The organism is Paenibacillus sp. MABNR03, assembly GCF_050455445.1.
Lineage (GTDB): Bacteria > Bacillota > Bacilli > Paenibacillales > Paenibacillaceae > Paenibacillus > Paenibacillus xylanilyticus.
In genome coordinates this window covers 807,398-922,740 of the sequence record NZ_JBCIYR010000001.1, presented here as the reverse complement: position 1 = coordinate 922,740, position 115,343 = coordinate 807,398, and the positions used below count along the sequence as shown (strand labels likewise).

The following is a 115,343-nucleotide window of genomic DNA, read 5'->3' as shown; positions in this document are numbered from 1 at the left end:
TTTACCGTCATACGCATTAATCGCTTTTTCATACAATGCTGGCGGAACGTTTTCTTCTGCAATGGATTTGGCCAGGTTGGGATAATTGCCCAATTTGTCGGATATATCGACTAACTGACCTTCTTTGGCTGCCTTGATAATTCCATCAAGCTCGCCGCCCCAAGCAGGTCCGGTATATATATCCGGCAAATCTTGCGTAGCAAAAATCTGGTTTACCTTCTCGGTCTCGCTGCCTTTTGTATACTCCCACTCGAGGGTCACTCCGGTCTTTTCCTTAATAACTTCCTCTACTGGGGTAATTCCATTGTCCGATCCGCCTGAACCATTCCAATTATGCAGTATCTTAAGCGTAGTACCGTTTCCCTCTCCATCACCTTCTCCATTCCCAGCCGAATTCATGCAACCACTGAGCAAACTTCCAGCCATAATGGACACGAGAAATACAGACATGCCTTTCGACCAAATCCTATTCAAACCAATCGCCTCCTGGTTATGGATATCAATGAATCGCGGTGAAGCGTGGGCAGATCAAACCGATATGATCAACCCTTAACCGAGCCAATCATGACCCCTTTGACAAAATAGCGCTGCAGAAACGGATAAATGCACAAGATTGGGAAAACCGTAATGACCAGCAGAGCCATGCGCATCGATTCCGGTGTTGCTCCTGCACCACCGACGCCGCCTACCGTCTGCCCACCTTGCTGTGCTGCTCGCTGCATGGAATTGGATAGCGCTTCCGCTTCCGTCAACATTTCTTGCAGCAATGTCTGAACCGGAATCAAATCCTTGTTGGAAACGTAGTAGGCACCAGAGAACCAGTCGTTCCAATGGGCTACTCCGATAAACAGCGAAATGGTTGCGAGTACCGGACCAGAAAGAGGCAGAATGATTCTCACAAAGATTTGAAAATCGCCATATCCGTCGATACGGGCAGACTCCTCCAGTTCCTCAGGTATGCCTTGTAGAAACGTACGAATAATGATGATGTGCATGAAATTAAATAAAAGCGGCAAAACGTACACCCAAAAGGTATTGATCAGATGCAGTTTTTGCAGTGTGATGAAGAACGGAATGAATCCCGCGCTGAAAATTGTGGGCAAAAAAATGTAGAAGGTAAAAAAGGAACGTCCCGGCAGTGTTTTTTTGGAAAGCGCATATGCCATAAGGGTACACAGGATTACATGCAGAAACGTCCCCAGCAGGGTGCGCATGAGGGTAATTTGGTATGCCTTCCAGATGCGTGCATTATCAAAAACCTCGGCATAGTTCTCCAATGTTAATTTTCGGGGCAGAAAATAAATCGCCCCTTGCATCGAGTCCTTCCCTTCATTTAATGAATAAGCCAAAATATAAATAAACGGGTAGATCATCGAGAATCCAACCAACGCAAGAATGGTATAGTTAAACACCGAGAATACAGACCATTTTCGTTCCATATCATCACCTCCTTAAAACAGGGATACATCACTGACTTTGCGGGCAATGCGATTGACGGTCAGTACCAGGATAAGTCCAATAATACTTTGAAATAATCCAACAGCTGCGGCATAACTGAGGCGCCCTTCGCGAATGCCGGAGTTGATGGCGTGCACATCCAGAACACTCCCGATACTCGCGGTCGCCGGACCATTCAGCAGAAGCAGCTGTTCGTAGCCTGCGCTCATCAGGCTGCCTACGGCAAGAATGAACAGGATGATAGCCACGTTACGAATGCCGGGAAGTGTCACGTGCCACATTTGCCGGAAACGTCCTGCACCATCTATCTTGGCAGCTTCATAGAGCTGCTGATCGATTCCTGCGATGGCGGCCATGAAGATGATCGAATTCCAGCCGATGTTCTTCCAGATGTCCGATCCAACAATCAGTTGATAAAACCACGTTGGATTGTTCAGGAACTGGATGGATTCTGCACCCATGGCTCCCATGAAGTCATTGACCGGTCCACCATAGGGTGTCAGCAGTCTCTGCATCAGCGTGACCACAACGATCCAGGATACGAAATAAGGCAAGTAGGACAACGTCTGAATGGTCTTCTTAAACCGGATCTTACGAACTTCATTTAACAGGAGTGCGAGAATAATGGGCATCGGAAAGCCGATCAGCAGTTTCATAAGGCTAATGATGATCGTGTTGCGGATAATGTCACCGGATTGATAATAATTGAAGAACTGTTCGAAATACTTGAAACCTGCCCATGGACTTCCGGTAAATCCACCAATGAAGTTGTAGTCCCTGAAGGCAACCTGAATCCCGTACAAAGGGACATAAGAGAACAGAAAAAACCAGACAATGCCTGGCAGCATGAACAAATAAAAGAGTTTATGCTGCCAGATTCGCTTCATCAATCGATTGTTGGTTGCTCTCGTCTTGATCACATTCCCACATCTCCTTTCTCAAAATGAGAAATTCACTGCCTCTGCTATACCTGCAGCAACTTCAAACGCAGCGTAATAATTTCAAATGGCTTGAACGATAGCGTGATCATCGATGGGTCTGTCATCGGAATCGACGAAATGATGTTCTCCATCAGATCAGCTTTCCATGCTTCCTCGGTGTTGATTCCAAGATGAATGACCGTATGGGCATGTGTCCCGGACGTTTCATACAGGCGGACGATGATTTCGTCGCCATCTTCGGCTTTTTTGATGGACTCTACCATGACGTGTGCATGTTCCGGTTGCAGGAACGATTTTGTAAGCGGCAAAGTTCCAGCCGGTTTATCATGGACAGAGGGTAAGGGGACTGTACGCAATGGAATATTCAGTTCATTACCTCTCCGATAGATCTCGGCTTGAACATGATTCCCTTGATGCGGATATAACGAATAGGTGAATACGTGTTCCGCACGATCGGCTTCCGGATCAGGATACGAGCTGCTGCGCAGCAGGTTAAGGTCAAGCACATTATGAAGGGCTCTGTGACCGTACTTACAATCATTGAGTAATGCGACTCCGTAATCGGGCTCCGAAATATCTATCCACTGGTGGGCACAGATTTCATCTTTGGCAAAATCCCAGAGGGTATTGCGATGGGTCGGTCTGGACAGACTGCCAAACTGGATCTCGCAATGAACCTGATCTGTACGAATATTCAACGGAAAAGACGTGCGAAGCATCTTGGCATCTTCCCGCCAATCCACATCAGATTCAAAATCGATTCGGCGACTGCCCTCCGTAAGAATAACGCTCTGAGTTAATTCGGATTCTCCATAGCTGTATTGAAAGATCAGTCCAATCCTAGGCCCTTCACGAAGCTCACGAATGTTATCCAGTGTTAAAGGCATACCCGGATGCTCTGAATAGTCATGACTGAAATCCCAAGCGTCTCCTTCATCATGATATACACGGAGATGATTTCCCTGGTGTCCTTGAGGAATGATTTCTCTACCTTCTGCTTTATCCAAAATCGAGATGATTGCACCGTACTGATCAAACTTCACGAAAAGCACATGATTTTCTATGAAGCGTTCTTCCACATTTACATGTAACGTGGAATCCAGCGTCTCCGATCCCATTTCGATGCACGTTCCGACCTCACCCACCGTACACTGGCTAGGATATTCAGGTACAACCATGTATCCCATGGAGGGAACAAGTACCTTTATCCATCGTCCTTGCAGAAAAAGCCATTCCTTCCGCTGCCAAGGCAATGAATTGAACACCACTGCAGATACGGATGGGGGCTTGCTGCTTGAAGCGATCCGATCCGCCAAACTGCTGTAGGTTTCTGCAATCATGTTTTCTGTTTGGGTCAATAACTCCGCATATCTGATGAGTGATTCATCATAAACCCGCTTGATCGAAGATCCCGGAAGGATATCATGAAACTGATATAATAAGACCTCCTTCCATATGAGTTCGAGCGTATCGGATGGATAAGCTCTGCCCGAATGGACCGCCGCCAGAACGGAGGCAAATTCCAATTCACGCAGCGCTTTTTCCATTTTCCGATTATACCGCTTGCTTCGCGCCTGACTGGTCAGCGTACCCTGATGCTTTTCCAGATACAGCTCCCCCCGCCACGTTTGAAATTTCTCTCGTTCTTCATTGAGCCTTTCGAAAAAGGTCCACGAAGGCTCCTGTATAACGGGAGACAATCCAAGCAGATTCCTGGTCCGTTCGAGTCGTTCCAGATGCTCTTCACCTGGTCCGCCTCCCCCGTCCCCTATGCCAAAGAGCATCAGCGCATGTCCGGATACATTTTTATCCAGATATTCTCGCTCTGCCTTGGCAATGGATCGAGGTGCCGCCGGGCTGTTGTACGTATCCTCTGGCGGCATATGTGTTAATACTGCTGATCCATCAATCCCCTCCCACATAAACGAATGATGGGGGTGTCGATTGTACTCACTCCAGGAGAGCTTTTGGGTCATCATGTAATCAACTCCAGACTGCTTCAATAACTGGGGCAAGCTTGCCGAATAACCAAATACATCAGGCATCCAAAGTGACTTCATCTCCAACCCGAACTCCTGTTGAAAATAGCGCTTGCCATACAGAATCTGCCGTACAAGAGATTCACCACCGGGGACATTTGTATCCGACTCGACCCACATGGCGCCCTGCGGTTCCCATCTGCCTTCACGCACGCGTTCCTTGATCTGATCGTACAATTTGGGATAATGCTGCTTCATCCAGTCGTACAGTTGAGGTTGACTCGCACCGAATACGTAATCCGGATAACGTTCCATCATGCGAAGCACGGTCGAGAACGTTCTTGCACCCTTACGGATCGTTTCCCGGATCGGCCATAACCAGGCCAAATCGATATGTGCATGGCCTACAGCGCTCAAGGTTAAGACTGGATCTCCCCCTTGCAAACCGAGCTGTTCCTCCGTACGTTTTTTCGCTAGTCGTACACGCTCTTCGGAAAAATCGGTCAGCTGCAGCGAAACGTCATAGAGCGACTGGTATATTCTCTCCTTGCGAGCTGATCCAGCTGCCAGGCAGTCTGCCGTTTCCAGGAGAACCTCGATATCGTAGTACAAACTGCGGATATCTTCCCGACAGACTGCGATAACAGCCTCTCTTAAAGAGCCACCCTGATACTTGCCGAATAAATCGTTATTGCCCGCTTCCGCCCATACTTCAATCTCATCTCCCCTGACAAATCTCTCGCTCAGATGAACGACCCGCTTGCCGGGCAATCCCAAGGAGAAATCAAATTCGGAGTTAATGGTCGTCAACCCCTGAACAGGCGTTCCTTCATGATCAAACAGACATAGTTCTCCACTGACATCCAACAAGAGAACGAAGCGCTCATGGCTGCTGACACTACGGGCTGGCAATGGGCCTGCAAAACGGAACCAGGCACAGTCCCAGAGCTCACCCCATCGTTCTCCTTGCTGCAGAGTCACTTCCCTTCCAGAACTCCGAGAATCGTAGGACACGGGCTCGTTTGTAACCCATGCCTTTGCTTCCAGTTCGGTCAGCGGATCATATATGGCTTCTCGAAGTTTGTTCAACAACTGTTTTAACCGTTCTGGCCTTATCGGTTCATATGGCATGTTCGTTACTCCTCTCTGTTACGATGATTGGGCTATGAATCAAGAAGACCATCGCACATGTACCTCTGTCCGGTTCTCGTTCCCATGCTCATATTGAATAAGCACGGTCTGCGAATCCGGGTCCCACTCCCAAGAAGCGGCTGCTGCTTTCCCTTGAACAAAATACTGGGCAGATACAGGTTTCTCCTTACTGTACAGCCGTGCAGCAGCCTGCAAGCGAGCTGGCCCTCGCGCCACGAATTGAAAACCTGTGGCCGACTCGGACAGAGCTTCAATTCGGGAGGAAGCCGCAATGAGGGAAATTCCTCCAGCCGCTGGACGTCCTGACTCAATATCATAGAGAAGTGCCTGTTCTCCCGGTTTCATAACAACTTGGTTCAGTACCGCGAGCTTCGCATCGAATAAGTCCACAACTGGACCCGGTATAGATAGTGGTTCATCGCTCACCAACTCGTCTAACGCAGCTGCGATGATGTAAGGCCCGCGCTTGATTTTGAAATATGACCTTGATACCCACTGCATCGCTGGTTGGTTGAGCATCCCAATCAAATCCTGAACCGCTTGGCGGAGACGATTGGCCCCTGCCGTGGACAGCGTGAGATCAGCCGGATGTTCGTTCAGCCAAGCCACGCCTCCTTTTCCCACTATCTCGATACCACTCTTCATTTTCTTCAGACCAAGCTGCTCGAACAAATGCTCCCGCGGGGAATGATACTTGGTTCCGAACTTCTTCTTCCCATCTTGCTGCTCGAGATTCCACCATGCACGAATAGCATGATAAGGATCACTGTCATCGCCAACATAGATCAGTGCCCCGCCATCCTGCACCCACTGCGCCAGAACGTAATGAATATCCGGATACTCAGGTTTGATAAATTCATAGCTGAGTACGAGAACATGGTAAGGTGACAAATACCCCGGATATCGTCGCACATGATCCAGTAAAAGAGGACGAACGGGTATCCCGTGTTTAAGTAGTGGAAGCGCAAGACCGTAAAATGGAGAAAAATCGAGCAGCTCGGTATCCCCCTCCTGCTGAAAGCCTTCAGGGTCTGTTCCATCATATTTCCCCGGATGAAGCGCCTCAGGATCTGGCTTCATCCGCTGAAACATTGCGGAGTCGGCGATAAGAACGCCAACCTGCAGCGGAATCTGATCGATCTCGATCACATTTTGGTCCAGGTTACCCAGCGTATTCATGACTTGCAGCAGCGTCGTTGCGTATTCTGCCGGAATGTTCTCCTTACCAGCACCTCCTTCCGCCAGATAAGTCCCTTGAAATATTCTTCGAGGCCACGGCGCAACTTCATAATGGGCAACCCCGGGATGCAGCAGCGAAGCAACCACGGTCTTCATGTAGTTCTGCTTGTAATCCGCCCAGGTGTAATTCGGGTTATCCTCGATCGGATCATGCAGGAACCACATGCGTCTGTCGGTTCCGCGGACCAGTTCCTGCATGACGCCATACTCAAGGTAAGCGGTTTCAAATGTACGTTCCTTCCGAACGCCTTTATACACATTGGGTGTGCGGGAAGTCCCGGTCCAGATCTGTGCGATGTATCCATCGATGGAGGCCAGCTCAACCAGTTGAGATTGCGGACTGACGATTCGCCACTGCGTGTAATTGATCAGGCTGTGCGTTGGAACATAAAAGCGGAGTACACGGCCATATCGCTGCAATGCATAATCCTTCATCTCGGCACATAACCGGTCCAGAGCGCGGGTATATAAATAGGCCTTTAGTTTGGAGGCTCGATATTGTGCATCCGGCGAAGCATGCGGCGGAATCCAGGATTCTTTGTAATACAGCTGCCACTCCCTCTTAAAAGCTTCAGAATAACCACCGTTCACCCAGAATTCAGGTTCTTCCAGATGAATGGCCTCAACACCTGCATCTACAGCAATTCGAATGTGCTCCGCCAGATAGCGTCCAAACGAAAGGGTAGGTACCATGTACGGAATAACGGGCTGATCACCGTGAAGAATCATCTGCTGGTGGCGATCCATCTGCGCTTCATCCCAATGGGGTATGCCATCCACCTCGCCATCAAGGTAACTGTTGTAATTTCCCCAGGCTACCCCGGTCATGAGATGCACAATATATCCCTTCTCTTTCCATTGCTTGATGCGTTCCGTCATTGACTCGTCAATGCCATATACCATCACAAAGTCAGTCTGCAGGTCATAGTCGGGATGATACGGAGCTGACTCCTGAAATCCGGTGCGTTCTTCTTTCCGGTCTCGTGACACATTCTACCCCCCTAGTGTTGATGTAGGTTTGGATTGCGTTGTATGATTATCCATCATTTTCTAGACTATAATATATGAATTGAATATATTCAATATGTTTTTTGAATACAAAAAAACCTTCCCGCATTAAACGTGAAGGTTTCCAATGTGCTTCCAAGTTAAATTTGAGGAACTCTTGCAGTGGTTTGGCGTACCACAAGTTCCGGTTCGATTAGAATTTTGCTATAGGATTTCGCTGTTTCATGTCCATGCAGCACTTCAAGTAATTTAACCGCTGCCTGGTATCCCATATCCCGCTCAAACTGATTCACGTGAGTAAATATGCTGAATTCCTCCACGATGGAAGTGGGATCATCAAAGCTTACAATGGACACATCTTCAGGAACCCGGAGACCTGCCTGCTTGGCTATTTGATGAATTTGTACACCGAGCCTTCCGTTCAGCGAAACGTATGCTGTCACCATTCGGTTTACGATATACCTGTACAGGGGATGGGACTCTGCATCTTTCAGCAAGCTTAATGGTTGGAAATCTGTAATCATATGTGCCGGGTTTATTAACGCCCCTTTGCCTTTCAAAGCATCGATATAACCTTCGATCCGTTCCTGGACAGTGACGGTTTGCAAAGGTGAATCCGAACAGATGGCGATATCCCGGTGCCCGAGCTCCCACAGATGCTCTACCGCAAGTTTGGTACCGCGTCTTCCATCCGCCGCAATATAGTGTGTCTCGACACCAGGCAGATAGCGGTCGATCAGTACAAAAGGAAAACCGGAGAGCTTCATGCCAAGGATCTCCTCGTTGTAGTTTTCCTCATCAACAGGAAAAATTAACAGGCCTTCAGCGCCGAGTGCCTTCAGTTCCTTGATGACATCCTTCTCTTTATCCAGCCTGCCATGCGTGAACATAATCATGCTTCGATAGCCTTTCTCGCTAAGAGCTTGTTCAATTCCCTCAACCAGTCTGATGGCGAAGTAATCATGGATGGATGGCATAATCACACCGACCATCCCTGCAGCCAGTGTGCCTTCTCTTCCCTTTATTGCAGCAGCCGGCGCTGATGCCGAAGATACGATATCGTTTTCTTCTGCCACAAAACTGCCCTTGCCAGGCACCCTGGCGATCAGCTTCTCATTCGCTAATCCTGTCAAGGCATTGGCAACAGTAATTTTACTAACCTGAAACTGATCCATCAGTTCCTTCTCTGTCGGTATCCGGTCACCGGGCTTCATCTTTTCTGTTGTTATGATCTGTCTGACATAGTCCTGGATTTGCTGATACAACGGAACTCGTTCGTTTGTATTCATTCGGATCACATCACCAATTCATTCGTAATATTTGAGATATATAATATATCCTTTCACAAAAGAGCGCAATAAACAAGCTGAACTTATCCGCAGTTTGACATAAGATCTCCTAGATATACCGTGATTAAAATGTCTCTTTTCCATAAACACTGGGAACTTTTGTCGAAGCTCTTGCAATAACATATATGTATATATTTAATATATCTTGAAGTGAGATGTGTTGCCTGGCTTTTAAGCCGCAAAAGGAGGACGGGATGACTGAGGGATACACACGCTCATATTTCTGATTATAACAAGGAGTGAATTGGCCATGGCTCGTAGATTCACGATTCTCTGTTTAGCCTTCCTCTGTGCTTTTTCCTTAACTGCCGGAGCGGCATCCGCCTCGGAAACCAGTGTTCAAACCGCTAAACCTGGAGATTCCAAAGCTAACCGTGAACTCCCCCGTTTCAAGAAACCGAAACATCTGGATGCAGCCGATATCTATGATGCTCCAGGTGATATCAAATTACTGTTTGGAACGTTACAGGGAATTGTAAACAGGAAACAACCGCGAATCTATCTGATCGAATCCCAGGAAGAAGGAAAATTGACCTGGCTCAACGATCTCGATGTACCCTATACACTTCATCAGGATTATTGGGACGTGTTTTCGACATACCGCAGTGAAGTCAAAGGCATAATTGTGTATGATCCGAAGTTACCTGATTCAATTAACGTGGCAACCACGCTTGCCGGTCTGAAGGATGCTGTAGTTGCCAGTCCGGAGCTGGCGAGCCAATTATCAAAAGCACCGTACAACCTGAAGATCCTCGATGATCTACAGGGTAAGTTCAGCAGCCGACTTGATGCGTACACCTGGCAATATGAGCATCTGTGGAAGAAGACAACCCACCAGATGTTAGTTGGACTGGATCCGGATACAGCCATTCGTATTCCATCCGGTCTTCCCGAGTCATTTGTGACCATTGCAGAGGAGAAGCAGCCCATACGAGATGCTGGCAACCGAGACACCTATTCCCTTGACCTTACTTCGCTGCTTGGGAAATCAGAGGTTTATCTCCGGTTCGATGACGCCTTAACCCAGGATGGCTGGGGCTCAGCCGTGCATGAAGTTACCTTGAAGGCGGATGGCAAAATCATTGCAAACTTCGTTGCAGGAACACCAGAAGAGGAAGTTTTTCTGTATGACAGACAAAATTCCAAGGTTGCAGAGGGACAGGGCGGTCACCGTTTCGCCGATAATGGCAATTATTTTGTATATGAATTCAGCCTTCCTGCGGGAACCCAAAAGCTGACGGCTGAAGTGGACATGTGGAACCAGTTTAAGGTATCGGCCGGAAATATCCGCCCACTCTCTGCCGAGCAGCAAGAACCCTATGCCTATTTACGGGATTACGCGGTCGCCAACAAAGCTATGGTATTTTGGCTGGATTCCAATGTGCCTGAACAGAAAGCACTTTTTGAGAAAATCATGTCCGACGTGGAACCCGGAACTCCCTACCTTGGCTGGTTCAGCAATGATGTGGAAGGTGAGTTCAGCTCTGTCGAGATTGCTTCCCGATATGGTGTCTATGTACTCGCTGCAGACTGGTTCAGTAATCTGACTGTTTTCTCGGGTACCGAGGCCAAGTTCAAACCTGCCCAAAAATCTCCACGTCCGGAATTGGAGAACAAAATCTACGTGACGTATACTTTCACTGAAGGCGATAATTTTCAGTACAATCAGCACCGCATGCGTGTCATGTGGGAGGATCCGGCGCGAGGCAAGGTTCCCATCAACTGGACTTCAAGCCCCCTACTGTATGAGGGTGCGCCGGCGATACTGAATCATTATGTGAATACTGCAACCCCCAATGATTTGCTGATTGCCGGACCATCCGGTGCAGGATACCTCTATCCGGGTGCATGGCCAGACTCAAGCTTCCGTCCATTTTTGCAGCAGACTGAAAAATACCTGAAAAAGACAGGCATGAATATCTCGTATGTGTTGAACCGGGAAGACAGCGAAAATATACCTCTCACGCCATTTAAAGCAAGCGCTTACGAGAAAGACTACCATTCACCAGGTCTGTTCATTAGCTATGAAGACAATTATGGTGTTGAGATCGTTGGCGAGAGTTTGCCGGTGTCTACAATTCGTGGAATAAGTACTGCCCAGGACGGACTGCAGGTATTGAATGAGGCAAAAGCGAATTGGGATGGAAAGTCGCCGTTGTTCATTTCCCTAGGGTTGCTTGCCTGGAGCATGATGCCATCCGATGCACTCGCACTCACCGAAGAACTAGGAACGGAATTCAAGGTTGTGCGAGCGGATGACTATTTCTCCCTCATTCGGGAAAGTTACCATTTGCCTGCATCCAAGTAGTCTCCCATACTCATAGAGAATTCCGACTGATATATGCATAGAACGCTTAGAAGCATCGAAATCCTTTGCTAGGGATTCGATGCTTCTTCTTCATGTTGATCGATAATAGATACCTTTAAGTCGACCATACAATGAGTAAATTATTTCCTTGGCTTTTCCGGCTTGGAATGTTTGCCCGCCTCCAGTTTCGCAGCTGCTTCCAGCAGGAAGACACCGCTAAGCTGTGCAGTCAGGTGGAGTGGATTCTGGGCTGGTTGACCCCACGCCTGACCAAATAACCCGTTTTTTCGGCTGCCTTTCAGTAACGCATCTGCATTGCGGTCAATCGCTTTCTTCAGATTCTTGTTATGACCAATATCATACAACTCCGCCAGGTAACGGATCAGTATGCCTTTGAACAAGGCACCATCTCCATCCCCATCCTCTAAGAAAATCCCCGTCTTCTCATCCGTCAAGGACTTCAGGGATCCCGCGGCTGTCTTCTCTGCATCTTGCAAATACATCTGATCTCCTGTAATCCGGTAAAGCTCTACTCCGGCTCCAATGAATGTACCTTGGTTGTATGTGAAGATCCAAGCTTCATTAACATCAAGCGTGCCATCCTCGCGCAGCACCAAACCATCCGCTACGAGTCCCGTTTCCGGATGTACAAGATATTGTTTTTCCCAATCGTATATTTTTTGCGCCCATTCCAGGTCCTGTGTATCACCAAAACGTTCATATAACCTTGCTGCCAGAATGGAAGCTGGTCCGCTGGAGCATGCATTCCGGTTATACCGCTGATCCTTCTTCCATGCCATACCACCCAGGTCATCCTCCCACCAGGCCGTTTTAATGTCTGTCCAGAGATCCAGCACGTACCCTTTCATCTCTTCACTGCCTGTCGCATCATATAACCGAAGAGCAGCAAGGGCAAGCCATTCCATATCATCATAGAACTCATTATGAAGGGAACCATTGTGTTCAATAATACTGTGTACCAGTTCTTCCGCACGTTCCGTGTACGCTTTGTCTCCTGTCCGTTCAAATCCGTCTACCAGTGCATCCACCGCATGAGCTTTCCACCAATAATTCAGGGCTTGTTCACCTTCCGGTGTCGATGGATAAGCGTTATTCATCATTTTTGTTTCATCATTCCAGTAGTATTCATGCAGCTTTTCTTGTGCCCACTGCGCTTGGCGGGTATATTGATTTTTGCCTCCACCACTGGCACCCATAGTGGTCACCAAAATGATACTGAGTACAACCGTCAAACTTACGATTTTCTTTTTTCTCATCCTATTCCATCCCTTCTTCATCATCAGATTATTCTTTCACTGCACCGAGAACAATTCCATGGATTAAATAACGCTGTAGAAAAGGGTAAATCAGCAGAATCGGGATCATGGAGACCAGTATTTTGGCAGAATTCAATGTGGTGTTAGAAATTTTATTATACTGCTGCAGCTGTTCTACGGAGAGATTCTGCATCTGGTCCCGCGTGAGACTAAGCTGCTGCAGATAGGTCTGAAGCGGTATTTTGGAGCTGTCGTTGATTAGAATGATTCCGTCAAAAAAGTTATTCCAGTGCCCGACGATGACAAACAGCATAATGGTCGCCAGACTTGGCATCGAGATCGGGATGAAGATTTTGAGCAAAATTTTCATTGGTCCTGCGCCATCAATAAATGCGGCTTCTTCGAGTTCCTTCGGAATTCCTTTGAAGAAATTCATCAGAAGAATCACATTGAAGACAGGAACGGCACCTGGCAGTACGAGCGCCCATATGCTGTTGATCAGCCCGAGCTTGCTAATCACCATGTACCAGGGAACGATCCCCCCGCTGAACAGCATCGTAAATACGATAATCCACATGTAGGCGTTCCGTGATCTGAACTGTGTGACACTGCGTGACAGCGGATAGGCCATAAGAATGGTCAGAACCATATTAATGGCGCCCCCCAGCAGCACCCGTTCCACGGATATCAGAAAAGCATTCCAAAACTTCGTATCTTTCAAAATCTGTGCGTAGGATGAGAAGTTCAACTCCACTGGAAAAAAGTAGACCCTGCCGGCATTCACAGCCGTACTGCTGCTGACGGAAACCATGATCGTATTCACAATCGGGGCCAGGGACATGAATGTAATCAGGATCAAAGTAAACATAATCAACAGGCGGGATAGCCTGGAACCCAGCGTTTTTGATTGGATCATGCTAACCCTCCTAGAAAATTCTGTACCCCGCATATTTCGATGCCAGTCTGTACGAAACGACAATCAAAACAAAGCTGATAACCGATTTCATCAAACCAATGGCCGTCGCGAATGAATACTGCATATTGATCAAACCCATGCGGTATACAAAGGTATCAATAATATCACCTGTTTCATATACGAGCGGATTGTACAGGTTGAAAACCTGATCAAATCCCGCATTCAACACATTGCCAAGACTCAGCGTACCCAGAAGAATGATGGTCGGGAACATGCCCGGCAGCGTAATGTTTAGCGTCTGTTTCCAGCGATTCGCTCCATCCATTGCAGCAGATTCATATAAGGCAGGGTTAATTGCCGTTAATGCAGCCAGATAAACGATGGTTCCATAGCCAAATTCCTTCCAGGTATCCGTCACAATAAGCAGCGGCCTGAACCAGTCATTGCTAGCCAGAAACATAATCCGCTCCAGACCGAGGATTTCAAGGAAATTGTTAATCATCCCATCAAAGGAGAAAATCATCGTGAGCATCGTACCCAGAACGACCCAGGACATAAAGTGCGGCAAATACACAATGGTTTGAATCGAACTCTTGAATACCTTCAGCCGCACCTCATTAAGCAGAAGGGCGAATACGATCGGCACAATCAATCCAAGCACTATTTTCCCGACCGCAATGACCAAGGTATTGATAAAAATCTGCTTCGCGTCCGGCAGTTGAAACATATAGGTGAAATTGCTTAGTCCTGCCCATTTGGAGCCGAATATGCCTTTGGCAGGAATGAACTTCTGAAAGGCCATGATTACACCAAACATAGGCACAATGGAGAAAATGAACAGCATGACCATGCCGGGCAGCAGCATAAAATGGTAGGTCATCTCGTCAAATCTCTTACGTTTTTTTTTGCCTGGGTAGCGCACTTCCCTTTTCGGATGTATCGTCGTTTTCACTTGCGCCATTGTCCGTTACACCTCCATCCTGCATGTCTATAGGCAGATCTTATCGGTAAAAGCACTTGCGGAAGTCTGGTACCAGGCTTCCACGACATTGCGCTCCTACTTGACTCCGGTTATTTTACCTTTTGCTCATCTCGTTGACTTCTTCCGTAATCTCATCTCCACCTGTGCGTTTCCATGTGTCGACAAATGTATCAAATTCGTCTACAGGAGCTTGGCCCATAATGATCTTGAGGATCGTTTCTTCCTCGAGCTTCTGCAGGTTTGCCCACTTCAGCTTCATGGTCTCCGTTGTTCCGTAAAAGCCGGCAGGAGTCACTTCCAGATTGGGGTTATTTGCTTCACGTTGTCCTTCAATCCGTGAGAGATATTCGCCGTAAGTGTTTACGTCTATGGCATTTCCTTTCTCCTTGAATTCCTGATAAGCCTTGAATGAAACGACCCGATCTTCCTGAACTTTGGAAGCATCTCCGCTCTCATCGGCTTTCATTAAATCTTCGTAATAGCGCTTCAACACATCGTCATAATCGACTTGCATCGGGATTTGTGTCGGATCGTTATTCCAGCGGCTCGCATCGGTCAACATCTCATCGGGATGTTCCTTCTTGTAATTGATCGCATCCTCTGTTAAGGCGTAGAGGAAATCCGTTGTGAGGTTAACTGATTTCATGATCGCTTCAGGGTGGGCAAAGTTCTTGTTCACCACGACGATCCCTCCCCCTACAGGATCCTGTCGAATCGTTCTGAACTTGCCATTCCTATCCAGTGGTGCCGATACGGCAACCCAGACTGCATCGGGATCTTGTTTGATGGAGTCTTTGTAGTTGGTATAGCCGATCCACCATGGATTAAAAACCATTCCCGCCTGTCCGTTAATAACGAGTGCCTCTTTCTCTTCACTCGACCGGACAGCAAATTGTTTATCAATCAAGCCTTCCTTATACATGGCACTGACCTCTGCCAGTGCCTGCTTCATTTCCGGTTGAACTGAGCCGTATACCACTTGACCATCTTTCTCAATCCAGTTCATCGGAAAGGCACCATGTGCAGCAAATATCGGGGTGAAGTTCATTGCATTGGAATCCATCACCATGCCCACCGTCTTGCCTGTTCCCGACACATCCTGTTCCACAAATGTTCTGGCGAGATTCCACACGTCCTCCACAGATTCCGGCAGCTTGGCACCCACCTTATCTACCCAATCTTTCCGAACCCACAGTAATTGGTGCTGATTCCCAATGTTTGTCATGGGAAGACCCATGATTTTGCCGTCCACCTTAACCTGATCCAGCAGCAAATCCCCATAGGAACCATAGATATTCTTCACACCCTCGGATGCTGTCTTCTCGTATACCTCTGTCATATCGGCGATCAGATCATTATCAACCAGTTGGTTAAAAATTTCGCGGCTGACCAGCATTACATCTGGCAGGTCACCCGTGGTCATGGATAAGGACAGCTTCTGATCCATGTCGTCCGTTTCCCAAGCCACCTTGGCCTTGACATTCACCCGATCTTCGACATAACGTGTAGCCAAATTGTCCTCAATGGTATCGCCGGGAGGCAAGTTATTGACATGATTCGTATTTCGACCAATTGTGAATTCCACGGGTGTCTCATATTTACCGTAAGGTTCGTAGTCCTGCTCCGATATCTGAGGTTGTGCGTTATCACTGGTCCCTCCGGTGCAGCCGCTGATTACAACCAGCACCATACAGGCCATCAGTAGTGAAGCGATCTTACCGCGTTTGTTCATCCTGTCATCCCCTTCATTTGATTTGCTTGAATAACCAAATTGTATACGTTTTCAATTTTGGCGTATATGCAATTTTTTTCGGATATGTATCACTTTTTTCATGACCTCCACTTCCCCTTCTCCCAGCGCTCATCACTTGGGCAGAGGAACAAAATAAGCGGCTGCCTCAGCAACCGCCTTCACTTCTAACGTTTTGTTTTGTGCCTGTCTGTTTTTTTGTTGTTATGCTGTAGAAGTCGGGATGACCATAGACACTTCTGTTCCGTGCCCCGGCTCACTCCGAATGGCGAGTCCATAATCCTGTCCATAATACAGTTTGATTCGATCATTCACATTCCTCACGCCACATCCCCCATTTTCACTGGTTAGCAACCGCACGATTTGTTCAGGCATCATGCCTGCGCCGTTATCCGTTACAGCTAATTTTATACCTTCGTTCACCCGATTGATCGTAATCTGAATGCAGTAATCCGTCGCATCCGGCTTAACAAAACCGTGTTTAATAGCATTTTCTACAATAGGCTGTAAAACAAAATGAATCACTTCAGCTTGCAGCAACTCTTCATCAATATCGTAATCCACGTCAAACAGACCATCATTCATAATGAGCTGCAAATCCAGATATGCCTTAATATGCTGGGTTTCAGCTTCAATCGTGGTCATATGTCTCCCCTGGTTCAATGTCGTTCTGTAGAAACGGGCTAATGCCGATACCATATAACTCGTTTCAATATCTGCCTTCTTCTCGGCTCTCCACCGGATAAATGAAAGTGTATTATACAGAAAGTGAGGATTAATCTGGCTGATCAGCCTGTTATATTCACTTTCCTTCTTGGCGATCTCGGCGTGATATACCTGTGAGATCAGGCTGTTGATTCTTCTGAGCATTTTACCGATGCCGTTCGTCAGCTCACCGAATTCGTCCCGGGATGAACTCTGAATGATCACTTCCAGATTGTTCCGTTCAACCTTGTCGACCTTGTACTTCAGACGAAGAATCCGGCGCGTAAAGTTGTTGGAGATAACATAAATCAGCAGGAAGGTAATGATCAGGCTGAGAATAATGACAAACAGAGTAATTTGAAAAATGCCCATCGCATTTGCATACGCATTGGTATTCAGCAGACTATAATGGATCGTCCAGCCATTGCTGGAGAGTGATCGGTTTAGGCTCAGATCGCTAGTCTCTTTTTTTTCCAATCCGTTCACCGCATTCCGCTTATTGTTCTCCTGAAAAATAACATGCTGATCCGAGTCTTCAATATGAACGGACACATGCTCAGACAGATTATCCAGATCTCCAAAGATGCTGTCATGCTGAATGGAAATCACCATAAAGTTGCTGTCTTTCGGGTTGCTGATCAGTTCCTGAACCAGATAAAGCTTCTCTCCATCCACAACCCAGCGCCTGCCTCGGAAACCGTCGTACCACGCTTGGCTCCTGAACTCCCCGATTGGCAAAATATTATTGCGAATTCCGAGCAATTCTCCGGAAGTATAGAAGGTAATCCCTTCAATATTATCGTCCATCATTTTGATGTTTGAGATCAACGGCTCCATAATGTCACGAAAATCCAGGTACATATTATAATAATTATCATCGTAATCTTTGGTAAATATCTGCGAAAATTCCCGATTAAGTACCATAAACTCGCTCAGCGTATTGTACCGATTGATTTTGTAATCCATGATGCTCGCCACCTGCTCCAGGCTTGCTTCTGCTTCACTTCGCAGCTCTTTCATTTGAATACGGTACGATTGAATGAAGGAGAGCAGTCCAAGCAGTAGAATCGGAATAAGGGCAATGACCAAATGCGAAAGCAGCAGCTTGTTACGGAACCTGATATCATTGAATCTGCTCTTGATCCACCCGATCATGAAGCACCCCGCACTCTCTGAACTGTAACGGACTGATGCCGAACTTGTTTTTGAACAGCTTGGCAAAGTAGGAATGGTTGTCGATGCCGACAGCCACCGCAATGTCATTGATTTTCATATTCGAGTGCACCAGCAAATGACTTGCGCGGCTCAGCCGGTAATCCGTCAAATATTTCGAGAAGTTCTCTCCGGTTTCCTTTTTAAACAAAATGCTTAAATATCCTGGCGACAGGTACACATCGTGTGCCGCTTCAGACAATGAAATATCTTTCTGATGATTATCCTTCACATAGTTCTTAACCTGCCGTATAACCTTCATTTCCATGGATTCAGGTTCAGACTGCCCGCCGTACGGGCTCAGTTTTGTGATATCCACCATGACCTGCAGAAACTCTTCCTTCACCAGTGGTTTAAGCAAATAATTCACAACGCCCAGTCGAATGGCACTGCGGGCATATTCAAACTCATCGTATCCGCTGCAAATGACAATATCCAAGTTCTGCTGCGTTTTACGTGCTTGCTTGCTAAGTTCCAGTCCGTCCATGAGTGGCATTTTGACGTCAGTGATCAGGATATCAATTGCATTTTGAACCAGAATCCGTTCCGCGGTCCTTCCGTTCTCCGCTTCCATGATGTGAAAAGGAAAGCCATAGTGAGCTATCAAATTCTTAATTCCTTCTCTTTGAACAGACTCATCGTCAACAACCAGAACATTAAACATCATGACATCTCCTTTGCAAGTGAAAGTGAGAGGATATAGAGAATGGGAAAAACATGTTATTCATGATATGCCAGTTACATCGTAGTATATCATAGAATCAAGAAAGGGCTTTCATTTATAATGAGCATTTCAACAGCCGTCTTTTCCAGACCAAAAAAGCCGCCAATTCAGCGACTTCTCCAGCGTAACGATGTTCACTTGTATCTACATCTGACCATTGTTGGAACTTGCCATAGTTCTCTTCGTTTAAGAAATGATAATTTCTTTTTCCATGATAAAATCATCCATTACATAGCCATGGCCAATATCAGCAACTTGTTCACAAACCGTCTGGAATCCTTTTTTCTCATACACAGCAATACTGGATTCGTTATGACGATTGACTGTCAACCAGATCAGGTTAATGCTGCGTTCAATACATAGTTGCTCCAGGAAAGCAAACGCTTGGCTTGCGAAGCCCTGTCCCCTATGTTCCTTGCCGATATAAAATTTACTCAGGAACAGCTTTTCCTCTTCTTGTCTGACTGACATGTATCCGACAGGAGAGTCATCACGTTGGATAAAATAGTATTCGTATCCCTGTTGATCGATCTGTTCCTTAATGGCTGACTCGGATTGGTATTTTTGGATCATGTATTCAATTTGCTCCAGGGTAATGATAGCTACATAATATTCCTGCCAAATTTCTGCGGCCAAACGGGCCAGCTCTGCAATTTCTTCTGATGTGCTAACTTGCGGAAATATAAGATTCATGGGGTTGGCCTGCCTTTCCTGGATCTCTCTGGTATGATTCAGACTCCCTAAATATTATCAAAAATCCCGATAGAATGTTAGTTACATCAAATTTTCATTTCTCTAACCTTCACCTTTACTTGAAAGTAAGGCTAGTATAAACTGAACGAAAATATAATCGTAGTACGGACTTTAATGATAGGTACTACCCGGAAGGATAGTGTACATATGAGTATGGCTGAATATAAAGGCAAAGTGAGGAACATCCAGGATACCCCTTTTGGTTATACGGTGTCTGTAATCGGCGGCAAATGGAAAATGGTCATTCTCTACCTTTTGGCCGAAGGTCAAACCGTTCGCTTTAATGATCTGCAAAGGCAGATTGGAGCCATTACGTATAGAACATTAAGCTCACAATTAAAGGAATTGGAAGCAGACGGTCTGGTGAACCGAAAGGAATATCCTCAAATACCACCCAAAGTCGAATACAGTCTCACAGCCAAAGCGGAGACGCTGCTTCCGATCATGGAAGAGTTGTGTGAGTGGGGTGTGAAGAATCAAAACAACTAACTATAAAGCCATTCAATTATGTTTCAGGTTCAAATGTTGATCTATCGATCTCCACTGGTTCAATGGGATTAAACAAAAAAGGGTTTCCTTTTAAAAATTCTCTTATACACGCTTGAGCATATGGTTGTTCATCTATTAATCTTGAGGTTTCTTCCGGATCAGAAGCGTGATGACAGTAATTCTCAATCATAATCATGATAAAGAAACATTCCAAGTCCCGAATAACATCCGTTCCTGGTCTCCTCACCTTTTCATAACTTTGAATAAAAACCATTCGGTCTCTTGGATAAAGTCCCACTAGAGCACCTGCCAGGTCATAGAGAAAAAAGCCGTAACCACATCTTCCAAAATCAATGGGAAAAGGTTGATCACCCTTGAAAACGATGTTACCGATATGCAAATCAGCGTGGATCATTCCGTAATTTTGTTTATTTACGTCCATATCGGCAAGTGTAGCGAAAATCTTTTCGGCAGCATGCTGATATTCTGTCCAGGCTTGATGTGATAGAAAACGTGTATAATACTGCTCCAGCTTAGCCATCTCACCTCTAAAAGAGTCTGCTCCCCAGACCGGCCTTACAAAACCCGGAGGTGAGATAAACTTGGCTGCTGCTTGATGAAGTCTCCCCATCATGTCTCCCATTATAGCTGCATGATTCCCTGTAATTTCACCGTTTAGATGCTCTCCTTCCACCCACTTCATCACCGTGACATACGGTCGTTTATAATCCTCAGCTGTGTCGATCTCCAGTACATAAGGACCTTTTATAGATGCTACTCCCACTGGGGCATATATCTCATCCAAAGCATTTAAAGATTGAAGAAAGATAAGTTCTGACTGGATTGCTTCCTTGCTCCAACGATCGGAATGAATGCGAAGCAAATACGAATCCGCTGTACTTGTTTCGATTTTGTATGTAATCGTATCCGACAATTGAATAAACTGAATGCGTTCCCACGCCAAATCATACTGCTGTAGCGCTGATAAAGCGACATTTCTGGCCCGTTGTAGCAGAGACTTTCTTTGCTCAGCCGTGTCATAGCGAAAAAAATCTTTCATGTATTTCCCACCTCATCATCCTTTAAATTAAGCCTTGCTTCTATCCTAAACAATTATAGGTTTCTTGGTGTAACCGAAATAGGTAATGATTCATTATTAATTAACTTTTACCTTTGTTTATAGGTGAGTTCAGAGGTTGATAATTATTCTAAAATAGTTGAAAAACCATGACATTGAGATGTTCATGGTTTAATTGTTTTTTGAGTATTTAGAAATAGGAGCAGACGATCTCGATCTTATGGCTGATTTATTTAAGGTTTGATATTACCAGGCTATCTACTGATTCCTGTTCGGTTGTTTATAAAGTCTTCAAAAGCATCTTTGTGCTGCTGGTTAAAGAGTTCTGGAACGAAATCAGGACTGAAAAATCTCAGTTCAATGCTCTCTTCATTACTAGCATCCAATTGACCTCCGATAACTTTTCCGCGATACATAAATGCGATAGTCTGAGCCTGATCTCCATTCGGATATTCATCAAAATACTTTGTATATATGCCAACCAAATCTCCTATTGATACAACTAAACCTGTTTCCTCTTTTATTTCCCTAATTGCAGTATCTACTGCTGATTCTCCCAGTTCCATTGCACCTCCGGGGAACCCCCATGCATTTCGATCCCGTCTTCTCTGAAGTAAAATTTCTCCTTTATTGTTCTCAATAATCGCCCCCGAAAAATTCAGGATAATCATGTCATTTCCGACCTTACTTCTGATCCATTTGATATAATCCATATTCCCTCCTCATTTAGAAGACATACTGATTAAACTCAGAGTTCGAGTACAGTTACAAGCTCACCGTGACACACTTCACCATTTTCGTTGAAGCCTAGGCTGTCGTACAGCTTTTTTGCAGCCAAGTTGTCTGGGCTATACGGAATCCAACATAATCGCGCAGGACCAGCTGGGAAAGTTCGAATGAACTCTATCGTTTTCTTCAGCGCTTCACGACCATAGCCCTGTTTCTGGTGCTCTCTGTCGATCATGAGCCGTAATATACAGTAGTTATTGTCAGCGATTTCAGGAAGATCATAACCGGTGATTCCATACGTAATCATAACAAAACCTACAGGTTGTTCATCAGCGTAAATTGCAAACGGAAAAGGGGAACCTCCATTGGTTGCAAGAACATAGCACGATGCGACACTTGAAAGATTGGATGCTACATATTTTTGCTGCTCATCTGCTACTTCCAAGTTAAATATGGCACGCCGGTTATCCAGTGTAATTTTTCTGAGTGTAATCATGATTAACCCCTTCCCTTCGTTACATAGAATCTTTAACTACCTCATTTGGCAAACTCCCTAATCGTTAGTCACCTCATGACTTTCAATTTCACTGTCTTTATTAAAATTCAGTCGTAATAAGCTGTCATCGACACCAAAACCTGCTCTTCCCATGTAATACACATACTGAAGAGAAGGCTCATTTACCTTTTGTGCTGGTTCGCCAAGTAAGTCAATAATCTCCGTTTCTGTCATGCCAATAAGTTCATACTTGTTTTTCAAACTGTACACCATGCTATTTCTTTTCTCCGGTTCTGTTAACCAGGTTTCTTTATCAAACTGATTATTATTACATGCACTAAGAATTAGTAGTAAAAGTACAGAGAGCATCATTCTTTTCATGAGATAATCCTTTCACCCATCTATTGTAGTAAAGATTTAAATATGTTTTTAAAAGATTGATAAACTTCCATCTTTACATTAATGTCTGAAAAAACTTGTCTTTCACTTCTATCTTATTGTGTTCTGCCCATTCATTCAGTTTCCTTAATCCTTCGTCCTCCTCATCCTTGTCAAAATAAAAACACAAATTCATAGGCACCAATCGCCGATTATTTAATTTAAAACCTATTCTTTTGTAACTCATATAAATAGATTCAATCTGAGAAGATTCATATTTATTGGCTTTTGAACAGATGACATAATCTGTTCCTAAAGTAAACGTAAGTTTAGTGAATAACATTTTCAGCAGCACGATGAGATAAGTCAAAATCATGATGGTCATAAACGAGTAAAAAAATTTGGACCCTTGATCATCGCTTACATTCAATCTAATAAAAAAAACAATTTCTAATATGGACATCGCTAGTAAATTTAATTTGGCCCTTGGATAGATTGTTTTAAATGTTTTTTCCATACCTTCTCTCCTTTCTCCATTAATAATTCAGCTTAAGCTATCATCCTAAATTCACAAAGGTTGTGTAAAATCCTTTCTAATTCTTTTGTAAATAGTTCACTTACTGACAGTTATGAAAGTAACATACTTATGATAACCCATAATACTCCAATGAAGAAGAATTATATATTTAAGGGGATTTATTCAATATTCAAAACAATTAGTTGTCTACAAACAAAAAAAGTCGCCATATAGGCGACTTGATGTACAAATACTCTATACAATGGTATCTGAGCGGTGCTGCCATGTCACTTTCTCCTACAAAACGATGCTCTATTTCGCACCCGCTCGAACCAGAATCTCTTCAATTTCCTTGAAGCCTTTATTCTTCGCATGACTGAGCGGAGACACACCATCGCCATCCGAAATGTTCACGTCTGCTCCATGATCAATGAGTAATTGAATCGTCTCCTGCTGACGTGCATTGCCATCGTTCAATATGATTGCTTCGAGCAGTGCCGTCCATCCCAATTCGTTAACATGGTTCACATTTACTGAAGTTTGAGTCAGAAGTTCCCGCACAACATCCACATATCCATGCTCCGAAGCGGGAATAAGTGCTGTTCCTCCATATCGATTCGTGATCGCCGGGTCCGCTCCTGCCTCAATCGCAAGTTTCAAAATATCCAGGTATCCTTCAGCGCCAGCGTACAGAAACGGGTTATTCTTCATATCGTCCTGTATATTAACATCTGCACCAGCTTCAATCAACATCGCGGCTGATGCCAGATCATTATTGTAAGTCGCAATCATGGCAGCCGTTCTTCCGTTCTCGTCTTGAGCATTAATTTTAGCGCCCTCTTCGATAAGTTTTTCGATACTTTCGGTGTCTCTTTGCTCCGCTGCCTCTAACAACTGTATGTCCAGTGAAGTCATCGACATTTTCTCCTCCAATGTATAGTCGTTATTCTGTTCAGACACGCAGCCTTGGACGAAGAAAATACTGCTTAATAGGATGACCATCATTAGCGGCTTACTCATACTGCCTCCCTTCCTACGGTGTCACGATTACCGATGAAGCGACACTCCAGTCCCCTACTGGGTTTAATGTATAGGTAGTGCCTGGCGTCAACTTGCCATCATTGACAAGGTCAAACACTCCGGTTGCACCTTTTCGGCTTGAATATTTATAAGTGGCTGTCAGCTCGTCACCGCTAGGTGGAGTTAACGTTACATTTCGACCAGAGAACAGTTCGTCCCCAGGATCTTGCACAAGCGAAACTTCAATTGAAGTTTCGCTCACAGCCTTAGCACTTGCAACCTCCAGCGCATCAAACGATCTCGCAGTGAATGAAGCATTGTCGATGTTCGCCCAGTCAGAAGAAACCGTATATGTGACGCCGGATTGCAGCGTTTGTCCTTCAGGCAAACGAAACTTCGGTTCTTGTTTGCCATCTGTCGATTGCGTGAACGGAACATATTTGGCAACGATTGGCTCGCCACCTTCTGGCGTAATTACAACTTGTCTTGCCTGCATGGAAGAGATGATTTGATATGTTTTGCCTCCGGCTTGTTCCTGATCATTCAGCACGAATGCATTAGCTCCTCGTCCGCCGCTGTAAGCCGAAATAATATAACCGTAATCCACTACACCATTCTCTTGCAGTGCTTCAATCTCAAACGTATCATTCGTTACTTGACTGGCAGTCGTCATATTTAACTTCGTGTCACTGCCTTCAAAGGAACCAGCATCTTGGCCTTTATAAGTAAGGCTATACGTTTCCCCCGCATTTTGAACGGAGGTTGGGACGATATATGTCGCGATGGAGCCTGTTTTCAAACGAGGCATGTTGGTTAACGTCAGTCCACCACTGAATGCAAAATCTGTCTGAGCCTTGACAAATACTTCATCCGCTGCTGTCAGCGGCTTGTCGAACGTGACAACTAACGTAATGGCATTCAGGGATCGAACACTCTGGATTTGAGCCAGGTCAGAAGGAATCGCCTGACGGGCCGTTTGCAGCAGCACCGCTGATTCGCCTCGCGTGGCCGAGCCGTTCTCAGAGTAGAAAGTGCTCATCCAATGGTGCACGGATTTTACGTCGCGCTGCATTGCTTTGGATACGACTTGTTCAAGTTCTGCATCCGACACTTGACTTTGCGGATCAAATAGACCCTCGTTCGCCTGCATGATGCCAAGTTCAACGAGCTTTGATGCATAAGGTGCATACCACGCGTTAGGATTCACGTCCGTCAGTTCGACGTTTTCTCCCGTCTTGCTCTCCAGATTAAATGTTTTATACACCAGTGACGCTAACTCTGCACGGCTAATGGCTCTATGTTCACCCATCGATTGATCGGCATATCCGTTCATGATTCCCAAGCTGTTCAATTCTTTAACAGCAGCGTCGATCTGCTGATTGGTAAGCTGTGTCGTTGCTGCGGCAACGTTAGTCACGTATGTAGCTGCATGTACTTGATTGGCAGTTAATGGGTATACAGCAGCACCTAATGCAGTTATGGTTAGAAATGTAGCGATTTTTCGGGTTGTAGGATTCATGTTTGAATTCCTCCTCTATAGGTTGTAGTTGCCTGTACCTATAGAATAGAGAACAAAAAGAAACTCCCAAGGACAAAAATATTAACAAATTATAAACTGAATCTAATTTTTCTCGAAACTTATACGGTGAACCGGTAGCCCGCGCCCCAGACGGTTTCAATGTAATCCGGATTTTTGGGATCCGCCTCCAGCTTCCCACGCAGTTTGCGAATATGGACCGTAACCGTTGCAATATCACCACTGGAATCCATGCCCCAAATACGCTCAAACAGATCAGATTTGCTGAATACCCGGTTGGGGTGACTCGCAAGAAATACGAGCAGATCGAATTCCTTGGTTGTAATCGCCACCTCTTCTCCATTGGCAAAAACGCGGCGTGATCCCTTGTCGATGTGAAGACCGCGAATGTGGATTTCATCCTGCTCAGCTGGTTTGCTTTTGCCGAGGAGTCTCTCATATCGGGTCAAATGAGCCTTTGCTCTTGCAACCAACTCGCTTGGGCTGAACGGTTTAGTGATAAAATCATCGACGCCCAAATTGAAAGTCCTGATCTTATCGATCTCTTCCTTTTTCGCGGAGACGACAAGGATCGGCACCTCCTTCACCTCGCGAATGCGCCTGCACAATTCAAAACCGTCCAGTCCCGGTAGCATCAGGTCCACAATGATCAGATTGTAGTTTCCCTCCAGTGCCCTCTTCAGCCCTTCATCTCCGGTATGGCAGAGGTCCACAGAAAATCCGTTGAGCTCAAAATAGTCTCGTTCCAGTTCCGCTATCGTTGTTTCGTCCTCGATGATCAAAATGTTAGTCATTGCCTCTTATCCCCTTCTCGTCCATCAGCCGTTTCAGTTTAATATAAATGATCGTACCTTCACCCTGTTTGCTTTTCGCCCAGATGAAGCCTCCGTGACCATCAATGATTTGGCGGGCTATCGCCAGTCCCAATCCACTTCCGCCTGTTGATGAATTGCGGGATTGCTCTGCCCGATAAAAGCGTTCAAATATATGAGGCAGCGCCTCTTCCGGTATTCCCTTCCCATTATCCTTAAAAGCCATCGTAATCCATTCGTCATCTGCTTGAAGCGTGATGCCGAATCGCTTGTTTTCATTTTCCATATATTTGAGTGCATTATCCACTACATTCACAACGGTGCGTTTTAATTTATCCAGATCCACAGAAGCCATGACCGGACGAGACGCCTGATTATCCCAATCCAAGGCAACTCCCTTGTCCTCCAGATCGTATCTCAGCTCTTCAATGCTGTCTTCAAGGAAATCGACGAGGTCTACCATTTTGAACAGGAACGGCTCTTGATTCAAGTCGAGCTTCGAATACAGAAACAGTTCATCCACCAACTTATCCATACTGACTGCTTTGGAGTGAATGATATTGACGTATGTCTCCATTTTCTCGGGCGTGTTGGCTACTCCATCACGAATGCCCTCGATATAGCCTTTAATATTGGTGATCGGTGTGCGAAGGTCATGCGAAATGTTGGAAATCAGTTCTCTGCGGTTCACTTCGTCTTGCTGCCGTAACGCATTCGAGCGCTGCAGCTGATTCCGCATGCTTTCAAAAGCCTCGCTGAGCTGTCCAACCTCGTCGTTGGAATTGAGCTGAAGCTTAAAGGATAGATTCCCATCCTTAATATGTTCGGCTGAAGTCTTCAGTTGATTCAACGGCTTAATGAAGCTGCGAGTGATCCAGCGGAACAAGAGCAGGTTCGCAATGATGAGAACACCGATAAGCAGGAGTGACATCACAGGTAACAGCTTGCGCGTAAGCTCCGCAAAGGGACTTCTCTCGCGAATGACGAAGATACTTCCCCGTTCTCCATCTGAATACTGAAAATCAAATTTCGCATACGCATAGAAACGTTCACTAATGTTGAACGTGCTCCGAATCTGATAATTGTTAAGATCATAGGCAGGCAGTGCCTGCTTCAGCTCAGGCTGGTTGAAGGTCAGCGATTCGAAGATCTGGCTATTCTCCCGTCTGACGTAAAGCCCTGACTTCTCGGCTCGAAGCTTCATATCGTACTCACGCAGCAAAACCTTGTTTTGCAGCTCGTCGGGATCATTTTTGGCCAAAAACTTCATCTCTTGAAAAATCGCCTCTCCCTGCTCAGTCAGTGGATTGATCTGATAATGTACCTTGTAAATATCGCGAAAACTCTGCAGATCCCCTGTGGCCGCAATCGTATACAGACTTGCCGTAAGCAGGATGAACAGCAGACTTATAACGAGCATGCCCGTGAAGGACAGCAGCATTTTTATTCGAATTGACATGGGTTCCCCTTCTTAAGATGCTATAGGATTAGTTAGTGCACATGTTAACACAAGATCGATCCCATTGCCCATATGTAAAAAAGAGTGCCCGCATTCGCAAGACGATTCGTTATGTTTGTAACCAAGTTAGTTCTTCAATTAAAAGAAAACACCCATATTCAGGAACAAACCTGGTACGGGTGTTTTGAACGTTTTTTTGAAAACATCGGATTCACTGGCGTCTCGCGCTGCTACGAAAAATTTTAATGTGAGACTTCGATTTCCTTAAGTACCTTCGCTGGATTACCTCCAACAACCATGTTGTCCGCAACATCCTTCGTTACCACAGCTCCGGATGCAATGACGACATTGTTCCCGATGGTCACTCCTGGATTGATAATGGCTCTTCCGCCTACCCAAACATTATTACCGATCGTTACCGGTTTACCATATTCGGGACCTTTATTTCTTTCAAAAGGGTCGATCGGGTGTGTGGCCGTATAGATATGAACACCTGGTCCAAACATGCAGTGACTGCCTATCCGCACCTCACAAACATCCAAAATGGTACAATCAAAATTGGTATAGAAGTGGTCGCCCACATGGATATTGTAACCGTAATCGAACCGGATGTTGGGTTCCATGCCTATATGCTCCCCCGTTGATCCCAACAATTTCTTCAAAATATCTGTCCTGAGTTCCTCATCCGTTTCGGTACTCTGATTAAACATGCGTGTCATTCGCCTAGCATATGCACGATCACGCGTCAATTCAGGGTCCCAGGCCATATAAAGTTCTCCATCCAGCATCTTCTGTTTTTCCGTTTTCATCGTATGTTTCACATTCCTCTCTATTTTCTAATCATCTACGTTACCTCCGCTTTTCCACCAATTCCAGCGCATAGGAGAGGCTTTCCAGCGTCATCGTAATTAATCCGTACATATAATCCTCATCTGGTTCGTCCAACAGTCTGAACTGTGGCATATGCATCTCTGGTATGTACTTCTGGCATTCATTGCGGATAATATCCACATCTGCTGGCTGTACCAGACTGCCCGTTAATGCAAGTGTTTCCGGGTTCATAACAACAATCAGGCTCGAAATCGCACGGGCCGCTAGCGGATGAAAGGTATCTCGATTATGGAGCTGCCTGAACTGTTCATCCGGGGTCAACCCTAACGGTAAAAAGGCGATCTCTCCGGCAAACCGGGTATTCCCCCTGTGTATGTGTCCATCAATCATGATGCCTGCACCTGGAAAAGAGCCCTCAATGAATGTGGCAACGACAATGGACTTCTCATCTTCGTATTCCTGCTTCTGATACAGTCCGTAAACGGTTAAGTTCATGTCGTTTTCTACAATAACCTCAACACCATGTTTTTCTCGTATGGAGGCAGCGAGCGGAACATGAACCAGGTTTGGGATATCCGACACATTGATGACTCCTTGATGAACCGCCCCTGGAACACCAATACCCACAGCTCGGATATGCGGATAATTCTCTATAAGCCGATCAATCAGCTGATAGATGAATGCTTCATTCATTTGCTCTATTTCCGTCATCTCGCACCCTTTTTCCACCGTCTCTCCTGCCAGATTAACAACGGCATAGGAGATGGAGTGGTGATCGATTCCAGCCTTGACCATAAGACAAACGATATAGGAATAGTTTTCGTTATATTTATAAATCTGAGCAGGCCGACCTCCACTCGATTCCTCCAAATCGAGCTCTACGAGTTCACCCGCATCCAGCAGATCGAGCAATATGCTGCGGCAGGTCGCGACACTCAAGCCTGTTGCCTGCGCCACCATGGACTTGGTACCTTGTTTCATCGTTTTTAACGTTTGCCGCACCAATTCCTGGTTCATTTTCTTAACTCGCATCGTGTTATTTGTAATAGGCCCCTTCGTCATTATTTCACCTCCAATCACTTATGAAAATACTTTCGTTAAGTATTAACATAATTGATTTTTTCAGTCCTGTCCACACATTTAATCATTGGGACATCGTACAAAACATGACAATTCTATGAATCAAAATTCCTTAAGAACAAAATTTCCCTTTGGGTAAAATTGCACATTGGGCAACGAGTTGATATGATAGATGTATTCTTTAACTCATTGAATGAACTGGAGGTGAGACCAATTGAAACAAAGTTTACGTGCCATTAAGAAAGAAGCCACTGCAAGTGCTCTGTCTGAAGCTGCATTCCAATTAGCATTAGAGCATGGAATGGACGGATTTGTAGTTGAGGATGTCGTGCAGCGTGCCGGATACTCGCGAAGAACGTTTGCGAACCACTTCTCCTGCAAGGAAGAAGCTGTGGTTATGGCAGGCGAACATTTTCACAGGATGGACGAATACTTCGAAATGATCAGTAACCTCCCCGAAGATACAACTCCGCTTGAGGTCATGTATCAGTTCATCAAGATGCAACTGACTGAAGAAGTTCTTCGTCGAATTCATCAGATTTTGGAGTTGTCCAAGTCTTATCCGAGCTTAATGCCTCACACACTTACCCTGTTAAACCGCCTGCAAAATGGAGCTAAAATGATGTTAAGTGAATTGTTCGGAGACCGCTACCCGGCTGGTTATAATCACTTTCTTGCAGGAGCTGTTTGTGCAGCAATCATCCCTATGCTGGATGGCAGTGTCCACGTACAACTACCCGGACTCTCTTCAGAAGAAAAGGAAGAATCTATTTCATTCGATGAGTACATAGATTCGATGTTTAAGTATTTGCGAGATGGATTTTAGAACAACAGAGATAAAAGGAGAGAAATCAATTCGATGTCTAAATTACTCTACAGGCTGGGGAAAACGGCTTACGACAAACCGTGGTATTTCATTATTGGTTGGATTTTGGTGCTCGGCATTGTAGGCACTGCGCTTGGCATGAACGGTGTGCATGTCTCCTCGGACATTAAACTCGAAGGAACAGCATCCCAGAACGTTCTGGACAAATTGGAAAAAGAACTACCTGAAGCCTCTGGCGGCCAGGGAAGTGTGATATTTAATATTCCTGAAGGCGAGCGGCTGGATACGCCGGAGAATCTGGCAGCTATCAGTAAGGCAGTAAGCGAGGTCTATAAAAACGATTATGTAATTAATCCTGCCGAGTTAGCTGCTGCAAGTGGCGCTGATGCCGCAGCCATGCAAGAACAGGCCAGTCAAAGTGCGGCTGCAGCCAGCCAAGCGAGTGCGGATCCAAGCAACCTGCCTCCTTATGGCCCCTTGATGATTGATGGAATGCCTGTACCCGGGGTGTTGATCTCAAACGCTGGGGATGTTGCTCTATTCCAATTTCAATTCACCGTACAACAAAACTCCCTGCCAAAAGGTGTCACGGATTCAATAGTGAATGCCGTAAGCGAAGCTGAACAAGGTACAAACATCACGGTATTACCTAGTGATTCCTTAAAAGAAGTGGGTATTCCGATCGGAACCAACGAAATCTACGGTTTGGTTATTGCGGCAATTGTGTTGTTCATGACGCTTGGTTCTGTCGTTGCCGCAGGTTTGCCGATTGTCATTGCCCTCTTTGGAGTGGCGGCTGGTGTTGGTGGCGCATTTGCCGTATCCAGTTTCGTAACGATGACATCCTTTACACCTGTTTTGGCACTCATGATCGGACTTGCAGTTGGTATTGACTATGCATTATTCATCGTCAATCGTCAGCGGAGACTAATTTTTGACCAAAACCTGAATGCACGCGAGGCAGCCAGCAGAGCGGTCGGCACTGCAGGTAGTGCCGTGTTCTTTGCAGGATTAACGGTTATCATTGCGCTTTGTGGAATGCTGGTTATTGGTATCACCTTCCTGAGCATGATGGCCATTGTTGCATCAGTTACCGTACTCTTCAGCGTACTTATCGCCCTAACTCTTCTCCCGGCATTGCTGGGTCTTCTGGGTGAGCGCATCTGCTCTCGTAAAGCAAGGGAGAAGAATCAGTCCAAAGCACACAAAAAATCAAACGGATTTGCGAACCGCTGGATCTCTGGTGTTGTGAAATTCCGTTGGCTTGTGATTGTAGGCGTCATTGTTATTCTGGGAACTGCTGCAATCCCGGTTGCCAAAATGGAACTGGGTATGCCTTCAGGTGCTACTGCCAACCTGGACACTACAGCACGTCAAAGTTATGATGCCATTACAAAAGGTTTCGGTGAAGGATTCAATGGTCCCCTGCTCATTGTCGCCGAACCAACAGATGCTTCCAAGACCGTCTCCCTGCAAACATTGGGCAGTATCGCACAAGATCTGCAACAATTTGAGCATGTCTCTGTCGTGACACCTGCCGGTGTGAGTGAAGATGGCAAAATGGCGATTTTGAGTCTTATTCCGGATTCAGGTCCAACAGACTCAGCAACCAAGCAGCTTGTTGAAGAATTGCGTTCCCCGGACTCTTCCATTGCGGTTAATCACGACATGAAACTTGGCGTTACCGGACTGACAGCGGTCAACATTGACATGTCTGCCAAACTGGCTGAAGTTTTCCCGGTATATATCGGAATCATTGTTGTTCTATCCCTAATCATTCTTCTTTTGGTCTTCCGGTCCATCCTCGTTCCAATCAAGGCAACGATAGGGTTTTTGCTTAGTATTCTGGCCACGTTCGGTCTGACCACTGCCGTATTCCAATGGGGATGGGCGAAGGCATTGTTCGATTTCGATACGGGTGGTCCTCTGCTTAGCTTTATTCCAATCATGGTTACAGGGATTCTCTACGGCTTGGCCATGGATTATCAGGTCTTCCTGGTATCCTCGATGAGGGAATCTTATGTACACGGTCATCGTGGTAATCAAAGTGTTATGAATGGTTATCAGATGGCAAGCCGAGTTGTGGTTGCAGCTGCCATTATCATGGTGTCCGTATTTGCAGGATTCATTTTCACACATGATATTATGATCAAGCAGATTGGCTTCGCCTTGGCCCTAGGGATTCTGATTGATGCATTTATTGTTCGGATGGCACTGGTTCCAGCTGTAATGTCTCTCTTTGGAGATAAGTCCTGGTGGCTGCCAAAATGGCTGGATCGCTTACTTCCTAACCTTGATGTTGAAGGCGACAAGCTCATTGCTGAACTCAATGCCAAAGAAAAACAGTAAGGTAATTCTGACGAAAATTGTATTTAGCCTCTGTCAACATTTAGGTTAACCTGATTTTTTTTAATCCAATCAATTGTGTTAACTAACCATAATCAATCAAACAAAAGCACTTTCTTGGTCTCATCCTTGTCTGGCGACAGGGCTGCATGACCTTGAAGGTGCTTTGTTTATGTGGAATAGTTTGAGAGGGTTCATTTTACCCGTTCATGCACTAAGTCTTTCTGAAAAGCCAGAACCTTATCCCAGTCGCCACTGAAAATAGGGATACTGTAATATCCCACTCTTTCATAAAGTGCTGCAGCTTCCGGCTGAAGCGGCCCCGTTTGGAGCTTCAAATTGGTATAGCCAAATTCAGCAGCAAGACGCTCAGCTTCAGCTAGGATGGCTTGGGCAACTCCTTTACGACGATAAGCGGGCCTTGTGTACATGCGTTTAACCTCAACGGATTGATCATCCAGCGGCCTGATGGCCCCGCATCCCACCGGATGCCCATCCAGTCTGGCAACAATGAAAGCTGCGCGCGGCGTTTCGACGTCCGATTGCTGAAAGCCTGCGGTTCCATCTCCTCCATATAGCAGGCCAAGCTCAAGGCTTAATTCCCTGATCAACTGTTCCGAATCCTCACTGCGAACATCCTCAGCAGCCGCTCGTACGATCAACGACATTTCACAAACCCCCTTAACTTTATTGGTTTTATTGGCATTACAGTATACATATAAAGTAACACCCGTATCAGGCAGCGTCAATTGTTCCATCAATAGATCTTTTGAATAAGAGATTTTCCACAAAAAAAGCCGCCAGTTGGCGACTTGATGACCATAATCTCGTGCTGTATTGTAATGCACAGTCTAACAAGAACGAACGATAAGGACTTTATTTTAACCACATAAAAACGGTTATAATCACGACGATAACTACTCCGGTACCGATCCAACCCAAACTCCCCACCAGCTCTGACAAGTTCCCAAATTGTGCACGATCCAATCCATCCTTGAATGTGCCGACAGCATTTTCTTGAAGTTCTTCTTGTCTTAAACGCTCTCTTTTTCTTTCCGGAGTTTCTTGATCTGTGTTCATCATTATCCCTCCTATAATTCACTGTACATCAATCACACAATGATCTCCATGTATTAGTATCCGTTTATTTATCATAACATATGGAAAAGACCTCCAAAAATTATGATCAACATATCCACTTCCTTTGATATAGCCTTAAGCTATAGCTGGATATAATTTAATGGAATTACTTTATAACTTCTTTTCTGTGATAACTTTTCTGTAACACATTGAAGAGGGGTTATGATTATGACGAAAAGTAGCATATTGGGTTACCCGCGTATTGGCGCAGATCGGGAATGGAAAAAAGCACTGGAAGCATTCTGGTCAGGTAAACTGGAAGAAGCAGCGTTTCATACCCGGTTACAGGAGATCCGGCTGGCTCATTTGCGTAAACAGCAAGATCAAGGAATTGATCTTATTCCAGTCAACGACTTCAGTTATTACGACCATATCCTGGATACAGCCGTGATGTTCGGGATTGTTCCGAAGCGTTTTACATATGACGGCGGAGCTGTTCCTTTATCCGTGTATTACGGCATTGCCAGGGGAACGACGGACGCTGCAGCTAGCGAAATGACAAAATGGTTTAACACCAACTATCACTATATCGTCCCTGAACTGAATGATGTAACCCCGGTGTTTACCGAAAATAAACCCCTTATCGCTTATCGCGAAGCCAAAGAGCACCTCGGGATCGAAGGAAAGCCGGTTATTGTTGGTCCGTTGACCTTTTTGAAGCTCTCCAAGGGCTATGATAAATCCGAGACTGAAGCATGGATTGACCGCTTGCTTCCATTGTACACGCAGCTGCTTCAGGAACTTGCAGAAGAAGGTGTTCAGTGGGTGCAGATCGATGAACCCGTACTGGTCACCCAATTAAGCGAGACAGACTTACAGCTGCTGCAGAAAATATATCAGACGTTAGCAGCGGAGGTTCCCCGCTTGAACATATTGCTGCAAACCTACTTCGAATCCGTGGAGAACTATAGCGAAATCATTGCACTTCCGGTGCAAGGAATCGGACTCGATTTGGTACATGGACTCTCCGCTAATCTGCAATCCATCAAGGATTTCGGCTTCCCGGCGGATAAGGTTTTGGGAGCGGGCGTCATTGACGGCCGCGGGATCTGGAAAGCTTCACTGAAGGATAAACTGGCTCTGCTCGAAGAACTGACTGAATTCGTAACACCTGAGCGTCTATTCGTTCAGTCGTCGTGCAGCCTGCTGCATGTGCCTGTCACAACCGAACGTGAGACGAAGCTTGCGCCTGCGCTGAAGAGTTCACTCGCCTTCGCAGATGAGAAGCTAAATGAGATCGTTCTTTTGTCAAAAGCATGCACTTCCGGCAGTGCTGACCTCCTTGCCGAGATCGATAACGCAGATCAGGCACTGCTGTCTCTTCAACAATCCGAAGAGCGCAACCGCATCGATATTCAGCAGGCTGTTGCATCACTCCGTGTACAAGAACCAGAGCGCTCCCTTCCATTTGCCAAACGACATGCCGCTCAGCAGGAGAAATGGCAGCTGCCTCTTTTTCCGACAACTACGATCGGCAGTTTCCCCCAATCCGCTGAGGTACGCAAAGCACGGCAATTATGGCGCAAGGGTGAGTTGAACAACGAGCAGTATGCCAACTTTATTCGGGAGCAAATTGATACCTGGATTAAAATTCAGGAAGACATTGGTCTGGATGTTCTCGTTCACGGAGAATTTGAGCGCACAGATATGGTTGAATTCTTTGGTGAGAAGCTCGCTGGATTCGCGTTTACCCAGTATGGGTGGGTGCAATCCTACGGTTCCCGATGTGTAAAACCACCGATCATTTTTGGAGATGTGGCGTTTGTCCAGGAAATGACGGTTGAAGAAACCAAATACGCCCAGTCGCAGACTAAGCAGCCGGTAAAAGGAATGCTGACCGGACCGATTACCATTATGAACTGGTCTTTTGTCCGTGAAGACATTCCCCGTGAGCATATTGCTTACCAATTGGCATATGCGCTCAGACAGGAAGTGGAAGCCCTCGAACAGGCAGGGATTGGCATGATCCAGGTGGATGAACCTGCTGTTCGTGAAGGCCTGCCCCTCAAGGAAAATGAACAAGCCGATTATCTTGCCTGGGCAGTCAAGGCTTTCCGCATTTCCACATGCACGGTACAAGAGACAACCCAAATTCATACACATATGTGTTATTGCGAATTCCATGACATGATCGATTCAATTCAAGCGATGGACGCTGATGTGATCTCCATTGAAACTTCCCGCAGTCATGGAGAGCTGATTCACAGCTTCGAATTAAATACTTACAAACTTGGTATTGGGTTAGGGGTATACGATATCCATAGTCCGCGTATTCCAAGTGTGGAGGAAATGACAAACATGATTGACCGCGCTTTGCGTGTACTTGACCCCAACCTGTTCTGGATTAACCCGGATTGCGGACTGAAAACCCGCGGACGTGATGAAACGGTTGCTTCCTTGCGAAACATGGTTGATGCAACCAGAGTTGCCCGTGAACAATATGATACAGCCAAAGTGCTCTAATCGTTAAAAAAAGCAGGACACCCCTCTTCAGTAAGGGTGTCCTGCTTTTTTTGTATTACGTATTTTTGAGGAGAATTAATCAGTGCTTAGTCCTGCAAAAATTCGATCAATGCCGCATTAAATGCTTCAGGATGTGTCGCATTAAAGCCGTGCGGTCCACCTTCTACAACAACAAGGCGACTGCCAGGGATGGATTCATGTGTACGTTGTCCACTGACTTCAAGCGGCACAATAGCATCGGAATCGCCATGAATAACCAGCGTCGGAATATTGAATTTCTCCAGGTCTTGACGGAAATCGGTAAGAGCAAAGGCAGCAATGCAATCCAAAGTACCCTTAGGTGATGCCAGAGCAGCGATATCCCGGTTATATACGCGGAAAGGTTCGCTCACCAGATCTGTACGATCGCCTGCAGCGAAAAAGTTATTTGTAAATCCATCTAAAAAGGCTAGGCGATCTCCCTTAACCCCATTTTGGAATTCTGCAATCGTTGCATCGTCCAATCCTCCTTGAGGATTGTCTTCTGTCTTATACAGGTAAGGAGGCACAGCACCTGCAAATACCGCTTTCGAAACCCGCTCTGTTCCATATGTTCCGATATAGCGAGCCACTTCGCCGCCTCCCATGGAGAAGCCGACCAATGTAGCATCGCGCAAATCGAGGTGTGTAATCAATTTATGTAAATCAGAAGCAAATGTGTCATAGTCATAACCATCCCAAGGTTGGGAAGACTGACCAAAACCACGACGGTCATACGTGATAACACGGTAGCCCGCTTCAATCAGGGCAGGTACTTGCTTCTCCCAGGATCGTCCACTCAAAGGCCAGCCATGAATAAGGATGATGGGTTTTCCCGCGCCATGATCTTCGTAATACAGTTCAATCGGTTGTGCATTCTCTTCGCCTACATTTACTTTAGCCATGGAAAATCCCTCCGTTTAGTTAAGATCTATTAGGTTGTTACTATTCAAATGCTACATATGCAATCTATTATTGTCAATTGTACCCAAGAACTAAATAGAAACATGCTATTTTAACTCGAAGAATAGAGTTTAATTATCAGAGGAGGATCTCTCAAGCTGCAGCAAAAAAGCCGCCTGAAAGGCGACTTCTAATGCAATCTACTCGTTTACCGTAAACGTACGATTTCTAACTTGCTTAGTGGGCACTCCCTGCCGCACCGGTTGCTGGTGATTTATGCAAAGCCACGCGTGCTAATGTTATTCCCCATGTAACTGCAGCGATCAAAATAAGATTGATCACGATCGAACTTACGGATGTCCCGCTATATATCAGTCGAACATATCCCCGTACTGCGTTGGATGCGGGCAGGAAATCCCCAATGTGACGATAGAATGGTGTGAGCATTTCCGTAGCGATAATGTTACCTGCTGTCATGAGCTGGAAAGGAATCATGGCCACGTTAAAGAGTGCACCCAAACCTCCAAATAGTACAAAAGACATTTGTGTCAGACACACGCAGGCGATGTATACGAGAATATGGAATCCCCACATTTCCCAGAAGGAAGCGACAGGTGTGACAAACAACATAGCTACACTTGTAATAATTAGAGGAGCTACGATACATACGATTAATAACAGAAGCTGTCTTGCCCAGAAAATGTTCCATCGATCGTACTTGCGGCTAAGCATCATGGTCGACAGATTTAATTGAATATTCATGGTCATGACTGCGATATAGGTGATAAAACCGAGGATCATGGGCAGCATGCTGAGTGCAAAATTGGTGATATTATTGGTCTTAACCACATTTGTTGTTACTACTTCTTTTTGAACGATCCCCGATAGCTGAGCACCTACACTGGTAGATATGCCTTCAGCTGAGCCCTCCAATATGGATCTGGAAACATCCGAAGCGGCCTGGTTGACATAATACGTTAACTCCCCTTCGCCTTTGTTCATGTTGGCAGCGAACTGAGCAGGAATGCTTACGATCATGCCGATATCCCCATCATTCATCACTTGCTGTGCTTTTTCCAGAGTTGAGTAATTCTCTGTCTTATAAGGCACACTTTCCTTGATCATTTTTTCGATACTTTGTCCCTTGGCTCCATCGGAATTAACGATCCCTATACTAAGTTGATCTACACGTTCTGTCGCTCCGTTGTATCCTGTTAACCATACAATGGTAAATAGTAATGGAACGACAAACGCAAAGACCAATCCGATCTTGGTTTGAAGAATCTTAAAGAAATCTTTTAATACTGAAAAAACGGTCATGAATTTCTCTCCTTCTTGGATATGCTCCGGGTACTAATTAATAGGCTAGCATATAATAGGCTGTGCATGTATTTCGGCAAAAAAAGTCAGCTGACGGATCAGCTGGAGATCATTTTATAGATTTTGTTAAGCAGAATGGCAAGTTGATCTGCCCCTTCAGGGGTAATTAATTCAATCAACGATTGATCCAAATCATTCATTAGCGGGAGAACCCGTAAATAAAGTTCTTTCCCTTGCTCGGAAAGCCGCAGCAGGATTGCTCGCCGATCAACAGGATCTGTACTTCGAATGATAAGATCCTTCAGTTCCAACCGCTCCAGTGTTTTGCCCACACTCGTTTGATCTTTACCGTGCAGTTCGGATAACTTCTTTTGAGTAATGCCTTCGTTCTTATACAGCGATGCCAGTACACCAAATTGTTCGGGTGTTATACCGTAATCCTGCAGCAAATGAGTGACTCTTTTTTTGTGAACAAAGTATGTTCTGGATAGTAACAAACCGATGGCATCATTCTCTTGATGAGGTGACATTAGGTTAAACCCTCCCCGAAATACTAGCATAGCCTATTAATATTCTTTATGAAGAATATCTTTAATTTTAAACTTTGTCAATCTTTAGTTTCTTCCGGGCCGAACAGCTTCGTGTGAAAAATACATACAAAAGCCGCCATACAGGCGGCTGAGTGCATATCTATTTCGCAAATCCCTTATTGTAAACTCTGATTACTCGAATCGATAGGTCCAGAATGTTTCTTTGCCGAATCTGTTCTGAATTTCTTTATCACTCAGTTTTTTGTTACCGACTAGCTCCGCAGCCTGAAACTGCGATCGGTGCGCTTGAATGGATCCCATTTTTTGTTCCAAAAATTCAGTTACATCAACGATCACATCTGCTTTCCCGATGGCTTGCTCATGGTTTTTGGAGAACGCGACGCAATAAACGTTTGGACGCTTCTCTGCCGGGATTCGGGAAATTGTCCGGATGACGGCGGCTCCGGTAGCATCGTGATCCGGATGAACGCTATAACCTGGATAGAATGTAATCACCAGAGTCGGATTAAGTTCCTCAAGCAATGTCATAATTCGAGTGTCAAGCAGGTATGGATCTTCAAACTCGATCATTTTATCGTGAAAACCGAGCATTCTCAAATCCTGAATTCCAATGGCCTGAGCGGACTCTTCCAATTCCTTCTTGCGGATCGCTGGCAGAGTGACCCTATTGGCAAACGGCGGAATGCCCATATTGCGACCCATTTCTCCCAACGTCAAACAGGCATAGGTGACGAAGGCGCCACCATCTATGTATTTGGCCAACGTTCCGGCAACGGAAAAGGCTTCGTCGTCAGGATGGGGATACACAACTAAAATACGTTCATTTTTGTATGTTTTATTTTCCATGCTGTTTCTATCCTCCGCTTTCATCAGAAACTCTCCCGACTCAATTGAAATGCGACAACCAACTTGCCTTGACTATCGTGGCCAGCCAGAATTAATCGTTCCTTCTCATTTTCGTCGATGTGTGTAAGGCCTTCTGCATAAACCCAGCCTGCGGTAGTCTTTAAACCCACTCGGTATGGGTTCGTACCGGAGATGGATCCCTGTGTATATCGTATGGTGGCATTCGAAATAAAGGCCGACGCCGGGTGACGAGTGCTGTCGAAATGATTCGCGTATGCACCTGTGGTCATTTCGAGGTGTAAGTATAGATCCTGATCAATTAGGGCATTGATCCGGGCTTGGACATCTTGAGGTTGTATAAGTTGCATAGTAATCTCCTTATGGTCTAAAGATCTAAAATACTAACTCCATCTTAACATATGTCAGGGGAGAAAGAACAATTAGTGAGTACATGCCCACTTTATTATGAATAGTTTCTTTTCATGAGTAAAACTGCTGCATGCTTCATATCGTGTAGGAATCGAATTCCGCTGTAAATGAAATTGCCGTCCCATTTGCAGTCCTATCCTCCGGTTCAATGGCAATCATCCCGTTCATCAGTTGTACAATTCGACTGCAAATCGCTAGCCCCAGCCCTGTACCTTCGGTCCGGCGAGTAATGCTGTTATCAACCCGGTAAAACGGATGGAATAACTGACTTCGTTTCTCCATAGGTATCCCGATCCCTGTATCCTTTACCGTAATTTGAAGCCGAATCTTGCTCTGATCGCTTGAGAGAAGTTTTGCCACTACGTTAATGCTTCCTTCATTCGTGAATTTCAATGCGTTTCCCAGCAAATTAAGAATGACTTGTCTGAATCGTCCGTCATCTCCAATTAAAATCTCTGGAATATCGGTATCAATGAACACGTTTACTTGAAGTTTCTTATTTAAAATACCTGCATGAAGAATTTCCAGCGTCTCTGATATGGCTTCCTTGACACTAAATGCCTCCTTCAACAACTGCTCATGGTTGGAGTCCAATTTACTATAGTCCAGGATGTCATTAACAATTCTCAGCAAGGACTTTCCGCTTTTTTGAAGAGTGGCGACATACTCCTTCTGTTTGTGACTCAGATCAGTCGCCGCTAACAATTCCGTTATACCCATGACCCCATTCATAGGTGTCCGGATCTCGTGATTCATCGTAGTTATAAACTCATTCTTAACCTGGTTGGCCAATTCCACTGCTTCTTTTTCAATTAGAAGGTGCTTTTGTTCATTCAGCAGCCTCCTTTGTACCGATAATGATGGAAATACCACGTCTTCCGAAGCTTGATGACTATAAAGAGGTGACTTAACAAACTCCAAATCTGTCATCATATACTCATGTTCCCTCATCATTTTGAGCTGCAAGGAAGAAGAAATGGTGGCTGCGTTATAAGCACATACGGATACCATCCCAAACTCCTGCACTACACCACATGTTTGCCGCTCGTAATCAATCAGATTATCTTGGATCTTTGCTTCACTATGCTCTCCCCACGTCATTACATTGGCCCAGGTGCGGATGGACTCGTTCTTTTTTTGAACCGATCCCATCAAATCTTGAAAATGAGTTAATATGTGCTGAAAGTCAAAATCTCCCCGCGATCCATAATACTCCACATTGTTTGCATAATGCAGATAACGAAGTTGATCATTTGATATAACCTCAGTTAGCCTTTTCATAATTTCATCATAAGTGGTAACTTGCTCTATCAGTAATATGTGATGACCGTGGTCAATACCCGTTATGATATAAGATACAGCATTATCAACATAACGATCGAAATCCTCGAACAAGTAAATAATATGTCCTCCGTCCGTGACACTGGTCAACGAATTTAACGGTACTGCTTGTTTGTTCATATAAGGACTCCTTGAATATTTCTTATTTTCTACTATAGATGATAAGGATTCATACGTCACACTATATTATATAAACCATTTGAGTTGATCCTGAGCATAGATAACGTAAAAAAGCCGCCAATAGGCGACCTTTTAGTTAATTCATTATTGTATCTGATTGATTTCAGGAGATCGGAACTAGCACCCCATTAACAAATGTCAGGTTATTCTCTAAATTCACGCTTTATTTCCACCAGTTTCTCTAAATGAGGTTTAATCTCTCTCAGGGTAAAATCTTTAATCTGTTCTGTACTCGCGAAATCTCCCCACTCCATATTGTAAACGGCCCTATCCTTGAAAGATTGCAGTGTTTCATCCAATGACCTTAACTCATTGGCAATGGATGCAAGCATACGTTTAGTATCCTGGGGAATTAATTTGGGTTGGTCTTTCCAGTAGTTATAGCTAACCTCGTACATTGTCATGAATATATCAGCTTGCAAGGCAAGCATAAACATATCCTCCTGGTTTTTAGAAGTCATCACGGTGTGATTCGCCATAAACCGGGGATCCGAATCGGATACGTAACTATCACTAAATTCAATAAGCGTTGCAAGATATTGATCGGCTTCTTTCGATTGAGTCTTGGCCAGCTCGATGAGCTTTTGGACTTTAACAGGATCTTCCTGATCACTCACCTTACTGATTTTCTCTATGGTTTCAGCCAGAGGAATATACGAATGTCCCTGTCTCAAAAGTGTTAAGAAACCCCTATTATTTTTGACTTGGTAAAGCTCCTTTAAGTTGTCCGTCTGTTCTTTCGCAGTATTGTATCGATAGTTAAAGAACCCGATAATGAATAGGAGAATTGCTGCAAAAAGCCAGAGCTGCTTGGGGATCTTCTTATTCAAATGATCATCTGCCGTTCCTTGAGGGATTATATGCCAGGAGTAACGTATAATAATTGGCATATCTGAGCATTGTAGCATACCACCAACTCAACGAATACAGGAGAACATTTCCAAATCATTTAACTGGATGTTCTTCTCTTTCCAATAAACCATCCCGAAATACCAAACAAAAGAATCCCAACAAACACGAGAATTTTTTGGGACGGATCGAAATTAAAATATGAAGTAAGTGAATTTTGTACGGCGCGTATTACAATAACCAATAAATAAGTAATGATCCATCCAAAAATGGTTCCAAGCAGTGTCCAGTTTAGGACTTGATCCGATCGACTAGGCTTTACTAGAAAATAGCATGCAACGGTCGCAATTAAAGGCAGATAATAATAAATCGATAACGGAGATAACTCCATGAGCACACTAAACAACCATAAACCGATGATCCCTCCATATATGAGGCCCTGAAGATTCATCTTTTTATAGAAAATGATGTACAGCCCGAAGAATAAGAGAATAAGTACCGGCAAAACAATCAGGCTGGAAAGAAAGATTCGCAGACCTGGAAAGATGCCTGGTCCTTCATCCGGAAGTGTCCCTATATAAAAAATGTTAATTAAAGGTATGGCGAATAAATAGAGTGCAAGGACAGTAATTATACTTCCGAGCAACGAATAAACCATTTTCATGATGAGATTCCTCCCTTTGAGACATGGTATAACCATAAGGTAACCACGAACTTAAAGACTTAATTACGACTGCAAATCTTGCAAAAGCTGCTGGCTGCCTTCCTCATAGAACGACACTTGCTATACAAAAACAACCCTGACAACAAGGTTGTCAGGATTAGCAATACTCGTCCATTTTTTGATTACTTATCATTCATTGTAACGACCAGAGTTCTCGGTAATCCATTCTTAATGGTGATCGAGTAAGGACCTTCCTTAAAGTCAAAGCTTTTACTTTCCAACGTCTCCAAATCGACATCCTTATAGCTTGTTAAGATTTGATTCGTGGTTTCCTCACTAATATCCAATGCGTGTAAAACAAGAACCGGATACTCAAGGTCAGAGCCAATATAGTAAATCTCGTTTAAAGCTCCATTTTCTTCGATTTCAAAATGAATCATGTTCGTGTACTGATTGTTATCATTAATCATTGCAGGATCGGATACCGTAATAATAGTGCCTTGTCCGTCGTAAAAGGTTGTTCTTTTAAAATCCAAACCTTCCGTTGAGATGGGCTGAAGGAAATCCAGGTCTTTATTTTGGCTGACAAGTTGGTTAAATTCCGTTATGAAATCCCGCAGTTCTCCTTCCGGAGTGTACTTTTTCTCCTCTGCCTTTGGCGCTTCAAACAATTTTTTCTGAGATTTGAACAAAACCTGATTCTCTTTTGAAAATTCGATTCGTACCGTGGCATCACGTTCAATTCCATCTTGACCGTTATAGATCCATACATCATAAGGATTATTTGTTTCTTTCTCGGCAGGTGCCCCTGCCAGTTGTTCAACCTCCGATTTGCTCATTCCCTCCTGGATTTGCTTGTAAACCTCCGGGGTCAATCCGTTTTTACCACCGCAGGCAGCTAGCAATGACAGAAGCAAGACCGAGACCCATGTGTAATTCCATTTCTTCAAAGCTAATCTTCCTCTCTCCTATGTAGTGGACACGACAAGAAACAAGCCGCATCCGGCAGCTTTCACGGTTGAAAGCAAGGCCTTCATTGTCTGGTTGACTAATTATCTTCAAATCCTTATTTTCTCTTATGAAGCAACTTTTGTATATAGATATAAACCAATTTAGGTATTTTGACACGTGTATGACTACACTAAAACAAGAAGAGATTAACTATATAATTTCTCTTTTTTCATCTCGTTTGTCTCTGTATGATTAACGGTAGCTCTACATATGTTCACGTATAAGTGTCTATCACTAATCTTCAATCATATCTAGAACACGGCACCGGAAGGAGGTAACTCTACATTGAAAGCTTTCATACAATTGCTCCATTTTGGCTATCATCAAGCGATGAGCTGCATTTTTCCTGTGGCCATATTCGGCACGCTAGCCCTTACCAGCGTAATAGAAATCCCTTTTTTCCATCGCTATGATGCCATCCTGCTGATCTTGCTTGGCGTCCAGTACCTCATGTATCGCAGTGGATTGGAAACACGGGACGAAATCAAAGTCATATGTGTCTTCCACATCATCGGATTGGTGTTGGAGCTGTACAAAGTCCAAATGGGTTCCTGGTCCTACCCCGAGCCCGGATATACCAAGCTTTTTGGTGTACCCTTGTACAGTGGTTTTATGTACGCAAGTGTAGCGAGCTTTATGTGCCAAATCTGGCGCAGATTACGCATGGACATGACGGGATGGCCTGGATTCACACCATCGTTCCTGCTGGGAGGAGCCATCTATCTCAACTTTTTCACCCACCATTTTATACCTGATTTTCGTTGGTGGCTAACGGCGCTGGTGTTTATTGTTTTCTGGAAAACATGGATCATCTACCGCGTACGGACGAAGACATATCGCATGCCTTTGTCGCTCGCTTTTATCATTGTAGGTTTTTTCATCTGGGCTGCCGAAAATATTGCTACGTTCTTTAATGGTTGGAAATACCCTGACCAGCACGATGCCTGGCAGTTGGTTAGTTTTAGCAAAATCAGCTCGTGGTTTCTTCTGGTCATCATTAGTGTCATCATTGTTGCCCAGCTTAAATATGTCAAAGCGAATCGTACCGCAAGGGGCCCTAGAATGGATTAGACTGTTTGATTAAAGAGAAGTTGGCTATTTATAAATCACTCCCTTTAGTAAAAATCAGGAGACTTGTTCCCATATGAAACGTATAACAAAGAAAGTCATCCTAACTTAGAGGGGGTTTTTAATGGATGAAGAAATTTTCTTGGCTATTTGGATTCATGTTGGTAGCAATCATGTTAGTCATTGGGTGCAGTCAGGCCAACACACCGAATGAATCCAAGCTGCCCTTACCTAATGAAAAATCAACCCTGTCACCCACGGAAGAAGCCACCATTGCTGCTCAAGTTTTCAAGAAGAAAGAATATACCATCGGCAAGGTTCCGGAATGGCCTTTGCTCGAAGATGTTGTTCTGGAACGATATGCAGAAATGGAGCCATTCTACGCCGAACGTTTTGCTGACAAACCGGTGAATTACAGCTACGTGCTCTTGGCTTTGCGTGCTGCGGGAATCCAACAAGCTTCACTTCAACCAGAAAATATGAAGTTCACGGTTTATCAGGAGCTTGAGAATTACGTAGATCTGGACTACACGATGGATCTTACGTTAGACAAGCAAAATGGAAAAATAGAACGTGTTCCATTGAAAGGCAGACTATCACTTGTAAATAAAGATGGCGCTTGGCTTATCCAAGCTGATGATTTTGACGATGCGGCTTTTTTAAAGTTAATACCTCAATAACAACAAATAAAAGGACGCCAGATGCTGGCGCCCTTTTTTTGCTTGAAATGTCGTAGGTGTATAGTACGTCCGACAACCTCAGATCGCTCAAACTTTACCGCCTCAACGATTAACGTTTTACAATAACCTTTACAGTTGATCTTGTTTTGTTCCCTGCTTTATCCACTGCCTCGTAAGTAATCGTATAAACACGATCCTGACCTTTGCCCTTGCCTGTACGTTCGGCACGGAGCTTGAATTCGAAATCAGGTGTACCGTAAGTGGCTCCTTGAATGTCAGGTGACTTGTTTCCGTGATCTTTCCCCTTATCAGGCTGGTTGCTTGTAATGGATACAAGTTTGACAGATGCTACGCCTGTTTCCTGATCTGTCGCATCTGCTTTGACCCGAATGGTCTCCATTTTGTTTGCATTGGCTTTTAGAATGGGTTTATTTACTTCAAGCCTTAACACGGGTGGAGTGGTATCTTTTACGCTCTGAGTTGTGAAGCTGATTGTATATGTTTTCACACCACCATCTTGTCCAGTAACCTTCACCATTGCCTGACCAGGTATGGCCGCTGCTTGCTCCACCTCCACAACAGACCTCTCAGATGCAGCATCCGCTGAAACAACAGGCAGCTTACTGCCAGCCTTAACTTCAACCTCATAATTCTTCTGTGCCGGGTTAAATCCCGCCAGCAGCCTGCCGTCTACGGATAAACTGGCCAGATCCCGATTGGTACTAACCAATGGGACGTCTAATGATGGATTCCAGTTATCAGGTCCCGCAAAGTGCTGAGCCGGAAGGTAGTCTTCCGCTTCTGCCGCAGTCAACTGTGTGGACCAATGGTATCTTTCTTTGGCATTTGCACCAGGTCCAAAAGAGGCATACTCGGTGAAACGAGCTGTCTTTTCATTATCGACATTGCTCCAATTGTTCCACCCTGTAGGGCTAATATGATCATCCATATAACTGTTAATGTAGGCTACGTTGGCATGCGCACGCCAAGGCCTGCCAAGAGCTACTTTCCCAGTCAGTCCGGGTTCAGCAGTGATTCGGCTATTGAGGAAAACATACCCCGGCTTGCCTTCGGCTGTAGAGGCCGCTGTCACATAACCATTACTCAAACTATGGATAATGCTGTTTTCAAAGAGAGCAGCAGCGTTGCCAAATATGAAGTCCACATCGCCTTCAATATAACTGTCAACATAATACTGTCTGCCATCATTGACATACAACGTGTCTTGCCAACCCTTTAGGCTGACATCACGGAACACAAGGCGATCTCCGCGTGCAAAAAGGGCTACCGCTTGCCCGGCATTGTCACCCGCATCATTCTGTATGGTTAGATGCTCGGCTGTAAAGTCATTCGTTTGAACTCTGAAGCTGTAGCTGTTTGATGTGCCAAGCGGATTCCCATTCCCATCAAGTGTGCTAGCCGAATCCCCGTATACTAATATCGTCCCTTCACGGCTCTCTCCCACCATCCTCAGATGAGTTTTGCTCGAGGGTACGTTTAGCTTTTCACGATAGATACCATCCTTGATTCGGATTACCGTTGGAACGGTAGCATTGTTCGGGCTTGCATCAATCGCATCCTGCACCTGTTCGAATTGTGCACTGCCATCCGAAGCAACCGTCAACGTCGTTGCTGGAATTTCGGATACAGGAACAGATGGCAATCCCTCTCCAGCTTCGTTGCTTGCGGTGACCATGTAATAATAGATGCTGCCATTAGTCAGTCCCGAGTCGGTGTAAGACACACCATTCAACTCCGCAGCAACGGATGTAAACGGTCCTGCGGGAGATTCACTCCGTTTCACAGCGTAGCTGTTTGCTCCCTGGACAGCATCCCAGCTTAAAATAATTTCACCATCATCCGGCTCTGCATGGATTCCTGCCGGAGGGGATGGTGTTCCGTCATCAGCGGATGGTCTTGTTCCTGTCGGTGCAGAATCAAGACTATGAGTATCTTCATTTACAGCAGTAACTTTGTAATAATAAGGCGATCCATTCATGAGTTCTGTATCCGTGTAGGAGGTCCCTGATTGGCCCTCAGCGACAACTTCATACGTCCCGTCTAATGCGGTTGATCTTTTAATCTGATAGGTAGCCGCTCCCTCGATCGGTTGCCATTGAATCTCGACCGAACTCGGTTGAGATTTCACTATAGGCTCAGGTGTTGACAACGCTCTGGACGGCGTAACAGCAGCAGGAGTCGAATCCGCTCCTTCGCCACCAATACCGGTTGCTGATACGACATAATAATAGGTTGTTCCATTATCCAGTCCGCCATCCTGATAGGAAGGTTCTGTTGTTTTGGCAGCCACGGTAGTAAAAGGGCCTTCTGCCTGTACGCCACGTTTTACCGTATAATAGCTCGCCTGTTCGACTGGCTGCCAGTGCAGATCTGCCTGTGCATTTCTGGATTTGGCTTGTAGTTCCTGGGGTGCTTCGGGTTTCACAGCATCTTCCGAAGGTGTCACTTCTACCCGATTGGAAGGTCCGCTCTCTCCTGAAGCACCTGATGCGGTAACGACATAATAATAGGTTGTTCCGTTGGCAACGGATTCGTCGACAAAGGTGTTACTTGCCACCTCCGAAGCGATTAATTCGTATTCTGCTTCTTCCCCTGAACTGCGTTTGACATTATAGGTTGATGCTCCTTCGGCTTCTTCCCAGTTCAGTCTGACCATCCCGTTTCCAGGCTGTGCAGTCAGTCCTTTTGGCGTTGCGACAGGCTCAACATAAAGTCGCAGGTTGTCGTAATATATCGTTCCTTTGCCTGTGCCAGGTGTTTTGGCCAAAATGCGGCCAATTCCATCGGTGAGCACATCCGCCTGAAACGGAACGTTATCTGCGACTCGCACATTATCGATATAGATATCCGCTTTTTGCGCGGCCACATTGGCAGTAATCTTCAGGTTGTACCATTGATGGTTTGCCGGAGCATCGATCAGCTTGTGATCCACACCATCTCTCTTATAAACCAGAGTGTAGGTGTCTTCTGCTGCGGGCGCAGCCGGTTTGCGGATCTCTATCGAAAGTGGTGTACGATTCCCTGAGCTGTTTTGCAGCTGCAGCACATACGCCGTTCCAGGCCAGGATGGAGACATGATGTCCGTTTCCAGTACAAAACTGCCCAGCTGGGGTTGAAAAGGACGAACGAATTGCGTAGTACCTGGAGCATTATCATACAGTTTCAGAGCCTTTATTGACGTATTGCCAGTAGTCCCTGAAGGTACTTCAGCCACCTCAACGTTATGGTCTGCATCCCGGGGATCAGGGAGCACAGCATATCCAGGTGGTGTTTGGTTAACCTCTACTTCCTCATAGTCGTCATTAATGTATTCAATGGTCTCCAGTTCACCTTCCGGTACAGCATGGGCTTCGGCCGAGAAAAAACTGATTCCCTTGTCGTTCTCTGCCTTTACAACATAGTAATACGTCTTTCCAACAGTCAGGTCAGGATCTGTATAAGAAGAAGTCGTTATCCCTTTAACGAGTTCCGTGTATGGTCCTCCAGGTATGTCCGCACGGAAAACAGAATACGAGAGGGCATTGTCCACCTCATCCCAGGATAAAACGACCGATTTCGGACCTGATTCCGCCAACAGGTTGGCTGGTGCCAAAGGGAAATCTGCATCAAGCTGCCGGACGGTTGCATCGGAGAATACGGATGTGTTCAGTTTATCCACTTCGTCGTCCGGTTTGGATGCATCAGCCGCAAGTCCCAAATAAACGGTACTGCTCATTGGAAAATCTACAGCATTCATAACAGTCCAGTTGGTCCCGTCTTTGGAAACGAGAGATGTAATCTGATCACCAAGTCGGACCATTTTGACCCAATAAGGAAGAGTGATGAAGGCCTCAGGTTCCTGAATAGAAACATCTCCCCCCTCTGTTTCACGCGTCAAACCAAGTGTTTTTTGCCCGCCTTTGACATAGGAAGTCATTAGGGCAACAAATGGCGAGGAATCGTCCAAACTCTCACGAATCATCACACCTGCTTCAGCCCCGTCATCCGTCGCCGTCACATGATCAACCCGGGCCACGATCTCGCCGTTGCCTTCCAGGGTCTGATACGCATAATGGAAACGATCCGAAGCGCCAGCAATGTCACCTGCCGATTTTACTGTTACATCCGTCTCGGCTGCACCAAGCTGTGTATGACCGGCAATGCCAGGTGTTCCGATGTCTGTTGAAGTCCATGGAGAAATACTGCCTTCCTTATTAACATGCACCGTAACATTGTTGGATTGTGAAGCCGTTCCTGTATCGTCAATTGCGCGAACGGTGAGATAATGCGTACCGTCCTTTACATTATCCCAAGTTATAGAGTAAGGTGCGGAGTCATCTTCGCCTAATTTAATATCATTTTGATAAAATTCCACCTTCGAGATCGTACCATCTGGATCAGAGGCTGAGGCTGCAATTTCGATCGATGAACCCTCAGTGGCAATCGTATGGTTGGAAGGAGAATCTATGGATGCTGCGGGACTTGCTGACCCATTGCCTGCAATGCTGTTCAGATACATTTCAAGATGGGTATAGCCCGATTCGTGAATACCGTTTCGGTCAGAGGCATCATTCGGATTCAACCCTTGAGCGATTTCCCAATCACTCGGCATCCCGTCATGATCATCGTCTTCCAGTGTAGAGAGCACTTCCTCAAACTCCAGATATCCTCCCACTTCTTTCTGCGAATTGATATGTTGACCGGAACGGTTTTTAACATCATTAACGATTCTTGCATCAATGGCATCCCTTCTTGGGAGGACAGCACCAGCTTCAGCAAGGACACGATCATATGCCGTTTCCGCATCATCCATGACTGTTGGATTAGCCATGACTACAGGAGATTCCAGTTTGGATTCCGGATTAGCCAGTGATCCGACACCAAGCCAGTTATCGGCAGTAATTTCGGGAAATCCGTCGACAATGTTGCCTCCTACATAGAGCCGTGTATTGGCACTCACATCAAGGAAAAGTTGATCCCGCACGGAACGATACGTATTGGGACCGTATTTGTAATAGTTATTCATCAAATTATAGTTGCCTTCCTCACCACCATAGGCAGAGAAGAATCCCCAGTTGTATACGATATTGTTGTAAGATTCGGTATTAAATCCGGGAGATCCGGCAAATCTGGGGTTACGGCTTACATTATGAGCAATGATGTTATGATGGAATGATGTATTATTTCCGCCCCAGATTCCGGCATAACCATGTCGACCCTTTTGATGGGTCGTCATTAACATACTTTCGGCAATGACGGACCATTGCACCGTTGTATTTTCGTTTACATACATGCTAAGCACTTCATCAACAGACCAGGTGAAAGAGCAATGATCGATGATTATATTTTTGTGATAACGTCCTCCAAAGACATCATCCTCACTCGGATGTTTATCACCCAGTCTGAAACGCATATGTCTTACGATAATGTTATCTGCCTGAAATGTAGTCCAATAATCGGATACGGTGATCCCTTCTCCAGGCGCAGTCTGTCCGGCAAGAGTGATATTGGAACTTGAGATAACCAGAGGAGATTCCAGATGAATGGTTCCACCAACTCTGAATACAACCGTTGTATCATTTTGACTGACAGCTTCACGAAGGGAGCCGGGTCCCGAATCCGCCAGCGTGGTCACTTCGTAAACAGCACCTCCCCTGCCACCAGTCGTATACATCCCGCCGCCTTCTGCTCCAGGAAAAGCAGGCAGTGCACCAGCCGTACCTGTGTCTTCCGCGGCAGCCATTCCTGGCAAAATGCTGAACAGCATCGATACGATCAAGATGAGTGATACAATCCTTTTCAATAGAATCTTCCTCCTCCGGTTTCGTATATTTCAATATTGCAGAGAGCTACACTGAGAGGCGGCTAACCTATCAGCAGGATGAATCACCCCCTTCACTTAATGTAAGCGTTATCATAAAAATCCGAGCTCAATACGTATAAGACCACGAGTAGGATGTATCTAATGTAAGGATGTGCCCGTATCGCTCTGCTTCCATCGAACGATACGGGCATAAACAGTGAAAATGAGTTACATTTTTTGATTTAACATGTACTCGTATTCCGTACACGCCAGTAAGAAAGCTCCAAGTCCTTTTTGATCGTTGGTAATGATCGGTTCACTAATATAATAAGCATAAGTGCCGTCCCGTCTCGGTTCTCCGCCAAGACCCGCAACCTGACAATTTTTGTACAGGTTTACCCAGCCCTCTTTCGTTTCCATAACAAATTCAGAAATCAACCCCGCATATGCATGTTCCAGTGAATTCAACCAGGTGCCGTCCTGCAGCAAACCCAGCCGAATGCCCTTGGCCATGGCATACACGATCATGCTGGAAGCAGAAGCCTCCAGATAGTTTCCTTTTCGTGTTCCTTCATTAATAACCTGGTACCAAACGCCTGAAGGAGCGTCCTGGAAGTTCCGCAATGCTGACATCGTATCGTTCAGGATATCAATTAGCTTCAGGCGATCAGGATGGGTTTGCGGAAGCAGTTCCAGCACATCTACCAGAGCCATCACGAACCATCCCATGGACCTTCCCCAGAAGTTTGGCGACTGCCCGGTAACCGGGTCACTCCATGCCTGAACACGCTGCTCATCCCAGGCGTGGTAGAGCAAACCCGTTCGTTTATCGAGGTTATGTTCTGCGCACAGCATAAACTGCCGCGTCACGTCATCGAGATCCTGCTCTTCTTCCTGCTCGAAATGAAGCATGTATTCGAGATAAAATGGTGCGCCCATATACAGTCCATCCAGCCAAATCTGATAAGGATACACTTGCTTATGCCAAAACGCGCCCTCTGACGTACGCGGGTGAGTACGCAGCTGCTGCCGCAGATGAGAAGCGGCCTGTTTGTATTTCGTATCGCCAGTCATTTGATAAAGGCCAAACAACAGCTTGCCGTTGTTCAAGTGATCAATATTATGCTCATCCTGTCGAAAGCCGCGAATTGATCCATCATTTTGAATAAAGTAGTCCATGTTTTCCCGGATGTACGCTGCATACTTGCTTTCGCCAGTCACTTTCCACAGCAGCTCAAACCCCTTGAGAATGACCCCATAATCATAAGACCATTTTCCATGATACCCGTTTGCCTCATACAGTCTGGGCGTACGCTCCATAATAGTTTCTGCTGTATGCGATGCCCAAAGGTGCGGAGACTGAATCTGAATCATGGTTTCTCTTCCTCCTTCGATGCGTATGATTTTATTTGTTCTGCACGGCTTGGTACGCTGCCTCGTATTCCGTAATCATTTTGTCGCCGCCGGACTTTCTCCAGGTCTGAACTGCATCCTGGAATCCTTGCAGATCCAGCTTGCCGAGAATGTATTTATACGTGGCATCCGTGATGATTTTTTGCAGTTCCGATCCTTGCTCCGAGAACGTCGCGGACTCCAGGGAATACATCGGATTGAGGACTGCGTATTTCGTATTTTCCTGAATTAAACGATCGGATTCCACTCGCAATGGGTCCGAATCATGAATGTCGTATCCATTCTCATTCGGACGTGATGAAGAGAAGGGCTGCACTTCCTGCTCCCAGAGCTTGGTGTCGGTGATCGTTGCCGCATTGCCCTCCAGGCTGTAGTGCACACCCTCGATACCATACGTCATCAACGTGTATACTTCTTCACTCATCAGATCGTCCATAAATTTCAAGACCTGTTTTAACTCAGCCTCGTCCTTCACTTCCGATTTGGGGAATGCCAGCAGCCCGCCTACGCCATTGGATGTGGACCAGATCGCCCGGTCACTTTCGTTACCTGTTGAAGTGATGTCGTTCACCATGATCAAATCCATGTCATCCTGCACGCCTTTGGCCAAATTGAGCAGGTTTTTGCTATCAAACAGTGCACCAACATAGATTCCTGCTTTTCCCTGTGCAAAGCCCTCCTGCTGATCTTTTTTTGCCGTTACTGCGAAATCCTGATTGATATACCCGTTGTTGTACAGCTCCTTCATATAATCCATTGCCTTAACGTAACCTTCGGATTCAAACTCGGGCGTTACCTTGCCATCCCCGCTGACTGCCCAACCGCTCGGCGTGCCAAAGTATGAACCCAGCGTCTTGAAAGCACCGAAAACCAGATCGCTCCGGTCAATGAAACCGGTCGTATCTTTGCTGCCATTCCCATCCGGATCCTGCTCGGTAAATGCTTTGGCTGCTTCCATCAGCTCAGCAGTGGTTTTTGGTACAGGCAACCCCAGTTTATCAAGCCAGTCTTTCCGAATAATGACGCCGTTTCGGGCTACCTGTTTCTGCATCGGAATCCCGTACAACTTGCCATCGATGGATGCCGAGTTTCTCATGTCTGCCGAGATTTCTTTCAGATTCGGAAATTCGTCCAGATATGGTCCCACTTCCCAGAAGACGCCGGCTTTCAGTGCATTTCGAACCGATGAATTCTCCATGATCGTTATTGAAACAATGTCAGCCAGGGAGCCGGAGGCTAAGGAGGTATTCAAGCGTTCCTCTTTGGAAGCATCCGGAATCCAGGAAAACTGAATATCCGTATTGGTTATTTCCTCAATTTTGCTCAGCACCGTATCCGTTGGCGGCGAAGCCGAATGCAGAATGTTTAACCAGCTAATGATGGGCTTTCCATCAGCATTGGTTTGCGGCTCTGCGTTCTCTCCTCCACAGGCGCTGAGCAACAAGCTGCCACAAATCGTAAGCGCTATCAACTTTGCATAACGGAATTTCATGTGCACTTCCCCTTTTCTATTTTAAGTTTGTTGTTTCTAATTCAGCAGTTTATGGTGGTTAATAGACCCCATCTTCACCAAACTTTTTGGCAAGCCTGTTGGCTATGATTACCAGAATGAGACCAACCAAGCCTTTGAACAATCCGACGGTCGTGCTGAAGCTCAATTGTCCATTTTTCAATCCGGCAGTGAAGATATACGTATCAAAAATCTCTCCCACCTCACGGTTAAGCGAGTTGAGCAGCAGATACATATGCTCAAAACCAAGCTCAAGCGTATTTCCGATTTTCAGGATTAACAACGTAATAATGACAGGGCGAATAGCCGGCAGTGTAACATGCCACATTTTGCGCAATCGGCTTGCGCCGTCCATATCTGCAGCTTCATAGAGCTGCGTATCAACCACCGTAATGGCTGCAAGATAGATGATGGTCGACCATCCGGCTTCTTTCCAGATAATCTGCAGGATATACATGGGACGAAGCCATTCCGGTGAGGTGAGGAAGCTAATTTTGTTTCCGCCAAACGCAGCAATCATCTCGTTTACCACCCCGCCATCCACGCTTAAAAACACATAGGTAATGGAAACGATGATGACCCATGACATGAAATGCGGAATGTACACAATGGTTTGAATTGAATTTTTGAACATCTTGTGTCTGACTTCATTCAGCATAAGCGCAAGAATGATGGGGATGGGAAAGAAAATAATCAATTCAAGTGCAAACAATATAAGTGTGTTGCTTAGCAGCATGGCGAAGGTCGGTTCGGTAAACAGACGAATAAAATGCTTGAAACCGACCCATGGACTATCTTTAATGCCGAGATACGGCTGATAATCCTGGAATGAAATAATCAATCCACCCATCGGAAAATACTTGAAGATGACAAAATAGACAAACCCCGGAAGAATCATCAGGTATAGAAGTTTATTTGCGGCTACACTTCTCAATTGATGACCGATTCCCGTCTTTCGATGCAGTTTGCCCTGTAACGAAACAACTGAGGAATTGGAATCCTTCACTGCTCTCTGACCTCCTTGATCGGTTAACATGTGTTCGAAGTCAAGCATATCCCCTGAGTCCCATTCCGTATATAATCATTAGCTATCATACTCCAGATAATCCTTTGGAATGGCCTCTGGTAAGGCTTTTCGTTCTAGTGATTGTAGTTGATGATTATTAACCCCGTTGATGATTATCCTGTTTTTTGCTCGCGTATTCCCCCATTTGGATGCCTGCCGTAAGGTCTTAGGATATGATTATATACGTTATCTTGAACGCTTGTTATGGTGGGATGAGACCAATTATTAAGGAGGAACCCATCATCATGTCCAAAGCCGCACTCAAGAAGGAAACGATCGGAAGCGTCGTATTTAACGTAATGAACTATACACTGCTGCTCCTCTTTGCCCTTGCCTGCCTTTTACCTTTCATCAATGTGGTTGCCAGTTCATTTGCCTCAACACAAGAAATCGTGCAGAAGAAATTCATTTTGTTTCCAACATCGTTTTCACTCGATGCCTATCGTTATATCTTGTCCACTCCGACCATCTTCAAAGGGCTCGGTGTTTCCATCTTCATCACCCTTGTCGGTACCGCGGTCAGCATGACACTTACTGCACTTATGGCGTACGGATTATCCAGACGTTATCTGCTGGGCAGAAACGTCATTAATTTTATCATCGTATTTTCAATGCTGTTCAGTGGAGGCATGATCCCGACATTTTTGATTGTCAAAGCAGTAGGGCTGATTGATTCCTATTGGTCCATGATTATACCTACAGCCATTAACGCGTTTAACCTGATCATCATGCGAAATTTCTTCCAGGCCCTTCCGGACAGTTTGGAGGAATCGGCGAAGATCGATGGTGCCAATGATTTCAGAATATTGTGGCAGATTATGCTTCCACTGGCTTTGCCATCGATCGCCACGCTGTCTCTTTTTTACGGCGTTTCTTACTGGAACACCTATATGAATGCAATTCTATATCTCAACGAATCCAAGATGTGGCCGCTACAGGTACTTCTTCGTCAGATCGTCATTGTATCGAGCGGAATGGAAGGGAATAGCTCGGCTGTTGATATCGTTCCCCCTTCTCAGACGATTAAGATGAGTGTAATCGTTGTAGCTACTGTACCCATGCTCATTGCATACCCTTTTGTACAGAAACACTTCACGAAAGGTGCTCTGCTGGGTTCAGTAAAAGGTTGAATGGCAGGATGCTGTTTATGCAAAACAATCCCCTCAGGTACGGACCTGAGGGGATTTGTGGTACAAGTATTCCATCTGACTTAATCACTAATGACACCAGTTAGGTTAATACATTTAGGATAGTACATTTGCCTTCACAGTTCGAGCTTCATCTTTCGATATGCTCCTGGAGTGACATGCTCTTTTTTACGAAACGAACGAATAAAGTTCTGCGAATTCTGATAACCGAGACGTTCAGCGATATCCTTAATCGGCATATCAGTATCAACCAGCCATTTCCTTGCAACTTCAAGCCGGAATCCCATCAGATAATCACTGAAAGTCATTCCATATTCTTTGCGGAAAATGCTGCTTAGATAATTGGGTGTGTAATGCAAACGTTCACTGATGGATTCAAGCGACAGTTCCTGATCATACTCCGTGCGCACAATGGCTGCGATTCGATCTGCGACCGAACGGAATTGGTGATTTGCCTTCTCTTGCATACTGACGACCATGGGATAGATTACATCGTGAACAAGAATGTGCTCAATCTCTTCCGGGTTAAGTGTATTCAGCAGCCTTTGATATAGCGTTGCATTGCTTTGTGTCAGCAGCACTTCTGCTCCGATCAGCTGCTCCAGTTGGATCAGATTGTTCACGAAACGAATCAGTGTGATCTCCAGGTTCATCGGATTCTGACTATGCTTCATCATGTCAGCAAGGAGCGGGTACAGAGCACGGGATGCTTCATCCTTGTCTCCCAGCCTGATCGCATCAAACAGCTGTGATTCCAGCTCGGTAGGATAATGCAGCAACGTTGGTCCAGTACTTCCTTGAGAGATATCTTCATAAAAAATGACGGATTCCTTGCCCAGCTTCAGGCGCTGATATAATGCCTCGAGACTCATGGCGCATGCTTCTCTGCTGATCATCAGATCCTCATAAGGTGCACTCACGCCTGCACTCACTGAAGCTTGCCAATAATCCCTGGACGAAAGGATAATATTCTTGGCATATTTCATGATCGAGTTTCGTATCTCTGCTGCCTTATCCGAGCTGCAAAACAACAGAGTCGCTTGTGTACGTTCATTTAGTACAACAGGAATCATTCGCTCCGATACCGGAATAATTTCCTGCACCAACTGGTTAACGGTAAGTAAAAGAACATCTTTATCCGATAAAGCTCCTTCTCCGCAGCGATCCACCTGAATGAGCATCGTGATAAAAACCGTGCTGCTGTCAACGTTATACCCAAAACGCTCTAAGTTCTTCTCCACTTCGTCTCTTGTTAATCGGTTTTGCAGCAGGTTAAGTACAAATTGAGCTTCGAGTTTAGGCTTTTCGAGCTGAATGAGCTGCTCCAGATCTTTCTTCTCGGATACAATCGAATCAATGGATTGAATGATCCAATCTACTTCATCCTTGATCATCGGCTTGGATATGTTCGTTAGACTGTTCTGAATCTTGCGGAATGGTTTGGTGAGATAGATGGAGATAATGTAGGCCAAGATAACCATGAGCGCCATAATCACGATTCCCATCACAATGAGACCTATTCGAATTGTCGTTAAGGCTCCACTGACTTCTTTTTGATCAAGCAGCGTGACATAAGTCCAACTGTTGTAATCCGACCGGGCATATAGGGCGATGATTTTATCTCCCGATGCACCTGGAATTTCCAATTTCCCAGTCTGTGCTTGATTGACGGTACGCTCACTGATGAGTTTCATTTGCTGGTTCGATAATCGCTCTTGATCTGTCTGGGTTGTGTACAACGGTTCTCCTTGTTTGTTTAAGATATATATGGATGTATTCGGTTTGGATTGCAGCGATTGATTTAGTGTATGAAGTGAAAGATCCGACACGGCGACAGCTTGTTTCTTGTTGGAGTACACGGGAAGTCCTTGCATTAGCCGGATACCATCAGTCGTTTTTGTCCAATATAATCCGTTACCTTCCTGCCCCGCAAACTGATCTTGAAACGCATTTGTCTCCTCGGAAGTCAGCCGGGACACGGAGCCATTGGACAAACTCCACTTCTGTTTCAGGCTGACTAACGTATACTGCACCCCTTCAAGGCCCATGGTGGCGATATAGCCCAGCTGGGATTTCAATTCTTGATATGCTTCGAATTCCTGCTCAGTCAGAGGACTGTTGATGACCGATCGGAATGATGGGGTCGTACTATAAGTGGCAAAAGCATATTCAATGGTTTGGATTTTCTGCTCCAGCGTATTCCGGATCTGTGTAATAAGGCTCTGTTTGCCGTCTCCAACCCGGTCAACCACGGAATTCGTGGTCGAGATGTATATGTAGCTACCAAAGCCGATAACAATTCCTACACTCAGGAGCAGAACCGGAATAAAAATATTGTAAAAGGTTTTACTTTTTCTCAAAGCACAGTCCTCTCCTTTCGCAAATTCACGTGATCAGAATGGTTAAAGATTAGCATCATGAAATACTCAGCATATAAAGCTTCTTTTATTGTAAGCGATTACAACAAATTGGGATATAGCACTTGATAATCCCTCCATTTGGTAATATTCTCTTGAATTTTAACACAGCACGTGATATGTGTTTAGACATAACATATTTGAAATTAGCCAAATATTGCACAGGAGTGAATGAATTATGCTGCCGTTTTACGAGATTCGAAAAGATGATTTTACGATTTTCCGTAACGCCAAGCCAATTGCTTTTCCTGCTCATATGCACGGTGCAGTTGAGATTTTATATATCTTTTCAGGCACTCAGTGCATCGAGATTAACGATGTTTCTTACGAAATTAAGCAAGGTGAGGCAGCCGTCATATTCCCGGATATGGTTCATCGTTATTACAAAAGTGGTCAAGAAAATGCAAGTGCCACTCTGCTCATCATAAATCCAAAAGTATTTGATGGAATATTCCCCGATTTCATTCATCTTCAGCCTGCAAATCCAGTGATTCCTAAGAAATATGTACACAAGGACGCGGTATACGCATTAAAGAAAATTAGAAAAGAAGATGACTATGCCATCAAGCTTGGTTGGGCACATATCATCATGACGCATCTGATGCGTCAGATCAATCTGGAGCAGCGGCAAAGGCTTCCGGTAACGGATATGTCACATAAAATTATAGAGTATCTGGCTAACCATTTTACGGAGCCCCTTTCACTGGATTCCCTTGCTGCCGAGTTCAATGTGAGCAAGTATTATATTTCGCATATTTTCTCCAAACGGATTCAGATGAATTTTCGAAACTACCTCTCCATGTTACGAGTCGAATACGCATCCAAATTAATCCGTACAACAGATGCCTCCTTAACCACCATTAGCAGCAGCGCAGGCTTTGAAAGCCAGCGTACATTTAATCGTGTTTTCCAAGCCATTTATGGAATTACACCCAGGGAATTCAGGAATAATGTAAGCAACTATATAAAATGACAAGAAATCAGGAATAAAAAAAGGCCCCACAAGGGGAGCCTCTTATCATTTGGTCAACATTTATTGGGCAAGGTATCCGCCATCCACAAGGATAGTTGTACCCGTAACGAAGTCATTTTCAGCCAGAAATACGACAGCGTGAGCAATTTCTTCCGGTTTGCCCAGTCTTCCGATAGGGTGTTTAGCAACCAGGCCATCATAGAATTCACCCAGTGCTTCTTTGTTAACCATACCACTTTCCACAAATCCGGGTGCAACTGCGTTGACACGAATGTTACGATCAGCATACTCCAGAGCAAGGGATTTCGTAATCTGATTGACTGCACCTTTACTAGCCGCATAAGGCATGGATGTTGGTTCACCAACTGAACCCAGGATTGAAGAAGTGCTGATTACAGACCCTCCACCGGTTTTCAGCATTTCGCGGATCGCATATTTTGCACCGTAGAATACACCGTCCTGGTTGATTGCAATGACGCGTTTATATTCCTCGTCCGTCAGTTCGTGCGATGGCTTTTGAACTCCAATACCTGCATTATTAAAGATGACATCCAGTTTGCCAAATCGGTTCACGGTTTCGGCTACCAAGTTTTCAACTTGTTTCTCATCAGCAACATTGACTTTGATGAACAGTACATCTTCATTATATGTTTGTTTTAATTCTTGCTCGGCAGCTTTGCCGTGCTCTTCATTATAATCAGCAATGACAACTTTGGACCCTTTATCCAAAAAGGCTTTTACTGTGGCCAAACCAATTCCGGAAGCTCCGCCTGTGATAATTGCTACTTTGTCTTTAAGATTAGTCATGGTGATTCCTCCAGTAACTGATGTATTTTAGACAAAACAAACGTAATCATATGTAACCAAATTCATATATACATACGCAATGACGTCGTTTTGTCATTTATTTGACACAATTAATCGTACTCCTGTTAATGAGTATTGTCAAGCAACTATATATTTGACAGTTTACACGACAAGTAACATTTAGCAGAAATCCTAAAATCCACTCTGTTACATTGATCTCGTATAGTTGTTATTGTGTTCCAAAAAAACAGGGATTATGTACGTCTTTAGGACGCAGAGTCTTTTTTTCTGTTACAATATTAAACGAAAAAGGAGTGAGACACATGCTGGATTCAATTGATAGTCATATTTTACGCAGACTGACTCAAAACAGCCGGATTTCATATACCGATTTGGCCAAAGAGGTTGGATTATCTGGGGTTGCCGTCAAAGAGCGAATTGACCGACTTGTCAATCAAGGAATCATTGAACAATTCTCCATTGTGATTAGTGCCGAAAAGCTTGGTAAGAAAATATCTGCATACTTGGAGCTTGAAGTGGAGCCTCTCCACTTGAATCATATCGTAGACGTGTTGAAAAAAAATGATCAAGTCGCTGTATTGTACGAAATGACCGGGCCCTGCATTCTCCATATTCATATACTCGTTGAGAGTATTACAGAGATGGAGCAATTTATGAATGAATCGATCTATTCGCTGGACGGTATTGTTCGTGCTGAAACGCAGATTCTCTTAAAACGGCACAAAAACCAGGATGGCTTGAATATTTAACAAACAAGAACCGTCAGGCATGAAGACCAACGGTTCTTGTTAATATAGTAAAGTTATTACTGCAGTTTAACTTCTGTTATTTCATTTTGGACAGCTTAGCTTGATAGAAATCAGCGAAGTACTCGCTAACCTCTGCAGACTTCTGGGCATTCAATCGGATAGGAGCAATCAGTTTAATAGTTTCTCCATTAAATGTTGCCGTCGATTCTCCAATTGTGGCCGACAGTATATTGTCGTTGTACAGGATCGAAACCATTTTTGTTGCCGGCTCCCACTTGATCTGGGCACCAAACTGTTCAAACCTGCTGCGTAACGGTGTCATTTCTCGTTCCGCGTCTCCAAACAACTTCTTATCAATAACTGCATGAACGCCCCAGTTTCCATCAACCACCTGCGTAACTCCAAAGTCAGTGGTTACCGACATTAAAGAGTAAGCCTCGTCTTCGGTTAATTGCATGCCTCTCATGAGAAAAGCCTTTGTTTTGTGCGCTGCATCTTTCATGGCCTTGTCGAGCGAAGATTGATTGAAAATTTCCTTCTGGGCATTCTCACCCAGTTCAGCTAAATAGTTCGCGTAGCTGAAACCGTGGACTACCCACTCTTTTTCGTTTTCCAGCAGAGGGAAGTTCAATCCCTTCAATTTATTATTCAGCTTATCCTTTTTATGAAGAATAATCTGCACATCTCCGGTTACAGAGGTTTCAATAGCTGTTCCGTTCAATTCAGAGTCTCCCTGCCCTGCGTGTGGATCGCCGATAGACAGCAGCGCCCCCGGTACGGAAACCGGATAGTACATGGTCGCCCCTTCAGTAACACGCCAATCATCGATGTTGCCGCCATAATATGATGGAGGAACAGAATCGACGATGTCCGCTTCCTTCGGCGCTACGCTCATCGTTCCGAAATGGAGCCGGACAGGCACTCGCACGTCTTTCAGTACATTGTGATTTTCCTTCACCGTCGTATGATCAACGATAACACCGGGATAATCTACTGTAGGATGCACATTGCCATCAGGATCGGTTTGGGGAGTCCACCTGTAACTATATAATGCCTTTGCATAATCCGTTCCGCCATCTGAATCCATCTCGTAAATCGTCACGACCTCACGCGTCACCGGTTCCTCTTCCATCTCCCCATATAAGTAACCCCAGTTTGCTGCCACGTTGGAGCCGTATGTTTTTCCCGCATATTCCCCATTACCATTAGAACGGAGTCTCATATCCAAAATTTTAACTTCCAGAACATCTCCAGGCTCCGCTCCCTCCACCGCAATGGGGCCTGTCATGATATGTACACCCGGTCCACGATCAGCTTCTGTCTTCTCCGATTCGTTCCAATGAAAAATATCTTCGACTCCTGCGTCACCTTGGATCATTCGTTCATAGTCGTCACCGGAATGATGAGTAATCGCTTCCACTGTAACGATATCACCCGAGTTAACTGTTAATACAGCATCACCCTTACCGATGTTTCCCCACCGGATATTTTCTGAATTCGCCTTTAGAATATGTGTCCTTGGCTCGCCGGACCCCTCAATGATGTTAGCATTAGCTACATGAGAATTAGGTATCATCAGAGCAGCAATGGAAAAAGCGACAACAGCATTCCATTTCAGTTGAATTTTCATTTTAAAACCCCTCCTATCAAATGGTTGTGTGAAGTTATCTAACTTATTATGACTCAAAGTATAACAAACAACATTAAAGTTAACAATATAAAGTTTTTATCGCATTTTTATTTAATTTTTAATATATCGATTCGAAATTCATTAATAATATTAACTTTCTCACTTCTTTCATCATTCTCGGAACCGTAGATAAAAGAAAAAAAGCCGCCATTTGGCGACTCCTTAAAGCATTTCATACTATACGCTGCGTATGTCCACAGACCACTTTTCTCCCGCTTCGAGATGAAGCTGGAACGTTCCGTTCTCTATGGATTTCGTATTGAATTCCTTACTGATATTTAGCTTACAGATCCAACTGGGGAGCTGAAGCTTGGTGGCAATTCGGTGTCTGGCGGTTAACTCCGCTTGAAACGATCCTGTTTTGCGATTCCATGCGAACGACAGAGTTCCTCCCTGGATACACCAATTCTGCACCTCACCCCGAGTCCAGCGTGCAGGAAGTGCCGGAAGTATCTTGATCAATTGTGATGATACATAGAGCAGCATCTCCTGAATTGCGTTAACCCAACCCAAATTGGCGTCAAGCTGTACAGGAGCAGCAGGCAGAGGCAAGCATATCCCCATATTGCGCCAGTCATTATGCAGCGTGAATCCATTAGGAAGCAGGCAGGAACGCGCAAGAACATTCAGACTTTCCAGTGCGCGTTCTCCATCACCGAGTCTGGCGTATATGGACGACATATGCGCCAGAGACCAGCCGCTCTGAGCTCCAAGTTTGCGCTGATGTACTGCTGTCTCAAATGCCCCGAATAGCGCCGGGTCCTCTTCCCGGCTGACTTCCTGTCCCGGAAAAACAGGATACAGATGGGATAGATGACGATGATTTTGCCGATCCTCAAACGCCGGATGCAGCCACTCCTTCACTGCCCCCTCCTCATTCAGCATGTAAGCAGGTAGCCGTTCCAGCATGGCTTCCCATTCCGGAATTTGACAGGCATGTGTACTGACAATCCGACTTGCTTCAATGGTATGCTGCAGAAGTTCCTTAATGATGGCGATGTCCATTGCAGCATTAATGGCGGTTGGCATGGGATGTGCCAGCTGTCTCCCGTCCTTTGGCATGAAATTCTCTGGTGTGTTCTCTGGAGAAACGGATGGGTACATCTTGTATTGACCATCTGCGTTCAAAACCAGAAAGTCTTCGTAGAATAGCAGCGCCTCTCTCATAAAAGGCAGAGCCTCTTCACGCAGAAACTGCCTATCGCCTGTGTACTGGTAATATTCATAATAATGTCTGGCAAGCCAGCCGGCTGCTCCTGTCCAGTTCATAATCACCGGAACAATCTGATTTGGGACACCCATGCCCGGTGCGGTTCCAGCAGGGATATAGATTCCTCGGCAGCCGTAGAGCTTGCGAGCATTATCTCTGAACGTTTCCATCATACCATTGTAATAGCAAAACAAAGACCGGTTCAGGCGGGATAAACCTCCGACATTGGAATGCCAATACATCATCTGCACGTTTTCATTGGCCATGTTATGACCCCACATGAGTCGGTAATCCCCGCCCCATAGTCCATAAAGCCCAAAAGGCGTATTGCCACCTTCCGAGATTCCACTAATGAACAAATATCGGCCATACGCCCACATCTTTCGAAGTAACCCCGTGGGTGCCTCACCTTCATACGCATCAAGAAGCAGTTCTTCATTACAACGCCCGTCATCATCGGCATCATCCAGATCGAGTTTTGCCGAGTGGAACAACGGCTGATGAAGTGCCTTATGCCTGGATAGCAATGCATCATAATCGGAGTCAAACACAGCCAGTTCCTGCTTTAACCGATTCCATTCCTCTTCCCTTTTACCTGTGGCAAACCATTTAATAAGAATGAGCAGATTACCTGAAGTTTCAAAAGAAAGTCTTGCATTTATTGCTTCTTCACCACGTTTATTCGGCTGATTTTCACTTGAAATGATATGGATATTTCCGGGGAAATTTAACGTCCCAGTTACCGGATTCTTCTCAGGTACATCTCCCACATGGATTAGACGGAGTACTGCTCCAAAATCCTGTCCGTCATCATTTTGACCGCCATAGAACAGATAATTCTCATCTTCATCTGTCCCTACGGTTATGGACATTTTCAGTTTCATGAACTCCTCGTCCTCCCGCTCGCGGTCACCCGGTGGAAACTGAAGACCAACATTTCCGGATAACATGGGCTTGCCCACTGCACTCCAATTTCTCCCTGGATCTGATTCTTCCAATTCATCGCCCGCTATTCTATAGACAACACAATCATCCGCACGGGATACAAAAATGCTTCTCGAAAAACTCCGTTTTGCTTCCTTCCACCGAACATTGATTTCACCCGTTTCCATATTCAGTTCTCTGCGATATTCACGAAAAGCATCGTCACAGGTCATGGTTAGCGTCAATGCGGTCAGAGGAAAACGGGAAGGTAGCTTGGAGGCATATCCTTTGGTTTGCAGCGCACGAGTCAGATGCCAGCTCGCCTCCGGATATTGTTCCTCATCCATCAGCCTCCGGGTCTCTGCCAGAGTATGGCGGACATCAGGCAGCTCATCCTTCTGACCCCAACGCCACAGGTCACTGTGCTGAAGCAGGATCATTTCCTCCTGTATGCCGCCTTGTACAGAGGCACCCAGCTTGCCGTTGCCGGTAGGAAGCGCCTCACGCCACATCCCCTTCCACCATGAAGCGGGGTACTTGAGTAGCAATTTGTTTTTCTCCGGCCTGCTGCGTTGTGATCCGCTATGTTCCTTCACGCTTGCCTTGCTCCCCGCATCTCCATTTCAATACTGGCCAGCAGGAATGGAGCTACCCCCATTTGCACGTCGCTGACAATCTGTTCGCTGATATAATAGCTGTATGAACCGTCACGATATTTCTTCCCTCCGAGCCCGGCCCCATGACAAATACGGTGCAGGTGCACTCCCTGTTCATCTTCGGTAACAAAGTGTTTTAGAATGCCTTCATACGCGCGGTCAACAACTTTACGATCCAGCTCTGCTAGATAATGCAGCCGCTGGCCTTTCGCAAGAGCATAGGTCAGCATACAGGAAGCCGACGCCTCCAGATAGTTGCCTTCCCTGCCGTTCTGGTCCATTACCTGATACCACAGTCCGCTCTCCTGATCCTGGGCGTGTGCAATCGCGTAGGCCATCCTCTCGAATATACCCATGATCTGGCCGCGCTGCGGATGATCGATTGGAAAATGCTCCAGCGCATCCACAACAGCCATCGCATACCAACCCATCGCCCTGCCCCAAACATGAAATGATTGACCCGTGTTTTTGTCGCACCATCGCTGCTCCCTGCTCTCATCCCATGCATGATGCAGAAGGCCGGTCCGAGGATTGCGGGTTCTTCGCTCAATTAGCAGAATCTGACGGGCTACCTCATCGAAGCTCTCGGAGTGATTGAAGGTACTTCCATATTCGGCCAAGAACGGAGAGGACATATAGATCCCATCCAACCACATCTGGAACGGATATATCTTTTTGTGCCAGTATCCGCCCTCACTGGTACGCGGCTGTCCTTTCAGTTGGGTAACCAGCCGCAGTATCGCTTGCTGGTATTTGTCTTCGCCCGTTCGCCTCCACTCTCTAAAGAGATTTTTGCCTTCGTTGATCATGTCCAGATTGTAATCCTCAAGTCGGTAGTTCCTGATCGTGCCATCCTTATCGATTAGACCGTCCATATGGTGATGAACAAGTTCACTATATCGGGGCTCGTTGTTCCATACTGCCGCTCGCTCCAAAGCCAAGAGTGTCATGCCGGCAACATAACCCCATTTCCCTGCCATCTTCGGATGATTGCCATTCTGACATTCAGAGACCAGCGTATCTGCGATTTTGACAGACATCCTGCGATCGTGTGCAGCAACCTTTGTTAACGTTTCGGCCATCGTAATCCCTCCCTGGTCATTAATCATGCACCTACAACATTCTGAAAGTGCTATTTATACGGCTTCTACTCAGATAAGAGGATTGAGCCCTTCCCATTGGACTGACCAGCTGCCGTCTTGCGGGAAACCCGGATTGTTCCCGCTGTCCTCGCGGCTCCAGCCCGCAGCCATCATGGCAACAGCAGTTAACAGTCCGCCATTCCCCGGCAAATATGCCCATAAACCGGGTCTCTGATAGTTGTGTCCATTGGGCAAATACGTGTTTTTGGTCGCATCCATCAGCAGAAAATCTACTGCCAGCCCAGGCTCCCCGAGTCTGGCCGCTGTCATCGCGCACATGGGAAAATCCCACCCCCATGCGGACTCCCAATCCCAGCATTCTTTTACTTTAAGCAATGTATTTTTCATGATGTCTTTGTCAATCAGCGTACCCGGTAGCAGCCCTAGCGCACCGAGCATCGAGGGATGATCATGGTTTTTGTCCGTATATGTGTCAGGGCAATTCTCGTGCGCGAGATAGACCCCACCTTCATGTTTGGGACTCGCCATATGCGCCGCTACCTTTGTCCAGTCTGGATTCGCCGGCTGCTCCAGCCGCTCTGCCCAGAGTGTCGCAATTTCCAATCCGAACTTCCAGTATTCAAGCTCATAAGGCGGATTCAGGCTTTCGTTCATGGCATGATTCTCTTGTGCAGGGATCAGCGGTGGACCTAAAACATATGCCTCTCTTTCTCCATCCCAATGGGCAAAAGACACCATAAAATCAGCGGCTTCAAAAACAATCTCCTTATATTGTTCCAGCACAGACCGCTCAGGCTGGGCGAGATAACACATCTCGGCGAGTGCCATTGGATGAGGCTGCTGCCAGATTAATCCCGGCGCAACGGGTGAAGGTGTCTGTTTTCCGTTATAACCGACCATTTTGGGCCAGCGCGCCCCATCATATCCCTGTGAGCGAGCCAGCTCACGCGCTTCTGGCAAAATGGTAAGATACCAATCCATACTGCGACGAAGCAGATTGGTACGTCCCCACAGCGGAAAATGCGCAGCATGCCACCAGTGCATTTCCAGGTGCATTTTACCGAACCAGCTGTTATACATGTAGCCCGTCTCCTGAGGCGGCATGGTGCCGCCACTGTGCACGGCGCACAGGAACTGTGACAATACGATTCGGCGTTCCAACTCAGCTGCGCGGGGATCTTGACTGCCGGACAAGTCCATTGCAGCTCCACTTTTCCAGAACTTCTCCCAGTGGGCCGAGCTTGCATGGAATACGGCATTCGCTGGTTGAGGTACTGGATCCGAGACAGCAAAAGCAACACTGCAGGACCAGCTGTCGGCATTTTCTAAGACTCCCGGAAGCAACGTAAACTCATGGGCTCCGGTTTGTTCCAGTCTTCCAGCGTCCCAAATCCACTTCACGGCATATCCATCCTCATCCAGTGTGCGTTTCAATGAAGCCGAACTCGAATCGGCCGTCATTAGCTCGGTATGGTGTCTGCTCTCCTGCCCCCAATCGGGGAATACAGATTTGGACCAGCTCCGATGTGTCATATCCGGACATGGGAAAACAAGGAACAATTGAAGACGCCCCTTGCGGATTAGCTCTGAATGCACGTGAATGCCTATACCATCCTTCCCTGGATCACAGGCAGTCTGCACCTGAACCTTAACGCCATCCACGGTGAACTCACTGTGCAGTGAACCTGTCCAGAGATTCAATTCCTGGCGTACCGGAATCACATTGGCCGCTTCTTCTACCTGTCCGTTTTCCTTCAGGAATCGAAACGATAGTCGGCCAAGCTGAAGACGATGCGGATTCTGCCTCAGCCAGTGGTAAGCCTCTTCTCTGTTTTCCGGCTTCATGGGATACTGCACCATACGACCGTACGTTTCAAACGACTGATAGACGATATCCTGATCTCCGAAGACCTGATGACCTCCTGTATAATGCCAACCCCAATTGGACTGTGTACCAAGCGGTATCTCATATGCCTCCGGAAAGGTCTGAAGGCCCGTGAAATCAGCGCTGAACGCGAATTCTCCGTTACCAACAGACAAAGGTGACCTGGGCTCAAGCCGTGTCAAAACCGGATGATTTCTGGTGACAATCGATTTACGGTCCATGTGTAAACTTGCCTCCCTTGTGTCTTAAATACTTCATTTGAAAGAACCTAGGATTCCAGCAAGGAATCCCTGCGACTCCGCATCATTTCCCTGTATTTCCCCGGGGTGATATCCTTGGTTTTGCGATATACACGAATAAAACTGTTCTCATGCTGGTAGCCCACCATGGAAGCGATTTCGGATATTCTGTAGTCGGTATCCAACAGGAGCTCACAAGCCCGCTCCATTCGCAGCTTTGTAAAATATCCATGAATCGTATCGCTCATCTCCTGCTTGAACAACTGACTCGCCAAACTGGAGCCAATGCCCACATGCTCGGCAATGTCCTGAATGCTGACAGGGTCTTCCAGATGGTCTTTCATAAAAGCAATCATCTGTTGGCAAACGATAAAATCCTTGCTGAGCTGCATGCTGTCATACCAGGCTGCCAATGCCCCTACTTCCTGCCGCAGCATAGTCCTTGCAGATTCCATATGCATCGTTCGCAAGCCCGAAATTCTGAACCCGCATCCTTCGCCATCTCGTTTCAAACGAATGCGTTCCAGTGTCTCGGCTGCAGATTCCAGAAAAGCAAGTGCCGAGGAAGGGTGCCACTGCTCTACCTCCATCCGGCTGAATGTTTTATCCATGATCTTTATAGCTTCTTCAGCGCTGCCGGCTTCAATCGTTTCAGTCAATGTGGACATGAATTCATTTTCTTCTGCAGCTTTTGGCTCTGGATTGCCAGAGACATCCTCAAACTGAATCACTTGTTCATACCCACGGTACAATCTGTATTCCAGAGCACTGTCCGCTTCTTGCATTGCCTGTTGAAGGCGCATATACCCTGCATGATACTCGCTTACACCAGCTGAAACCTGAAACTTAAGCAGCCTCGGAATCATCATCAATGCATCTCCAATGGCTGAGGCTGCTATCAATCCCCTGCCAGATTCAAGCGGTTGGAGCATCACCAGCAATCGGTCTCTGCCCAGATCTGCAGGAATGACACGCCATTCCCCGGACAGTAGTTCAGCAATGATGTTGGCAATCGCAAATTTCAATAGGGACTGATCTGACTTCTTAAATCGTTCACACCATGAATGATAGTCGTCGATAGACAGCATGGCTACTGCGAGTGGACTATCGCTCCAATCCTTGAAGTATCGGTTCCACTTTTCACCGATCTCGCGGTAACCCGTCATATTTCCTGCACAGATATCGGTCAGAAATTTGGAGGAAGCTTCCGGAAGTGTCTGTCTGAGATTTATTGCTTGCTGCGCATGATCTGTAAGCAGCTGCCCCGTTATTTTTTCGAGATCGATGAGCTCCGGACTGATTCGCTCACGGTCATAGCCGCTAAGAAGTTGTCTCATTCGTCTTACCGGTTTCAAGGCGGCTGTGTTGTAAAATGTAATTGCAGCTGCCCCCGCTGCAAGAGCGAGCAGAGATACGATGAATACGATGTTACGGATCTTCTGGGCATTGGCCAGTAAACTATCTTGGGAAATAACCGACAGGTATCGCCATCCGGTATATGGTGAAATGGTCTGCGAAGCCAGCAGCAGCTTGCCTTCGTGCTTGAACTCACCTAGTTTTTCTCCTTCGAGCTGTGTGAGAACCTGCTCTACTGCATCCTCTCCGACTGGATAATTGCCGAGCTCATACAAAGGTTTGTTGTCCGCATCCAAGATGAAGCGATGATTATCGAGGTCCGAGATGGAAGAGAGAAGCATGTGCTTAAACATCTGATCGGTCTTGAAATTGATGGCGATGATCCCCTTTAACTGACCGGCCAGCATAATCTTCCGATATAGTGTAATCTGTGAAACGGACTTTCCCGAACCTGCTGCAATCTCCCGCTGTTTCACCAACATGGGCCGGTTATCCAACTCAGCAGCCACATCAACCCAGCCTGAATCGGGAAAATTGGTTTTACTCGAACTGTAGCCTTGAGGAAAAGCAACCATGCTCTCCCGTTCTACATCATAAATGTAAGCGCTCTTAATATAAGGCGTACTGCTAATTAAGGTTTCAAGAAACTGCACCAATTCCGTAACGTTGCGATATGATCCCTGAAGCTCATTGGTGAGAAATCGATACACATTATTGTTCAACGCAATTTTCACAGCAATCTGGTCGCTCTCCCGGATGACTTCATCAATGTCATTCATGCTAATGCGCAACATCTGGTGCTGTGGTTCACTGAGCTCCTGCTGTAATACCGATTTGGCAGAATAGTACGTTGTCATGCCTACCGCAATAATAATCATGAAAACAACAATGGTCAGAATTAGCAGCAGCCGGGTCTGGGTATTGGTGACATTGAATTTCAACCACTTCAAAAAGGAAAGGGTCACAGTTATCTCCCACCTTATGTTCAATATACCGCAATTATACAGTTCAACCCCGATCAATACGACCCGGCCTTACAGCCTATTTTGCCTTCTCATGGTATCCCGATCTCTTATTTATCCGCAGTTGTAAGATCAGCCTGCCCATTCAGCATAATCATGGTCCCCAGCTCGGATTGTAATATCGATGATTCCCCATGTTCACTTCCCCCCAGCATTCTGTATAGGCACTGCATTTCCCCAACCACCAAGCACCTCGTCTATGGATATGGGTCGGTGCTCGGAGGCGGAACGCCATACCGCTTCTCCGGCAGCGACGGAATATGCTCCATCTGCCGCACCTGACAAAATCCGGAAGGGACGCCTGTGATCTTCACCGAGAAAAATGTCCTCAAGCAGCAGGGGATCTCCTCCGCCATGTCCGCCTTCCCGGTGTACGACATGAATGGTCTCTTTGGATCCAAACAGCGGGAAGTAGTCAATGGTCTGGACCGGAGTCGGAAAAGGCGTGCGGCCAGGCATATGGTATTCGAGCGTCTCCAGTCTCCCTTTTGTACCATTAACAGCCAACCGATAACCTTCATAAGGAAGCGAGAAATTGACTGAATAACTCAGAAGCGCTCCGCCGCTATATCTCACTGTCGCCGTATACGTATCTTCAATCTCAATGGTGGAATCAAATATGCATTGATCCGGACGATATGATGTGTATGGAAAATCCGTGTTGTCCGCTCCAAGCAGATTCAGATGGTCATCCGGAACACGGATCTGGCGGCTGCGCGGTGTCCAGCGAGAATAATAGGCACAATCTTCCGAAACGCTGCATGTACGACAATGTCGCCCATCTTCCCGCGCAGGGTTCCACTCGCCATCTGCACCGTAATAGTTTAGCGCCCCATAGGCAAAGACCTCCACCGGCTTTTGGTTAATCCACCATTGAACCAAATCAAAATGGTGGGTGCTTTTATGAACAGATAGTCCACCCGAGAAAGCCCGTTCGCGATTCCAGCGTTTGAAGTAACTCGATCCGTGATGGGTATCGATATACCAGTTGAGATCAATTGAAGTGACACGGCCAATTTTGCCTTCCTGTATCATTTCCTTGACCCGCATGTGAATGGGCATATATCGATAATTGAATGTAACGATTACACTCCCCTGACTCAATGCTTCAGCATCCAGAATGCGTCTGGCATCTGCCCCGGTTGTAGCCATCGGTTTTTCAGTAATCACGTCCAGATCTCGCTCGAGCGCCGCTGTTATATAGTGGACATGGGTATCATCCCTGCCAGCCACAATAATACAATCTGGCTTTGTCTCCTCCACCATGACAGTAAAATCAGCGGCTCCATACACAGCAACTTCGGAGTGATGCGGAAAGCGCGCACGATAGGCCTCGAAACGGGCAGGATCCGTATCCAGCAGTGCCACGACTTCCGAATTGTGGGAAAACAACTCATGAATCGGTTTGGCGAACTGGCCCAATGCTCGGCCACTTACCCCACAGATGGCGTATCTTTTTTTCATTTTTTCACCTTCTCATACCATTCCTGCACCCGCTGGGTGACTACTTCGCCTCCTGAAGCATTCCATTTCTTCACGTATTCATCATAAGCCTCCAGCGGCAGCTCCCCGATGACGATCTTGGTCAATACCTCCTGAAAGAGTTTGTGTGACTGGATATCAGGAAAACCCTCATACACGGAAGCCGGGAGGCCATCGCCGGCAATTTGCCGGGCATCGGCTGTGCTGACTACGAACATGTCTTTTACCATCTGCTGCTGATCCTCCGGATAAGTCTCTTCAATTCGCTTGTTCATGTCATCTGCAGTGGTCAAATTCTTCATGCCCAGTGCAAGCGGTTTATTGTCGGCAGGCGGGAGAATAACTTTGCGCCCATCCTGAACTTCATGCTGCTCCCCTTCCAGACCGAATCGGACAAACTCATCATTTTCGGGATTGTAGAAGAAATCCAGCAGCTTCAGCGCATTAGCTGCATTATCCTGCTTGGCGGCTGGAATCATCCATTCCGGTTCCCCCATGCTCTTCTGCGTTACAAAGGCTTCAAATCCTTCGGCCTTCGGCAGTGGCATTGCCGCGATATAAGCTTCTGGAGCCTGTGTCAGCATGGCATTATAACGATCACGGACATTCGCGGGCAAATGGTACCAGCTGCCCACCAGGTTATTGTTAATTTTGGCTTGCCACACCTCTCCTTTGTTCAGGAATGTTTCATTGTCCAGCAGTTTTTCCACATATAGCATACGGATGAACTTGATTGCCTCTCTCATATTGTCCGTGGTCCCTGCATATTGGATCTTGCCTTCGTATTCATCCCATTCCGGATACCCTTCCCACATGGCTACCCCGTACATGGCAAACAGATGATCCATCCATCTTCCGAACTCCCTTCCGCTTGTCGGCAGCTCATCCGCTTTGCCATTGCCGTTCGGGTCCTTATCACGGAAGGCTTTGAGCACTTCCACATATTCATCCACGGTTGTTGGCATTTCCATGCCTACCTTATCCAGCCAATCCTTCCGGATCAAAGGTGCCCGCTCCGGGACAAGAAATACTTTGGGTACATAATAAATTTTCCCGTCCGGAGAAGCTGACCGAACGATATCCCAGGCTTCCTGGGGAATACTCTCCCAGACATGCGGAGCATACTCAGGCAGCAATTCATCCAGCGGAAGTGCCCCACCTTGCTGGATCAGCGTTTGCTCTACGCCTCCAATTGGCCGTAAAATATCCGGCAGCTCATCCGAAGCGATCATCAGGTTCAGGTATTCCGATGGTTCCGAGCCTGGAGGTGTCGTTATCAGCTCATATTGGACGCCCGTTTTATCAGCGACATATTTTACGTGAGGATCATCAGCGGCTGGCATACTCCCGATCCCCATATGGCTTTTGAAGACTTTGACGATAGGAACACCGGCAGCCCCCTCACCGGTAGCGCTCCCTGAATTGCTGGCATTTGAACTGCAGCCGGCAGCGACCAGCATGGCAATACTGAGTACGATCGGTACAATCTTTTGGGTCAGTTGTCTTCTCATGGAATCATCCCCCTGATCATGGTTTATTCTTTCAACGATCCAAGCAATGAACCTTTCACAAAATATTTCTGTAAATAAGGATACACCAAAATAATGGGAACGCTTGCAAAAAGAATTGTCGCAGCTTTCAGTGTGGTTGTGTTGAAGTCATAATCGCCGAGAAACATGTTGACCTGAGCCAGTTCTTCCGGGCTGGTCAAATAGGCACGCAGCTTCATCTGAAGCGGCCACAGATCAGGATCGCGAACGAAGAGTACCGCGCGTTGGAAGGTGTTCCAGTACCCTACGGCATAGAACAGACTGACAGTAGCAAGAACCGGTTTGGATAGCGGCAAATAAATCTGGAACAGGATTCGAAAATCATGACAACCATCGATCCGGGCGGTGTCATCCAGTTCCTTCGGCAAATTCATGAAAAACGTGCGTAGAATCACCATGTTGAATGTGCCGATGACGCCCGGAATAATCAGAGCCCAGATGGAATTCATCATGCCCAGCTCTCTTACCGTCAGGAAAAACGGAATCATCGGAGCATTGAAAATCATGGTGATTACGATACCCAGCATCACCTGTTTGCGGATCAGAAATTCTTTACGTGATAGCGGAAAAGCCGTCAGCACGGAAAAGAGCATACTAAGCGCTGTACCAGCCACCGTAATGAATACGGTTACACCAAACGATTGCCATAAGCCCGAGCTTTGTAAAATATGTTTCCAGGAAGCCATCGTAAATCCGACCGGCCACAGGAAAACTTCCTTGGAATCGGCGGCAACCGGAGAACTCAGGGATACTGCGAGCAGATGTAGCAATGGCAAAATCATGGTTAAGGCCGCAGCTGTCAGGAAAACATAGTTGGCGACTTGAAAGCATTTTTCACCAAAGGTCTGTTTTATCACCACAACCCCTCCCCAGTCTTTTTGGCCAATCGGTTGAAGACCCAGAGCAGGATAAACCCGATGACGGATTGGAACAGCCCAATGGCCGTGGTGACACTATACTGCCCTTGCAGAACACCTGAGCGGTATACATAAGTTTCAATAATATCCCCTACCGAATAGGTCATCGGCGTCAACAGGTTGTATACCTGATCAAAACCGAGCTCCAGGAAGTTCCCGATATTGAGCAGAAACAGGATAAGGATCGTCGGGAACAACGCGGGCAATGTAATATAAATCGCTTGTTTCCACTTGTTGGCTCCGTCCATGACGGCAGCTTCATATTGGGTTGGGTCTACGCCGCTTATGGCTGCGAGATATATAATGGTTCCCCACCCAACTTCCTTCCAAATGGATGATAGCACAACAATCGGACGGAAGTACTGTTCCTGCTGCATATACAGAATGGGTTCGAAGCCAAACCATCCACGGACCGCGTTTACAAATCCACCCGAGGCAAGCACTTCAAAGACAATGCCCCCCACGACAACCCAAGAGAGGAAATGGGGTAAATAGAACAGACTCTGCAAAAAGCGTTTTGCGAGCATTTTTCGTACTTCGTTGAACAACAGCGCAAGCAGGATCGGAGCAGGAAATCCAACTACCAGTTTGTAAAAGGCAATTAGAGCTGTGTTCCGAAGAACATTGTAGAAGTCCTGATACGTAAAGATGAATTTGAAATTATCCAGGCCGACCCATGGGCTGCTCCAGATTCCTTTCATAATTTGAAAGTTCTGAAATGCGATTACGCTGCCTCCCAGTGGAATGTACTTAAAAATGATGTAAAACAAAATGCCGGGAAGGATCATGACATACAACATCCAATGCTTCCTCATGTTTCGCAAATACCCTTTTTTGACGGGTTTATTGACTGTAACTCCGGTTTGTCGTGCAGATGTTTCCGTCAGCTCAGCCATACGATTTTGGGCCCCCTTTAGCAAATGATGGTGTGAATGACGAGCAGGCTCCTCTGTTCAAATATTAAGGGCGGTCAGCATGAGCGACAATCGTGCAATCGGCCAAACCATGAACCAATCGCTTACACAGTAAGCTTTTGCAGGATCGGTTCATTCGCTGGAGAAATGGTTGGTGCTATGATCCGGCTAAAAAAAGGCCGCCAATATGGCGACCTCAAGGCATAGATGTTTCCTATCATTGATCAGGGTGCTCCCTTTCAAATAAAATGAACGAAATTCATTTTTCAATACTCATTGTGCCGCTGTCATTCTCGTCTTTAATTTCTTTGCTGGTTACAACAACCCCATCATCATTAAATCCCTTAATTTCGAATGGTGTCTTGACTGTCGCGGGGGGAAATACGAACCAGATGGTACTTTCCGGTCCCACCTCAACCAGTTTAGCTTCAGTAGATACGTGTTCTCCATTTACTTTGGACTCAACGGTAACTCGCTTGATGGCAGGATCCAGTACATTTCCGAATATCATGGGAAAAGGAGTAGAGATGTGATCCAAGCGAGGAATGCTCATATAATCCATGACAAACTGGCTTGGAGAAGATTGATTAATCGCATATCCTCCACCCCACCCCCATTTCCAGCCGAATATTCTCTTTCGTGCATACTCTACCTGAAGATTACTGGATTCCGAACTCGGTCTTCGTGTAAATAAAATCATGCCCTCTTCAACTTGTTCTTTATAAATGATTTGCGATTCCGGGTGATTGCCTCTAAACTTTTGAATCGCGTTTTCAGGAGTTTCCCCTGTTGGGATGCGTATGGTTTCATTCATTCCCAACAATTTGGACATTCGTTGATCCGATAACCCACCAGGTCTATCATTAATAAATACATAAAACAGAAATGATGCGACCGAGAGGACGATCACAGCCATGCAGATCCAGATCAGCCGTCTCTTTTTTGCTTGCATAGTTATTTCCACCCCTTATGATAATAACGGTCATATAAAATTAAAATTATTCTAATATTACCATATTTATCATCTCTTCTTCTGATTTGGATGCAGCAAAAAACCTTCAAGACCAATGTCTTGAAGGTTTTACGGTGTTTATGAGGTTTAGAGTACTTTCTCCAAAAAGCTGATTGTACGTTCATGCTTCGGATTACCGAATATTTCGGCAGGAGTCCCCTGCTCTACAATGTATCCGCCATCCATGAAGATAACCCGGTCTGCAACTTCACGAGCAAATCCCATCTCATGAGTAACGATCATCATCGTCATTCCTTCGCTGGCGAGGTCTTTCATGACACCCAGAACTTCACCAACCATCTCAGGGTCAAGCGCGGAAGTTGGTTCATCGAACAGCATCACGTCCGGGTTCATCGCGAGCGCACGGGCAATCGCCACCCGCTGTTTCTGACCCCCGGAAAGTTTGTTTGGATAGCTATCCGCTTTGTCTGACAAACCTACCCGATCAAGTAAACGAAGAGCGGTTTCCCGAGCCTGCTGCTCGTTTAATTTGCCAAGCTCTCTTGGTGCGAACATGATATTTTTAAGCACGCTGAAATGAGGAAACAGGTTAAAATGCTGAAATACCATACCTATATTTTCACGTGCTTTATTGATATTGGTTTTAGGATCATTCAGATCCTGGTCATCCACGATAACCCGGCCCGCAGTAATCTCTTCCAATTGGTTAATGCAGCGCAAAAACGTACTTTTCCCCGAACCGGAAGGCCCGATGACACAAACAACTTCACCTTCGGTGACGGTCATATCGATTCCCTTCAAAACCTGATTCGAGCCAAAACTTTTCTTCAATCCTTCGACCTTAATTTTACCCACGGCGAACCTTCACCTCCAGATGGTCAGCGATTTTAGTCAATGTAATGATGACAATCAGATACATAATAGCAACCGTTAACCAAATGTCAAAAGAGGCGAACGTTCTAGCAATGACAATTTTACCTGATTGCGTCAGCTCCACCAAACCAATGACGGACAAGATCGACGTATCTTTCAGTGTAATGACCATCTGATTAATAAATGATGGAATCATAATCCGGATGGCCTGAGGAATAACGATCTTCATCATGGCTTTACGATAAGGAAGTCCAAGTGAACGGGCGGCTTCCATCTGTCCACGATCAATCGATTGAATCCCCCCACGAATAATTTCGGTTACATATGCCCCTGCATTCAGACTCAGCGTCAGAATGGCTGCCAGGAACAATGGCATCGTGAAGCCCAAAGCCTGCGGTATCCCGAAATAGATAAAGAAGGCCAGGACAATCAATGGAACCCCGCGGAATATATCCACAAATACGGTGGCAACACCGCGAAGGAATCTATTTTGTCCCACTTTCATAAATCCGAAGATCAAGCCCAGGATAAAGGCAAAAAACAATGAAACGATGGTGTATAAGAGCGTGTTTCCCAGACCTTTGATCAGGGACGGAAGTGATTTCTGAACCAGCTCCCAGCGACCCATATCGGCAGTGGTTGGAGCATTTTCACCAACATATGTCTCAGTAATGCGTTTATACTCACCGTTTGCCTTTATATTCATTAGTCCATCATTGAACATTTGTAGAAGTTCCTGATTCTGCCCTTTGCTTACGGCAAACCCATAGGAACCTCCCTTTTCTGGTTTAGTAACAATTTTAAGACCGTTATTCTGTTTGACCCCATAAGCCAATACGGGAAAATCTTCAAAACAGGCTACGGAATTACCGGTTTTGACGTCATCATACATTTGTGAAGAGTCATCAAACGGCACAATGGTAAAGCCATACTCTGAGGCAACAGACTCCGCAAAAGTGTATCCTTCTGTTCCCGTTTTAACGGCGACTTTTTTGCCACGGAGGTCCTCGTAACTTTTCACAGTATCGTTATTAGCACTGATACCCATAACCACACCTGAATCGAAATAAGATTCTGAAAAATCAAACTTTTGTTTTCGTTCATCGGTGATACTCATCCCCGCAATGACGCCATCCACCTGATTCGACTCAAGTGCCTGAACAGCTGCGTTAAATCCGAGGGCTTTAATTTCATACTTAAAATTTTGATCTTTTGCAATGGCTTCGAGCAAATCCATGTCTATGCCCACAAAATCACCATTCACATCCTGAAACTCAAACGGAGCAAATGTAATATCTGTGCCGATCACATAGGTTTTGCCGGCATTGGATTCTGCGTCCGCAGCGCCTGCCCATCCGGATAATCCCGTCACCAAGAGCAGCACTAGCGAAAGTACAAAAAATGAGACCTTTGTTGTTTTCATATGTCCTCCTCTTCTCGGTCCTTTACGTTTTTCTGTGTTACATTTTTTTCAGACGTATTGCTCATTATACAGTCATATTGATTTCATGAAAATAAACATTTTAAATTTTAGGTTTTCATTTCTTTTCCAATCCGACTCTTACATGACCATGGCTTAAGTATAGTCTTGAAGGACATCTTTATTTACCGTTGTAATATGCACTCGCTCAAGTTTTTATTCCAACCGATATACATTTCTTGGTGATTAATTACCTATGTGTTTTTCTTGCTCCATTCATTCGAGATATGTTTATCATTTACAATAATCCCTCTTTCAATTAAAAAAGTTTGACGTCACATTAGGAGGTACTCCTTTCAGAGGTGCATCTTCCATTACCTTATTAAGCACTCACTTGAAACACCTTTTCCTTTTTCTCTCTCGACAGCAGACGCTGATGAGCAATCCAGAGAAAAGGCAGCCCAAGTGCAGTCATGAGAGCCAGCGGGATAAATACATTGAGCCCATTCTCTGCACCATACTGGCTAAGAAGCAGGCCGCCAAACACAGGTGCCATCACACTGCCCAAATGATTAAATCCCATCGTGCCGAAGTAAATGCCTTTACTTTCCGCCCCAACCCACGTTTCACATGCTTAACTTATGTTATCCATCCATCATCATTCATCATGGAGCCAAATCGTGCTCCAACCTTTTTTTCTGCCATAGTTCCATGAATGGTTTGCAATTCCGAATCAGTTCATCGAAAGACCCGTGACCAGCAACTCTTCCGTTGTCCATGACAACGATCTGATCAACCTGCTGAAGAAAGTTCAACCGATGGGCTACAATGATGATCGTTTTATCGCTGAATTCTTGAAGGATCGTCTCCATGACGCTTTTCTCCGTAATATTATCCAGTGCTGAAACCGGTTCGTCCAGAATCAATATGTTTCTGCGCTGGAACAGGATTCGGGCAAATGCAAGCCGCTGACGTTCTCCACCAGACAACTTTACCCCTCTCTCGCCAACAAGAGTATCCAATCCCTCCGGTAACTTCAGGATCGTATCTTTCAGATACACCTTATCCAATAATTCATAGATGGCTTCATCGGAAACGTGCGCATCAAAACATATATTGCCCCGAATGGTTGTATCGAAGATTGGGGTCTCCTGTGATAAATAGGAGATATGTTCATAGTAGGTATTCAGCTTCAGCTCATCGATGTCCACGCCGTCCAAAAGCAGCTTGCCGCTGTCCTTTTTCACCAATCCGGTCAACAGCTTGATTAACGTCGATTTTCCTCCTCCACTCCTGCCCACCAGTGCAACAGACGTCCCTTGTGGAATGGTCAGAGATATGTTGTTCAAGATCGAATGCTGAGCATAACTGAACGAAACGTTTCTAAATTCAATTTCACCCTTGAGACCAGCAAGTTCAAGACCTGAATCCAGGTTGCGGTCTTCCGGAGCGTGAATAAATGCTTCAAACCGTTTGTATGTCACTTGATTCAGCCGGTAATCCACGAACAATACGTTGAATATGGCAATAGGAGAGTAGATTTTCTCGATAAAAAGGAATAATGCCACAATAACGCCAATGGATGAATCACCTGCAATGACACTTTGTACGCCGAAGAACAGGATCACGAGCTTAATGATTGTAATAAACACCTCAAATATGGCGAAAAAGGCTTCATGAATCATGCGAAGCTGTGCGCTTTTGTTAATAATCTGACGGGCAGAAGCGCTGAGCTTGGCCATCTCCTTCTCATATCTTTTGTTCGTTCGAAACACGACCAGTTCCATAAAACCACGTATGGAATATCGGGACATGGACTCCTGTTCATTCAAAATGATGGATTTCATCCGGTATAAAAATTTCAAAAGCAGGTTGGTTACCACCAAGATGACAACATAACCTATCGCAATAATCAGCATGATCCGCGGGTCATAGAAGCTGATAAACAGCAAACTGAACAAGATAGTTGGCAGCAGTTCATGCAGCGTTTTGAGGATAAATCCATATATGATTTCGTTCCCGGCTTCAGCGCCGTTCTCAATCACTTTGATCATCTGCCCGGTTCCGATGTTTTGATATGCCTGATAATCGATTTTTGAAATTTTGTCCAGGGCCATCAGCTTTAATTGTTCGCTGATACTCTTGGACAGATATACGCTTGGATATTCGTCCACATAATTCAAAATGACTGTCCCCACAAGCAGCAGCCCGTATATGATGATGAAATGGATGATCTCGTCCATCCGGTTCGCCTGTACTGCCGTATCCAACACCTTCTGGAAAAAAACGATACCCAGGCTGCTGAACAGCTGAATGCTGCATCCCACCGCAATATATAAGAGAATCCACCATTTAAATTGAATTAGACATTGTTTTAACAAAGTTCTCAAGCCCCTCTATCTTCTGAAATGAGAAAAAGCCAGACGGTTCCAGTCATGGACATGTCAAAGCCCTCATGATGAGAACTAATCTGTTCCACGATCGGTAGTGTCCTGGCTTGTAAACAAAATGACTGCCTGGGCACCGTTCAATGTTTCCAGTTTCATGCGATCAAATGGGCACAGAACCCCCTTGATAGCCGGTACGCGTTTTGATCCGGCCCGAAAACTAGTTACTTCGAACGATGCGGTAAGACATTCATTTCACCTCAATTCCAAAGATATGTTTCAGTATAGCCCTCTGTTACCACTAAAATCAACCTAATTATTTCCAGAATTTTAGTAAAATCTTACTTAAAAAACTTGCTACTCCTTCGATTAACAAGCTATGATCATGGTAGAATGAATACCTATATGTATTTTCTGGTAATTTTGTTAAGGAGAAGAAACGAAACAACCCCCATAGCGACCCTGGTTAGGTGTCTGCTACGGGGGTTTTGTTATTACCTTTTAAAGATTAGTGTGGCAGGTTACCACCTGTTTGCGAGTCAATCATGGATGGAGCGAAACCATTCAGCATTTGCTGCATGTCTTGTTGGGCAAGTTGAGGCACTTGATAGAAACCATTTTTGTTTTGGTAAATGGAGATCTCGTACGCCATCTCAATACAGTTTGGCAATGAATCTGCCAGTACCCGACGCACAACCGGATTAGTTGATTCCATCGCAGCAGTTGTTTTCATCACAGCACCCGATTTTACGGCATTCAACATGCTAGAAGAGATGCTTTGGTCACAGATTTCGGCAGCGGAAAGCATCGGCTTTTTCGGCTGGCTTGGTTTCAAGCCATATGTGAAGTCATTATCCTGTTTCATCTTATAGCTTTGCGTTGGTTTGGAGGGGTCCTGTCCTGTTTTAAAGCACTCCAACGTAATGTTGTATTCTTCGGAAATAAATTGCTTTTGACGCGTCAAAATATCACGAAGCTCCGGATCCTTCACATGTTGGCTCAGCATGGTATAGGTGTTCAATGTATTGATGGCTCCTGACAGCACCTCGTTTACATCAAACATTTCATGACCACCATGGTTGAGTTGTGGTGGAACCGTACCTGTTTCGACGTTTTGGTGATTTTGCATTTGCATGTAGTTAACCTCCTAAAGTGTGTGTATGTCTTTGCGCAGTCCGAGGTTTATTATTATTTTTAATCCCCAAAGATATTCAGATACTTTTATAAATTCCATGTATATTTTTTCAAACCAGTGACCTTTGTTGATACCTTGCATAGGCTGATGCATACCATTTAGGAGGGATTCACTTGTATACTTATGAAGCAAATCGACAACAACACCTGGCTTGGCATGAGACTTTGGAGCTCCATGAGCTAACAGCTTTTCAGAGTAACCAATTAACTAATTTTAAAATGGCCGTAAATGATGTAAAGAACCCTGCTCTTCATTCCTTGTATCAGGAAGCCATCCGGACCATTGAACAGAACTTAAAAGAGCTTCTTCACTACTTTCCCATGGCGCCTGAAGGAAACAGAAGCAGCGGCAAAGAACAGGATATGACTGCATTCTACGCCGGACAGTTGTTGGGATTTGCCAAGACTTCTGTACGCAACTATGCAATAGCGATTACTGAAACGGCAACCCCTCAGCTGCGTGAAACGTTACAAAAACAATTAAACGGTGCCATTCAATTACATGGCAAAGTGTTTTATTTTATGCTGGAGCAGGGACTGTATCCTTCTTATGACTTGCCTAAGCTCCTGGCTAACGATGTTGACATGGCAAACAAAGCAATTTCTCTATAAGTTTGCAATAATAAAACAAGCAGGCTTTCGAGGAAGTCGAATGCCTGCTTCTAGCTCTATGCTATGATCCCAAAACAAAGCAATTAAGAATCTATACCATAGGAGGCAAGCTCGCTCCCGCATTGTCGTTCCTAAGAGCGTACGGCGGAGTATCGTAGATATATGGAGGCGCTGGTGGCAATTTAGGGGCAGCTGCCAGTGGTTGAGGATGCTGTACATATTGAAAAACACCGTGCCCATCCATACTTGGTCCATGTGCCCAGCGACCGGTTGCACTCTCGTCTCCTCGGGAAAAGTTAAACAGCACATAAGATACTTCTTGTTTCTCCAATTCCCTCGGAAAGGTGGTTGGAACAACAATGCCTTCTTTTTCTTCCAATTCCTTAATGGCTGCGATCCATTGATTTTGATGCATGGTGTCTCGAGCGAGCAGCCAGGATAGCATATCTTTGACCCCACGATCATTTGTCATTCCATAAAGTCTGGCAACCTGCAGCCTTCCCTGTGACTCAGCAGCCAGATTATGCCTGAAATCAGCAAGCAGATTGCCGCTGGCAATCGTATACTTTGCATTCCATGGATAACCGTTACTATCCGAGGGAGCTGCTCCCAAGCCAGTAACAATGGCATGTTGAGGGTTACTTCCACCAAGAATTGCATTAATTACGGGATCTTTGGCGGCTTCTTCTAATGTGGCCAAGGGAGCATTATCCAACAATCGCGCAATCATGGTAGCAAGCATCTCGACATGTGCGAGTTCTTCTGTACCCGTATCCATTAGCAAATCTTTGTACTTACCATCCCCGCGCACGTTCCAACCCTGAAACAAATACTGCATCGCTACCGTAATTTCACCAAATTGTCCGCCAAGCACCTCCTGAAGTTTTCTAGCAAATACAGGATCTGGACAATCCGGTTTAGCATGATACTGCAGTTCTTTGATATTAAAAAACAAACCATCACCTCATTCATTCGAATAGCAAATTCTATGTCGAATATTCCTAGAAATTGCTTGTCACAACTAAATATCTTCATGACATCTTATGAGGATCTTTTTTTAAAAAATATTTGGTAATTAAAAAAGACCACCTCATACGGGCGGTCTATCTTCATACTTTCAGTTAAACAGCAACCGAGTCAATTCATTTGCATCAAGCTCACAGGTCGGATTGAAATCATCACTGTCGAGGTATTGCAACAGACTGTAAATAAACTGTCGACCCTCGATCTGAGCGAGAAGTTGATCATAATCCAGTGCCCCTACCAGCACTTTTCCTTTCCCCACTTTGAACTCAAATAACAGACCCAGTTTGTGGTTACGCTCAAAGTTGTCAATAGTCTGGACGATAGGCTGCACATCTCCTGGAAAGTTATCCAAAATGATGGAACGTGAATGGGTAACTATATTCCACCACGGATAGGTAGAGTGTTTCTCACTCGGGAAATGCTGTAGTGCTGCATGCTCATTCTCAATAAGCAAGCCCAGCGTCCCTACCGGAACAGGTTTATTCATGCTTTCGGAAATGGACCGGAACATGGGATAACACCAGAAATCCGTACTGTACAAGCCTTCAATGGAGTTGGCGATCTTATTGAGAGCAGGCAGCAAAAGAATGGACTCTCCCTTTTCCAACTTCTCAAGGGCTTTATCAGTGAGTTCTCTGTATACAGGTGCGTCGGCAAACTGACTATCTTTCTGGTTAGGATAAATCCAGAGGTCGTAGGTTTTATAAATATCCGTTTCCGAAATGGACAGCTTCAATGTCACTTGAGTCATATCTACTACATCAGGTAGCGTTGCTGTAATGCTGCAGAGCATCTGATAAGGTTTCATATGATCCTCGGTAATGAGGTGTTCACCTTCTGATATAACGCGGCTGCCTTGAGTTAAATGCCATTTCAAGCTTTTCCCTTTCAAAGGAACCTGACGGTAATAGCGCAGCTCCACCGATGCACTAAATGCTTCACCTGCCGCATAGTTGTATTTCTCGAATCGAGCCAAAAGTACAGCATCCGAGCAAAACGTTCGCCATTCTTCTGCGCTGATTAGCCCTTTCGAGTCCATAAATGCATCCAGTATGCCGACCAAGGCCGTTCCTTGTCCGCTAAAATCCTGCAAATCCAGCAGTTGGAAGCCTGCAAGCCGCTCGGAACGGAAAGCTGCTTCCAGCTCTTCCTTATAACAAGCTACGGCCAGTTGTCCGGAAGCATGGAAAAATGAGTCCGCTAGATGGCCCATTCCCTTTTCCTGCAAACGTTCTCGGAAAATCTCAAAGTTGTGTGCCTTAATCGAGCCTGTATACTTTTCAATTTCCGCAAAATTCGGATACATGGCATACTGCCCTATCTCATGAGAAACCACAGGAAGATGCGGAATGAGCTCCTTGTCGGTTCCGCCCGCTTTCACCGTTTTGGAAACGGTCCCATATTGGATCTGGATCTCCTGCTCCTCTGCAGCGGAATTCTGAAGGTTACTATGTTCGAGAGGCAGGATATGATCGTCATAATCTTTCATTGTGCCGGGCAGATCTGTCTGAACATGGCCGAGTGGTGCATCACACATTGCATATGAACCCCTGATCAGCCGGTCACGAGAAAAGCGTACACCACTAAAGAAATCTTCTTCTTCCAATATTACCGGAGTAAACTGGAAATTATTGGAGCCTTGAGTGTATAGATGTCGCGAATCATATGCCTTGTACTTTTTCAGAATCGCATTCAGCCTCTCCTTGCTCCCCCATAACTCATTACCCAGTGACATCATGACAAATGAAGGATGATTGCCGAAGGTGCGAAGAATCGCAAGTCCTTCCTCAATCAAGTAATCCTGCTCTGCCTGATTATGGTTCGGGTCTGTCTCGTCTGTGATGGTTCCCCAGAATGGGAGCTCGGGTTCCATATAGATTCCCAGCAGGTCAGCCGCAACAAATGCTGCTTCAGGTGGACAGCAGGTATGGAAACGGTAATGATTAATGCCGTAGGACTTCGAGATGCCGAGGATTCTCACCCATTCATTCACGTCAGTTGGTGCATAGCCAGTTAACGGGAAGATCAACCCGTCATGTTTGCCTCGCAAAAAGGTTGGACGATCGTTGATTGTAAACTTGTCTCCACTCGCCTTGAAATCCCGCAGCCCAATAACGATGTCCCGATCATCGATGATTCTCCCGTTCTCTCCGCGCAACGTGATGGCAATCTTATATAAATGAGGTGCATCGTCACTCCATAAGAGCGCTTCATCACCGAATTCATAAGTGATACTGTTTTCGTTTTTGTCACATGGGTAAATACGCTCTGCAACTTGGTGTTTGTCTGCGGCCGACTCAGAAGTCTGCTCATATATTGCAAAACTCTGCGCGGAAACTGCAATAGCTGTTCCTTGAGTCTCTCCGCTCAGATTCACCGAAAGCGTTATCGATTTATTCATCGCGTTCGGGTAAATTTGCACATCGTCCATACGTGCTTCATTACTGAATTTCAATTCCATTTTACCAGTAATGCCGTTCCAGTTCGTCTGTGTGTCCTTGGAAGTCATGTGTCCACCTTTGGTTGGGTAGCTTGTGTTGTCCACCTTGATTCTAATGGTATGTGTACCAGCAGCGAGTCCTTCCATCAGAACATACTCATGTGGAGTATTGAGACTGTTTCGTGTTCCAAGCGGATGACCATCGATCCAGACTGTGGTGACGCGTGTACGTTCTAGATGCAGACAGCAATGCTTCCCTTCCAACTCCTTGGGAACTTCAAATTCCCGCTCCAGCCAGAGCCAGCCCTCGAAAGCGTGTTCATCTGTGAGTGCTCCAACCTCAGCCACTTCGTTTTTCTTTCCCTTTCCAGCATGAGATGTAGTATTCGGCATGGTAATCGTGTCGTCATAAGGTACCGTGACCCCCAGCTTATCTTCGTCAAGCTGCATTCTCCAGATCCCTTGCAAGTTAATGATGGGCAACATGATTTCAACTCCTACATTATGGGTTAACCGCACTTGTCTTTCATTGTACCAGAGAATGGACTGCCTATCTGTGAAATTTAAATAAGGGGAAGTTCGGTCTATAAAAAAAGAACCTGACCCTCAGGTAAAGAACCTTGCAGGGTCAGGTAGACTATCAACGAAGAATTTAGTTTTGTTCCAGTAGACTTAAGATTAATTTGACCGATTCAGCCCGCGTTGCCGTTTGCAATGGGGCAAATCGATGGCCGCCTACACCTTCAATGAATCCGGCTTCAAGCATGGAAGCCACGTAAGGTGCTGCCCATGCAGGAATCTGATCGAGGTCTTCAAAAGAAAGCGAAGCCATGGGACCTTCAGGTGTGCTGCTTGCACGAGCTATCATGGTCACCATTTCGGCACGGTTCAGTGGTTTATTCGGCTTGAATGAGCCGTCAGTATATCCACTGATAATGCCTTCTGAAGCTGCTGCAACAATGTACGGAGCAGACCAGACTGGAATTTGCTTCGCATCGGTATAGGTTGTTACCGTGCTGCTTGTATTCATTTTCATGGCTCTGCCCAGCATGGTAATGAACTCCGCCCGGGTTACTTTTTGATTCGGACGGAAGGTTCCATCGCCATAGCCTTGTACAAATCCTGCAGCCAGGGCTTGATCGATGAGCGACTTGGCCCAGTGCCCTTCCGTATCTTTCAGCTGAGGTACATTTCCGTTGTTGTTGCCGCCAGTCGTTCCGCTTCCGGGTTGTCCAGGACTGCTGCTATCCGCATTGCCTCCCTGCTCTGTTTCTGGCGGCGTAGTCTCCGAACCTGTGCCGGATGGTGGAGTATTGCTTCCTGACCCGCCACTGTTACCGGAACCACCACCTGATTCAGGATTGGATGTACCAGGTCCGGGGTTCGGCGTTTCGGTATTCGACTTCTTGATCATGCCAAACTGATCAATAATAAAGGGTTTTGCATCATTTTTGTTCTGATCAATCTCATACGTTACAGCTGTAAGCTTGTTCCCGTCGATTGTGATGCCCACAAAGTTCTGAATCTGTCCCCGTTTCGGACGACGATCATCATTCGGGTCTGCTCCATACTGTGCAGCATGGTTTTCTTCTGCCCGTTCGAATAAGCTGTAGTACGCATCGCCAAGAACAGGATCCTGATTTTTATAGTACACTTTCGGTCCGGCTGTTGCCGGGATTAGGTAGATGGTACCATCCGGGTTCACCGTGTATTCAATCTTCTCGCCGTTTAGTGTCTCCGTAATTTTCACGGCTTCCTTGGCTTTCCCGGTCGTGTCGATCGGTTTGGTACGGGCGTAGATATGATCATGCCCCTGCAGCACGAAGTCAATATCCAGTTCTGCCATCAGCGGAGCGATTTTGTTGCGAACTCCGTTCGGTCCGATGATATCCGAGTCTGTCGCATGATTGGAGGTCGTGTATGGACCTTTGTGGATATTGACAATGATCCAATCTGCTCCGTTTTTCCGTGCCTGCTTCACATCATCCTGCAGCCACTGTACCTGTTCGGATGAGAAATTATTGTATTCTTCTGAATCCTCATTCGAATTCAACACCACAAAGTGTGCATTACTGTAATCGTACGAATAATAAGCACCTGTCTCTGTTGCCGAGTTCACTGGTACATCCAGGTTAAAATGGTCGATAAAAGCGTAGTTCTCGTCTTCATGATTACCCGCTGATGGAACGATTGTTGTATTCAAAAGGCTTGATTGAGAATGACCGAGAAGCCAGTCCCATTGCTCCTCTTTTACACCCTTATCAACAATATCTCCATTGTGCACCACAAATTGTGCATTCGGAATGGTAGCAAGTGCTTTGTCCAGTGTCTCGGAGGAAAGGATGGCTTCATCCTCTTCCTTCGCCTGCGTATCTGCCAAGTCAATAAACGTAAAGGCTCCTGACTTCGGCGCTGTACGGAACGTACCCGTCTTGCTCCAAGTGTTGCTGGAAGCGTCACCTACTCTGAAGTAGTATAGCGTGTCCGGCTTCAGATCCGCTGCTTCAGCTTTGTGTACACGTTCAGTTGATGAATTTACAGACAGGCCGGAACGCCCTTCATAAGTAAGTGGGTTGGAGAAGTCAGCGCTATTCGCTGTTGTTTTCTCAACGACCTGTAGATCACTTCCTGTGACTTGGTCAGAAGTATACCATGTAACGCCTTTGCTCGTCGTGGGATCTCCATTAAACGTAACTGTAACCTTACTCACTTGCTCACGGGTTGTGTCAGTATCCTTGGTAATTCCAAATTGGTCTACAACAAAAGGTACTGCATTATCGCGGTTTTGATCAATTTCATAAACGACCGCTGTCAGTTTGCCTCCGTCAACAGTTAATGAGGTAAAGTTTTGTACCTGACCTCTTGCTGTACTAGTTGTCTCTCCATACTTGCGTGCATGATTCTCTTCCGCTCTCTCAAACAGACTAAAGTAAGCATCGCCCAGTTCAGGTTTCGTATTTTTGAAATATACTTTGGCCCCTGCCGTACCTGGGATCATGTAGATTGTACCGTCCGGGTTAACCATATATTCAATGCTTTCCCCGTTTAAGCTTTCCGTGATCTTGGCAGGCTCTTCCGCTTGCCCATTCTGCTTGATCGGTTTGGTTCTGGCGTAGATGTGATCATGTCCTTGAAGCACGAGATCAATGCCAAGCTCGTTCATGAGCGGTGCTATTTGATGTCTAACGCCGTTCTCACCAATAATGTCCTTGTCGGTCGCATGATTGGACGTTGTATATGGTCCTTTGTGAATATTGACGATGATCCACTCAGCTCCAGCAGATTTGGCCTGCTCCACATCCTGCTTCATCCACTCGACTTGATCACTTGAGAAGTTGGCATACTCCGCCGAGTTTTCATTCGAGTTCAAAACGATAAAATGCGCATTGCTATAGTCATATGAGTAGTACGCCCCGGTGACAGTGTCCGCATTCTCCGGTTGCTTTACATTAAAGTGATCATAGAACGCGTAGTTTTTGTTCTCGTGATTGCCCGCGGAAGGTACAATCGTGGTTCTCATCAAGTCGTTTTGTGAATGACCAAGAAGCCAATTCCATTCCTGCTCGGAAGTTCCATTTTCGACAACATCCCCGTTATGAACGACAAACTCCGCATTCGGAACGGTATCTAGTGCCTTCGACAGCGTGGCTGCTGATAAAATGGCCTCTTCCTCATCCTTCGCTTGCGTATCCGTTAAATCAACAAAGGTAAATGCTCCACCCGCTGGAGCTGTTTTAAACTCACCTGTTTCACTCCAAAGCCCAAGCGTATCGTCACCCACACGATAATAGTATGAAGTATCCGCATCAAGGCCCGTAGCTTCTGCTTTGTGAACTCTTTCTCCCGGTGAATTTCTGGAGATGATCGCTTCACCGCTAAAGGATTGCGCCGTGTTGAAATCAGGAGTACCTTCCTGTTTCTTGACGACCTGCACATTACTGTTTGTCGAAGCAAGCGGTGTATACCAAGTAAACCCTTTACTCGATTTGGCGTCACCATAGAACGTAGCTGTTACTTTGCTGATATCGATAGCCGGTGCGTCAGCTAAAGCTTTGAGCTCCATATCGAAGTACAGATCAGAGCTTCCATCGCTTTGCTGATGAACCTCAACTGCAATGATATTCTCCCCATCATGCAGGAGTGTTTGAAGCGGTTCGGTCAGATCCACATCGTTATACATAACAGGCAGATCCATAGAAGATGTTGCTTTGGTAGAATAGCTAATCTCACCATCAGGCATGCCGAACCTGCGCACTTCCGTGCCATTTACATAGAGAACAGCACCGTCGTCAATGCCGAAGGTACCCAGAATTTGACCATAATCTTCAATTTGCTCTTTGTTGACTGTCAGCGTTGTCCGGAAGTATGTAGTGCGGTGTTTCAGACTTTTGTCGCCACCATAGTCCACATCAGTTTGGAGCGGTCCGAAATATGTCGTTGATATGCCGTTGCCGTTATCTTTATAGCCAAAAGGAGCATTGCCTTCCGGCCAGGTTGTATCTTCATAGACAGCCTGCCATACAGACATCAAATCCTGCCCTTGATCAAAATACTTCCAGTTCGAATTTTTACTTAACAAAATGTCCGGTTGAGGCTCATCTGCTGCTTCTGCCTTAACGATCGGCCCTGCTCCTAAACCTCCGAACCATCCTATTACCAGTGCAGTTGATAGCAGAATGGCTACAATCTTTTTGTACAATGGGTTAATCATCATGTTCTCCTCTCATTTGGCAATAATGTAAATCTAGTATGTTTTCATTTAATGATTACTAGATTGCCAGATATATATCATACGAGTGATACATGTTGATTCTTGCATGTTTATGTAAATTACATGTAAATAAAGTCATATCCTGTTTTTCTCATTGGTCTTCGTTCATTGCATTAATGAAAAACTGTTCATTTACAATCCATGCTTTTTGATTTACTATGGTTTACACAAAGTAAATATTTACACGATGTAAACCAAAGGGGGGGGGTCTTCTGTTATGAGCGGCTTGCCGAAGTCAGCTTCATTTCCGCTGTTTATTTTAATGCTGAACTTATTCATTGCTTTGTTGGGTCAAGGCATGGTTATTCCCATTTTGCCTGAATATTTGAAAGAATTTAATGCTGCAGGAGCAGCAGCCGGTTACCTTATTGCTGCTTTCGGAACCGCACAGTTTATTTTTTCACCTATAGGTGGGCAGCTTTCGGACCGATGGGGACGAAAATCAATGATCATTTCCGGCCTTTTTCTAACGGTTATTGCTGATTTGCTGTTTGCCTTATCTACAACCCTACCCCTTCTGTATATTGCACGGTTTATTGGTGGTATCGGAATCGGTTTGATGGTCCCTGCTAACATGGCCTATGTGGCAGACATTACTACACCTGAGACCCGCGCCAAAGGGATGGGCTACCTAGGTGCATCCATGAACCTCGGAATGGTACTCGGTCCGGGACTTGGCGGACTAATTGCAGAACTTGGCATAAGAGCACCTTACTTTTTTGCCGGAGGACTTGGTCTTGTAGCCACACTGCTTAGCCTGTACATGCCAGAAACCCTTCCAAAAGAGAAACGGATACCAGCAAACACTTTGGTTCGTCGTGAGCCGATCCGCAACCAAATCATGAATTCGTTTCGCACGCCCTATTTTCGCTACTTGCTCCTCATCCTGATCATGACATTTGGTCTGATGAATTATGAAACCGTATATGCACTCTTTGTGGAACAAAAATACGGGTTTGATGCCACCAAAATCTCACTCATCATCACGGTAGGCGCAGTGATCGGTATCATTGTGCAGATTTGGCTGCTCGATATTCTCATTAAGAGACTCGGTGAAATGAAACTTATTCGGATATCTCTTATCATGACTGCCGTCGCATTGATCTTGATGATCATCAAGATCAATTTAGTATACTTGTTAATCGTGTCAGCACTGTTTTTTGCCTTTAATGCCTTTTTAAGGCCTACAGTAAGTACGTTGATTGCCAACGCAGCCGGGGATCGGCAAGGATATGCTGCAGGATTGAATACGACATACTCCAGTATAGGTAACATTATCGGTCCGCTTTTTGCCGGGCTGCTGTTTGACAAACACATTCATATTCCTTATATTGTTGGTGCACTCATCCTTGGATCGGCCTTTTTCCTGACTCTGTCGAAAACAAAAAATGTGAAAGAACAGGTAGTCTCCTATGACTGAAAATTGGCACAAAAATTTTAAAAGCAAAAACCGGGAAGCTTTAATTGCAGCAGCCAAAGTACTTTTTATGAAGCAGAGCTTTCTGAATGTGAATATCAAAGATGTATGCAGCGAGGCTGGCATAAGCCGGGTTACTTTCTATAAACATTTTCAATCCATGAACGAGCTGATTCTGGAGGTCCAGGTTGAGATTTTGAAGAATATGACCGGATATGTGAAAAATGCAGCTGCTGCTGACATGAGCGGAAAAGAGATGCTTGCTTCGATGCTTGAAGCTTGGGTACGCTATGCTTCCTTACATCTGGGTTACATCAAATTCGTATTACTATTCGACCTGCATTATGAAGCTTATGATTCAAGTAAAGAGTTGAAAGAACAATACGATCTATTTATTAACCGTGAAAAAGAACAACATTTCCTATTGGATGCGCTGCAGATAGGGTACATGGATGGAACGTTAAAACCCGATCCGGACCCTTTGAATACGGCCCACTTTATCTTTGTATCGATGATGAGTTTGCTGCAGAAAATGAGCCTTGTGTCAGAAGCTGATCAGGAAACAGCTCAGAGTGATCTGAGATTCGCCAAACGATTTGTGGAGATGCTGGTACACCATTTGAGCACCTAAAGAAAGGTCATGGGAATATTCCTTGTAAGCGTGAAAAATTTGCGTTTGCAAAATGGAACAAAGCAAAAAAGACCAAATCCAACCGGGTTTGGTCTCTTGGCGTAGAACCCCTTTCACTTCAAAAGGTTCGAATAGTTCCAGGGAAATGCGTTTTTATCAGGACCTTCTAGATGCTGGTAATGAATCAGCTTTACATTGAATGAAGGAGAAATCTGATATGTGAATATATCTTTACCGACAACAATGTGTGGACCGACAGTAGGATAGGCTTCAAGAGTAATCTGAAAGTTAAATCCGCGAAATCCGCCCACCCTTTCGATATCCAGGAGATCAACATCATATGGATACAAATTAGGAGCAGATGTTAAGACATTTGCATATGCCTTTTCGAGTTTTTTTCCATATGGGAGAGCAATGACAATACGATCATATCCTGCAATTGCAGCTCTCTTGGATCGGTTTGCTGATTATCAGAGGATGGATTAATTGAAGGCATGATTCCAGAAGCAATAATAGTGGATATCATCAAAATCAAGATTAACCTCATGTTGTGACTCCTTCCTCATTTTTTTATAATGTCCCTCATCTTAATGGTTATAATCCCCTGATTCCTTAAACATAATCTAAATTCTGTATTAAGTAATTCTTTTGCTCTTCACTTAGCCATATGTAATATAAATCTAGGTTTGGTCTTCATTTAAGCTTCCAATTTTACGATAAATAATATGGGGTTATACGGATTGCATTGTTGATTTACCACATCCAAGGGGGAACAGAACGTGAAACAGACTCGTAAAAAAAAGAGGGATCTAAGGTTTAAACTGTATTTAATCATTCTGGTTCCACTGCTGGCGATGGGCGGACTAATTATGTGGACCACCATTCACTCTAGTGAGAATGCTTCATTAATGACGAAGCAGCATGACAACCAGCAGTTGGCAGTAAACACCGCTTCACTGCTCGGTCAGGAATCGGAATTAATCAAGACGTTATCCTCTACTGCTTCGGAGGAGGGCAACGAATATAAAAGTCTGAGGGACGAGCTTGTCAAAGTTAGACTTCAATCGGGAGCCCTCTATGTTTATATGTATAACAAAACGTCTGACGGATGGTTCTATACCGTAGATGGAGCAGATTGGGACGATCCGGAGTATAGTCCTTATGGGACTGAAATGGAATTCAACCCCCAGATACAGGAACGCTTGTTAAGCGGCGAGGTTGTAACTACAGGCATTGTAGATGATCCAACCTGGGGACAGCTATTGTCCTCCTTTTCACCAATCAAGGATTCGCAAGGTGCTGTTATTGGCTATCTGGGTATTGATATTTCTGCTGAAGCAGTGAATCAAGTATCCGCGACATCCGTGAATAATGCATTTCGGACGGTTATCCCGATTTTTGTGGTTGTACTGATTCTCTCTCTGATTATGATGCTATTCGTGGTAAGAGGCATTCTCAGACAGGTACGCGATATTAAGTCGAGCCTCGAACAGGTCGCTGATGGAAATCTTAAAGTAGTATCAACACATATTACGAATGATCAGCTCGGTGAAATCAGTGAATTGATTAATGTCATGGTTGCCCAATTGACGAATATTCTTCTGGGTATACAGCAGGGATCCAATACGCTGCAGCTGTCCTCGAAAAATATTGCTGCAACAGCTCAGACGAATCAGCGTCAGACGGAGGAGCTTTCCAGAGCTATTGAGGAAATTGCCATAGGTTCCATGAAACAGGCCGAAGAGACAGAACACTCCGTCCAACATTCAGAGAATCTCGGTAAAATCATGGATGAAGTTGGTTCATATGTTCACCAGTTTACCAATACTTCAGAGCAGCTATCCGCTGTCCAAGTACAAGTTACTCGCGAACATGAGGTTCTGCTTGAGAAAGGCCGGGAAAATGCGAAACGGGTTGAGCATCAGCAGGAAATTTCCAGATCGCTGACGACTCAATCGGAGCTCGCTTCATCCATCAGCGGACAAATTCACAACATTTTGAAACAAACTCAAATCCTATCACTGAATGCTTCAATTGAGGCAGCCAGAGCTGGCGAAGCAGGTAAAGGCTTTGCGGTCGTTGCTGGTGAAATGGGACAGCTTGCCCAGCAATCCGAACAATCCATTCAGGAGATTGATGCGATTCTGGGATCCTTTGTACAAGAGATTCACCGTATGGGCAGTCATTTTGAAGCGAATATGGTGGCAGTTAAGGAACAGGAGAATCAGATTGCTGATTGCCTTCAGGCGTTCAAACAGGTTAGCCGTTTGTCGGCTGAAGTACATGAACTGGCTCAGAAGTTGCAAAGCCGAACTACGAACATGCACTCCATTCGTCAGGAAGTGGAACAACATTTGAGCTACATCGCTTCAGCAACCGAGGAAACTTCAGCAATGGCTGAACAAGTAACGGCCAGTGCTGTGGAACAGCAACGATCTGCCGAAGAGCTATCGAATATCTCCGGGCAGCTCGCCGGACTTGCAGGTGATCTCAAATCATATTCCGATCAATTTCAGATTGAAACCCACAAATCAAATCCATCATGAGAAAGAACCCCGTCATCGATTTAACCAGATGCCGGGGTTCTAATTATGTTTAGGATATTATCATTTCGAAATTCCGATGAATTCCTTCTGGTCAGCATCCATTGTTTCTAAATAATGTACGAATATGCAGCGGGCGATTTTCTGCATTGATTAGCATGAATCGATCCCAACTCCTTGTTTGACTTATGACTTGCAATAAAACTTCCTCTTCCGCATCCTATAAGTCTTTTCTTGAGAATAACCGAATCGTTAATAAATAGGAGGCACAAAACAACAGTATAATTCCGAATGAAATTGCAGTGATAACTCGGCCATTAATCATCCCTTCCTCGTTTACCATACTCATGAATAGAGCAAATGGTTGTGCAAGAACAATAAGCGAGACCATAAATACAGCATTGATAATCCCTGCTCCCTTTTTACTAAGTGCATAAAAAAGCGGCATATAGATGGAGACCAGGACAAGCACCATTCCCACTGATACCATAATGTCCAAAACCGAATAATTCGGTTTATTCAGCTCAGGGAAATTCAAGTCAACCAGCCAATGAATCCCGAACGAAGCGAAAACTCCAAATAACGTAAAAAGAATGGCCGACAAGTACTTGGCTTGCACGATGTTTTTGCGGCTAACCGGCAGGGTGACGAGGAAATTATGGTTATGATTTTTGATATCAATCATGGTCGCAAGGATAATCGAACCGAATGCGGTATAGATCCCGACAAAATACATCGACATTTCACTTTTGGGTATAAAGGCGAGACTAAACACAACAAGATATAGAAGAATCGTCCACAGTGAACTCCTGATTGCTATGAAATCTTTGCGCAGCAAATTAAGCATGTTTGCGTCCTCCCTTGGCTGTAAAATAGATCAGATCTTCCAGGGATGGCCTTTGCAAAAGGGCAAAGCTGCCAAATAACCGTTCTGCTTCCTCCTTATTCCGTGCCAATCCTTCAAAACCGACAGCTGTCTCACGGATTCCGATGAACTGATCTCGGGTATCTGAATCAAGAAGTTCCATGTCACCTTTGACAATCGTATATCTCTCAAGCACGTCATCTTTGGTTTCATTAAATACGAGCTTCCCCTGATTGATGAACGCAATATAGTCTGCGATACGCTCCAGATCCGTCGTGATATGCGTAGAGAAAATAATGGACCTTGTCTCGTCCTGTATCAGATCGGAGAGCAGATCAAGAAGTTCTCTTCTAAATACAGGGTCAAGACCGGATGTCGGCTCATCCATAATGAGGAGCTCCGCGTTGTGAGACAGTGCGATAGCAAGGGAAAATTTGATTTTCATCCCTTTGGACAGATCTTCAATCTTCTTTTTGGGGGACAACTCAAATTGCTCAAGAAAGCTGTTAAATTTCTTTTCGTCCCATCTCTTATAGAATGGTGCTATCATTTTTTTCATTTCCCGAATCGTTAGATGTTCATAGTAAAAGCATTCATCTGACACGATACCAATGCGCTGCTTAATGTTAATTTCCTGTGAGGGCATCTCATTACCCAATGTCTTTATACTCCCGGAATCAGGACGGATTAGACCAATGATCATTTTAATTAGTGTGCTCTTTCCAGCTCCATTTGGTCCTATAAGGCCCGTAATGTACCCTTGTTTGACATTCAGAGATACATTATCCACCTTAAATAAGGGATATGTTTTTGATAGATTTCGCAGTTCAATCGCATTCATTGTGTATTTTCCTCCTCAAACAACAATGTGAAATGATTGATTACCTCTTGCTCCGTCATGCTTAGTTCCTTGCTCTCACGAATAATGTCCAGCATTTTCTCTTCCAGTCGTTTCATGCGCTGTTCCCGAATAAAATCCTGATTGGCACCCGAAACGAAACACCCTTTGCCTACAACGGAATCAATCAGTTTTTCTTTCTCGAGCTCTTCATAGACGCGTTTGGTTGTTATCACGCTAACTTGCAAATCCTTGGCGAGCTGCCGGATTGAGGGAAGACTATCGCCCGCAACCAATTCCCCGCTCAAAATGCTCTGACGAATCTGATTCATAATCTGTATATAGATTGGATCGCTCGAAGCGTTGGATATGAGAATTTTTATGGCCCTTCACCTCATTACTGTTTATTGAGTGCATAGTGTGTATATATAATATATACACTATATACCCATTTCGTCAATCCAAATTTGCCCATTTATTCGAAACATCTGCACAACAAAAAAAGAACGGATAATATCCGTCCTTCCACTCTAATTCACGCTTATTTCAGAGATGCTGGGAGCTTGACTCCGATCAGTTTGTCTTCAGCTTGGATGATGATCATTCCGTTTGTCTTCAACGTTGCTTCGTGCAGATCCGCCCCGGTTTTCACGCTAAAAACCGGCTTGGACGTCAGCATATGAATACCGAGCAGTGTTCCGTTACGCTGCGCACGATAGACCCCTTTTCCATATACACTGACCTGGGACACAGGGGCATCACCGTTCCATTGGACCCCGCTGCCGTTGACCAGTTTAATGCCTGTCAATTCACCTTCCGTTACGTTGCTTCTGTAGATAAGACGTTCCTGTACAATGCCCATCAACTCTCCATCTACCCCGTAAGGACGCTGAAACGTCCGCGAAGGAGCATCACCCGTCTTGTAAGTGTCCAGATTGTATTCCGATATTTGATCGCCTTGTTCAACGTACAGCTTGCCTTCACTTGCTATTACGCTTCCTTGACCTCGATCATATGGTGGGTCACCAGGCATTTTCCAATTAAATTCAAGGGTTCCTTTTATCGCACCCGTCTTGAGGTTATACGCATTTATCTGCAGTTTCCGATCCGGAACGGATTCGTAGTCGGTAAGCAGCGGAGAGTAATAATCAACGGAGTAGACGAGACCGTTTTTAATATGAATGGCCTCTCCCTGACCAAAGTCGCTCCATAGCTTTTTTCCTGTTTTCTTATCATAAGCGTTCAGTTGAACAGAAGTTAGTGCCCCCTGCACAAAAAAAGTTCGCAGCACAACTCCATCCGATTCCTGAAGATAAGCGGTACCATTCCCCTCAGCCATTGCTTCGTCAGCCTTCCAGCGCAGCTTCCCTGTCTTGCGTTCAAAGGCAAACGTAGTACTTCCCTTGATCACGTAAAGTGTATCTGCAGCAGGTACCAACGCCTCTGTACCTTGACGTGTATCAATCCATGTGGATGTGCCCGATTGCCATACGGCCTTTCCTGTCTTGGCATTCACTGCATATGGCTTATGATTGGAAGACAGTCCATACAAAATACCGTCATCATAGACAATTGTGGGCGTCAAACTATTACCGAATGTCCATAGCTGCTTGCCTGTTGCTGCATCCAATGCGATCAGCTTGCTTTTTGAAAAAGCAAATACCTTGCCCTCCTCGGCTACTGCCTGATGTCCCAAAGAGGTCTCATTCATATTCAAATAGTTGTCTACCTTCACTGTCCAGGAAGGCTTTAATTCAGGTACGGTGAAACTCGGATAAGAGTACCAGTTGCGAACGGATACATCTGCTTTCTCCGCGAAAACCTGTGAAGGAAATGCAGCATAGCCCGAGCACACGGTTAGTAATGTGGCTGTTATGCCCGTAAGCGTGCGGCGGATAAGATGGTTCTTTGGTTTTAGAGATCGTGGCTTGGACTGCAAGTGGATCATATAATATTCCTCCCTTTTGGTGAAGTATCTTAGTTCACCCTACTCTCTCTCTAATAGGATGTAAACATTTGGAATGAATTTAGTATACTAGAGGATAAATTTGGGGGCAATTAACAGATTCAATGTTCTTATGGTCATTAAACGTTACAGATGGATAACATATTGCATTCTTTGTAACGGTTTGAATATTTCCATTGACCTCTCTGCATACTACATCAAGTATTCCAAAAGACATTTAGGAGGCCATTCACTTGAATCAATTTTCTCAGACCCAGCAAATCACACAGCTCGCTCAACAGCTCACTCAACAAACTCAACAAGCATCCATGCAATATCAACAGCTTTTGAGACAAGAGCAAAGTAATGCCCAACAGCTTGAACAACTTGCACAACGGGAGCAGCAAGCTGCCCATATAATTCAGACAGCTCTTCAAGGACACCAAACAGCGATCCAGCAACTGCAGCAGATTGCAAATCTTGCACAACAATTGGCTAATACGACTAATCAACATGTATCCTTCTTAGACCAGCCATTTAACAATCCCGTTAATTCTCCTGGACAATCCTTTGGAAACTTTTCTAGCCAGCATCGTCAATAGAGCAATTCAGTACGGAAATACAATGGAGCCCTCGCAGGAGGGCTCCTTTTGTATTTCTATAATCAAACAATCATCAAACGACGTACCAAGATATAAAAAAGAAACCGGATTGTCCAGTTTCTTTTGTTAATCCATATTCACTATTACAGAAGATGGATTATGCATTTAAGTCATATAACCCTGGGCTGTGTTCATTCGGAAGTTCAGGCATGAACGGAAGAGGATGTCCTTGTGGAGGGTCCGTAACTTTGAGTTCACCACCATTGCGACTAGGCGATTGACCACTATAGATTTCAGCAATCCGCGTATTATCCAAACGGAAATTAAATTGAGCATTGTGGAAGCCCAGGTCAATATATTTCTGACATTCCGGATATTTATTGATATCGTAATTCGGAATAGGGAATATTTTACCCCAATTAACCCCAAGTGTCTCCAATGCTTTTGCAAATGCATTTTGATGTGCATTATCACGGACAATCAGGAAACCCAGGGTTTCGCGAAACGCTTTATTCGTACTCATTTCATAAATTCGAGACTTCTGTAAGACACCGGTTGATTCAAGTACAACATTATCAAGCAAATTACTAACCAGGTTGCCATGATCATACACATAATTGCCAAGCCATGGATTGCCGGCAGCATCTACAGGCAGTGAGCTTTGAGCCCCCATAATGTAATGATGCGGATTGGCGTGTTTAATAGCTTCGTCCAGCGGTGCGCCGTCAATGCCGGCATCCCCTGCTCCCTCCGCACCTGCTCCGGTCAACAATTGATTTATCGTTTGCTGTACCAATTCAATGTGGCTTAATTCTTCCAGAAATACACCACGAAGAAGGTCTCTATACTGTGTCGCTTTTCCACGGAAATTACTGCTCTGGAAGAAAAACTGCATCATGGTCCGCATTTCGCCGAATTGGCCCCCAAGGGTTTCCTGCAACACTTTTGCTGCAGCCGGATCAGGCTTATCCGGGACGATCATGTTAATCAGGTCCTCGCGATAAAAAAACATGGTTGTCCTCCATTCAAGTAAATTATAACCCTAGTGTCTGCTTTCTTCCTGGATTTATGTAAATGCTTGATAACCAATGTTTGGTTATCGGTGAGAATATAATTATGGCATTAGGTAAAACATAATTCGGTAAAACGACATCAAATTTGGAGGGGAATTCAAATGGGTATTTTAAGTGGTAATCCCAAAACTGAACCGATGCATTACGGTGAAATCTTCAGTGTATGGCAATGTTCCATGGTAGCCAAAGGAGCCGTTTCCTGTTATCAAGCGTACTTGAATCATGCAGGTGACAAAGATTTGAAGAAAGTATTGGATGCCCTGTTGGATCAGGCCAAACTGGAAATTAAAGAATGCGATACCCTGTTAACCGAAAACGGAATTGCACCCGCGCCAACATTGCCGGAAAGACCTCCTGTAAAATTGGAAGATATCCCGGCCGGTGCGAGATTCACGGATCCTGAAATTGCGGCTAAAGCAGCAGCTGATACTGCATTGGGTCTGGTTGCAGCAAGCCAAGCCATGGGACAATCCATTCGAGAAGATATCGGTGCATTATTCGCGAAATATCACGTCACCAAGACGGCACTGGGCCTTAGAATTTTGCAAATGAACAAAGAAAAAGGATGGCTCATCCCTCCACCTCTTCAAATCAAAAGACCGGATTCTGACAAGGCCTAAGTACCTTTGTGTTTTGCTGACATTAGACTTCATCATCCCAAGACAAGACAAAGAAGGAGATGCTTCTCTCTCCATTCTTTGTCTTTTTTTGCTATGCACTCTGTTTAGAATTTTAGGAGCAGGTTATATACATTTAGAATTAATCTACCACACAAATAAATGGAGGGATTCATATGTTTCGACATCAGAAAGAGTTACAATTCGAAGTAAAAGTAGATCGCCCGGATCCCATGTTTGCTCGTCAAGTTCAAGAAGTATTGGGTGGACAGTTCGGGGAAATGACCGTTATGATGCAGTACCTTTTTCAAGGATTTAATTGTCGGGGCGAAGAAAAATATAAAGATATGCTCATGGATATTGGCACCGAGGAAATTGGCCACGTCGAAATGCTCTGCGCACTGATTAGCCAGTTACTGGATGGTGCTACACCAGCTGAGCAGCAAAAAGCGGCTGAAGATCCTGTTACAGCTGCCATTATGGGAGGCATAAATCCCCAACACCTGCTAGTAAGCGGTTTGGGCGGTTTGCCTAGCAACTCTAACGGCGTGCCTTGGAATGGTTCCTATATTGTGGCAAGCGGCAACCTTCTTGCGGACATGCGCTCTAATCTGCATGCCGAAAGTCAAGGCCGTCTACAAGTGGCAAGACTTTACCATATGACGACAGATGAAGGTGTACGCGCAACTTTCCGTAAAATGTTGGCACGCGACCGTTACCATCAATATCAATGGATGGCGGCTATTCAGGAACTGGAAGAGAAGAACGGAGTTGTCGTTCCAGCTTCCTTCCCTCCTGAGGCAGAGATGGAATCTCAGCCAGAGGCCTACGAGTTCTGGAATCTGTCCGAGGGGACGGAGTCCAGTGAAGGTTTATGGGCTACAGGAAGCGCCCCTGATGGAACTGGAGACTATGTATATGTATCCAATCCTGTTCCAAAAGGACAGATTTACTCGCCTGTTATCCCGGCCACAGAACTCCACCATGACCTGGATGGTAAAGCAAGTGATAAATAGTGTTCATCCAGCAAACTGCTGATTTTTCATCCACCAAACATTTTTTTTGTTTCTTCCTTTCTATGTAGGTACTAATTTACAGACGAATATCTGGAGGTGCTTCAAGATGGCAACAAAGGAACTTGCTTTACATGAGAAACTTGAAATCCATGAACTGCTTACTCTCAAAACTTCATGTGCCACCAAAGCCGTAACGATGCTGGAACTTGTCAAAGACGAAAAACTGAAGTCCTTGATTGAAGACGATTTGGACAACTCTTCCAAAGCAATTGAAGAATTAAAATCCCTATTAAAATAAGGAGGTAATTCTGATGACTACCACCAAAACGAAAGAAATGCTCGTGAAGGCCATAGCTCCGATGGATGATTTGGCCATCGCTACCGATTTGCTTCTGTCTGCCAAGTCGGCCGTACGCACCTATGCAATCGCTCTTACCGAAACGGCGACTCCAAGAGTGCGGAAAGTATTGAAAGCCCAATTGGATACTGCGATCGAAACTCATCAAAAGATTGCAGATTACATGATCAAAAACGAAATGTATCATCCTTACAATATTGAAGAACAAGTTGAGCATGATTTGGAAAAATCCGATACGGCTTTAAAACTGGTGGAATCAAATTAAATGGTTAACAGAAAAACGACTCCGTGTCATACGGAGTCGTTTTTTGTTCTAGTCTATATACATCAAATGAAGTCTCTATGTACATTTCGATAATGTTAATTACCTTTTAGTTTTTTTGTTTTTCATTCTTTTTTTCAAAAGAATAACGAGGAATAACAAAACAGGAAGGAAAATTTGAAATACAGGAGAAATATAAATCAACGTGAACCCCCGACCAACTTCAATATGTTCAGTAAAAGTCGGTGATAGGAATGAAACTCCATATAAAACAATCCCCATTGGTAACACCCACTTCTTGTAGCTTCTCTGTGTTATTCTTTCAAGTCCAATCACTGCACCATGGAAGAATGCAGCCAATTTAATACCTAGCCCCAAAAACAAAAGCAAAGTGAATAAGGCATCCATTCGCTCAAATACCTCTGTCATCTCAATCAATTGAACCGTCTGCAAAAGCGGGAGTGTACTGAACATCGCGATCTGGGGACCCATGACGAAAATGATGAGTTGATTAATAAAGGTTAAAGAGAGAGCGGTTATGATATAAGCAGCGATTACCACTTTATTCAGATTCCTCCCATTACGTGCATAGGGATAAAAGACCAAAAACAAGACGGCCTGCCCAAATGGAAAGGAAATCATTTCCGGGAAAGCTGCTCTAAAAATGGGACCCCACCCATTTTCCATAACAGGCAGACTTAAATCCGTGTGGAGAAGGCCCGTGGAAGGAATCAATACGCTAATTAGCGTATAGCCCAGAACCATAACAGGAAACAGCATCATGCACATGAGGAACAACACCCGATATCCATATCGAACGGTGTTGGAGACGACAACAATTGTAATTAAACTAACCAACCACAATGGTGTTCTATTCAATAATGTCAAATCGGTGACTTCAGCTAGATCCCGCAAATTTCGGGAAGCCTCATACGCGAAATAACTAATAAACAATAGACTTAATATTGTACCCAGTATCTTTCCCATATGGTTCCGAAGCAACTGGAACAGATCCAAGTCAGGTTCCTGATGATGAATCCCCAAATGAATGAGTAACAACAATAATCCAACAAAGGCTCCTGTCAGCATGGCTAACCATGCATCCTGTTTGGCTTCCCCGCCCATTAGAAACAAGGTTGTGCTGCCAACTTCAAACAGGGAAAGACAAACAGCCAATTCGGATACACGAAGAGTCCCGGCTGAATTCATATTTAACCATCTCCTTGGTGTTAGTGTTCCCCTTCGCTTTCCTTCTGAAGCAATCGGCTAAATGAATCCTGCAGCAAGCCTACGCGTTTGAGGCTAACGTCCACGTTAATGTCAATATCCATCTGTGCCAATACCTGTGGCCAATTATTCTTCATAGCTTTCCAATCTTTTGGATGTCTTTGATGTATTTTGTTGGCGAGCCCCAGCATATCTGCATGTAGCCGCTGACTTGCATTCCACCCCAACTGCATCTGTGATTTGATCAATTGTTCAGCTTGATCCTGCAATTCATTGACGTTATCTGTACTTACGATATTTTTTTTTGAAGTGCTCTCGTCAAGCTCAGCTTCAACTTTCGCCCTTACATGAACGCTGTAATGAGAACCTGACTTAATAGGCATAACCTTCACCTTTGCTTTCCTGACAAAAAAAGAGTTAATCTCACCATGTCCTCCTTCATAGCTCAAGTTAGTCTTGTTTATTCGATCCGTTAGCCACGAAATGCCCATACTCTCTCTTTGATTCAATTTTCCGATTTCTTTGTCTTTATTGAACACACTTAATCCATCGAGTCTCAATTTGCTTGGTGTTGTGGTCTGCTTGAAAATGTCGATGGATTCCAATTTACCAGGATTCTGACCTTTAACAGTGACGATAGGAATTCCGGCAGCTCCGCTATCTGAAGTAATTTTCAAAGCAACTTCATGCAAGTTCATGACAGGATAAAAGGATCCGATCTCATTGTTTCGTTCCAAGATCTCCGACAGTGCGCGACCAGGCTGCTTTTCTGGTGGTATCAGTTTCTTGAGGTAATCTCTTGCCTCTCCATCTGCAATGATCACCTTTACCGTTTCCCGGGCATTAACATTGCGATAGTAGTCATCCATAATTTCTGCAATTCCATATTTTGACGCTTCCTGACCAATCAACATGACGTTCGTATGTGCGAAGTACAATCTTTTGGGGTTCTCCACACTGCTTTTCGCTACCGCTTCCCGAATTGTTTTCCCTTGAGATGAGAAGGTGGTCACGGATGCTTGAGATCCACCAGATGATCCCATTGTACTGGTCGCGGGAGGTACAATGATTTGATAGGTAATATCCCACCTTCCGTCCTTACGGTCAAATCCTGTGGCGGTAGCAATGCCCAGATCATTTAATTCGGTACGATTACCACACCCGGCAATGAATACTCCTAAACAAAGTATCATTACACAGAGAAATAAACGAATCACAGCAACCCCTCCCTTATTCGCTGGCATCAGATTCATGGATACTGTCTAAATTATTGTCTGAGCCTGATGGAAATTGGTGTGGGGCTTGCCTTGTTTTATTGCCCCCCGCTTTCTCATCAGGTCTAGTCTTCATTGCCCACCAAGGTACCCTTAAGATCAGATCTTTCATGTTCGACTTGTAAAATGGACTGTAAGGTGACAAATAATCCATCCCGAATGATCTTAACGATACCAAGTGCGCCAGCAGAGGAATAGCGCCTGCCAATATGCCGAACAAACCAAGGGTACCTGCAAGTAACATAAATGGAAAACGCATTAACCGGACTGCAGTTGCCATGCTGAAATAAGGAATAACAAAGTTGGATATCGCTGTGAAGGAGACCACAATAACCATCGCTCCCGAGACCAACCCTGCTTCTACTGCTGCTTGGCCGATAACCAATGCACCTACTATAGATATCGCCGGTCCAATCGCTCGTGGCATCCGCACACCCGCTTCACGGATAACCTCAAAGGTAACTTCCATAAGCAAAGCCTCAAGTAATGCCGGAAAAGGGACACCTTCCCGTTGAGCGGCCAGCGTAACCAATAAAGTGGTGGGTATCATTTCTTGCTGAAAAGTAGTTAAAGCGATGAATGTGGAAGGCAATAATAAAGAGACTGCGAAAGAAATCATCCGAATAATTCTCAAAAACGTGGAAATATCATATCGCTGATAGTAATCCTCTGTAGTTTGAAAAAAGTTAAAAAAAGTGACAGGAGCAATCAGGGCAAACGGGGTTCCATCAACAAGAATGGCTACTTGTCCATCCAGCAGGCTGCCAGCCACTGTATCCGGACGCTCTGTATTGATCATGGTCGGAAAAGGAGTGATAGGCGCATCCTGGATGAATTCTTCTATGTAACCACTCTCGAGGATACTGTCTGTTCGGATGGAACCTAGTCTTTTTGTGATTTCTTCAACCACTTCCGGTTTGGCGATGCCTTGAATATAAGCCACTGCAACTGACGTTTGGGTGTACTCTCCGATGTTGTGCATTTGAAACTTCAGGTCAGGTGTCCGAACCTTTCTTCGAATAAGTGTAATGTTGGTCGTTATTTCTTCTGTAAATCCTTCTTTTGGTCCCCTGACCACCGTTTGGGATGTAGGTTCTTCCACTGACCTTCTTTCTCCTCCGGAGATGGATACAGCTAAGACTTCCTGCACACCGTCTACCATAATAACCACATACCCGGTTAATATGGCTTGATAGACCCGTTGGGGTGAATCCAAACTTTCGATATTTCCTGAGGGTAGAATTTTTCTCACTAATACATCTGCTGGTTGGTCTTCATATGGTGGTGAGGTGTTAACAAATTGAATGACATTTTCCATAAGTTCAACTAGCAGGGCGGAATCTGTCAAACCCTCAATGTAACAAACGGCCAGAGGGGTGTCCTCCGCTGCAGATCCAGGGAAATCACGAATCACAAAATCAGGACTATATTCGAATGCTTTCTTTATAGAGCTAAGTTTATTTTGTAGCGATGGATCCAACTTCTCAGATTGCTTTATTTGATTTTGTCCAGCTTCTACCTCCTTCTGGGGTTGAGATGTAAATACATTTTTCATCCACCGGAAGAGCATGATCCCACCTCCTTTATTTTCCGATTAATATGGGTTAGGCCTGAGAAAATTATGCAAATAAACAAACGTTTGTCCTACAAATGTGATTCATAGAATAAGCTGTTAGAGTACACGAAAGGAGGAGAATCGCGTTCCATGTTAATTGGTTATATATTTCTTGGAATCTCTTTATCCGCGCCGATCGGGCCGATTAATGCCGCGCAGTTGGACAAGGGTGTCCGAGGTGGCTTCATGCCTGCCTGGTTTGTTGGGTTGGGCGCGATCGCCGCTGATATCATTTACATGCTTCTCGTTTATTTCGGTGTCATTCACTTGCTGGACCTTCCTTTTGTAAAGGCTTTCCTGTGGTTGTTTGGCTTCTTTGTTCTGGTATATACCGGTGTGGAAAGTATCAAAAATTCAGGAAATCTTACCTCATCTGATATGAGAGGAGATGAATCAACGTTATCCAAATCGTTCATTCACGGATTTCTGATGTCACTGTTCAATCCCCTATCCATTATGTTTTGGCTTGGCATTTATGGCTCCATTCTGGCCAAGGCGGTGAATGATTCTTCCGTGGAGCAAACGCTGATTAACAGTGGAGCGGTGATCCTCGGGATCCTGATCTGGGATATCTTCATGGCAGCCGCCGCAAGTTTATTCCGCAAGTACCTTACTTCAGGAGTATTAAGAGGCATTTCCATCATATCCGGCCTCTCACTCGTTGGTTTTGGACTCTACTTTGGAGCTAAAGCCATTCAATTTCTCTTTTTTATTTAAGTTTGCTTTTGCGAAGCCGAATCCCCGTTATGTGGAAAGTGGGCGTTTCTTCCTTGTTGCTCTGTTCTTCTTCAGCATCATCTGTATTGGAGGGATTTTCCCCCTTCTTCTTCTTACGAACCTTATGCACAATGATGTCACTCATGGCAATAAGAAAGACAAGCAGCAGGCTAATAAAGAACCCGGGTCTGCTGAGGGCATGGAATAGCGTACCTGTAACGGCCAAGCCAATCAGCACCAGTCCAATCCATCGTTTGACGATGCTGAACTTCCCTGCTTTCAACAGTCGACCAGAAGACAGCAATATAAACGACCAGTTGTACATGAGCATTAATCCGGCTGCTGTCGTTACATATTCATACACCTTGCCAGGAAGCAGCAGAGACATGATAATGGTTGCGATCAGCCCACATCCAATGAGAGAGAGCGCAAATAATGGATATTTCTTTTTCCATTTCCGTGCGAATAACCGCGGGGCGTCTCCTTCTTGAGCTAGGGTGAGCATCATGGAAGTGACAGCATAGAGTGACGCCGTCATCGTAGAAAAACCCGCTACAATCAATACACCATTGAACAAATGCGGAACAAACGCCAAGTGATCACTACTAAGGGCCAGGACAAACGGGCTCTCTTTCGGATTAAAGGCATTTAGCGGAACCATCGTTAAAGCGAGTCCGATCGAAACAACGTACACTGTCGAAAGTGCAATGAGCATCACTTTTCCTGCTTTAGGTGCCTCTTCCGGTTTTTGAAGTCGATATGACATGATCCCGAGCACTTCAATACCCCCATAGGCATAAAATGCAAATAGAAAAGCAGACCACAAGCCAATACCGCCCTTTGGAAAAATTTCTGCCATGGCCAGAGGTACTTTGTGCTCATACTTTGTCCCGCCAATCCACCCTGCGAGAAGCGCAATGGCAAGAACTACAAACATGATGATTGCTGCAATCTTAATGATGGCCAATACATTTTCAACCCGGTCAAATCCTTTGTTGCCGAAGAATACAATGCAGAGGCCCACAATACCGAATCCGGCAGCAAAGATCCAGAGGGGAACATTCGGAAACCAGAAACGCGAAAAAATGGACAAGGCCGTTAACTGACTTCCCATAATCAGTAGTTCGGAAAACCAATACACCCATCCGCTGGCAAAGCCTGCCCAGCTTCCGAACGCCTTTTTCGCATAGGAACGAAAAGATCCCTGTTCGGGGTGGTCTGATGTCATTCTTGCCAAGGCATCAAAAACGATATATGTACCCAGTGCCGCCAAGATATAAGCCAGCAGTACAGCGGGACCACCAATGGATATCGCAAGGCTGGAACCCAGAAAATATCCTGTGCCAATGGTCCCCGCCACACCAAGCAAACTTAATTGCCACCATTTCAGTTTCTTTTCCTCTGTAGAGGCATCTGATGCTTTGCTCATTTTTTCATTCCTCTTCTATATAATTTGGATCGCACAAGGTAGCCTTTCCCAATTGTCCCTATTTCATGTCCTGTGTTGGCAAAACAAAGAAAGCCGCCATATTGGCGACTAAAGTGACACTACTCTTGTAATTTGATCGAAAGACGCCACGAGACATCTTCCGTTATCTTCTTTTATTTATCCTGATAAAATTAAACTTCCTCTTTCAGAGATATCATGCTCTGGGATACTTATCTTTGTCGGCTTCCGTAATCGCTCGAATAACCCGGCACGGATTGCCAGCTGCGATGACACCTGCCGGAATGTCCCTGGTAACAACGCTACCCGCCCCAATAACCGTGTCATCTCCGATGGTTACGCCTGGAAGGACAGAAACACCTCCGCCTATCCATACATTGCTCCCCACAGTAATCGGAAGGGCGATCTCTAATCCCTGATTCCGCTGTTCCGCATCCAAAGGATGGCCAGCCGTGTAAAATCCGCAATTGGGTGCAATAAACACATGATCTCCAAATGTAATTTTCGCTGCATCCAACATCACCGCATTATGATTACAATAGAAGTTTTCTCCGATCTCTATGTTGTATCCCTGATCACAGAAAAAAGGTTGTTCTATTAGAAATTTGCTACCGGTTTTTGCTAATAATTTTTTCAGAATGGCTTCTCTTTCGGCAATCATTCGTGGACGCAGCTGGTTGTAGTCGTAACACAGCTCTTTGGCTTCAAGGCGTTCGTTTACCAACTGTGGATCATTGTTATTGTCGTACAACAGCCCTTTTTGTGCTTTTTCTTTTTCGGTCATCATGAAGTAAGGCTCCTTACCTATGTCTATTATCAATACGAAACTTCTATGTATTAGGGTATAAACGTCTATATTATAACACTTATTATAAGAAAAACATGAGTAACCTTTAACGAGTCACTCATGTTTCGTGCATCTACTGTTAGCTGTTATTCACTTAGTGCTGTCTTAATTAGGGCATTAACTCTTGAATTGAAGAGCAAACCTATATGGGAAACCAACGAAATCTGAATGTTATTCGCTCCAGTCAATCGGGAAAGTGCAGGAGATACAATCGTGTCGCTGGTAGAGTAGATCGAAGTAACCTCAACTCCCTGTGGCGCCGAAGTTGTAGTCAACCGATTGGCACCTCCCAAGGTTACCAGCTTGTCCACTTTGGATAAACCACCCCGATTCAGTATGTAATATAAGCTATTCGCCCCACCCATACTATGAGCCACAATATTGACTTTGGTATGGCCTGTTTCACGAAGCACATTGTCTACGAATTGACTGATCGCTGCCGAATTTAACAATTGATTTCCCTGTTTACTAGGCAGATCAATCGCGAATAACTCATCACTAGACCAACCTTGACCGCGTAAGTAGCTCTCAATAAAAGTAAAATTGCTATCTGAACCAGTTAATCCGTGAACAAAGACTACGGGTGTACGCTCTGTTGCAGCAAAAGCCTTTGAATTTTGACCGATACCAGGTATCGAGATAGCCAAAATTATGCTCATTACCATCATAAAAATCAATTTACTCTTTTTCACTCACTTCACTCTCCTTTAATAGTTTATATTTTATATAATATAAGTAAATATTTGTCACATAAATGGACCTTTAGCCTCAATTTTAACTTTGAAAATCGCAGTAACCACTGATTATACGACGTCTGGTACCTATTGATTTAAAATGGATTCACAAGGATCTGATCTCTCTATGAGCCTCTTATATATCCTCTAGCAGCCACTTTACAGAAGACCCAGATGAATAGTAAAGATTTCCTTTAGATATCTCTCTCATTCTCTGTTATGCTGAGTGACGGCAAATTTCAATTTACAGGAGGAACTTCCTAGATGAGACAACTGTTTAATCGTATCACCCTTTTCTTCTTAGCCATGATTCTTGTGGTATTCCCTTTTTCATGGAGCAGCGTCCATGCTGCCGATTCGTACAAGTCACTGGATTTGTATTTTCCGACAGATATTGACGGCCACTGGGCATACGAAACGCTCGACAATTTCGTTAACGCCGATCTCCTCAATGGATATTCGCTGGGTAATGGCGAGGTGGCTCTCAAGCCCAATCATCCGATTACCCGCGCAGAATTTGTAGCTATTCTTGTGCAGGCTACTGGACTACATAGCACAGCCCAAGGAAAAACCTTCAGTGATGTAAAGGCAGGCAAATGGTACGCTGAATCCGTTCGAATTGCCAGTTCGCTCGGTGTCGTTGGAGGTGTAAGCAGTACGAAATTCGGTCCTGATCTCCCAATCACACGTGGCGATATTGCGGTAATGGTCGTACGGGCGTTTTCCAGCACCGTTGAATTTAAAGGTACAGCCAAAACATTCAAGGATGTTCCAAACTACTATGCATCTGCCGCCATCTCCAAAGCAAGCCAGGCCGGTATTGTTTCAGGCATGACAGCGACTACGTTCCAGCCGTTTGCGAAGGCTACACGTGCCCAAGCTGTAGTCATGTTGGAGCGCGCTCTTAAGTTGGAGCAAACGGAGCTCCCTGATACCGCTGAACTGACGACACTCGCTTCCAACGCTACGGAATCGGAGATCAAAGCCATGACGGAGCACAACTATGATCAAATGTCCGTGACCTACGCAACGTATTACACAGGGTATCAGCTTTCTTACAATTTCACGTCTTTGGAGGATCTCACCTCTACACTGGATGAGGAAACATCCATGGATATTGAAACGCTCTCTCAGCCGGACTTTTCCGTTATCGAAAACTCGAACCGTTACGCTGTATTAGAAGCTGCTGGCGGCAAGATGAAAATAACGATAAATTCGGGTGAGGGCAAGCAAGAAGAGACTGTGTCCATGGACGGGTTGTATAAACTCAGAAAAATGAATGATAACAGCTGGAAAATCTATGCCATCTTACCCTATGAGGAATAGACCATAATACATCACGTACTCTCATATTCAACAAAAAAACCACTGAATTTGTTTTCAGTGGTTTTTTGCCTAAAGACTGATGGTATTAATAAATGGTCGGAATCATTCCTCCATCCATACGGATTGGAGAACCTTTAAATGCGGATGCATAAGGACTGCATACAAAAGCAGCGAGTCTGCCTATTTCAACAGGTTTGATAAATCGCTGTATTTCGGATTGAGGCAAGTTTGTCATCATAAATCGTTTCTCTTTTTCCAAAAAACTCAACTCTTCATCCGGATACAACCCTTCAATAATCTGCTGTACATTCTCAGAGAGTGTTGGACCAGGCATAATGGTATTGACCGTTACTTCTGTTCCTATGGTTAATTTGGATAAACTTTTGGACAGAGACAGGAGCATCGATTTGGTCATGCAATACTGGGGCATCTGGCCTGAAGGCATAACTGCTTCTTCACTCGCTATGAAAATAATGCGACCAAATTGATTATTCAACATCTTCGGCAAGTAAAACTTGGATAGTCCGTTAGCAGCAAGAACATTGGTACGGAAGTATTTATCCCAGATTTCATCGTCCACATCCTCATACTGCATGAGTTCGTAAATGCCCATATTGTTAACCA

Annotated in this window: 93 protein-coding genes (2 of these 93 running past the window's edge); 21 read left to right on the top strand and 72 right to left on the bottom strand. The window is 45.2% G+C overall.

Going from position 1 to position 115,343, the window contains the following annotated elements:
* The 6 genes from AAIH57_RS03965 to AAIH57_RS03940 form a co-directional block, all read right to left on the bottom strand.
* A protein-coding gene (locus tag AAIH57_RS03965; RefSeq protein WP_430020613.1) for an extracellular solute-binding protein crosses the window boundary here: on the bottom strand, positions 1–474 show its beginning. Its footprint begins 1,179 nt before the window's first position; only the first 474 of its 1,653 coding nucleotides appear in the window; the start codon lies at positions 472–474; its stop codon lies off the left edge, out of view.
* A gap of 68 nt (positions 475–542) precedes the next feature.
* The gene (locus AAIH57_RS03960; protein ID WP_430020612.1) at positions 543–1,439 is read right to left on the bottom strand and encodes a carbohydrate ABC transporter permease; all 897 of its coding nucleotides are present in this window, start codon (positions 1,437–1,439) and stop codon (positions 543–545) included.
* 12 nt (positions 1,440–1,451) lie between these two features.
* Positions 1,452–2,378 (bottom strand): ABC transporter permease, encoded by a 927-nt coding sequence (locus tag AAIH57_RS03955; RefSeq protein WP_175394766.1) that lies wholly within the window; start codon positions 2,376–2,378, stop codon positions 1,452–1,454.
* A 44-nt stretch (positions 2,379–2,422) separates the two neighbouring features.
* Positions 2,423–5,509: an alpha-mannosidase gene (locus AAIH57_RS03950; protein WP_430020611.1), complete on the bottom strand. Its 3,087-nt coding sequence runs from the start codon at positions 5,507–5,509 to the stop codon at positions 2,423–2,425.
* Positions 5,510–5,548: 39 nt separating this feature from the next.
* Entirely contained in the window at positions 5,549–7,759 is a 2,211-nt protein-coding gene (locus tag AAIH57_RS03945; RefSeq protein ID WP_430020610.1) for a hypothetical protein, read from the bottom strand.
* A gap of 158 nt (positions 7,760–7,917) precedes the next feature.
* Positions 7,918–9,066, bottom strand: a complete 1,149-nt coding sequence (locus AAIH57_RS03940; protein WP_430020609.1) for a GntR family transcriptional regulator — start codon at positions 9,064–9,066, stop codon at positions 7,918–7,920.
* A 310-nt stretch (positions 9,067–9,376) separates the two neighbouring features.
* Here AAIH57_RS03940 and AAIH57_RS03935 point away from each other — a divergent pair, with 310 nt between their 5' ends.
* Entirely contained in the window at positions 9,377–11,434 is a 2,058-nt protein-coding gene (locus AAIH57_RS03935; RefSeq protein WP_430020608.1) for a GxGYxYP domain-containing protein, read from the top strand.
* 140 nt (positions 11,435–11,574) lie between these two features.
* On the opposite strand, the gene AAIH57_RS03930 is transcribed toward AAIH57_RS03935, so the two are convergent.
* The 7 genes from AAIH57_RS03930 to AAIH57_RS03900 form a co-directional block, all read right to left on the bottom strand.
* A complete protein-coding gene (locus tag AAIH57_RS03930) occupies positions 11,575–12,711 on the bottom strand; it encodes a glycoside hydrolase family 76 protein (protein WP_430020607.1) in 1,137 nt (378 codons plus the stop codon).
* A 28-nt stretch (positions 12,712–12,739) separates the two neighbouring features.
* Entirely contained in the window at positions 12,740–13,627 is an 888-nt protein-coding gene (locus AAIH57_RS03925; RefSeq protein ID WP_175394760.1) for a carbohydrate ABC transporter permease, read from the bottom strand.
* Between the two features lie 10 nt (positions 13,628–13,637).
* Entirely contained in the window at positions 13,638–14,507 is an 870-nt protein-coding gene (locus AAIH57_RS03920; protein ID WP_175394862.1) for an ABC transporter permease, read from the bottom strand.
* A 196-nt stretch (positions 14,508–14,703) separates the two neighbouring features.
* Positions 14,704–16,341: an extracellular solute-binding protein gene (locus tag AAIH57_RS03915; protein WP_430020606.1), complete on the bottom strand. Its 1,638-nt coding sequence runs from the start codon at positions 16,339–16,341 to the stop codon at positions 14,704–14,706.
* 222 nt (positions 16,342–16,563) lie between these two features.
* A complete protein-coding gene (locus tag AAIH57_RS03910; protein WP_430020605.1) occupies positions 16,564–18,219 on the bottom strand; it encodes a sensor histidine kinase in 1,656 nt (551 codons plus the stop codon).
* Positions 18,188–18,943 (bottom strand): response regulator transcription factor, encoded by a 756-nt coding sequence (locus AAIH57_RS03905; protein WP_430020604.1) that lies wholly within the window; start codon positions 18,941–18,943, stop codon positions 18,188–18,190. Before AAIH57_RS03905 ends, AAIH57_RS03910 begins: the two co-directional genes overlap by 32 nt.
* Before the next feature lie 243 nt (positions 18,944–19,186).
* Entirely contained in the window at positions 19,187–19,693 is a 507-nt protein-coding gene (locus AAIH57_RS03900; RefSeq protein WP_430020603.1) for a GNAT family N-acetyltransferase, read from the bottom strand.
* A 207-nt stretch (positions 19,694–19,900) separates the two neighbouring features.
* Here AAIH57_RS03900 and AAIH57_RS03895 point away from each other — a divergent pair, with 207 nt between their 5' ends.
* Positions 19,901–20,242 carry a winged helix-turn-helix transcriptional regulator gene (locus AAIH57_RS03895; protein WP_175394367.1) on the top strand — a complete coding sequence of 114 codons (342 nt, stop codon included), beginning with the start codon at positions 19,901–19,903 and terminating at the stop codon, positions 20,240–20,242.
* 16 nt (positions 20,243–20,258) lie between these two features.
* On the opposite strand, the gene AAIH57_RS03890 is transcribed toward AAIH57_RS03895, so the two are convergent.
* From AAIH57_RS03890 to AAIH57_RS03840, 11 genes are all read right to left on the bottom strand, one after another.
* Positions 20,259–21,302, bottom strand: a complete 1,044-nt coding sequence (locus AAIH57_RS03890; RefSeq protein ID WP_430020602.1) for a phosphotransferase enzyme family protein — start codon at positions 21,300–21,302, stop codon at positions 20,259–20,261.
* 272 nt (positions 21,303–21,574) lie between these two features.
* Positions 21,575–22,033, bottom strand: a complete 459-nt coding sequence (locus AAIH57_RS03885; RefSeq protein ID WP_175394365.1) for an NUDIX hydrolase — start codon at positions 22,031–22,033, stop codon at positions 21,575–21,577.
* A gap of 35 nt (positions 22,034–22,068) precedes the next feature.
* Positions 22,069–22,545 (bottom strand): GNAT family N-acetyltransferase, encoded by a 477-nt coding sequence (locus AAIH57_RS03880; RefSeq protein WP_175394364.1) that lies wholly within the window; start codon positions 22,543–22,545, stop codon positions 22,069–22,071.
* A gap of 57 nt (positions 22,546–22,602) precedes the next feature.
* Complete coding sequence (locus tag AAIH57_RS03875; RefSeq protein WP_430020601.1) at positions 22,603–22,926, bottom strand: hypothetical protein; 324 nt, start codon at positions 22,924–22,926, stop codon at positions 22,603–22,605.
* A 73-nt stretch (positions 22,927–22,999) separates the two neighbouring features.
* The gene (locus AAIH57_RS03870; RefSeq protein WP_430020600.1) at positions 23,000–23,440 is read right to left on the bottom strand and encodes a hypothetical protein; all 441 of its coding nucleotides are present in this window, start codon (positions 23,438–23,440) and stop codon (positions 23,000–23,002) included.
* A gap of 312 nt (positions 23,441–23,752) precedes the next feature.
* Complete coding sequence (locus tag AAIH57_RS03865; RefSeq protein WP_430020599.1) at positions 23,753–24,460, bottom strand: ankyrin repeat domain-containing protein; 708 nt, start codon at positions 24,458–24,460, stop codon at positions 23,753–23,755.
* 13 nt (positions 24,461–24,473) lie between these two features.
* Positions 24,474–25,979, bottom strand: coding sequence for an S-layer homology domain-containing protein (locus tag AAIH57_RS03860; protein WP_430020598.1), 1,506 nt, complete (start codon positions 25,977–25,979; stop codon positions 24,474–24,476).
* 119 nt (positions 25,980–26,098) lie between these two features.
* Positions 26,099–26,791 carry a response regulator transcription factor gene (locus tag AAIH57_RS03855; protein WP_430020597.1) on the bottom strand — a complete coding sequence of 231 codons (693 nt, stop codon included), beginning with the start codon at positions 26,789–26,791 and terminating at the stop codon, positions 26,099–26,101.
* Positions 26,784–28,268, bottom strand: a complete 1,485-nt coding sequence (locus tag AAIH57_RS03850; protein WP_175394359.1) for a sensor histidine kinase — start codon at positions 28,266–28,268, stop codon at positions 26,784–26,786. Before AAIH57_RS03850 ends, AAIH57_RS03855 begins: the two co-directional genes overlap by 8 nt.
* A gap of 242 nt (positions 28,269–28,510) precedes the next feature.
* Positions 28,511–29,077: a sugar O-acetyltransferase gene (locus AAIH57_RS03845; RefSeq protein WP_430020596.1), complete on the bottom strand. Its 567-nt coding sequence runs from the start codon at positions 29,075–29,077 to the stop codon at positions 28,511–28,513.
* Between the two features lie 40 nt (positions 29,078–29,117).
* Complete coding sequence (locus AAIH57_RS03840; RefSeq protein ID WP_175394357.1) at positions 29,118–30,161, bottom strand: ROK family protein; 1,044 nt, start codon at positions 30,159–30,161, stop codon at positions 29,118–29,120.
* Between the two features lie 232 nt (positions 30,162–30,393).
* On the opposite strand from AAIH57_RS03840, the gene AAIH57_RS03835 reads away from it, so the two are divergent.
* On the top strand, positions 30,394–31,005 hold the full coding sequence (locus AAIH57_RS03835) for a TetR/AcrR family transcriptional regulator (protein WP_246310749.1): 612 nt from the start codon (positions 30,394–30,396) through the stop codon (positions 31,003–31,005).
* 33 nt (positions 31,006–31,038) lie between these two features.
* Positions 31,039–33,354 (top strand): MMPL family transporter, encoded by a 2,316-nt coding sequence (locus AAIH57_RS03830; RefSeq protein ID WP_175394356.1) that lies wholly within the window; start codon positions 31,039–31,041, stop codon positions 33,352–33,354.
* Between the two features lie 191 nt (positions 33,355–33,545).
* Here the strand turns inward: AAIH57_RS03830 and AAIH57_RS03825 are convergent, their stop codons facing one another.
* Both AAIH57_RS03825 and AAIH57_RS03820 read right to left on the bottom strand, forming a co-directional pair.
* Complete coding sequence (locus AAIH57_RS03825) at positions 33,546–34,019, bottom strand: GNAT family N-acetyltransferase (RefSeq protein WP_175394355.1); 474 nt, start codon at positions 34,017–34,019, stop codon at positions 33,546–33,548.
* A 208-nt stretch (positions 34,020–34,227) separates the two neighbouring features.
* Positions 34,228–34,434, bottom strand: coding sequence for a DUF6366 family protein (locus AAIH57_RS03820; protein WP_312884201.1), 207 nt, complete (start codon positions 34,432–34,434; stop codon positions 34,228–34,230).
* A 225-nt stretch (positions 34,435–34,659) separates the two neighbouring features.
* Here AAIH57_RS03820 and metE point away from each other — a divergent pair, with 225 nt between their 5' ends.
* Positions 34,660–36,954, top strand: a complete 2,295-nt coding sequence (gene metE, locus AAIH57_RS03815; protein WP_430020595.1) for a 5-methyltetrahydropteroyltriglutamate--homocysteine S-methyltransferase — start codon at positions 34,660–34,662, stop codon at positions 36,952–36,954.
* 86 nt (positions 36,955–37,040) lie between these two features.
* Here the strand turns inward: metE and AAIH57_RS03810 are convergent, their stop codons facing one another.
* From AAIH57_RS03810 to bamE, 9 genes are all read right to left on the bottom strand, one after another.
* Positions 37,041–37,877: an alpha/beta fold hydrolase gene (locus AAIH57_RS03810; protein WP_175394353.1), complete on the bottom strand. Its 837-nt coding sequence runs from the start codon at positions 37,875–37,877 to the stop codon at positions 37,041–37,043.
* Positions 37,878–38,112: 235 nt separating this feature from the next.
* Positions 38,113–39,195 carry a YhgE/Pip domain-containing protein gene (locus AAIH57_RS03805; protein ID WP_430020594.1) on the bottom strand — a complete coding sequence of 361 codons (1,083 nt, stop codon included), beginning with the start codon at positions 39,193–39,195 and terminating at the stop codon, positions 38,113–38,115.
* A 98-nt stretch (positions 39,196–39,293) separates the two neighbouring features.
* Positions 39,294–39,725 carry a MarR family winged helix-turn-helix transcriptional regulator gene (locus tag AAIH57_RS03800; protein WP_175394351.1) on the bottom strand — a complete coding sequence of 144 codons (432 nt, stop codon included), beginning with the start codon at positions 39,723–39,725 and terminating at the stop codon, positions 39,294–39,296.
* Positions 39,726–39,917: 192 nt separating this feature from the next.
* Entirely contained in the window at positions 39,918–40,592 is a 675-nt protein-coding gene (bshB2, locus tag AAIH57_RS03795; protein WP_175394350.1) for a bacillithiol biosynthesis deacetylase BshB2, read from the bottom strand.
* 23 nt (positions 40,593–40,615) lie between these two features.
* A complete protein-coding gene (locus tag AAIH57_RS03790) occupies positions 40,616–40,960 on the bottom strand; it encodes a YojF family protein (protein WP_430020593.1) in 345 nt (114 codons plus the stop codon).
* A 136-nt stretch (positions 40,961–41,096) separates the two neighbouring features.
* The gene (locus tag AAIH57_RS03785; protein ID WP_430020592.1) at positions 41,097–42,482 is read right to left on the bottom strand and encodes an ATP-binding protein; all 1,386 of its coding nucleotides are present in this window, start codon (positions 42,480–42,482) and stop codon (positions 41,097–41,099) included.
* 203 nt (positions 42,483–42,685) lie between these two features.
* Positions 42,686–43,372 carry a hypothetical protein gene (locus AAIH57_RS03780; RefSeq protein ID WP_430020591.1) on the bottom strand — a complete coding sequence of 229 codons (687 nt, stop codon included), beginning with the start codon at positions 43,370–43,372 and terminating at the stop codon, positions 42,686–42,688.
* A gap of 119 nt (positions 43,373–43,491) precedes the next feature.
* A complete protein-coding gene (locus AAIH57_RS03775; RefSeq protein WP_430020590.1) occupies positions 43,492–44,055 on the bottom strand; it encodes a hypothetical protein in 564 nt (187 codons plus the stop codon).
* Between the two features lie 182 nt (positions 44,056–44,237).
* Positions 44,238–45,005 (bottom strand): outer membrane protein assembly factor BamE domain-containing protein, encoded by a 768-nt coding sequence (gene bamE / locus AAIH57_RS03770; protein ID WP_430020589.1) that lies wholly within the window; start codon positions 45,003–45,005, stop codon positions 44,238–44,240.
* A 346-nt stretch (positions 45,006–45,351) separates the two neighbouring features.
* On the opposite strand from bamE, the gene AAIH57_RS03765 reads away from it, so the two are divergent.
* Both AAIH57_RS03765 and AAIH57_RS03760 read left to right on the top strand, forming a co-directional pair.
* Positions 45,352–46,137 (top strand): DUF817 domain-containing protein, encoded by a 786-nt coding sequence (locus tag AAIH57_RS03765; protein WP_175394343.1) that lies wholly within the window; start codon positions 45,352–45,354, stop codon positions 46,135–46,137.
* 125 nt (positions 46,138–46,262) lie between these two features.
* Positions 46,263–46,814, top strand: coding sequence for a hypothetical protein (locus AAIH57_RS03760; protein ID WP_430020588.1), 552 nt, complete (start codon positions 46,263–46,265; stop codon positions 46,812–46,814).
* 109 nt (positions 46,815–46,923) lie between these two features.
* Here the strand turns inward: AAIH57_RS03760 and AAIH57_RS03755 are convergent, their stop codons facing one another.
* The 4 genes from AAIH57_RS03755 to AAIH57_RS03740 form a co-directional block, all read right to left on the bottom strand.
* Complete coding sequence (locus AAIH57_RS03755; protein WP_430020587.1) at positions 46,924–52,617, bottom strand: pectinesterase family protein; 5,694 nt, start codon at positions 52,615–52,617, stop codon at positions 46,924–46,926.
* A gap of 228 nt (positions 52,618–52,845) precedes the next feature.
* Entirely contained in the window at positions 52,846–53,991 is a 1,146-nt protein-coding gene (locus tag AAIH57_RS03750) for a glycoside hydrolase family 88/105 protein (protein WP_430020586.1), read from the bottom strand.
* A gap of 31 nt (positions 53,992–54,022) precedes the next feature.
* Positions 54,023–55,522: an extracellular solute-binding protein gene (locus AAIH57_RS03745; RefSeq protein WP_430020585.1), complete on the bottom strand. Its 1,500-nt coding sequence runs from the start codon at positions 55,520–55,522 to the stop codon at positions 54,023–54,025.
* Between the two features lie 58 nt (positions 55,523–55,580).
* Positions 55,581–56,438, bottom strand: a complete 858-nt coding sequence (locus AAIH57_RS03740; protein WP_430021328.1) for an ABC transporter permease — start codon at positions 56,436–56,438, stop codon at positions 55,581–55,583.
* A gap of 413 nt (positions 56,439–56,851) precedes the next feature.
* On the opposite strand from AAIH57_RS03740, the gene AAIH57_RS03735 reads away from it, so the two are divergent.
* The gene (locus tag AAIH57_RS03735; RefSeq protein ID WP_175396586.1) at positions 56,852–57,736 is read left to right on the top strand and encodes a carbohydrate ABC transporter permease; all 885 of its coding nucleotides are present in this window, start codon (positions 56,852–56,854) and stop codon (positions 57,734–57,736) included.
* Positions 57,737–57,870: 134 nt separating this feature from the next.
* Here AAIH57_RS03735 and AAIH57_RS03730 read toward each other — a convergent pair whose 3' ends face one another.
* Complete coding sequence (locus AAIH57_RS03730) at positions 57,871–60,114, bottom strand: AraC family transcriptional regulator (protein WP_430020584.1); 2,244 nt, start codon at positions 60,112–60,114, stop codon at positions 57,871–57,873.
* Between the two features lie 235 nt (positions 60,115–60,349).
* Between AAIH57_RS03730 and AAIH57_RS03725 the strand changes: the two genes are divergently transcribed.
* Entirely contained in the window at positions 60,350–61,144 is a 795-nt protein-coding gene (locus tag AAIH57_RS03725) for an AraC family transcriptional regulator (RefSeq protein ID WP_175396584.1), read from the top strand.
* A gap of 60 nt (positions 61,145–61,204) precedes the next feature.
* On the opposite strand, the gene AAIH57_RS03720 is transcribed toward AAIH57_RS03725, so the two are convergent.
* Positions 61,205–61,951, bottom strand: coding sequence for an SDR family NAD(P)-dependent oxidoreductase (locus AAIH57_RS03720; protein WP_430020583.1), 747 nt, complete (start codon positions 61,949–61,951; stop codon positions 61,205–61,207).
* A 323-nt stretch (positions 61,952–62,274) separates the two neighbouring features.
* Here AAIH57_RS03720 and AAIH57_RS03715 point away from each other — a divergent pair, with 323 nt between their 5' ends.
* Entirely contained in the window at positions 62,275–62,721 is a 447-nt protein-coding gene (locus AAIH57_RS03715; protein ID WP_175396582.1) for an Lrp/AsnC family transcriptional regulator, read from the top strand.
* A 76-nt stretch (positions 62,722–62,797) separates the two neighbouring features.
* On the opposite strand, the gene AAIH57_RS03710 is transcribed toward AAIH57_RS03715, so the two are convergent.
* From AAIH57_RS03710 to AAIH57_RS03640, 15 genes are all read right to left on the bottom strand, one after another.
* Positions 62,798–64,351, bottom strand: coding sequence for an acetamidase/formamidase family protein (locus AAIH57_RS03710; RefSeq protein WP_430020582.1), 1,554 nt, complete (start codon positions 64,349–64,351; stop codon positions 62,798–62,800).
* A 237-nt stretch (positions 64,352–64,588) separates the two neighbouring features.
* Positions 64,589–67,141, bottom strand: coding sequence for a glycosyl hydrolase family 95 catalytic domain-containing protein (locus AAIH57_RS03705; protein WP_430020581.1), 2,553 nt, complete (start codon positions 67,139–67,141; stop codon positions 64,589–64,591).
* Complete coding sequence (locus AAIH57_RS03700) at positions 67,138–68,283, bottom strand: glycoside hydrolase family 88/105 protein (protein WP_175396581.1); 1,146 nt, start codon at positions 68,281–68,283, stop codon at positions 67,138–67,140. The genes AAIH57_RS03705 and AAIH57_RS03700 overlap by 4 nt, the downstream gene beginning before the upstream one ends.
* A 69-nt stretch (positions 68,284–68,352) precedes the next feature.
* Positions 68,353–70,410: a glycoside hydrolase family 65 gene (locus AAIH57_RS03695; RefSeq protein ID WP_430020580.1), complete on the bottom strand. Its 2,058-nt coding sequence runs from the start codon at positions 70,408–70,410 to the stop codon at positions 68,353–68,355.
* 47 nt (positions 70,411–70,457) lie between these two features.
* A complete protein-coding gene (locus tag AAIH57_RS03690; protein WP_430020579.1) occupies positions 70,458–72,749 on the bottom strand; it encodes a helix-turn-helix domain-containing protein in 2,292 nt (763 codons plus the stop codon).
* 195 nt (positions 72,750–72,944) lie between these two features.
* Complete coding sequence (locus tag AAIH57_RS03685) at positions 72,945–74,270, bottom strand: Gfo/Idh/MocA family protein (protein ID WP_430020578.1); 1,326 nt, start codon at positions 74,268–74,270, stop codon at positions 72,945–72,947.
* Positions 74,267–75,799 (bottom strand): extracellular solute-binding protein, encoded by a 1,533-nt coding sequence (locus AAIH57_RS03680; RefSeq protein WP_430020577.1) that lies wholly within the window; start codon positions 75,797–75,799, stop codon positions 74,267–74,269. Before AAIH57_RS03680 ends, AAIH57_RS03685 begins: the two co-directional genes overlap by 4 nt.
* Positions 75,800–75,822: 23 nt before the next feature.
* Positions 75,823–76,692 (bottom strand): carbohydrate ABC transporter permease, encoded by an 870-nt coding sequence (locus AAIH57_RS03675; protein WP_430021327.1) that lies wholly within the window; start codon positions 76,690–76,692, stop codon positions 75,823–75,825.
* Positions 76,692–77,651, bottom strand: a complete 960-nt coding sequence (locus AAIH57_RS03670; RefSeq protein ID WP_175396576.1) for an ABC transporter permease — start codon at positions 77,649–77,651, stop codon at positions 76,692–76,694. Before AAIH57_RS03670 ends, AAIH57_RS03675 begins: the two co-directional genes overlap by 1 nt.
* 277 nt (positions 77,652–77,928) lie before the next feature.
* Positions 77,929–78,621 (bottom strand): hypothetical protein, encoded by a 693-nt coding sequence (locus AAIH57_RS03665; protein WP_430020576.1) that lies wholly within the window; start codon positions 78,619–78,621, stop codon positions 77,929–77,931.
* Between the two features lie 147 nt (positions 78,622–78,768).
* Positions 78,769–79,497, bottom strand: a complete 729-nt coding sequence (locus tag AAIH57_RS03660; RefSeq protein WP_175396574.1) for an amino acid ABC transporter ATP-binding protein — start codon at positions 79,495–79,497, stop codon at positions 78,769–78,771.
* Positions 79,490–80,938: an amino acid ABC transporter substrate-binding protein/permease gene (locus tag AAIH57_RS03655; protein WP_430020575.1), complete on the bottom strand. Its 1,449-nt coding sequence runs from the start codon at positions 80,936–80,938 to the stop codon at positions 79,490–79,492. Before AAIH57_RS03655 ends, AAIH57_RS03660 begins: the two co-directional genes overlap by 8 nt.
* A 379-nt stretch (positions 80,939–81,317) precedes the next feature.
* Positions 81,318–81,503 carry a hypothetical protein gene (locus AAIH57_RS03650; protein WP_430020574.1) on the bottom strand — a complete coding sequence of 62 codons (186 nt, stop codon included), beginning with the start codon at positions 81,501–81,503 and terminating at the stop codon, positions 81,318–81,320.
* 97 nt (positions 81,504–81,600) lie between these two features.
* A complete protein-coding gene (locus tag AAIH57_RS03645) occupies positions 81,601–83,316 on the bottom strand; it encodes an ABC transporter ATP-binding protein (protein WP_430020573.1) in 1,716 nt (571 codons plus the stop codon).
* A gap of 514 nt (positions 83,317–83,830) precedes the next feature.
* Complete coding sequence (locus AAIH57_RS03640; RefSeq protein ID WP_175396570.1) at positions 83,831–84,457, bottom strand: spore coat protein; 627 nt, start codon at positions 84,455–84,457, stop codon at positions 83,831–83,833.
* A gap of 173 nt (positions 84,458–84,630) precedes the next feature.
* Here AAIH57_RS03640 and AAIH57_RS03635 point away from each other — a divergent pair, with 173 nt between their 5' ends.
* On the top strand, positions 84,631–85,128 hold the full coding sequence (locus AAIH57_RS03635) for a spore coat protein (RefSeq protein ID WP_430020572.1): 498 nt from the start codon (positions 84,631–84,633) through the stop codon (positions 85,126–85,128).
* A gap of 91 nt (positions 85,129–85,219) precedes the next feature.
* Here AAIH57_RS03635 and AAIH57_RS03630 read toward each other — a convergent pair whose 3' ends face one another.
* The 3 genes from AAIH57_RS03630 to AAIH57_RS03620 all read right to left on the bottom strand — a co-directional run bounded on the left by AAIH57_RS03630 (position 85,220) and on the right by AAIH57_RS03620 (position 93,308).
* Positions 85,220–86,083 carry a manganese catalase family protein gene (locus AAIH57_RS03630; protein ID WP_175396569.1) on the bottom strand — a complete coding sequence of 288 codons (864 nt, stop codon included), beginning with the start codon at positions 86,081–86,083 and terminating at the stop codon, positions 85,220–85,222.
* 162 nt (positions 86,084–86,245) lie between these two features.
* Entirely contained in the window at positions 86,246–89,080 is a 2,835-nt protein-coding gene (locus tag AAIH57_RS03625; RefSeq protein WP_430020571.1) for a glycoside hydrolase family 2 TIM barrel-domain containing protein, read from the bottom strand.
* Between the two features lie 166 nt (positions 89,081–89,246).
* Positions 89,247–93,308 (bottom strand): S-layer homology domain-containing protein, encoded by a 4,062-nt coding sequence (locus AAIH57_RS03620; protein WP_430020570.1) that lies wholly within the window; start codon positions 93,306–93,308, stop codon positions 89,247–89,249.
* A 274-nt stretch (positions 93,309–93,582) separates the two neighbouring features.
* On the opposite strand from AAIH57_RS03620, the gene AAIH57_RS03615 reads away from it, so the two are divergent.
* Positions 93,583–94,785 (top strand): MFS transporter, encoded by a 1,203-nt coding sequence (locus AAIH57_RS03615; protein WP_430020569.1) that lies wholly within the window; start codon positions 93,583–93,585, stop codon positions 94,783–94,785.
* The gene (locus AAIH57_RS03610) at positions 94,778–95,413 is read left to right on the top strand and encodes a TetR/AcrR family transcriptional regulator (protein WP_430020568.1); all 636 of its coding nucleotides are present in this window, start codon (positions 94,778–94,780) and stop codon (positions 95,411–95,413) included. Before AAIH57_RS03615 ends, AAIH57_RS03610 begins: the two co-directional genes overlap by 8 nt.
* A 113-nt stretch (positions 95,414–95,526) precedes the next feature.
* Here the strand turns inward: AAIH57_RS03610 and AAIH57_RS03605 are convergent, their stop codons facing one another.
* Entirely contained in the window at positions 95,527–95,763 is a 237-nt protein-coding gene (locus AAIH57_RS03605) for a DUF3888 domain-containing protein (protein WP_430020567.1), read from the bottom strand.
* A gap of 429 nt (positions 95,764–96,192) precedes the next feature.
* Here AAIH57_RS03605 and AAIH57_RS03600 point away from each other — a divergent pair, with 429 nt between their 5' ends.
* Entirely contained in the window at positions 96,193–97,959 is a 1,767-nt protein-coding gene (locus tag AAIH57_RS03600) for a methyl-accepting chemotaxis protein (protein ID WP_430020566.1), read from the top strand.
* A 217-nt stretch (positions 97,960–98,176) separates the two neighbouring features.
* Here the strand turns inward: AAIH57_RS03600 and AAIH57_RS03595 are convergent, their stop codons facing one another.
* The 4 genes from AAIH57_RS03595 to AAIH57_RS03580 form a co-directional block, all read right to left on the bottom strand.
* A complete protein-coding gene (locus AAIH57_RS03595) occupies positions 98,177–98,803 on the bottom strand; it encodes an ABC-2 transporter permease (protein ID WP_430020565.1) in 627 nt (208 codons plus the stop codon).
* Positions 98,796–99,662, bottom strand: a complete 867-nt coding sequence (locus AAIH57_RS03590; protein WP_430020564.1) for an ABC transporter ATP-binding protein — start codon at positions 99,660–99,662, stop codon at positions 98,796–98,798. Before AAIH57_RS03590 ends, AAIH57_RS03595 begins: the two co-directional genes overlap by 8 nt.
* A complete protein-coding gene (locus AAIH57_RS03585; RefSeq protein ID WP_430020563.1) occupies positions 99,659–99,991 on the bottom strand; it encodes a GntR family transcriptional regulator in 333 nt (110 codons plus the stop codon). The genes AAIH57_RS03590 and AAIH57_RS03585 overlap by 4 nt, the downstream gene beginning before the upstream one ends.
* A gap of 209 nt (positions 99,992–100,200) precedes the next feature.
* Positions 100,201–101,607, bottom strand: coding sequence for a PQQ-binding-like beta-propeller repeat protein (locus tag AAIH57_RS03580; RefSeq protein ID WP_430020562.1), 1,407 nt, complete (start codon positions 101,605–101,607; stop codon positions 100,201–100,203).
* Between the two features lie 251 nt (positions 101,608–101,858).
* Here AAIH57_RS03580 and AAIH57_RS03575 point away from each other — a divergent pair, with 251 nt between their 5' ends.
* Positions 101,859–102,206, top strand: a complete 348-nt coding sequence (locus AAIH57_RS03575) for an AMP-dependent synthetase and ligase (protein WP_175396560.1) — start codon at positions 101,859–101,861, stop codon at positions 102,204–102,206.
* A 157-nt stretch (positions 102,207–102,363) separates the two neighbouring features.
* Here the strand turns inward: AAIH57_RS03575 and AAIH57_RS03570 are convergent, their stop codons facing one another.
* Positions 102,364–103,218, bottom strand: a complete 855-nt coding sequence (locus AAIH57_RS03570) for a manganese catalase family protein (RefSeq protein WP_175396559.1) — start codon at positions 103,216–103,218, stop codon at positions 102,364–102,366.
* 162 nt (positions 103,219–103,380) lie between these two features.
* Here AAIH57_RS03570 and AAIH57_RS03565 point away from each other — a divergent pair, with 162 nt between their 5' ends.
* The 4 genes from AAIH57_RS03565 to AAIH57_RS03550 all read left to right on the top strand — a co-directional run bounded on the left by AAIH57_RS03565 (position 103,381) and on the right by AAIH57_RS03550 (position 105,535).
* On the top strand, positions 103,381–103,899 hold the full coding sequence (locus AAIH57_RS03565) for a DUF3231 family protein (RefSeq protein ID WP_175396558.1): 519 nt from the start codon (positions 103,381–103,383) through the stop codon (positions 103,897–103,899).
* Between the two features lie 173 nt (positions 103,900–104,072).
* Positions 104,073–104,912: a manganese catalase family protein gene (locus tag AAIH57_RS03560; protein WP_430020561.1), complete on the top strand. Its 840-nt coding sequence runs from the start codon at positions 104,073–104,075 to the stop codon at positions 104,910–104,912.
* A 106-nt stretch (positions 104,913–105,018) separates the two neighbouring features.
* The gene (locus AAIH57_RS03555) at positions 105,019–105,210 is read left to right on the top strand and encodes a spore coat protein (protein ID WP_175396556.1); all 192 of its coding nucleotides are present in this window, start codon (positions 105,019–105,021) and stop codon (positions 105,208–105,210) included.
* Positions 105,211–105,223: 13 nt separating this feature from the next.
* Positions 105,224–105,535 (top strand): spore coat protein, encoded by a 312-nt coding sequence (locus AAIH57_RS03550; protein ID WP_430020560.1) that lies wholly within the window; start codon positions 105,224–105,226, stop codon positions 105,533–105,535.
* 99 nt (positions 105,536–105,634) lie between these two features.
* Here AAIH57_RS03550 and AAIH57_RS03545 read toward each other — a convergent pair whose 3' ends face one another.
* The 3 genes from AAIH57_RS03545 to AAIH57_RS03535 are packed head-to-tail and all read right to left on the bottom strand — an operon-like array spanning position 105,635 to position 109,603.
* Positions 105,635–106,741 (bottom strand): GerAB/ArcD/ProY family transporter, encoded by a 1,107-nt coding sequence (locus AAIH57_RS03545; protein WP_430020559.1) that lies wholly within the window; start codon positions 106,739–106,741, stop codon positions 105,635–105,637.
* Between the two features lie 20 nt (positions 106,742–106,761).
* Positions 106,762–107,976, bottom strand: coding sequence for a Ger(x)C family spore germination protein (locus AAIH57_RS03540; RefSeq protein ID WP_430020558.1), 1,215 nt, complete (start codon positions 107,974–107,976; stop codon positions 106,762–106,764).
* 13 nt (positions 107,977–107,989) lie between these two features.
* Positions 107,990–109,603 (bottom strand): spore germination protein, encoded by a 1,614-nt coding sequence (locus AAIH57_RS03535; RefSeq protein ID WP_430020557.1) that lies wholly within the window; start codon positions 109,601–109,603, stop codon positions 107,990–107,992.
* Positions 109,604–109,738: 135 nt separating this feature from the next.
* On the opposite strand from AAIH57_RS03535, the gene AAIH57_RS03530 reads away from it, so the two are divergent.
* Complete coding sequence (locus tag AAIH57_RS03530) at positions 109,739–110,365, top strand: LysE family transporter (RefSeq protein ID WP_430020556.1); 627 nt, start codon at positions 109,739–109,741, stop codon at positions 110,363–110,365.
* Here the strand turns inward: AAIH57_RS03530 and AAIH57_RS03525 are convergent.
* From AAIH57_RS03525 to AAIH57_RS03515, 3 genes are all read right to left on the bottom strand, one after another.
* Positions 110,358–111,794 carry an amino acid permease gene (locus AAIH57_RS03525; RefSeq protein WP_430020555.1) on the bottom strand — a complete coding sequence of 479 codons (1,437 nt, stop codon included), beginning with the start codon at positions 111,792–111,794 and terminating at the stop codon, positions 110,358–110,360. The genes AAIH57_RS03530 and AAIH57_RS03525 overlap by 8 nt on opposite strands.
* A gap of 214 nt (positions 111,795–112,008) precedes the next feature.
* Positions 112,009–112,596 (bottom strand): sugar O-acetyltransferase, encoded by a 588-nt coding sequence (locus tag AAIH57_RS03520; RefSeq protein WP_217506466.1) that lies wholly within the window; start codon positions 112,594–112,596, stop codon positions 112,009–112,011.
* Between the two features lie 149 nt (positions 112,597–112,745).
* Positions 112,746–113,327: an esterase/lipase family protein gene (locus AAIH57_RS03515; RefSeq protein ID WP_430020554.1), complete on the bottom strand. Its 582-nt coding sequence runs from the start codon at positions 113,325–113,327 to the stop codon at positions 112,746–112,748.
* Positions 113,328–113,657: 330 nt separating this feature from the next.
* Between AAIH57_RS03515 and AAIH57_RS03510 the strand changes: the two genes are divergently transcribed.
* Positions 113,658–114,719 (top strand): S-layer homology domain-containing protein, encoded by a 1,062-nt coding sequence (locus AAIH57_RS03510; protein ID WP_430020553.1) that lies wholly within the window; start codon positions 113,658–113,660, stop codon positions 114,717–114,719.
* An 85-nt stretch (positions 114,720–114,804) separates the two neighbouring features.
* Here AAIH57_RS03510 and AAIH57_RS03505 read toward each other — a convergent pair whose 3' ends face one another.
* Positions 114,805–115,343: the 3' portion of an SDR family NAD(P)-dependent oxidoreductase gene (locus AAIH57_RS03505; protein ID WP_430020552.1), read on the bottom strand. 256 nt of this gene lie beyond the right edge of the window; the window shows 539 of its 795 coding nt (coding positions 257–795); its start codon lies off the right edge, out of view; it ends in the stop codon at positions 114,805–114,807.

What these genes read in the sequence shown, in the direction of transcription:
- AAIH57_RS03960 (WP_430020612.1), bottom strand. Translation starts at nt 1,439, where the DNA reads ATGGAACGAAAATGGTCTGTATTCTCGGTGTTTAACTATACCATTCTT.
- AAIH57_RS03950 (WP_430020611.1), bottom strand. Translation starts at nt 5,509, where the DNA reads ATGCCATATGAACCGATAAGGCCAGAACGGTTAAAACAGTTGTTGAAC.
- AAIH57_RS03940 (WP_430020609.1), bottom strand. Translation starts at nt 9,066, where the DNA reads ATGAATACAAACGAACGAGTTCCGTTGTATCAGCAAATCCAGGACTAT.
- AAIH57_RS03935 (WP_430020608.1), top strand. Translation starts at nt 9,377, where the DNA reads ATGGCTCGTAGATTCACGATTCTCTGTTTAGCCTTCCTCTGTGCTTTT.
- AAIH57_RS03930 (WP_430020607.1), bottom strand. Translation starts at nt 12,711, where the DNA reads ATGAGAAAAAAGAAAATCGTAAGTTTGACGGTTGTACTCAGTATCATT.
- AAIH57_RS03925 (WP_175394760.1), bottom strand. Translation starts at nt 13,627, where the DNA reads ATGATCCAATCAAAAACGCTGGGTTCCAGGCTATCCCGCCTGTTGATT.
- AAIH57_RS03920 (WP_175394862.1), bottom strand. Translation starts at nt 14,507, where the DNA reads ATGACCTACCATTTTATGCTGCTGCCCGGCATGGTCATGCTGTTCATT.
- AAIH57_RS03915 (WP_430020606.1), bottom strand. Translation starts at nt 16,341, where the DNA reads ATGAACAAACGCGGTAAGATCGCTTCACTACTGATGGCCTGTATGGTG.
- AAIH57_RS03910 (WP_430020605.1), bottom strand. Translation starts at nt 18,219, where the DNA reads ATGATCGGGTGGATCAAGAGCAGATTCAATGATATCAGGTTCCGTAAC.
- AAIH57_RS03905 (WP_430020604.1), bottom strand. Translation starts at nt 18,943, where the DNA reads ATGATGTTTAATGTTCTGGTTGTTGACGATGAGTCTGTTCAAAGAGAA.
- AAIH57_RS03900 (WP_430020603.1), bottom strand. Translation starts at nt 19,693, where the DNA reads ATGAATCTTATATTTCCGCAAGTTAGCACATCAGAAGAAATTGCAGAG.
- AAIH57_RS03895 (WP_175394367.1), top strand. Translation starts at nt 19,901, where the DNA reads ATGAGTATGGCTGAATATAAAGGCAAAGTGAGGAACATCCAGGATACC.
- AAIH57_RS03890 (WP_430020602.1), bottom strand. Translation starts at nt 21,302, where the DNA reads ATGAAAGATTTTTTTCGCTATGACACGGCTGAGCAAAGAAAGTCTCTG.
- AAIH57_RS03885 (WP_175394365.1), bottom strand. Translation starts at nt 22,033, where the DNA reads ATGGATTATATCAAATGGATCAGAAGTAAGGTCGGAAATGACATGATT.
- AAIH57_RS03880 (WP_175394364.1), bottom strand. Translation starts at nt 22,545, where the DNA reads ATGATTACACTCAGAAAAATTACACTGGATAACCGGCGTGCCATATTT.
- AAIH57_RS03875 (WP_430020601.1), bottom strand. Translation starts at nt 22,926, where the DNA reads ATGAAAAGAATGATGCTCTCTGTACTTTTACTACTAATTCTTAGTGCA.
- AAIH57_RS03870 (WP_430020600.1), bottom strand. Translation starts at nt 23,440, where the DNA reads ATGGAAAAAACATTTAAAACAATCTATCCAAGGGCCAAATTAAATTTA.
- AAIH57_RS03865 (WP_430020599.1), bottom strand. Translation starts at nt 24,460, where the DNA reads ATGAGTAAGCCGCTAATGATGGTCATCCTATTAAGCAGTATTTTCTTC.
- AAIH57_RS03860 (WP_430020598.1), bottom strand. Translation starts at nt 25,979, where the DNA reads ATGAATCCTACAACCCGAAAAATCGCTACATTTCTAACCATAACTGCA.
- AAIH57_RS03855 (WP_430020597.1), bottom strand. Translation starts at nt 26,791, where the DNA reads ATGACTAACATTTTGATCATCGAGGACGAAACAACGATAGCGGAACTG.
- AAIH57_RS03850 (WP_175394359.1), bottom strand. Translation starts at nt 28,268, where the DNA reads ATGTCAATTCGAATAAAAATGCTGCTGTCCTTCACGGGCATGCTCGTT.
- AAIH57_RS03845 (WP_430020596.1), bottom strand. Translation starts at nt 29,077, where the DNA reads ATGAAAACGGAAAAACAGAAGATGCTGGATGGAGAACTTTATATGGCC.
- AAIH57_RS03840 (WP_175394357.1), bottom strand. Translation starts at nt 30,161, where the DNA reads ATGACGAAGGGGCCTATTACAAATAACACGATGCGAGTTAAGAAAATG.
- AAIH57_RS03830 (WP_175394356.1), top strand. Translation starts at nt 31,039, where the DNA reads ATGTCTAAATTACTCTACAGGCTGGGGAAAACGGCTTACGACAAACCG.
- AAIH57_RS03825 (WP_175394355.1), bottom strand. Translation starts at nt 34,019, where the DNA reads ATGTCGTTGATCGTACGAGCGGCTGCTGAGGATGTTCGCAGTGAGGAT.
- AAIH57_RS03820 (WP_312884201.1), bottom strand. Translation starts at nt 34,434, where the DNA reads ATGATGAACACAGATCAAGAAACTCCGGAAAGAAAAAGAGAGCGTTTA.
- metE (WP_430020595.1), top strand. Translation starts at nt 34,660, where the DNA reads ATGACGAAAAGTAGCATATTGGGTTACCCGCGTATTGGCGCAGATCGG.
- AAIH57_RS03810 (WP_175394353.1), bottom strand. Translation starts at nt 37,877, where the DNA reads ATGGCTAAAGTAAATGTAGGCGAAGAGAATGCACAACCGATTGAACTG.
- AAIH57_RS03805 (WP_430020594.1), bottom strand. Translation starts at nt 39,195, where the DNA reads ATGACCGTTTTTTCAGTATTAAAAGATTTCTTTAAGATTCTTCAAACC.
- AAIH57_RS03800 (WP_175394351.1), bottom strand. Translation starts at nt 39,725, where the DNA reads ATGTCACCTCATCAAGAGAATGATGCCATCGGTTTGTTACTATCCAGA.
- bshB2 (WP_175394350.1), bottom strand. Translation starts at nt 40,592, where the DNA reads ATGGAAAATAAAACATACAAAAATGAACGTATTTTAGTTGTGTATCCC.
- AAIH57_RS03790 (WP_430020593.1), bottom strand. Translation starts at nt 40,960, where the DNA reads ATGCAACTTATACAACCTCAAGATGTCCAAGCCCGGATCAATGCCCTA.
- AAIH57_RS03785 (WP_430020592.1), bottom strand. Translation starts at nt 42,482, where the DNA reads ATGAACAAACAAGCAGTACCGTTAAATTCGTTGACCAGTGTCACGGAC.
- AAIH57_RS03775 (WP_430020590.1), bottom strand. Translation starts at nt 44,055, where the DNA reads ATGAAAATGGTTTATTCGTTGCTCGGAAGTATAATTACTGTCCTTGCA.
- AAIH57_RS03760 (WP_430020588.1), top strand. Translation starts at nt 46,263, where the DNA reads ATGAAGAAATTTTCTTGGCTATTTGGATTCATGTTGGTAGCAATCATG.
- AAIH57_RS03750 (WP_430020586.1), bottom strand. Translation starts at nt 53,991, where the DNA reads ATGATTCAGATTCAGTCTCCGCACCTTTGGGCATCGCATACAGCAGAA.
- AAIH57_RS03745 (WP_430020585.1), bottom strand. Translation starts at nt 55,522, where the DNA reads ATGAAATTCCGTTATGCAAAGTTGATAGCGCTTACGATTTGTGGCAGC.
- AAIH57_RS03740 (WP_430021328.1), bottom strand. Translation starts at nt 56,438, where the DNA reads ATGATTCTTCCGGGGTTTGTCTATTTTGTCATCTTCAAGTATTTTCCG.
- AAIH57_RS03735 (WP_175396586.1), top strand. Translation starts at nt 56,852, where the DNA reads ATGTCCAAAGCCGCACTCAAGAAGGAAACGATCGGAAGCGTCGTATTT.
- AAIH57_RS03725 (WP_175396584.1), top strand. Translation starts at nt 60,350, where the DNA reads ATGCTGCCGTTTTACGAGATTCGAAAAGATGATTTTACGATTTTCCGT.
- AAIH57_RS03720 (WP_430020583.1), bottom strand. Translation starts at nt 61,951, where the DNA reads ATGACTAATCTTAAAGACAAAGTAGCAATTATCACAGGCGGAGCTTCC.
- AAIH57_RS03715 (WP_175396582.1), top strand. Translation starts at nt 62,275, where the DNA reads ATGCTGGATTCAATTGATAGTCATATTTTACGCAGACTGACTCAAAAC.
- AAIH57_RS03710 (WP_430020582.1), bottom strand. Translation starts at nt 64,351, where the DNA reads ATGAAAATTCAACTGAAATGGAATGCTGTTGTCGCTTTTTCCATTGCT.
- AAIH57_RS03700 (WP_175396581.1), bottom strand. Translation starts at nt 68,283, where the DNA reads ATGGCCGAAACGTTAACAAAGGTTGCTGCACACGATCGCAGGATGTCT.
- AAIH57_RS03695 (WP_430020580.1), bottom strand. Translation starts at nt 70,410, where the DNA reads ATGGACCGTAAATCGATTGTCACCAGAAATCATCCGGTTTTGACACGG.
- AAIH57_RS03685 (WP_430020578.1), bottom strand. Translation starts at nt 74,270, where the DNA reads ATGAAAAAAAGATACGCCATCTGTGGGGTAAGTGGCCGAGCATTGGGC.
- AAIH57_RS03680 (WP_430020577.1), bottom strand. Translation starts at nt 75,799, where the DNA reads ATGAGAAGACAACTGACCCAAAAGATTGTACCGATCGTACTCAGTATT.
- AAIH57_RS03670 (WP_175396576.1), bottom strand. Translation starts at nt 77,651, where the DNA reads ATGGCTGAGCTGACGGAAACATCTGCACGACAAACCGGAGTTACAGTC.
- AAIH57_RS03665 (WP_430020576.1), bottom strand. Translation starts at nt 78,621, where the DNA reads ATGCAAGCAAAAAAGAGACGGCTGATCTGGATCTGCATGGCTGTGATC.
- AAIH57_RS03655 (WP_430020575.1), bottom strand. Translation starts at nt 80,938, where the DNA reads ATGAAAACAACAAAGGTCTCATTTTTTGTACTTTCGCTAGTGCTGCTC.
- AAIH57_RS03640 (WP_175396570.1), bottom strand. Translation starts at nt 84,457, where the DNA reads ATGCAAATGCAAAATCACCAAAACGTCGAAACAGGTACGGTTCCACCA.
- AAIH57_RS03625 (WP_430020571.1), bottom strand. Translation starts at nt 89,080, where the DNA reads ATGTTGCCCATCATTAACTTGCAAGGGATCTGGAGAATGCAGCTTGAC.
- AAIH57_RS03620 (WP_430020570.1), bottom strand. Translation starts at nt 93,308, where the DNA reads ATGATGATTAACCCATTGTACAAAAAGATTGTAGCCATTCTGCTATCA.
- AAIH57_RS03615 (WP_430020569.1), top strand. Translation starts at nt 93,583, where the DNA reads ATGAGCGGCTTGCCGAAGTCAGCTTCATTTCCGCTGTTTATTTTAATG.
- AAIH57_RS03610 (WP_430020568.1), top strand. Translation starts at nt 94,778, where the DNA reads ATGACTGAAAATTGGCACAAAAATTTTAAAAGCAAAAACCGGGAAGCT.
- AAIH57_RS03595 (WP_430020565.1), bottom strand. Translation starts at nt 98,803, where the DNA reads ATGCTTAATTTGCTGCGCAAAGATTTCATAGCAATCAGGAGTTCACTG.
- AAIH57_RS03590 (WP_430020564.1), bottom strand. Translation starts at nt 99,662, where the DNA reads ATGAATGCGATTGAACTGCGAAATCTATCAAAAACATATCCCTTATTT.
- AAIH57_RS03585 (WP_430020563.1), bottom strand. Translation starts at nt 99,991, where the DNA reads ATGAATCAGATTCGTCAGAGCATTTTGAGCGGGGAATTGGTTGCGGGC.
- AAIH57_RS03580 (WP_430020562.1), bottom strand. Translation starts at nt 101,607, where the DNA reads ATGATCCACTTGCAGTCCAAGCCACGATCTCTAAAACCAAAGAACCAT.
- AAIH57_RS03570 (WP_175396559.1), bottom strand. Translation starts at nt 103,218, where the DNA reads ATGTTTTTTTATCGCGAGGACCTGATTAACATGATCGTCCCGGATAAG.
- AAIH57_RS03565 (WP_175396558.1), top strand. Translation starts at nt 103,381, where the DNA reads ATGGGTATTTTAAGTGGTAATCCCAAAACTGAACCGATGCATTACGGT.
- AAIH57_RS03560 (WP_430020561.1), top strand. Translation starts at nt 104,073, where the DNA reads ATGTTTCGACATCAGAAAGAGTTACAATTCGAAGTAAAAGTAGATCGC.
- AAIH57_RS03555 (WP_175396556.1), top strand. Translation starts at nt 105,019, where the DNA reads ATGGCAACAAAGGAACTTGCTTTACATGAGAAACTTGAAATCCATGAA.
- AAIH57_RS03550 (WP_430020560.1), top strand. Translation starts at nt 105,224, where the DNA reads ATGACTACCACCAAAACGAAAGAAATGCTCGTGAAGGCCATAGCTCCG.
- AAIH57_RS03545 (WP_430020559.1), bottom strand. Translation starts at nt 106,741, where the DNA reads ATGAATTCAGCCGGGACTCTTCGTGTATCCGAATTGGCTGTTTGTCTT.
- AAIH57_RS03535 (WP_430020557.1), bottom strand. Translation starts at nt 109,603, where the DNA reads ATGCTCTTCCGGTGGATGAAAAATGTATTTACATCTCAACCCCAGAAG.
- AAIH57_RS03530 (WP_430020556.1), top strand. Translation starts at nt 109,739, where the DNA reads ATGTTAATTGGTTATATATTTCTTGGAATCTCTTTATCCGCGCCGATC.
- AAIH57_RS03525 (WP_430020555.1), bottom strand. Translation starts at nt 111,794, where the DNA reads ATGAGCAAAGCATCAGATGCCTCTACAGAGGAAAAGAAACTGAAATGG.
- AAIH57_RS03520 (WP_217506466.1), bottom strand. Translation starts at nt 112,596, where the DNA reads ATGACCGAAAAAGAAAAAGCACAAAAAGGGCTGTTGTACGACAATAAC.
- AAIH57_RS03515 (WP_430020554.1), bottom strand. Translation starts at nt 113,327, where the DNA reads ATGATGGTAATGAGCATAATTTTGGCTATCTCGATACCTGGTATCGGT.
- AAIH57_RS03510 (WP_430020553.1), top strand. Translation starts at nt 113,658, where the DNA reads ATGAGACAACTGTTTAATCGTATCACCCTTTTCTTCTTAGCCATGATT.